103 protein-coding genes, 1 tRNA gene and 2 riboswitches (2 of these 106 only partly in view) are annotated in these 114,205 nt (G+C 62.3%); of the genes, 46 read left to right on the top strand and 58 right to left on the bottom strand.

Going from position 1 to position 114,205, the window contains the following annotated elements; genetic code table 11:
• The 5 genes from OOZ53_RS10105 to OOZ53_RS10085 all read right to left on the bottom strand — a co-directional run.
• Positions 1–835 carry the 5' portion of a vWA domain-containing protein gene (locus OOZ53_RS10105; RefSeq protein WP_271089386.1) on the bottom strand. The gene continues 350 nt to the left of window position 1, outside the view, so the window shows 835 of its 1,185 coding nt (coding positions 1–835); it begins with the start codon at positions 833–835; the stop codon falls past the left edge of the window.
• 20 nt (positions 836–855) lie between these two features.
• Positions 856–1,782, bottom strand: coding sequence for a homoserine O-acetyltransferase MetA (gene metA, locus OOZ53_RS10100; RefSeq protein ID WP_271089385.1), 927 nt, complete (start codon positions 1,780–1,782; stop codon positions 856–858).
• A gap of 52 nt (positions 1,783–1,834) precedes the next feature.
• A complete protein-coding gene (locus OOZ53_RS10095) occupies positions 1,835–2,677 on the bottom strand; it encodes an AAA family ATPase (protein WP_271089384.1) in 843 nt (280 codons plus the stop codon).
• Positions 2,678–2,767: 90 nt separating this feature from the next.
• Positions 2,768–4,591, bottom strand: a complete 1,824-nt coding sequence (locus OOZ53_RS10090) for an ABC-F family ATP-binding cassette domain-containing protein (protein ID WP_271089383.1) — start codon at positions 4,589–4,591, stop codon at positions 2,768–2,770.
• A 3-nt stretch (positions 4,592–4,594) separates the two neighbouring features.
• On the bottom strand, positions 4,595–5,248 hold the full coding sequence (locus OOZ53_RS10085; protein WP_271089381.1) for a thiamine diphosphokinase: 654 nt from the start codon (positions 5,246–5,248) through the stop codon (positions 4,595–4,597).
• Between the two features lie 64 nt (positions 5,249–5,312).
• Positions 5,313–5,421, top strand: a riboswitch (TPP riboswitch).
• 36 nt (positions 5,422–5,457) lie between these two features.
• Between OOZ53_RS10085 and thiB the strand changes: the two genes are divergently transcribed.
• The 4 genes from thiB (at position 5,458) to OOZ53_RS10065 (ending at position 10,451) form a co-directional block, all read left to right on the top strand.
• Positions 5,458–6,474: a thiamine ABC transporter substrate binding subunit gene (gene thiB / locus OOZ53_RS10080; RefSeq protein ID WP_271089380.1), complete on the top strand. Its 1,017-nt coding sequence runs from the start codon at positions 5,458–5,460 to the stop codon at positions 6,472–6,474.
• Between the two features lie 5 nt (positions 6,475–6,479).
• A complete protein-coding gene (thiP, locus tag OOZ53_RS10075) occupies positions 6,480–8,114 on the top strand; it encodes a thiamine/thiamine pyrophosphate ABC transporter permease (protein WP_271089379.1) in 1,635 nt (544 codons plus the stop codon).
• The gene (gene thiQ / locus OOZ53_RS10070) at positions 8,111–8,830 is read left to right on the top strand and encodes a thiamine ABC transporter ATP-binding protein (RefSeq protein ID WP_271089377.1); all 720 of its coding nucleotides are present in this window, start codon (positions 8,111–8,113) and stop codon (positions 8,828–8,830) included. Before thiP ends, thiQ begins: the two co-directional genes overlap by 4 nt.
• Positions 8,831–8,993: 163 nt before the next feature.
• Positions 8,994–10,451, top strand: a complete 1,458-nt coding sequence (locus tag OOZ53_RS10065; RefSeq protein ID WP_271089376.1) for a M48 family metalloprotease — start codon at positions 8,994–8,996, stop codon at positions 10,449–10,451.
• A 9-nt stretch (positions 10,452–10,460) separates the two neighbouring features.
• Here the strand turns inward: OOZ53_RS10065 and OOZ53_RS10060 are convergent, their stop codons facing one another.
• Together OOZ53_RS10060 and OOZ53_RS10055 are read right to left on the bottom strand one after the other, a co-directional pair.
• A complete protein-coding gene (locus OOZ53_RS10060) occupies positions 10,461–11,258 on the bottom strand; it encodes a carbon-nitrogen hydrolase family protein (RefSeq protein WP_271089375.1) in 798 nt (265 codons plus the stop codon).
• A gap of 3 nt (positions 11,259–11,261) precedes the next feature.
• Positions 11,262–12,419 (bottom strand): M24 family metallopeptidase, encoded by a 1,158-nt coding sequence (locus OOZ53_RS10055; protein WP_271089373.1) that lies wholly within the window; start codon positions 12,417–12,419, stop codon positions 11,262–11,264.
• A 143-nt stretch (positions 12,420–12,562) separates the two neighbouring features.
• On the opposite strand from OOZ53_RS10055, the gene OOZ53_RS10050 reads away from it, so the two are divergent.
• Positions 12,563–13,306, top strand: a complete 744-nt coding sequence (locus tag OOZ53_RS10050) for a maleate cis-trans isomerase family protein (RefSeq protein ID WP_271089372.1) — start codon at positions 12,563–12,565, stop codon at positions 13,304–13,306.
• A gap of 21 nt (positions 13,307–13,327) precedes the next feature.
• Positions 13,328–13,993 (top strand): GntR family transcriptional regulator, encoded by a 666-nt coding sequence (locus tag OOZ53_RS10045; protein WP_271089371.1) that lies wholly within the window; start codon positions 13,328–13,330, stop codon positions 13,991–13,993.
• A 61-nt stretch (positions 13,994–14,054) separates the two neighbouring features.
• Here OOZ53_RS10045 and OOZ53_RS10040 read toward each other — a convergent pair whose 3' ends face one another.
• The 7 genes from OOZ53_RS10040 to OOZ53_RS10010 form a co-directional block, all read right to left on the bottom strand.
• A complete protein-coding gene (locus tag OOZ53_RS10040) occupies positions 14,055–14,915 on the bottom strand; it encodes an RNA polymerase factor sigma-32 (RefSeq protein WP_271089369.1) in 861 nt (286 codons plus the stop codon).
• Positions 14,916–15,233: 318 nt separating this feature from the next.
• Positions 15,234–15,818 (bottom strand): CarD family transcriptional regulator, encoded by a 585-nt coding sequence (locus OOZ53_RS10035; protein ID WP_271089366.1) that lies wholly within the window; start codon positions 15,816–15,818, stop codon positions 15,234–15,236.
• 413 nt (positions 15,819–16,231) lie between these two features.
• Positions 16,232–16,570: a ferredoxin FdxA gene (fdxA, locus tag OOZ53_RS10030; RefSeq protein WP_271089365.1), complete on the bottom strand. Its 339-nt coding sequence runs from the start codon at positions 16,568–16,570 to the stop codon at positions 16,232–16,234.
• A 228-nt stretch (positions 16,571–16,798) separates the two neighbouring features.
• Positions 16,799–17,188 carry an RNA-binding S4 domain-containing protein gene (locus tag OOZ53_RS10025; protein ID WP_271089363.1) on the bottom strand — a complete coding sequence of 130 codons (390 nt, stop codon included), beginning with the start codon at positions 17,186–17,188 and terminating at the stop codon, positions 16,799–16,801.
• 20 nt (positions 17,189–17,208) lie between these two features.
• A complete protein-coding gene (locus OOZ53_RS10020; RefSeq protein WP_271089361.1) occupies positions 17,209–20,274 on the bottom strand; it encodes a helicase-related protein in 3,066 nt (1,021 codons plus the stop codon).
• A gap of 652 nt (positions 20,275–20,926) precedes the next feature.
• Complete coding sequence (gene phbB, locus OOZ53_RS10015; protein WP_271089360.1) at positions 20,927–21,652, bottom strand: beta-ketoacyl-ACP reductase; 726 nt, start codon at positions 21,650–21,652, stop codon at positions 20,927–20,929.
• 60 nt (positions 21,653–21,712) lie between these two features.
• Positions 21,713–22,894, bottom strand: coding sequence for an acetyl-CoA C-acetyltransferase (locus OOZ53_RS10010; protein WP_271089359.1), 1,182 nt, complete (start codon positions 22,892–22,894; stop codon positions 21,713–21,715).
• A gap of 345 nt (positions 22,895–23,239) precedes the next feature.
• Here OOZ53_RS10010 and phaR point away from each other — a divergent pair, with 345 nt between their 5' ends.
• Positions 23,240–23,830, top strand: coding sequence for a polyhydroxyalkanoate synthesis repressor PhaR (phaR, locus tag OOZ53_RS10005; RefSeq protein ID WP_271089358.1), 591 nt, complete (start codon positions 23,240–23,242; stop codon positions 23,828–23,830).
• Positions 23,831–24,043: 213 nt separating this feature from the next.
• Here phaR and OOZ53_RS10000 read toward each other — a convergent pair whose 3' ends face one another.
• Positions 24,044–24,805: a class I SAM-dependent methyltransferase gene (locus tag OOZ53_RS10000; RefSeq protein ID WP_271089357.1), complete on the bottom strand. Its 762-nt coding sequence runs from the start codon at positions 24,803–24,805 to the stop codon at positions 24,044–24,046.
• A 132-nt stretch (positions 24,806–24,937) separates the two neighbouring features.
• Between OOZ53_RS10000 and gloB the strand changes: the two genes are divergently transcribed.
• Entirely contained in the window at positions 24,938–25,708 is a 771-nt protein-coding gene (gene gloB / locus OOZ53_RS09995) for a hydroxyacylglutathione hydrolase (RefSeq protein ID WP_271089356.1), read from the top strand.
• 43 nt (positions 25,709–25,751) lie between these two features.
• On the opposite strand, the gene OOZ53_RS09990 is transcribed toward gloB, so the two are convergent.
• From OOZ53_RS09990 to yddG, 3 genes are all read right to left on the bottom strand, one after another.
• Positions 25,752–28,199, bottom strand: a complete 2,448-nt coding sequence (locus OOZ53_RS09990; protein WP_271089354.1) for a bifunctional diguanylate cyclase/phosphodiesterase — start codon at positions 28,197–28,199, stop codon at positions 25,752–25,754.
• 417 nt (positions 28,200–28,616) lie between these two features.
• Positions 28,617–29,282 (bottom strand): lysoplasmalogenase, encoded by a 666-nt coding sequence (locus tag OOZ53_RS09985; protein ID WP_271089353.1) that lies wholly within the window; start codon positions 29,280–29,282, stop codon positions 28,617–28,619.
• Positions 29,283–30,164: an aromatic amino acid exporter YddG gene (gene yddG, locus OOZ53_RS09980; RefSeq protein ID WP_271089352.1), complete on the bottom strand. Its 882-nt coding sequence runs from the start codon at positions 30,162–30,164 to the stop codon at positions 29,283–29,285.
• A gap of 220 nt (positions 30,165–30,384) precedes the next feature.
• Between yddG and rpmB the strand changes: the two genes are divergently transcribed.
• Both rpmB and OOZ53_RS09970 read left to right on the top strand, forming a co-directional pair.
• Entirely contained in the window at positions 30,385–30,678 is a 294-nt protein-coding gene (gene rpmB / locus OOZ53_RS09975) for a 50S ribosomal protein L28 (protein ID WP_271089351.1), read from the top strand.
• Positions 30,679–30,788: 110 nt separating this feature from the next.
• Positions 30,789–31,454, top strand: a complete 666-nt coding sequence (locus tag OOZ53_RS09970) for a queuosine precursor transporter (protein WP_271089350.1) — start codon at positions 30,789–30,791, stop codon at positions 31,452–31,454.
• Here OOZ53_RS09970 and OOZ53_RS09965 read toward each other — a convergent pair.
• From OOZ53_RS09965 to OOZ53_RS09950, 4 genes are all read right to left on the bottom strand, one after another.
• Positions 31,451–32,449 (bottom strand): esterase-like activity of phytase family protein, encoded by a 999-nt coding sequence (locus tag OOZ53_RS09965; protein WP_271089349.1) that lies wholly within the window; start codon positions 32,447–32,449, stop codon positions 31,451–31,453. The genes OOZ53_RS09970 and OOZ53_RS09965 overlap by 4 nt on opposite strands.
• Before the next feature lie 28 nt (positions 32,450–32,477).
• Entirely contained in the window at positions 32,478–34,370 is a 1,893-nt protein-coding gene (cobT, locus tag OOZ53_RS09960; RefSeq protein ID WP_271089347.1) for a cobaltochelatase subunit CobT, read from the bottom strand.
• A gap of 6 nt (positions 34,371–34,376) precedes the next feature.
• Positions 34,377–35,366, bottom strand: a complete 990-nt coding sequence (cobS, locus tag OOZ53_RS09955) for a cobaltochelatase subunit CobS (RefSeq protein ID WP_271089346.1) — start codon at positions 35,364–35,366, stop codon at positions 34,377–34,379.
• A gap of 226 nt (positions 35,367–35,592) precedes the next feature.
• A complete protein-coding gene (locus OOZ53_RS09950; protein WP_425499127.1) occupies positions 35,593–36,234 on the bottom strand; it encodes a J domain-containing protein in 642 nt (213 codons plus the stop codon).
• A gap of 179 nt (positions 36,235–36,413) precedes the next feature.
• On the opposite strand from OOZ53_RS09950, the gene OOZ53_RS09945 reads away from it, so the two are divergent.
• A complete protein-coding gene (locus OOZ53_RS09945) occupies positions 36,414–36,677 on the top strand; it encodes a BolA family protein (RefSeq protein ID WP_271089345.1) in 264 nt (87 codons plus the stop codon).
• 6 nt (positions 36,678–36,683) lie between these two features.
• Here the strand turns inward: OOZ53_RS09945 and OOZ53_RS09940 are convergent, their stop codons facing one another.
• From OOZ53_RS09940 to OOZ53_RS09930, 3 genes are read right to left on the bottom strand one after another with little or no spacing between them, the layout of a single operon-like run.
• A complete protein-coding gene (locus OOZ53_RS09940) occupies positions 36,684–37,964 on the bottom strand; it encodes an HlyC/CorC family transporter (protein WP_271089344.1) in 1,281 nt (426 codons plus the stop codon).
• On the bottom strand, positions 37,961–39,094 hold the full coding sequence (gene aroB / locus OOZ53_RS09935) for a 3-dehydroquinate synthase (RefSeq protein WP_271089342.1): 1,134 nt from the start codon (positions 39,092–39,094) through the stop codon (positions 37,961–37,963). Before aroB ends, OOZ53_RS09940 begins: the two co-directional genes overlap by 4 nt.
• Before the next feature lie 21 nt (positions 39,095–39,115).
• Positions 39,116–39,700, bottom strand: coding sequence for a shikimate kinase (locus OOZ53_RS09930; RefSeq protein WP_271089340.1), 585 nt, complete (start codon positions 39,698–39,700; stop codon positions 39,116–39,118).
• Between the two features lie 161 nt (positions 39,701–39,861).
• Here OOZ53_RS09930 and OOZ53_RS09925 point away from each other — a divergent pair, with 161 nt between their 5' ends.
• From OOZ53_RS09925 to OOZ53_RS09905, 5 genes are all read left to right on the top strand, one after another.
• The gene (locus tag OOZ53_RS09925) at positions 39,862–40,008 is read left to right on the top strand and encodes a histidine kinase (RefSeq protein WP_271089338.1); all 147 of its coding nucleotides are present in this window, start codon (positions 39,862–39,864) and stop codon (positions 40,006–40,008) included.
• 33 nt (positions 40,009–40,041) lie between these two features.
• Complete coding sequence (locus OOZ53_RS09920; RefSeq protein ID WP_271089336.1) at positions 40,042–40,995, top strand: site-specific tyrosine recombinase XerD; 954 nt, start codon at positions 40,042–40,044, stop codon at positions 40,993–40,995.
• 94 nt (positions 40,996–41,089) lie between these two features.
• Positions 41,090–42,043, top strand: coding sequence for an acetyl-CoA carboxylase carboxyltransferase subunit alpha (locus OOZ53_RS09915; RefSeq protein ID WP_271089335.1), 954 nt, complete (start codon positions 41,090–41,092; stop codon positions 42,041–42,043).
• A 198-nt stretch (positions 42,044–42,241) separates the two neighbouring features.
• A complete protein-coding gene (locus OOZ53_RS09910) occupies positions 42,242–43,345 on the top strand; it encodes a L,D-transpeptidase family protein (protein ID WP_271089334.1) in 1,104 nt (367 codons plus the stop codon).
• A gap of 5 nt (positions 43,346–43,350) precedes the next feature.
• Positions 43,351–43,590 carry a sulfurtransferase TusA family protein gene (locus OOZ53_RS09905; protein WP_271089333.1) on the top strand — a complete coding sequence of 80 codons (240 nt, stop codon included), beginning with the start codon at positions 43,351–43,353 and terminating at the stop codon, positions 43,588–43,590.
• Positions 43,591–43,602: 12 nt separating this feature from the next.
• On the opposite strand, the gene OOZ53_RS09900 is transcribed toward OOZ53_RS09905, so the two are convergent.
• A complete protein-coding gene (locus tag OOZ53_RS09900) occupies positions 43,603–44,697 on the bottom strand; it encodes a CobW family GTP-binding protein (RefSeq protein WP_271089331.1) in 1,095 nt (364 codons plus the stop codon).
• Between the two features lie 6 nt (positions 44,698–44,703).
• Entirely contained in the window at positions 44,704–45,858 is a 1,155-nt protein-coding gene (locus OOZ53_RS09895; RefSeq protein ID WP_271089329.1) for a D-alanyl-D-alanine carboxypeptidase family protein, read from the bottom strand.
• 109 nt (positions 45,859–45,967) lie between these two features.
• Between OOZ53_RS09895 and OOZ53_RS09890 the strand changes: the two genes are divergently transcribed.
• The gene (locus OOZ53_RS09890) at positions 45,968–47,137 is read left to right on the top strand and encodes a M20 aminoacylase family protein (RefSeq protein ID WP_271089327.1); all 1,170 of its coding nucleotides are present in this window, start codon (positions 45,968–45,970) and stop codon (positions 47,135–47,137) included.
• Between the two features lie 33 nt (positions 47,138–47,170).
• Here OOZ53_RS09890 and OOZ53_RS09885 read toward each other — a convergent pair whose 3' ends face one another.
• The 4 genes from OOZ53_RS09885 to OOZ53_RS09870 all read right to left on the bottom strand — a co-directional run bounded on the left by OOZ53_RS09885 (position 47,171) and on the right by OOZ53_RS09870 (position 49,523).
• A complete protein-coding gene (locus OOZ53_RS09885) occupies positions 47,171–47,578 on the bottom strand; it encodes a hypothetical protein (RefSeq protein WP_271089326.1) in 408 nt (135 codons plus the stop codon).
• Positions 47,579–47,779: 201 nt separating this feature from the next.
• Positions 47,780–47,965, bottom strand: a complete 186-nt coding sequence (rpmF, locus tag OOZ53_RS09880) for a 50S ribosomal protein L32 (RefSeq protein ID WP_271089325.1) — start codon at positions 47,963–47,965, stop codon at positions 47,780–47,782.
• Between the two features lie 162 nt (positions 47,966–48,127).
• Positions 48,128–48,775 carry a glutathione S-transferase family protein gene (locus OOZ53_RS09875; RefSeq protein ID WP_271089324.1) on the bottom strand — a complete coding sequence of 216 codons (648 nt, stop codon included), beginning with the start codon at positions 48,773–48,775 and terminating at the stop codon, positions 48,128–48,130.
• A 91-nt stretch (positions 48,776–48,866) separates the two neighbouring features.
• On the bottom strand, positions 48,867–49,523 hold the full coding sequence (locus OOZ53_RS09870) for a biosynthetic peptidoglycan transglycosylase (RefSeq protein WP_271089541.1): 657 nt from the start codon (positions 49,521–49,523) through the stop codon (positions 48,867–48,869).
• Between the two features lie 186 nt (positions 49,524–49,709).
• Between OOZ53_RS09870 and OOZ53_RS09865 the strand changes: the two genes are divergently transcribed.
• Complete coding sequence (locus OOZ53_RS09865) at positions 49,710–50,624, top strand: polyprenyl synthetase family protein (RefSeq protein ID WP_271089322.1); 915 nt, start codon at positions 49,710–49,712, stop codon at positions 50,622–50,624.
• Between the two features lie 225 nt (positions 50,625–50,849).
• Positions 50,850–53,246 carry a response regulator gene (locus OOZ53_RS09860; protein ID WP_271089320.1) on the top strand — a complete coding sequence of 799 codons (2,397 nt, stop codon included), beginning with the start codon at positions 50,850–50,852 and terminating at the stop codon, positions 53,244–53,246.
• A 10-nt stretch (positions 53,247–53,256) separates the two neighbouring features.
• Here the strand turns inward: OOZ53_RS09860 and ispG are convergent, their stop codons facing one another.
• Complete coding sequence (gene ispG, locus OOZ53_RS09855) at positions 53,257–54,516, bottom strand: flavodoxin-dependent (E)-4-hydroxy-3-methylbut-2-enyl-diphosphate synthase (RefSeq protein WP_271089319.1); 1,260 nt, start codon at positions 54,514–54,516, stop codon at positions 53,257–53,259.
• Between the two features lie 147 nt (positions 54,517–54,663).
• Positions 54,664–55,638 carry an NmrA family NAD(P)-binding protein gene (locus OOZ53_RS09850; protein WP_271089318.1) on the bottom strand — a complete coding sequence of 325 codons (975 nt, stop codon included), beginning with the start codon at positions 55,636–55,638 and terminating at the stop codon, positions 54,664–54,666.
• 104 nt (positions 55,639–55,742) lie between these two features.
• Here OOZ53_RS09850 and OOZ53_RS09845 point away from each other — a divergent pair, with 104 nt between their 5' ends.
• The 5 genes from OOZ53_RS09845 (at position 55,743) to OOZ53_RS09825 (ending at position 60,887) form a co-directional block, all read left to right on the top strand.
• Positions 55,743–56,627: a LysR family transcriptional regulator gene (locus OOZ53_RS09845; RefSeq protein ID WP_271089317.1), complete on the top strand. Its 885-nt coding sequence runs from the start codon at positions 55,743–55,745 to the stop codon at positions 56,625–56,627.
• Between the two features lie 96 nt (positions 56,628–56,723).
• Positions 56,724–57,161: a DUF3302 domain-containing protein gene (locus tag OOZ53_RS09840; protein WP_271089316.1), complete on the top strand. Its 438-nt coding sequence runs from the start codon at positions 56,724–56,726 to the stop codon at positions 57,159–57,161.
• A gap of 12 nt (positions 57,162–57,173) precedes the next feature.
• The gene (locus tag OOZ53_RS09835; protein ID WP_271089315.1) at positions 57,174–58,319 is read left to right on the top strand and encodes an HlyD family secretion protein; all 1,146 of its coding nucleotides are present in this window, start codon (positions 57,174–57,176) and stop codon (positions 58,317–58,319) included.
• 14 nt (positions 58,320–58,333) lie between these two features.
• Positions 58,334–59,914, top strand: coding sequence for an efflux transporter outer membrane subunit (locus OOZ53_RS09830; protein WP_271089314.1), 1,581 nt, complete (start codon positions 58,334–58,336; stop codon positions 59,912–59,914).
• A gap of 46 nt (positions 59,915–59,960) precedes the next feature.
• A complete protein-coding gene (locus tag OOZ53_RS09825; protein ID WP_271089313.1) occupies positions 59,961–60,887 on the top strand; it encodes a diacylglycerol/lipid kinase family protein in 927 nt (308 codons plus the stop codon).
• Positions 60,888–60,893: 6 nt separating this feature from the next.
• Here the strand turns inward: OOZ53_RS09825 and OOZ53_RS09820 are convergent, their stop codons facing one another.
• From OOZ53_RS09820 to OOZ53_RS09810, 3 genes are all read right to left on the bottom strand, one after another.
• The gene (locus OOZ53_RS09820; RefSeq protein WP_271089312.1) at positions 60,894–62,048 is read right to left on the bottom strand and encodes an MFS transporter; all 1,155 of its coding nucleotides are present in this window, start codon (positions 62,046–62,048) and stop codon (positions 60,894–60,896) included.
• Positions 62,049–62,116: 68 nt separating this feature from the next.
• Complete coding sequence (gene pyc / locus OOZ53_RS09815; RefSeq protein WP_271089540.1) at positions 62,117–65,575, bottom strand: pyruvate carboxylase; 3,459 nt, start codon at positions 65,573–65,575, stop codon at positions 62,117–62,119.
• A gap of 148 nt (positions 65,576–65,723) precedes the next feature.
• On the bottom strand, positions 65,724–66,464 hold the full coding sequence (locus OOZ53_RS09810; RefSeq protein ID WP_271089310.1) for a LuxR family transcriptional regulator: 741 nt from the start codon (positions 66,462–66,464) through the stop codon (positions 65,724–65,726).
• Positions 66,465–66,766: 302 nt separating this feature from the next.
• On the opposite strand from OOZ53_RS09810, the gene OOZ53_RS09805 reads away from it, so the two are divergent.
• Complete coding sequence (locus OOZ53_RS09805) at positions 66,767–67,963, top strand: lytic murein transglycosylase (protein WP_271089308.1); 1,197 nt, start codon at positions 66,767–66,769, stop codon at positions 67,961–67,963.
• On the opposite strand, the gene pbpC is transcribed toward OOZ53_RS09805, so the two are convergent.
• Entirely contained in the window at positions 67,964–70,060 is a 2,097-nt protein-coding gene (pbpC, locus tag OOZ53_RS09800; protein ID WP_271089307.1) for a penicillin-binding protein 1C, read from the bottom strand.
• Entirely contained in the window at positions 70,057–75,519 is a 5,463-nt protein-coding gene (locus OOZ53_RS09795; protein WP_271089306.1) for an alpha-2-macroglobulin family protein, read from the bottom strand. The genes pbpC and OOZ53_RS09795 overlap by 4 nt, the downstream gene beginning before the upstream one ends.
• Before the next feature lie 131 nt (positions 75,520–75,650).
• Positions 75,651–75,743, top strand: a riboswitch (TPP riboswitch).
• Here OOZ53_RS09795 and thiD point away from each other — a divergent pair.
• The gene (thiD, locus tag OOZ53_RS09790; protein ID WP_271089305.1) at positions 75,739–76,539 is read left to right on the top strand and encodes a bifunctional hydroxymethylpyrimidine kinase/phosphomethylpyrimidine kinase; all 801 of its coding nucleotides are present in this window, start codon (positions 75,739–75,741) and stop codon (positions 76,537–76,539) included. It overlaps the preceding riboswitch by 5 nt.
• Here the strand turns inward: thiD and OOZ53_RS09785 are convergent.
• Together OOZ53_RS09785 and OOZ53_RS09780 are read right to left on the bottom strand one after the other, a co-directional pair.
• A complete protein-coding gene (locus tag OOZ53_RS09785; RefSeq protein ID WP_271089303.1) occupies positions 76,536–78,158 on the bottom strand; it encodes an APC family permease in 1,623 nt (540 codons plus the stop codon). The genes thiD and OOZ53_RS09785 overlap by 4 nt on opposite strands.
• Positions 78,159–78,212: 54 nt before the next feature.
• Positions 78,213–79,199 carry an AraC family transcriptional regulator gene (locus tag OOZ53_RS09780; protein WP_271089302.1) on the bottom strand — a complete coding sequence of 329 codons (987 nt, stop codon included), beginning with the start codon at positions 79,197–79,199 and terminating at the stop codon, positions 78,213–78,215.
• Positions 79,200–79,336: 137 nt separating this feature from the next.
• Here OOZ53_RS09780 and OOZ53_RS09775 point away from each other — a divergent pair, with 137 nt between their 5' ends.
• From OOZ53_RS09775 to OOZ53_RS09760, 4 genes are all read left to right on the top strand, one after another.
• Positions 79,337–80,179 (top strand): NmrA family NAD(P)-binding protein, encoded by an 843-nt coding sequence (locus OOZ53_RS09775; RefSeq protein ID WP_271089300.1) that lies wholly within the window; start codon positions 79,337–79,339, stop codon positions 80,177–80,179.
• Between the two features lie 54 nt (positions 80,180–80,233).
• Positions 80,234–80,641, top strand: coding sequence for a DUF4345 domain-containing protein (locus OOZ53_RS09770; protein WP_271089299.1), 408 nt, complete (start codon positions 80,234–80,236; stop codon positions 80,639–80,641).
• 78 nt (positions 80,642–80,719) lie between these two features.
• Entirely contained in the window at positions 80,720–81,802 is a 1,083-nt protein-coding gene (locus OOZ53_RS09765; RefSeq protein ID WP_271089298.1) for a glycosyltransferase family 4 protein, read from the top strand.
• 95 nt (positions 81,803–81,897) lie between these two features.
• A complete protein-coding gene (locus OOZ53_RS09760; protein ID WP_271089297.1) occupies positions 81,898–82,749 on the top strand; it encodes an AraC family transcriptional regulator in 852 nt (283 codons plus the stop codon).
• An 85-nt stretch (positions 82,750–82,834) separates the two neighbouring features.
• Here the strand turns inward: OOZ53_RS09760 and OOZ53_RS09755 are convergent, their stop codons facing one another.
• Both OOZ53_RS09755 and OOZ53_RS09750 read right to left on the bottom strand, forming a co-directional pair.
• Complete coding sequence (locus OOZ53_RS09755) at positions 82,835–83,704, bottom strand: formylglycine-generating enzyme family protein (protein ID WP_271089295.1); 870 nt, start codon at positions 83,702–83,704, stop codon at positions 82,835–82,837.
• Between the two features lie 196 nt (positions 83,705–83,900).
• Positions 83,901–83,990 (bottom strand) — tRNA-Ser (locus tag OOZ53_RS09750).
• Positions 83,991–84,385: 395 nt separating this feature from the next.
• Here OOZ53_RS09750 and OOZ53_RS09745 point away from each other — a divergent pair.
• The 14 genes from OOZ53_RS09745 to OOZ53_RS09680 all read left to right on the top strand — a co-directional run bounded on the left by OOZ53_RS09745 (position 84,386) and on the right by OOZ53_RS09680 (position 97,211).
• The gene (locus tag OOZ53_RS09745; protein WP_271089294.1) at positions 84,386–85,117 is read left to right on the top strand and encodes a 50S ribosomal protein L21; all 732 of its coding nucleotides are present in this window, start codon (positions 84,386–84,388) and stop codon (positions 85,115–85,117) included.
• A 27-nt stretch (positions 85,118–85,144) separates the two neighbouring features.
• Positions 85,145–85,414, top strand: a complete 270-nt coding sequence (gene rpmA / locus OOZ53_RS09740; RefSeq protein WP_136658241.1) for a 50S ribosomal protein L27 — start codon at positions 85,145–85,147, stop codon at positions 85,412–85,414.
• Positions 85,415–85,526: 112 nt separating this feature from the next.
• Positions 85,527–86,126 (top strand): GNAT family N-acetyltransferase, encoded by a 600-nt coding sequence (locus tag OOZ53_RS09735; protein WP_271089293.1) that lies wholly within the window; start codon positions 85,527–85,529, stop codon positions 86,124–86,126.
• Between the two features lie 150 nt (positions 86,127–86,276).
• Complete coding sequence (obgE, locus tag OOZ53_RS09730) at positions 86,277–87,311, top strand: GTPase ObgE (RefSeq protein WP_271089292.1); 1,035 nt, start codon at positions 86,277–86,279, stop codon at positions 87,309–87,311.
• 4 nt (positions 87,312–87,315) lie between these two features.
• Complete coding sequence (proB, locus tag OOZ53_RS09725; RefSeq protein ID WP_271089291.1) at positions 87,316–88,473, top strand: glutamate 5-kinase; 1,158 nt, start codon at positions 87,316–87,318, stop codon at positions 88,471–88,473.
• Positions 88,474–88,492: 19 nt separating this feature from the next.
• The gene (locus tag OOZ53_RS09720) at positions 88,493–89,776 is read left to right on the top strand and encodes a glutamate-5-semialdehyde dehydrogenase (protein WP_271089289.1); all 1,284 of its coding nucleotides are present in this window, start codon (positions 88,493–88,495) and stop codon (positions 89,774–89,776) included.
• Positions 89,777–89,828: 52 nt separating this feature from the next.
• A complete protein-coding gene (locus tag OOZ53_RS09715; protein WP_425499131.1) occupies positions 89,829–90,431 on the top strand; it encodes a nicotinate-nucleotide adenylyltransferase in 603 nt (200 codons plus the stop codon).
• A gap of 119 nt (positions 90,432–90,550) precedes the next feature.
• Positions 90,551–91,027: a ribosome silencing factor gene (gene rsfS / locus OOZ53_RS09710; RefSeq protein ID WP_271089288.1), complete on the top strand. Its 477-nt coding sequence runs from the start codon at positions 90,551–90,553 to the stop codon at positions 91,025–91,027.
• 190 nt (positions 91,028–91,217) lie between these two features.
• Entirely contained in the window at positions 91,218–91,700 is a 483-nt protein-coding gene (rlmH, locus tag OOZ53_RS09705; protein WP_271089538.1) for a 23S rRNA (pseudouridine(1915)-N(3))-methyltransferase RlmH, read from the top strand.
• Positions 91,701–91,934: 234 nt separating this feature from the next.
• Complete coding sequence (locus tag OOZ53_RS09700; protein WP_425499130.1) at positions 91,935–93,371, top strand: murein hydrolase activator EnvC family protein; 1,437 nt, start codon at positions 91,935–91,937, stop codon at positions 93,369–93,371.
• On the top strand, positions 93,361–94,722 hold the full coding sequence (locus OOZ53_RS09695) for a S41 family peptidase (protein ID WP_271089286.1): 1,362 nt from the start codon (positions 93,361–93,363) through the stop codon (positions 94,720–94,722). The genes OOZ53_RS09700 and OOZ53_RS09695 overlap by 11 nt, the downstream gene beginning before the upstream one ends.
• A 63-nt stretch (positions 94,723–94,785) precedes the next feature.
• Positions 94,786–95,991, top strand: coding sequence for a divergent polysaccharide deacetylase family protein (locus OOZ53_RS09690; protein ID WP_271089285.1), 1,206 nt, complete (start codon positions 94,786–94,788; stop codon positions 95,989–95,991).
• Positions 95,992–95,994: 3 nt separating this feature from the next.
• Complete coding sequence (locus OOZ53_RS09685; RefSeq protein WP_271089284.1) at positions 95,995–96,513, top strand: RNA pyrophosphohydrolase; 519 nt, start codon at positions 95,995–95,997, stop codon at positions 96,511–96,513.
• 5 nt (positions 96,514–96,518) lie between these two features.
• The gene (locus OOZ53_RS09680) at positions 96,519–97,211 is read left to right on the top strand and encodes an aspartate/glutamate racemase family protein (protein ID WP_271089283.1); all 693 of its coding nucleotides are present in this window, start codon (positions 96,519–96,521) and stop codon (positions 97,209–97,211) included.
• 49 nt (positions 97,212–97,260) lie between these two features.
• Here the strand turns inward: OOZ53_RS09680 and OOZ53_RS09675 are convergent, their stop codons facing one another.
• The 7 genes from OOZ53_RS09675 to OOZ53_RS09645 all read right to left on the bottom strand — a co-directional run bounded on the left by OOZ53_RS09675 (position 97,261) and on the right by OOZ53_RS09645 (position 105,191).
• Complete coding sequence (locus OOZ53_RS09675; protein WP_271089282.1) at positions 97,261–97,659, bottom strand: F0F1 ATP synthase subunit epsilon; 399 nt, start codon at positions 97,657–97,659, stop codon at positions 97,261–97,263.
• A 67-nt stretch (positions 97,660–97,726) separates the two neighbouring features.
• Entirely contained in the window at positions 97,727–99,202 is a 1,476-nt protein-coding gene (atpD, locus tag OOZ53_RS09670; protein WP_271089281.1) for a F0F1 ATP synthase subunit beta, read from the bottom strand.
• Positions 99,203–99,227: 25 nt separating this feature from the next.
• Positions 99,228–100,109, bottom strand: coding sequence for a F0F1 ATP synthase subunit gamma (locus OOZ53_RS09665; RefSeq protein WP_271089279.1), 882 nt, complete (start codon positions 100,107–100,109; stop codon positions 99,228–99,230).
• Positions 100,110–100,142: 33 nt separating this feature from the next.
• On the bottom strand, positions 100,143–101,672 hold the full coding sequence (gene atpA / locus OOZ53_RS09660) for a F0F1 ATP synthase subunit alpha (protein WP_271089278.1): 1,530 nt from the start codon (positions 101,670–101,672) through the stop codon (positions 100,143–100,145).
• A complete protein-coding gene (locus tag OOZ53_RS09655) occupies positions 101,672–102,232 on the bottom strand; it encodes a F0F1 ATP synthase subunit delta (protein ID WP_271089276.1) in 561 nt (186 codons plus the stop codon). Before OOZ53_RS09655 ends, atpA begins: the two co-directional genes overlap by 1 nt.
• Before the next feature lie 348 nt (positions 102,233–102,580).
• A complete protein-coding gene (locus OOZ53_RS09650) occupies positions 102,581–102,970 on the bottom strand; it encodes an AGROH133_08824 family phage infection protein (RefSeq protein WP_271089275.1) in 390 nt (129 codons plus the stop codon).
• Between the two features lie 22 nt (positions 102,971–102,992).
• Entirely contained in the window at positions 102,993–105,191 is a 2,199-nt protein-coding gene (locus tag OOZ53_RS09645) for a primosomal protein N' (protein ID WP_271089274.1), read from the bottom strand.
• A gap of 82 nt (positions 105,192–105,273) precedes the next feature.
• Here OOZ53_RS09645 and fsa point away from each other — a divergent pair, with 82 nt between their 5' ends.
• Positions 105,274–105,927: a fructose-6-phosphate aldolase gene (gene fsa, locus OOZ53_RS09640; protein ID WP_271089273.1), complete on the top strand. Its 654-nt coding sequence runs from the start codon at positions 105,274–105,276 to the stop codon at positions 105,925–105,927.
• 116 nt (positions 105,928–106,043) lie between these two features.
• Here the strand turns inward: fsa and OOZ53_RS09635 are convergent, their stop codons facing one another.
• Genes OOZ53_RS09635 through OOZ53_RS09620 form a run of 4 tightly spaced genes read right to left on the bottom strand, consistent with a single transcriptional unit; the run spans position 106,044 to position 109,583 of the window.
• Positions 106,044–106,934, bottom strand: coding sequence for an ABC transporter permease (locus OOZ53_RS09635; protein WP_271089272.1), 891 nt, complete (start codon positions 106,932–106,934; stop codon positions 106,044–106,046).
• A gap of 5 nt (positions 106,935–106,939) precedes the next feature.
• Positions 106,940–107,740 (bottom strand): ABC transporter ATP-binding protein, encoded by an 801-nt coding sequence (locus tag OOZ53_RS09630; protein ID WP_271089271.1) that lies wholly within the window; start codon positions 107,738–107,740, stop codon positions 106,940–106,942.
• 15 nt (positions 107,741–107,755) lie between these two features.
• Positions 107,756–108,736 carry an ABC transporter substrate-binding protein gene (locus OOZ53_RS09625; protein ID WP_271089270.1) on the bottom strand — a complete coding sequence of 327 codons (981 nt, stop codon included), beginning with the start codon at positions 108,734–108,736 and terminating at the stop codon, positions 107,756–107,758.
• 55 nt (positions 108,737–108,791) lie between these two features.
• Entirely contained in the window at positions 108,792–109,583 is a 792-nt protein-coding gene (locus OOZ53_RS09620) for an aspartate dehydrogenase domain-containing protein (protein WP_271089269.1), read from the bottom strand.
• Between the two features lie 174 nt (positions 109,584–109,757).
• Here OOZ53_RS09620 and OOZ53_RS09615 point away from each other — a divergent pair, with 174 nt between their 5' ends.
• Positions 109,758–110,237, top strand: a complete 480-nt coding sequence (locus OOZ53_RS09615) for a MarR family winged helix-turn-helix transcriptional regulator (RefSeq protein ID WP_271089268.1) — start codon at positions 109,758–109,760, stop codon at positions 110,235–110,237.
• 41 nt (positions 110,238–110,278) lie between these two features.
• Here the strand turns inward: OOZ53_RS09615 and OOZ53_RS09610 are convergent, their stop codons facing one another.
• From OOZ53_RS09610 to OOZ53_RS09590, 5 genes are all read right to left on the bottom strand, one after another.
• On the bottom strand, positions 110,279–111,352 hold the full coding sequence (locus OOZ53_RS09610) for a dipeptidase (protein ID WP_271089267.1): 1,074 nt from the start codon (positions 111,350–111,352) through the stop codon (positions 110,279–110,281).
• Positions 111,349–112,110, bottom strand: coding sequence for a gamma-glutamylcyclotransferase (locus OOZ53_RS09605; RefSeq protein ID WP_271089265.1), 762 nt, complete (start codon positions 112,108–112,110; stop codon positions 111,349–111,351). The genes OOZ53_RS09610 and OOZ53_RS09605 overlap by 4 nt, the downstream gene beginning before the upstream one ends.
• Positions 112,107–112,358, bottom strand: coding sequence for a hypothetical protein (locus OOZ53_RS09600; protein WP_271089263.1), 252 nt, complete (start codon positions 112,356–112,358; stop codon positions 112,107–112,109). The genes OOZ53_RS09605 and OOZ53_RS09600 overlap by 4 nt, the downstream gene beginning before the upstream one ends.
• A 122-nt stretch (positions 112,359–112,480) precedes the next feature.
• Complete coding sequence (locus OOZ53_RS09595) at positions 112,481–114,031, bottom strand: winged helix-turn-helix domain-containing tetratricopeptide repeat protein (RefSeq protein ID WP_271089261.1); 1,551 nt, start codon at positions 114,029–114,031, stop codon at positions 112,481–112,483.
• A gap of 134 nt (positions 114,032–114,165) precedes the next feature.
• On the bottom strand, positions 114,166–114,205 hold the 3' end of the coding sequence (locus tag OOZ53_RS09590) for a BCCT family transporter (protein WP_271089260.1). Its footprint extends 1,799 nt past the window's final position; only the last 40 of its 1,839 coding nucleotides appear in the window; the start codon falls outside the window, past its right edge — the gene reads right to left on this strand; it ends in the stop codon at positions 114,166–114,168.

Below are 114,205 nucleotides of genomic sequence, written 5' to 3'. Positions count from 1 at the left end.
CCTCATAGAGGCAGTTGTGGAAGTAGTAATATTCCATGTGCTTGAACTCGGTGCGGACCGCCGAGAACAGCTCCTCGACGACCTTGATATGGCCGTCCATCGAGCCGCCCACATCGAAGAACATCAAAAGCTTGATGGCGTTGTGCCTTTCGGGCCGCGTCTGCACGTCGAGATAGCCATGCTCGGCGGTCGAGCGGATGGTGCCGTTAAGGTCGAGTTCCTCGTCCGCCCCGGCGCGGATCCAGCGCCGCAGCCGCTTCAGCGCCACCTTGATGTTGCGGGTGCCGAGTTCAACCGAATCGTCGAAATTGCGGAACTCGCGCTTGTCCCAGACCTTGACCGCGCTCCGGTTGCGGCTGCCGTCCTGGCCAATGCGTATGCCTTCCGGGTTGTAACCGTAAGCGCCGAAGGGCGAGGTCCCGGCGGTGCCGATCCACTTGCTGCCGCCCTGGTGCCGGCCCTTCTGCTCCTCCAGGCGCTTCTTCAGCGTTTCCATCAGCTTGTCGAAACCGCCGAGGCTTTCGATCAGCGCCTTTTCCTCTTCGCTCAGATGCTTCTCGGCAAGTTTGCGCAGCCACTCTTCCGGCAGTTCGACCGCTTCCGGCCCGGCCTCGCCCGAGACCGCCTCGACGCCGCGGAAGACCTGCGAGAAGATCTGGTCGAACCGGTCGATGAAACGTTCGTCCTTGATCATGGCCGAGCGCGCCAGATAGTAAAATCCCTCGACGTCATAGGGCACAAGACGCGCATCCATGCCTTCCAGAAGCGTCAGATATTCGCGCAGCGAAACAGGGATCTTTGCCGCTTTCAGCTCCAGAAAGAAGGGTATGAACATGCGCGTCTCCCTTTCCGGCTCTAGCCCCTGTCCGACCCGATCAGCGACATATCGTAGTGAGTCGACTGATAAAGCGCATTGATCCAGTTGCCGAACAGCAGATGCGCATGGCTGCGCCACCGGTTCTGCGGCTCGTTGCGCGGATCGTCCTCAGGGAAGTAATTGTGCGGGATGTGGATCGGCTTTCCCTGCGAGACATCGCGCTGATACTCCTCGGCGAGCGAAAAGGAATCATATTCGATGTGATTGAAGATGTAGAGGCGGTTGCAGAACGCCTCGTGCACCAGGCACACACCCGTCTCGTCCGACTTCATCAGCACCTCAAGCCCCGAGGCCGGATCGATGTCGCTGTCGCGCACTTCCGTCCAGCGGGACACCGGAATCTGGAAATCATCCGAGAAGCCGTTGAGATAGGGCGACGCCGGATTGAGATTGTGGTGTCGGTAGACCCCGAAAGCCTTCTCGTTCAGCGAATATTTCGGCACGCCGTGGAAATGGTGGATGGCCGCCATCGCGCCCCAGCAGACATTCAGGCTGGAATGCACATTGTGCACCGTCCAGTCGAGGATACTGGTCATCTCGTCCCAATAGGCGACCTCCTCGAACTCAAGCAGTTCGATCGGCGCCCCGGTGATGATGAAACCGTCGAACTTGCGGTGCTTGATCTCGTCCCAGGTGTGATAGAACGCCAGCAGGTGTTCCTCCGGCGTGTTCTTGGCCTTGTGGCCGCCAATGCGCACGAGCGTCAGTTCCACCTGCAGCGGCGTCGCGCCGAGCAGCCGCGCCATCTGCACCTCGGTGCGGATCTTGTTGGGCATCAGATTGAGCAGCCCGATCTGCAGCGGCCGGATGTCCTGGCGGATCGCGGCGGTCTCCGTCATGACCGTCACGCCCTCTGCTTCAAGCGTTTTTCGCGCGGGCAACTGGTCTGGAATCTTGATGGGCATGGAACTGTCGATCTGATTGCATGGACTTCATGGAAAACGGAGTACGTTTTTATCAGGCGCCGTCGCGCCGTGCCATGAATGCCAGACGTTCGAACAGGTGCACATCCTGCTCGTTCTTCAGCAAAGCACCATGCAATCGGGGCAGTGCGTTCTTGGCGCTGCCGCGCAGGTCGGCGGGCGCGACATCGTCCGAGACAAGCAGCCGGATCCAGTCCAGCGCCTCGGATGTGGACGGCTTCTTCTTCAGCCCTGGCACGTCGCGGATCTCGTAGAACTGCGTCAACGCCGCGCTCACCAGCTCCTGCTTGATGCCCGGATAGTGCACGTCGACGATCTTCTGCAGCGTCGTCGCATCCGGAAACTTGATGTAGTGGAAGAAACAGCGGCGCAGGAAAGCGTCCGGAAGTTCCTTCTCATTGTTCGATGTGATGATGACGACGGGCCGCTGCACGGCCTTCACCGTCTCGCCGGTCTCGTAGACAAAGAACTCCATCTTGTCGAGTTCCTGCAGCAGATCGTTCGGGAACTCGATATCGGCCTTGTCGATCTCGTCGATCAGAAGGACCACCTTCTCCTGCGCGGCGAAGGCGTCCCAGAGCTTTCCGCGCTTGATGTAGTTGCGCACATCGTTGACCCGGTCGTCGCCGAGCTGGCTGTCACGCAGGCGCGAGACGGCGTCATATTCATAAAGGCCCTGCTGCGCCTTGGTCGTCGACTTGATGTGCCATTCGATCAGGTCCAGACCGAGCGCCGAGGCCACCTGCTTGGCAAGCTCGGTCTTGCCCGTACCCGGCTCGCCCTTGACCAGCAGCGGCCGCTCCAGGGTGATCGCCGCATTGACCGCGACCTTTAGGTCTTTTTCCGCAATATAGGCGCTTGTGCCTTCAAACTGCATATTTTTGTCTCTCGCATGATTTCGCCGGGACATTAGGCGGGTTTTGTTCAAATGGGAACAGTTCTTGCGAAGCGTTACGCCGGAACTGGCTCAGGACGCATCTTTTTCAAGTTCCTCGCGCAGCATTTCCAGCTCCAGCCACTCCTCTTCCATGGCCGTAATGCGCGCGCGCAGGCCCGACAGCTCATCCGCCAGGCGCTGGAAACCGTCCGGATCGCGGGAAAACAGATCCGCATCGGCCATGCGGGCTTCCAATGCTTCCGCTCTTGTCTCGGCCTCCTGCAATTTCTGCGGCAGCGTCTCGAGCGCGAATTTCTGCTTGTAGGAAAGCTTGTTCCTTGGCGGCGGCGCTTTCGCATTCTTTGCGGCCGCCGCCTTTTCGCGTTTCGGTTTTTCGGCAGAAACCGTACCGGTCTGCTTATTCTGCGCGAGCATGTCGCTGTAGCCGCCGGCATAGACAATCCAGCGCCCGTCCGGTGCATCGGTGTTGGCCGGCGCGATGGTCGAGGTCACCGTGCGATCGAGGAAATCGCGGTCGTGGCTGACCAGGATCACGGTACCGGCGAAGCCGGAGACGATCTCCTGCAACAGATCCAGCGTTTCCATGTCGAGATCGTTGGTCGGCTCGTCGAGCACGATCAGGTTGGCGGGCTTCGCCAGGTTGCGGGCAAGGATCAGCCGCGCGCGCTCGCCGCCCGAAAGCTCGCGGATCGGGGTGCGCGCCTGTTCCGGCTGAAACAGGAAATCCTTCATGTAGCCGGTGACATGCCGCTGCTGACCGTCGACGATCAGCGAACTGCCGCGACCGTCCGTCAGGAAATGCTCCAGCGTCTCGTCCGGGTCGAGCGCCGAGCGCCGCTGGTCGAGCGTGGTGATTTCGAGATTGGCTCCCAGCCGCACCGTTCCGGCATCCGGTGCGAGTTCACCGGTCAGCAATTTAAGCAGCGTCGTCTTGCCGGCACCATTGGGACCGACCAGACCAATGCGGTCGCCGCGATGAATGCGCATCGAGAAATCCGCGACGATCTTGCGCCCGCCGAAGGATTTTTCGATGGTTTGCGCTTCGATGACCAGCTTGCCCGAATCGCGCGCCGTTGCGGCCGTGGCCTCGATCGTGCCCTCCGGCCCCCGATGGCCGCGAAAACGCGCCCGCATGTCCTTGAGTTCGGACAATCGTCGCATATTGCGCTTGCGCCGCGCCGTGACGCCGTATCGCAGCCAGTGCTCTTCGCGCACGATTGCGCGACCGAGCTTGTGCTGCTCGCGCTCCTCCTCTTCGAGGACCTTGTCGCGCCACGCCTCGAAACCCGCAAAGCCCTGGTCGAGGCGCCGGGCCATGCCCCGGTCAAGCCAGACGGTTGCGCGCGAGACATTTTCCAGGAAGCGCCGGTCATGGGAGATGACGACCAGAGCGCCACGGCCCCGCGCCAGCTCTTTCTCAAGCCATTCGATCGCCGGCAGGTCGAGATGGTTTGTCGGCTCGTCAAGCAGCAGCACGTCCGGCTGCGGCGCAAGCACGCGCACCAGCGCCGCACGGCGTGCCTCGCCGCCCGAGAGATTGTCCGGGTTCTCGTCGCCCGAAAGACCGAGATGCTCCAGAAGGTAGCTCACCCGGTGCGGATCGTCGCCCGGGCCGAGACCCGCCTCGGCATAGGCGCGGACGGTTGCGTGGCCCTCGAAATCGGGCACCTGCTCCAGATAGCGAACCGTCGTGGCCGGATGCGTGAACACGGTTCCTGCTTGCGGCTCGACAATGCCGGCGGCGATTTTCATCAGCGTCGATTTGCCCGATCCGTTGCGGCCGACCAGGCAGATACGGTCGCCGGCCTCGATCTGAAGCGCGGCGCCATCCAGCAACGGCGTGCCGCCGAATGTCAGATGGATATCGTCAAGCTTGAGGATCGGCGGCGCCATGGCTCATTCACCCGAAAGATCGAACGGGCGCGCCAGCAACAGCGCGGTTCCTGAGCCGAGCGTCACCGTCACCGGCCCCTCCGCGACATTGGATATCGTCCGGGAGGAACCGAATTCAAGATCGTAGTCTTCGAGACGATAGCGCGCGCCCTCGATATCAAGCGCCGAGACGTTGCCGAAATTGAGGATGGAAAACAGCGACGCGGGCGGCAGATCGAAAGTGCGCGATCCCGCGCCGAGCGGCCATCCTTCTTCCGATCCCGATGTCAGCAATACGTCGATGCCGCGGGCCTTGAGCGCACAGGCCAGAACCATGTGAAAGAAGGCATGGTCGCTGCGCTCGCCGCCGAGCGCGCCCGCAAGGATGATCCGCCGCGCCCCGAGCGCCAGCGCCTCTTCGACGGCCAACTCGCCATCGGTCAGGTTCTTTTCGGCCGGAAACGGCTTGCGCGGTGTATGCGGCCACCGGTCCTGCAAGTCCGGGGGCGAGGAATCGAAATCGCCGACCCACATTTCCGGATCGAGCTTCAAATCGCGCGCATGGAGCATTCCGCCGTCGGCGGCGATCACCCGCGCGCCGGCGATCTGATCACGCAGCCGCGCCGTGATCTCCAGATTCCCGCCGAGCAGGATCAGAAATGTCGTCTCTGTGTGCATTGCCGGAAGCACATAGCAGCTTTTTCCGCACTTGCCAGCGCCGAACAGCCGGACTAAGACGGTTGTCGCTCTAACGGGGTGCCGGCCGCGCGTGCGGACGGCTGAGAGGCTCATGCCAACCCGAAGAACCTGATCCGGCTCGTACCGGCGGAGGGATTAGACGCCGCAAAGCGCCTTTTTCCCGAAGAGTTCAAACGAAGGAGGCGCACATGCCCGCCAGAACGACTCTGCTTGCCGCTGCTCTTGCGGCATTGACCGGCATATCCGCAGCGACCGTTGCACTTGCCGATGACCGTGAACTGACGGTCTATACCTATGACAGCTTCGTGGCCGAATGGGGCCCCGGCCCCGTGGTCAAGGAGGCTTTCGAAGCCAAATGCGACTGCACACTCAACTGGGTCGGCATCGCCGACGGCGTTGCCCTGCTGAACCGGCTGAAACTTGAGGGTGACGCGACCAAGGCAGACATTGTGCTCGGCCTCGACACCAATCTCGTCACCGAGGCGAAAAACACCGGACTGTTCGAGCCAAGCGGCATCGACCAGTCGAATGTCGCCGTCCCCGGCAACTGGAGCGACGACGTCTTCGTTCCTTACGATTACGGCTATTTCGCCGTTGTCTACGACACGGATGCGCTGGACAATCCGCCGGCAAGCCTCAGGGAGTTGGTCGAAGGCGATGCGAACCAGAAGATCGCCATCCAGGATCCGCGCACCTCGACGCCGGGCCTCGGCCTGCTCCTGTGGGTCAAGGCCGTCTACGGCGACGAGGCGCCGCAGGCCTGGGAGAGCCTGAAACGACGGGTTCTGACGGTCACGCCCGGCTGGTCCGAGGCCTACGGCCTTTTCACCTCCGGTGAGGTGCCGATGGTTCTTTCCTACACCACCTCCCCGGCCTACCACATGGTCGCCGAGGACACCGACCGCTATCAGGCCGCTTCCTTCGAGGAAGGTCATTACCTGCAGATCGAGGTGGCGGGACTGGTGAAGTCCTCGCAGAACAAGGAGCTCGCCCGGCAGTTCCTGGAATTCATGACCGGACCGGATTTCCAGAACGCGATCCCGACGACCAACTGGATGTTCCCGGCGGGCAAGACATCGGAGCCGCTTCCGGCCGCTTTCGGCGAACTCGTGCAGCCGGACAAGACACTTTTGTTCAGCCCCGACGAGGTTTCTGAAAACCGCAAGGCCTGGGTCGATGAGTGGCTGGCGGTCATGAGCAATTGACCTGAATGCTGGGCAGGCGGCAGACGCGTTTCAGCATCGGTGCGGGCTGTGTCGTCCTTGGCGGCATGGCGCTTCTGATCGGCGCTGCCGTCCTGGCCCTGTTGCTGGCGGCGGCAACGCTTCCGGCCGACGGCGGACCGGTGTTTTCCGCCTATATCTGGAAAGTCGCCCAATTCACCCTGCTGCAGGCTGTCTTGTCGACCTTTCTTTCGGTGGCCTTCGCAATTCCGCTGGCGCGCGCAATTGCCCGCCGCCAATCCTTCCTAGGCCGCCGCTGGCTCCTGCGCCTGCTGGCCGTACCCATCGGCCTGCCGCCGATCGTTGCCGCCCTCGGATTGATCGAGATCTGGGGGCGTCAGGGCATCGTCAACTCGGCGCTGCTAGCAGCCGGGCTGGAGCAGCCCGTCTCCATTTACGGGCTGGCCGGGATCCTGCTGGCGCATGTCTTCTTCAACATGCCGCTGTCCGCCCGCCTGCTGCTCGCCCAGCTCGAGCGCGTGCCGTCCGAGCAGTGGCGCAACGCGGAGCAGCTCGGCCTCAGCCCCTGGACCGTCTTCCGGCTGATCGAGTGGCCCTTCATGCGCAGCCACCTGGCCCCGGTCTGCGGCCTTGTCTTCATGCTGTGCATCACCAGCTTCACCCTGGTCCTGCTGCTTGGCGGCGGCCCGGGCGCGACAACGATCGAAGTGGCGATCTACCAGGCACTGCGCTTCGACTTCGATCCGCAGCGCGCCGTCATACTGGCGCTCCTGCAATTGTCTTCGACAGCGGCGCTCTTGCTGGCGCTTTCGCTGCTTGGCGGAGCGCCGGAGGAAGGCGCCACCGTCGGTCATGCGATCCGGCGCCACCCCGGGCGGGGCTCCGGTGCGTTTTTCGCCGATTTCGGCCTGATTGTCCTTGCGGCGCTGTTCCTGGTCTCGCCGCTTGTTTCAATCGCGATTGCCGGTCTGCTTGCCGATTTCGGCCGCCTGCTCGGCGAAACGATCGTGTGGCGGGCCATCACGACCAGCCTGTTGATCGCCATTGCCGCGGCGTTTCTGTCGGTCATTATGGCGATGACACTGGTCCGCGCACGCTATGCCGCCCTGCCACTGGAGCAACGGCATGGCTGGGCGCGGGGCTTTCGTGCGGCCGCCGCCTCCGGCTCGAGCCTGGTGCTTCTCGTGCCGCCCATCGTGCTGGGTGCCGGCTGGTTCGTTCTGTTGCGCGGGCACGTGAATGTCTTCGCCATCGCACCGCTGATTGTCATCGCCGTCAATGCGCTCATGGCGCTTCCCTTCGTTGTGCGTGTTCTGGAGCCCGCCCATACGACACATATGGCCCGCACGGCCCGTCTGACCGCATCGCTGGGCATATCCGGTTTGAACCGGTTCATCCTCATCGACTGGCCGGGCCTTCGCCGGGCCTTTCTGCTGGCGATCGCCTTCGCCATGGCGCTGTCGCTCGGCGATCTCGGCGCCATCGCCCTGTTCGGCAGCCAGGACGTCATCACGCTGCCCTATCTGCTTTTGCAGCGCATGGGCAGCTACAGGACGGACGACGCCGCCGGGATCGCGTTGCTGCTCGGGCTGGTGTGCCTGCTTCTCATGGTGCTTGCCGATGGCGGACGCCAGCGCGCGGCAGCCGGAGCCCAGCTATGATCGGTGAAACGCTGAAACTCGACGCGGTCACTTTGAGGCGCGAGACCTTTGACATGCGATTCGACACGCAAGTCGAGGCCGGAACCATTGCCGCAATCATCGGCCCCTCCGGCGCCGGCAAATCGACACTGCTTAACCTGATTGCCGGCTTTGAAACGCCCGATGGCGGCCGGCTGAGCATCGGCAATGCCGATGTTACGGATGCCGAGCCGTCCGAACGGCCGGTCACGATGGTTTTCCAGGAAAACAATCTGTTTTCGCATCTTGATGTGGCCACCAATGTCAGCCTTGGCATCCGGCCCCGGCTGACCACGGATCCGTCCGACCGGGCGCTGGTGACCGAGGCGCTCAGCCGGGTCGGACTTGCCGGGTTCGAAGCCCGCATGCCCGGCAGCCTTTCGGGTGGCGAGCGCCAGCGCGTCGCCATCGCCCGCGCCGTCGTGCGCCGCAGGCCGGTCCTGCTGCTCGACGAGCCCTTCGCCGCTCTGGGGCCTCGATTACGCCGCGATATGCTGTTATTGGTGCGCCAATTGCAGGTCGAGACAGGAATGACCGTATTGATCGTCACGCACCAGCCCGAAGAGGCTGCCGCGATTGCAGACACGATCATATTCCTGGACAAGGGCAGAACCGTCGCCACCGGCCCGGCGGATGGTTTTTTTGAGCGCGACGACGTAAAAGGTCTTGCCGATTATCTTGGTCAGGGAGAACAATAGGGCGAAAATCGCCGAATCGCCCTGTTCTGCGGGCCAGGCGGCATTGATGACATCAACCCGTTTCACGTGCGGCGAACCGACAAGGCGCAGATTCATCTCACAGGCGCATAAAATCGACGGGTCCCTCGGCTTGACGCCAAGGCGCAATTCGCCGCGAAAAACGGTGGCGCGGATTGTGTGCACGGGATTGCTGTGCCTTGGGCTTGCCGCTTGCCAGACGCTTCTCAACGAAACCTATTCGCCGACGGTCGGACCGTCCGACAATCCGCAGACGGTTCAGCGGTTGCAGAAGAACGATCCCCGCGCCCGCCTCGGAGCCCAGGAACACCCGCGCATCGTCGCCAGCTACGGAGGCGAGTTCAGCGATCCGAAAGTCGAGCGGATGCTGGCCAGGATCGTCGGCGCGCTGACGCTGGTTTCGGAGAACCCGAAACAGACCTACCGCATCACCATCCTGAATTCACCGGCCGTCAACGCATTCGCCCTGCCGGGCGGTTATCTCTATGTGACGCGCGGCCTGCTGGCCCTTGCCAATGATTCCTCCGAGGTCGCTGCCGTCATCGCCCATGAAATGGCGCATGTCACCGCCAATCACGGCCTGCAGCGCAAACGCGCCGAGGAAGCGGAGATCCTGGCAAGCCGGGTGGCCGCGGAAGTGCTGTCCAACAAGATCGACGGCCAGCAGGTGATCGCCCGCAGCAAGTTGCGCCTCGCGGCCTTCTCGCGCCAGCAGGAACTGGAAGCCGACGTGATCGGCGTGCGGATGCTGGGCGAGGCCGGTTTCGACGCATACGCCGCCGCCCGTTTCCTGCGCTCGATGGAAGCTTACAGCAAGTTTCGCGCCGGAGACGCCAATGCCGATCAGAGCCTCGACTTTCTTTCCAGCCATCCGGATGCGCCGAAACGGCTTGAGTTGGCCGAACGGCATGCGCGTGCTTTCGGCCCGCCCGGAACGGGTGTCCGCGACCGCGACATGTATCTCAAGGGCGTCGATGGCCTGCTCTATGGCGACAGTCCGAACGAAGGCTATGTGCGCGGCCTGACCTTTCTTCACCCCAATCTCGGGATACGTTTCAGCGTCCCCAAGGGGTTCCAGATCGACAATACGGCGCAGGCGGTTCTGGCGACGGGTCCGGGCGACATCGCGATCCGTTTTGACGGCGTTACCGACAAACGCCGCACACCGCTGACCAACTACATCGCCAGCGGCTGGGTCAGCGGCCTCCTGCCATCGACGATCCGACCGCTGAAGATTAACGGTCTGGATGCGGCCACGGCACGCGCCTCCGCCGGCAAATGGGATTTCGACGTAACCGTCATCCGGGTAAAGAACCGGATTTACCGGCTGCTGACCGCCGCGCCCAAGGGCAGCCCGAATCTGGAGCCGACCGCTCAGATCGTCCGCAATTCCTTCCGCAAGATGTCCTTGTCGGAAGTTGCCTCCCTGAAACCCCTGAGGGTTCGGCTCTACACCGTGAAGGCCGGCGATACGGTCGCATCGGTCGCGGGGCGGATGCGCGGCACAAACCGGCGCCTCGAACTTTTCAAGTTATTGAACGCGCTTTCGCCCGGAGCGAGCCTGTCTGTCGGGCAGGAGGTCAAGATCATCTCGGACCGCTGATGCGCCGCATTACAGCGCGGATGTAACACCCCAGGGAAATTTCATACGATCCGCGTGATAGGGCAGCCTTTCTCGCGCCTGCCCGACCCGGCTGCGCTGCAATTGCGCCGATATCAGTGCCTCTGCGTCGCCAGCGCGCGCCATGTCGGTGCCGTCGGGCGCCACGATGCAGCTGCTTCCGAGATATTTCAGGCCGTTCTCCGTGCCGCAATGATTCGCGTAGCACACGAAAGCGCCGTTCTCGAATGCCCGCGCCGGAATGACCCGCTCCGCGACCACGCCCCACTGAGCGGCAAGCGCTGTCGGAACAAGCACGAGATCAGCCGCTGCGACGCGGCGGAAGGCTTCCGGGAACTCGGCGTCATAGCAGATCAGGAAGGCGACATTGAACGCACCGAGCCTGAACAGGGAGCAGTCCGAACCGCGGTCGAAATGATCGCTCTCGAAGCCGGGCGGAAGCAGCAGCTTGCGGTGGGTGCCGACCACGGATCCGTCTTTCGCGATACAGGCGGCAGAATTGTAGACCCGTCCCTGTGCTTCTTCCGCATAGCCGAAAGCAATCGCCACGCCGCCTTCGCGCGCCAGCCGGCCGATCTTCCGAAAAGCGGGACCGTCGGGTCTCTCGGCCCGTTCGCCGACCGCATCGCCGATATTGTAGCCGCACAGGAAGAGTTCAGGCAGGACGAGAAGGTCGACTGAGCGATCCTTGATACCTTCCACGGTGTCGGAGAGCCAGGTCAGGCGCTCATCGGGTCCGTGGAGGGCGCCCGGGCTCTGGGCGACCGCGACATTGAGCATTTCCTGCATGACCTATCCGTGGCTGAGAAGGATTGTCCGGGGATAGTCGGTGATGTAGTCGGCACCGTTTTCGGTAACGACCACCGAATCCCCGATCCGCCCCGCCGTCACGCCGTCGACGGAGATGCCGCCATCGACGGCGAAGGTCATGCCCGGTTTCAGGACCGTCCGGTCCCCGGCCTTCAGTTCCGGTGCCTCGAGATAGGCCACACCGATGGAACGCCCGGTGCGATAGCCGGTTTCATAGCCGCGATCGCGGTAGACCGCATTGGCCGCCGCCGCCACGTCTTCGGCCGCCACGCCGGGCCGGATCGCGGCGATCGCCGCCTGCTGCGCCGCGATCGCGGCTTCCTGGACACGCGCCGCCTCGTCCGTGACGCCGCCAATATGGAACATGCGGTCGAAGCCCAGCTTGTACTGCTTGAACTGCGCCATGTTGCAGAAACAGAAATAGACCGGGTCGAACTTCTCATAAGCCCTGACGCTTGCACGCCGGTGGACCATGGATGTGTCCGATCCGCTTTGCAGGATCTGCAGATTGTGGATCATCGGCGAGACGAAGCGGTCCCAGCCCCGGTCCGTCAGGAAGATTGCCGCGGCACGCGAGCCGGCTTCGATGACGGCGATGGCCGACTCATATTCATGTGCCCCTTCCGCAAGCGAGCCATGCGCGGCCTCCATCATGGCGCCGGCGATCGCCCCTGCCTGCCGCATGATCCCGATCTCGAAGTCGGACTTGATCATCCGCATTTCGCCAAGCACGGGCGAGATATCGCACAGTTCGGAACCGGCATAGGCCTCGTCGAGATAATTGCGCACGATGGCCGGCATGTGATTGCGCTCGATCCAGAGCTGCTTCGGATTGTCCCCGACAGCCTCGCCAAGGGCGCGGCCCCAGCTGCGCTGGCCGGCATCCTCCCACACCCTGATGTCTTCGACCCAGGTCATTGCGCCCACCATTTCGGATTCCATCAGGGGCGTTATGACCACCGGCGGTTCGTTTGCATCGACCACCAGCATCGTCGGCCGGCCGAACTCGATACCCAGATAGCCCCAGAAACCGGCCAGATAGGCAATCGAGCTCTCATCGGTGAAGATCGCCTTGGCAATGCCGCGTTCCCGCATCCGGTGCTGCAGCGTTTTCGTCCGTTCCCGGGCCTCTTCCAGCATCCTCAAAACTCCGGTTTCAGCATATGTGTCGCTTTCTGCTTGAGGCTCGACATCTAGCTGTGTACAGCTATACTGTCAAACGGAATTATTATTTGACTTTTCCGCACTACATAGAATTAATGTACACAGCAATAGCGCCTCATATGACAGACATATTCGACAACGGACAGCACCACCGGGCCAAGCTGGGCTTCGTCCTGCTGGCGACGGAACAGACCATCGAGGAAAACATGTTCCGCCTGTGCCCCGAGGGCGTCGGGCTGCACTTCACGCGCGCTCCAATTCCCGACAGCATCACGGTCGCAAGCCTTTCGGCCCAGGCGGACGCGCTTGCCGCAGCCGCCTCCACGCTGCTTCCCGACGGCAGCCTAGACGTGATCGCCTATGCCTGCACGTCGGGCAGTCTCGTCATCGGCGAGGACCGTGTCTTCGAGCTGCTGCACAAGGGCGCGCCGGGTGCAGAACCGACATCGCTGATCACCTCCGTTATCAAGGCACTGCATCATATCGGCGCACGCAAACTGGCCATCGCGACACCCTATCTCGACGAAATCAATCGCCGGGAGTATGACTATCTTTCGCGGCGCGATTTCGAAATCACCAACATCGTCGGCCTTGGGCTTGAAAAAGACAGCGACATGATCCGCGTGCGCCCGGATTACATCATGGAGTTCGCCGCCGATGCCGACACATCCGATGCCGACGCGCTGTTCATCAGTTGCGGCGCTCTGCGCAGTCTCGATATCGTCGGCGCACTGGAACAGCGTCTCTCCAAGCCGGTCATCTGTTCGAACCAGGCGCTGATGTGGGACATGCTGGGCCTCGCCGGTCTGAACGACACGGTGACGGGATATGGCAGCCTGCTGGCCGATGGCCGGCAGCCGTGAACTGAAAAAGGAAAAACCTGCATGGATATGCCGGACAAGAAGGATGGACGCCCCGCCGCCGCCGATCTGCAGGACATCATCCTCGAACGCATCTGTTTCCTTCAGTACCAGCCGGGCGACCAGTTGCGCGAGGCAGATCTCGCCGCCGAATTCGGTACAAGCCGCACGCCGGTTCGCGATGCGCTGAGCCGTATCAGCCATCTGGGGCTGATCGAATCGCGCAACGGTGTCGGCACCGTCGTGATCACGCTTTCCGACAGGCAGATTGCGCAGGTTTACGAGATGCGCCTGCAGCTTGCTCCGCTGATCGGCACCGTCAGCCCGACCGAGGTTCAGGACACGCATATCGAACGGGCCGATGCCCTGCTCGACGAAGCCAGGCAACTGGCCGAACGGTTCGACGAGAAGCGCTATGTGGTGATCAACCACAGGCTCAATCAGCTGATCACCGATCTGATCGGCAATGCGGTGCTACAGTCCTTCTGGCGCCAGACCTACTATCAGGCCGCAAGCACCTGGTATCAGGTCGCCGAGAAAGTCGGTCCGGAGGTGGCGCGTTCCCTTGTCGATGAGCTTGATGATTTGTGCACGGCGCTTCGGCATGGGGACCTTGCTGCCGTCGGCCATATACAGCGCGTTCACATAGGATATGGATACGCCAGGATAAAGACGCACCTTTTCCAGTAAAAAACCCCCACCTTCAGCAAGGCAGGGGCGGTTGTTTCATCGCGCGGATATGCCGATCCGTTCAGAGCGTGGTGATGGCCGGCGCGTCCTTCTCAAGCGCGATTTTCAGTTTTTCCAGCGCACGGTTTTCAATCTGCCGCACCCGCTCCTTGGAAATCCCGAGACTGATGCCCAACGCTTCCAGCGTCGCGCCGTTCTCGCTCAGCCGCCGCTCCTGGATGATTTTCATCTCGCGCGGATTGAGCTTGCCGAGCGCCGACTTGATCCATTCGGAGCGGCGCTCCTGATCGATCATGATGCCGACCTGCTCATCCGGCAGCGGATCGTCGCTCTTCAAGAATTCGATCCGGTCGGAACCGGGCGATTCCGAATCGGAGACGGGCGCGTTGAGCGATGTGTCCGCACCGGACAGGCGCGCATCCATGACGGCGACATCCTTGACGTTCACGCCGACAGCCAGCGCGATCTCCTGGTGGATTGCGCTTTCGCCCATATTCTCATTGCTGCGCCAAAGCTTCGCCCGCAGCCGCCGCAGATTGAAGAAGAGCGCCTTCTGCGCCGAACTCGTACCGCCGCGAACGATCGACCAGTTGCGCAGGATATAGTCCTGGATCGAGGCGCGGATCCACCACGTGGCATATGTCGAAAAACGCACATCGCGCTCAGGCTCGAACCGCGCGGCCGCTTCCAGCAGGCCGACATGGCCTTCCTGGATAAGGTCGTTCATGGGCAGGCCGAAATTTCGGAATTTCGCGGCCATGGAGATGACGAGCCGCATATGGGCCGTTGCGATCTTGTGCAGGGCCTCCTGATCTCTCTTTTCCTTCCAAAGGACCGCAAGCTCGTGCTCCTCTTCGCGGTCGAGATAAGGCGCCGCCATGGCCGCCTTGATCATGTCATTTCCAGCACGAACTCCGCTCATATCGCACTCCTGATTGAAAGAATTCGAAAAACGCAAAACCTGTGTTTCCCGATGGGCCGGAGATATGCGGACCCGTTACGCCCCACTATTAATACGGGCAAACGCACTATCTTTACGTAACAATCGTGTGTGCGGATCACCGCAATTACAAGGAAACGCTGTGTTCACGATTTGGAACCAATCGTTCCCAAATAAAGAAAACATGACTGAAAAAGGCAAAAAACCCGGTCATAAACCGGGTCTTTGCATCATTCTGACGGATATTCCCTCACGGGAACACCGAGTTCACTTTCCGGTGAACCCGGGCAAACCGGCTGCTCAGGCAGCCGCTTCCTGCGTCTCGCCGTCATTGGCGCTGTCGTCATCGGCTGCCTTGCCGCGCTTCGGACCCTTGTTCAGATTGGTCTCGATCAGCCGGACAGCTTCCGTTTCGGAAAGCTTGTTGACTGCCGCGATCTCGCGCGCCATCCGGTCGAGCGCAGCTTCATAGAGCTGGCGCTCCGAATAGGACTGCTCCGGCTGGTTGTCGGCGCGGTAAAGGTCGCGAACCACCTCGGCGATCGAGATCAGGTCGCCGGAGTTGATCTTGGCATCGTATTCCTGTGCCCGACGGGACCACATGGTGCGCTTGATGCGCGCGCGTCCCTGGACAACCTTGAGCGAACGGTCGACGAAATCCGTCTCGGCGAGCTTGCGCATGCCGATCGAGGACGCTTTCGCAACCGGAACCTTGAGCCGCATCTTGTCTTTGTCGAAATCGATAACAAAAAGCTCGAGCTTGTGCCCAGCCACTTCCTGTTCTTCAATAGCCACAATCTGGCCGACTCCATGAGCCGGATAGACTATGTACTCGTTGGTCTTGAAACCCTGACGCTGAGAAGACTTTTTCTGCTGGGTTGTCATACGTTTTTTATACTCCCTATTACAGTCCCGGAGAACGCCGGGTTGGGTACTGATGGACTGAGATCAGGGCCGGGCCGGTATCCGCGGTCCACCCATCCGATCGACTGGCGCCGCTGCGCACCTGGAAATCAACATCCGTCCACAACTGACAGCCGAACAATCGCGCTGCTGTCATTAGAACGTCGGTTCGCGGGGATGTTTTTCTTCCGTGATCGTGGCAATCCCGACAGGCTCATCGAACCTGCTTATGGTCAGTCCTATATAAGTACCACAAAAAACAGCGCGAATCAATAATTTGCCGCACTTGCACAATGGTGCGGCAAGCACCAATCACAATATTGGTTAATTCATGAACATTTTCAAGGCAGCCCCGATTGGAGCGTGGAAACAGCCCGGCGGAGGACCTGATCCGCTCAGTCGCCCTCACCGGGCTCGGGCGAGAAGAACTTCTCGAACTTGCCTTCCATGCCGTCATATTCCGCCGCGTCGGCAGGCGCATCCTTCTTGATGGTGATATTGGGCCATATCTCCGCATATTTCGTATTGATCTCAAGCCATTTCTCGAGGCCCGGCTCGGTGTCCGGCTTGATGGCTTCGACCGGACACTCTGGCTCGCAGACGCCGCAATCGATGCATTCATCGGGATGGATGACGAGCATGTTCTCGCCTTCATAGAAACAGTCCACCGGACAGACTTCGACGCAGTCCGTGTGTTTGCATTTGATGCAATTGTCGTTGACGATATATGTCATGGACGGCTCCGGTGCGGTGTTCGGCTCTGTTGATCAGACGTTCAGGTAGCGGCTTTGTTTTCCCTTGGCAAGACTGCCGCGACCTCAACGCATATAGTGCCGCGCTGAGGCCTTTCTTCCAGAAAAGACGTTCTAATTTCCCGTGCCCGGTGAACAAATCACTATTGCCTGGGGGGCCGCTCGCAAACGCGCTTGCTTCTGTTACAAATTGTCGCACCAGCGGCCGGATTAGTGATCGTCGCCGCCTGACTTCCACTTGTCCATCTGCCGGCGTTCCCGCTTGGTCGGCCTGCCGCTGCCGGCTTCGCGAAAGGGGGCCAGGGCCGATAGCCCCTTTTCACGGGCCGGAGGCGGCGGGCTCATATCCTCATAGAGCAGCCGTGCCTCGTCATAGGGTCCGCGCCGTGTGCCGGGCTGCAGCACCTTCAGCACCAGAACCTTTCGATCCAGCGTCACCGTCAGCACATCTTCGGGCGACACCATTGTGCTCGGCTGGTCGACCTTGTCCCCGTTCTTTCGAACGCGGCCGGACTGGGCGAGCTTCGCGGCCAGGGACCGCGATTTGACGATCCGCGCGAAAAACAGCCATTTGTCGATGCGTTGCCGGCCCTCGACCATCGATGCCTAGAATTGCGCTGTCACTTGTTGAGCTGCTCCTTGAGCGCAGCGAGTTTGGCGAAGGGTGAATCCGGATCGACGGGCTTGTCCTTGCGCGGGGGACGCGCCGAGAAACCGCCGGCCTTGCCCGACTTGTTCGGTTTACCCTTGAAACCGCCCTTGCCTTTGTAGCCGCCACGCTCGCCATCGCGCTGATGGCCGCGGTTCTTGCCGCGCCCCGCGCCTTGCTTGTGCGGCTGCTGATGGCGACCGCGACCACGATTGCCATCGGAACGGCCAGCCGGGCGCCACAAAAGCACGGGCTTCGGCGGCTCCGGCTCACCCTGCTCCTCGGAACCAGCCTCGGGAGCAGCCTGTTCTCCGCCGCTCTGCGCGGCGTCACTGGCTCCGTCCGCTGCCGGTGCTTCCGCTTCGGCCGGTTTTTCGGCCGCCTTCTGTTCGGAAGCTTCCTGCGCTTCGGCCTGCGGCTGCTCGTTATCGGAGACCGCGTCGTCAGCGGTTTTTTCCGGCTGCGCATCCGCGGCGGCCTGCGCCGTCTCATCCGGCTTTGCCGCCTCGTCCGCCTTTTCGCCGCTTTCGGCCGCCTTGGCGTCCAGTTCCGCGAAATGGACCGCGACGTCCTCGGCGCTGGCCTCATCGGCCCGGTAGCCGAGACCCTTGAGGATCTCCTCGATATCGTCCGGCGTTGCGCCGAGAATGGACAGCATTGCCGGTGTCGTCACGAAGCGGCGTCCGTCATAGGCTCCGTCGGGGCGCGGACCGGTTTCCGGCTTCCATTGCAGCAGCGGCCGGATGATGTCGGCAAGCCGCTCGAGGATGTCGATGCGCACCGCGCGCTTTCCCAGGAACCGGAAGCCCGCCAGCCGATAGAACTCCCGCTCGAAGGTGGGGTCCGTGACGATCGATGTGCGGCCGGCCGCGAGCGCGCCTGTGATCTCGCCATAGCCCGGCTTGTCGAAGCCGTCATTGCGCAGCGACCACAGCAGCGTGATCAGTTCGGCAGGCGCCGGCTTCAGCAGCGCCGGCATGAACACATGATAAGCGCCGAAGCGCACCCCGTAACGGCGCAGCGATCCGCGCGCATCCTGATCCAGCGCCTTGACGTCGGCGGCGACATCGCGGCGGAACAGAATACCGAAACCCTCCACCAGCCGGAAGGCCAGCCCCTTTGACAGCCCTTCCAGGTCTTCCGCGGTGGCAAGATCCTCCAGCGGCTTGAGGATCGAACTGATGTGAAATCCGACGAAGCGTTCGATACGGGCATTTATGACGTCACGCGCCTGTTGCGAGAGCTGTTCGTCGGCAAGCAGCAAGGTGCGCGGCTTCAAGGCCTCGTCGCTTTCCGTCAGGCGGGCGACCGGATCGCCGAGCCAGCGCACGAAACCGTCGGACCCGAGCGCGAAATCGCCATTGCCGGATGCATGCAGGCGCGCGGCACGCGCCTCGAATTCAAGCGCGAGGGATTTCTGCGCTGCGGCCAACACCGCCTTCGCGTCGGGCCCCTCGGCATTTGCGTCCGGCGTGAAACGGAATCCGTTCAGTTGTCCCACGTGATGCCCCTCGACAAAGACATCGCCGTCAACACCAATTTCAGCTTCAAGCATCGCGTTCTCTCTCAACCGCTTCATGAGCACTGATGTCCTGCGGTCAACGAAGCGTTTCGTCAACCTTTCATGCAACGCATCCGACAACCGATCCTCGATTTCTCGCGTCTTTTCTTGCCAGTGTGACGGATTCGCCAGCCATCCCGGCCTGTGCGACGCATAGGTCCAGGTCCTGATTTGCGATATGCGCGCCGAAAGCGTGTCGATTTCGCCGTCGGTCCGGTCGGCCCGCCGCACCTGTTCGGCCACATAGTCTTCACGCACGCTGCCGTGCCGGATGATATCGCCATAGATGGTCGCGATCAGATCCGCATGCTGGGCCGGCGTGATCTTGCGATAGTCGGGCAATGCGCACACATCCCACAACCGCTCCACCGACTGCCGGTCCGTCGCAAGCCCCCCAACATCGGCATCGCGCGCCAGATGGTCGAGCGCCTGGCGGTCGACTGCCGGCAGCGCCCGGCTGAGGCCGGCAAGCCTCGGCGCTTCGTCAAGGCTCGCGCACAGTGCCGGCACGGAACTGAAATCAAGCTGCTTGCTGCGCCATTGCAGGACCTTCAACGGCTCGAACTCGTGCGCCTCGACCCGCTCCACCAGCTCTTCGCCGAACGGATCGACCCGGCCGGTCACGCCGAAGGTCCCGTCATGCATATGCCGGCCGGCGCGTCCGGCGATCTGGCCGATTTCGGCCGGGTTGAGACTGCGGAACTGGTAGCCGTCGAATTTGCGGTCCTGCGCGAAAGCGACATGGTCGACATCGAGATTGAGGCCCATGCCGATGGCGTCGGTCGCCACCAGATATTCCACATCGCCCTGCTGGTAGAGCGCCACCTGCGCATTGCGCGTGCGCGGGCTCAGCGCTCCGAGCACGACAGCCGCACCGCCGCGCTGGCGGCGGATCAGTTCGGCAACGGCATAGACCTCGTCGGCGGAGAACGCCACGATGGCCGAGCGCCGCGGCAGCCGCGTGATTTTCTTCGAGCCCGCATAGGCGAGATGCGAAAGCCGCGGGCGTGAAACGACGGTCAGACCCGGCAGCAGTTTTTCCAGTATGCCCCTGATGGTAGCCGCGCCCAGAAGCAGTGTCTCCTCGCGGCCGCGCAGATGCAGGATCCGGTCGGTAAAGACATGGCCGCGCTCCAGATCGCCGGCCAGTTGCACCTCGTCGATCGCGACGAATTCGGCATCCGTCTCCTTGGGCATCGCCTCGACCGTGCACACCGCGTAGCGCGCATCCTTGGGGCCGATCTTTTCTTCGCCCGTGACCAGAGCGACATTCGCCGAGCCGACCTTCACGCAGATGCGCTCATAGACCTCGCGCGCAAGCAGCCGCAGCGGCAGGCCGATGACCCCGCTCCTGTGCGCCACCATGCGTTCGATCGCATAGTGGGTCTTGCCGGTATTGGTGGGGCCCAGCACGGCTGTGACGCCACGGCCGCTGAGGACCAGGGGCTGGTTTTGAGAAATGGAATTCTGGCGCATCAAAAGGGAAACATCTCGGGACTGATTGGTGCTCTCATAACACGTCAGATGGTGCTGAACACCGCAATTTTCATGGCCGCCGTTAAGATTTGGAACAGGGACGGAACGAATCGGCGACGAATCGCTGACTCAAGGTGATTCAGGTTTTGTTCACGGCAAAATGTTCCCCATTGTCTCCCGCAAGACACAATATGCTGAATCGCGCCGGGCCTGCCCATGTGTCTCGACGCTGGAAATCGGCGCAAATCGTTAACGCGCCGTCGGCATGTCGCCCTGGCGCATGACGGCCATGGTTAAGCAATTGTTACCGAACACGAATTTTTAACAGACCGTTAATCGGCCCATCGTCAAAAATCGCCGGATCCGTTAAGGAACCGACCAAAAGCGGAACGAATCGGCGACGAATCGCTGACCGGCCCGTGTTTTTGATTTGTTCTCACAATATCTGGTGCGGCATCAAGCCGGAGATACCAATTAGCCGGAGAACGAACCGCCACGTTTCGCGAAAAAGCCGTCAAAACGTTAACGAACGGGAAAATCATGGCGATCGAGTTCCAACCGGGCACAGGCGCGCGCGCCGATTTCCCGAATCGGAAAACAAAAAAGCGGCGCCCGTCGGACGCCGCCCTGAATGGATGGATTGTTCGGACAATCAGATGAAATACTGCCCGCCATTGGCGGAGATGGTCGAGCCGGTGATGAAGCCGGCATCATCCGATGCCAGGAAGACGACGCAACGGGCGATCTCTTCGGGCTCGCCCAGGCGGCCGACCGGAATAAGCGGCAGGATGCGCTCGTTGAGCACCTTTTCGGGCACGGCACGCACCATTTCCGTCCCGATATAGCCGGGGCAGATGGCATTGACCGTAATGCCCTTTGCCGCGCCTTCCTGCGCCAGCGATTTGGTGAAGCCGAGATCGCCGGCCTTGGCGGATGAATAGTTGACCTGGCCCATCTGGCCCTTCTGGCCGTTGATCGACGAGATATTGATCACGCGGCCGAAGCCCCGATCGCGCATGCCCGGCCAGACCGGATGGGTCATGTTGAAGAGACCGGTCAGGTTCGTGTTGATCACGTCGGTCCAGTTTTCCGGCGTCATCTTGTGGAACATCGTGTCCCGGGTAATGCCGGCATTATTGACCAGCACCTCGACCGGCCCCAGATCGGCCTCCACCTTGGCAATGCCGTCGACACAGGACTGGTAGTCCGACACATCCCATTTATAGACCGGAATGCCGGTTTCGTCCTTGAAGGCATTGGCCTTCTCGTCATTGCCGGCATAATTGGCCGCGACATTGTATCCGGCCTCTTTCAGACCGACCGAGATCGCCGCGCCAATGCCGCGCGTTCCGCCGGTTACGATTGCAACTCTACTCATGACATCTCCCCCGATGCTTAGGAAAAAAGGCGACCCGATGGCCGCCTTCCATTGATGGTATCAAGGCCGCTCGATGCACATGGCAACGCCCATGCCGCCGCCGATGCAAAGGGTGGCAAGACCTTTCTTGACGCCCCGGCGCTGCATCTCGAAGAGCAGCGTGTTGAGAACGCGCGCGCCCGAGGCGCCGATCGGGTGGCCGATGGCGATGGCGCCGCCATTGACATTGACGATCTCGGAACTCCAGCCGAGATCCTTGTTGACCGCGCAGGCCTGCGCCGCGAACGCCTCATTGGCCTCGACAAGTTCGAGGTCGGAAACCGACCAGCCGGCCTTTTCAAGCGCTTTTTTGGAGGCCGGAATGGGGCCGGTGCCCATGATCTGCGGATCGACGCCGGCGGTCGCCCAGGAAACGATCTTCGCCATCGGCGTAATGCCGCGCTTGTTCGCTTCCTCTTCGCTCATCAAAACCACGGCCGCCGCGCCGTCATTGATGCCGGAAGCATTGGCTGCCGTAACCGTGCCTTCCTTGGAGAAGGCCGGGCGGAGCTTGGCCATCTGCTCGAGCGAAGCACCGTGACGGATATATTCGTCATCCTCGACGACAATGTCGCCCTTGCGCGTCTTTACCGTGAACGGAACGATCTCGTCCTTGAACCGGCCAGCCTTTTGGGCCGCTTCCGCCTTGTTCTGCGAGGCCACCGCAAACGCATCCTGCTCTTCCCGCGTAAGCTGCCAGCGCTGGGCGACGTTCTCGGCCGTGTTGCCCATGTGGTAACCGTAGAAAGCATCCGTCAGGCCGTCCTTGATCATCGTGTCGATCATTTTCAGATCGCCCATCTTCTGTCCGGCGCGCAGGTTCGCGCAATGCGGCGCCATGGACATGGACTCCTGTCCGCCGGCAACGACAATCGACGCATCGCCGGTAGCGATCTGCTGCATGCCCACGGCAACGGCGCGCAGGCCCGAGCCGCAAAGCTGGTTGAGGCCCCAGGCCGTTGCTTCCTGCGGCACCCCGGCGGCCATGGCCGCCTGGCGGGCCGGGTTCTGCCCTTCGCCGGCCTGCAGGATCTGGCCCATGATCACTTCATCCACGTCGGCGGGATCGACGCCGGCGCGCTCAAGGGCGCCCGAGATCGCCGTCGCGCCGAGTTCGTGTGCCGGGACATTTGCAAAGGCCCCGTTGAAGGAACCGACGGCCGTGCGGGCCGCGCTGGCTATAACGATTGGTGAATTTGTCATTGCTCTTCCCTGAAGGTTGAATGTGATCCGGGATCGTGTCGCCAATGAAATTGAAGCAGGTTGCTGCGGAAGTCAAACGCACCTGCAGCATAACCGCAATTCCTTGTCCTGCGCCTATCGCGCCGCTTTGAAGCGCCGAGCTCGCCGCATTGCACAAAGCGTTAGAAATAATGCTATACTTTTTCCCGCACTCATGATCATCTTGTTTCGCATCGGGGATACTACACGGTTTTTTTGATGTCGGCTTCGGGGCAAAAAGTATAATGTCTCCCATCGGAAACGTCCGACCAGGCAAGGTCCGACCGGGACGACAACCCAGCATATGCCGGCAGGGAGGTAGCATGCATGGCCAAGTCTGATGGGCAAATCGTCATCAAGAAATACGCCAATCGTCGGCTCTACAATACGGGTACCAGCACCTATGTGACGCTCGACGATCTGGCGGTCATGGTGAAGAACGGAGACGACTTCGTCGTCCTCGATGCCAAGTCAGGCGATGACATCACGCATTCCGTCCTGACGCAGATCATCTTCGAGCAGGAATCGAAGACGGGCAACACACTGCTGCCGGTGTCGTTTCTGCGGCAACTGATTTCCTATTACGGCGACCAGATGCAGATGCTGCTTCCGAGCTACCTGGAACATTCGATGACGGCCTTCACCGCTCAGCAGGACCAGATGCGCGAGCAGATTACCAAGGCGTTCGGGGAAACGCCGATGGCCCGAAACATGCAGATGCCGATGCAGATGATGGAAGAACAGGTGCGCCGCAACACGGAGATGTTCCAGCAGGCGATGCAGATGTTCTCGCCCTTCGCGGCAACCGATTCCAAGCCGGCCGAGGATGAAAAGCCGAAGACCGAAAGCAAGGATCTGAAAGAGCTCAAGGACCAGTTGCGGGCGCTTCAGGACAAGCTCGACTCGATGGACGGCTAATACTGTGTGCCTCAGCGCCTAGAGCAATTCTGAGTTAGCTTGGATCATTTGACCGCGGCGATATTGGTCTCTGGCTAGGCGGGTTGTGCGCCGTGGTGCGTCCCACCACAAGTGCGAGCCAACGACGCCAGAGACCAATATCGCCCGGCCCATTCGTCTTTGATCTTCAAAACGAACGTCCTTTCGAGGGTGGGGAAAATCAAATGCTTCAAGCTAACTCAGAATTGCTCTAAGCCCCACGCGGCTGGTTCGCGACGCGCCCTGCGGCGCGAGCACCGGTACGAAAACCCGGCGCGATGCCCGTTCGGCGACCGGCAAACCCTGGTAAAGACGCTTCTGGGCCTCAACGATCACCAGCCCGCTGAAGAAAGGCCAGTAGCGCCGGCCGAGCCGTTCGGTGGTGCGTGCCATGCTCTGGATGGCCTTGTGCCGGGACGGCGGAAAGAACAGCGCCTCCGCAAAGGCGCCCGGCGTAAAACTCGCATCGCGAAGCAGACCGGTGATCTGGTTGCGCGAATAGGGCGTTCCGGAACCGAATGGCGTGTGTTCGAGCCGCGCCCACACACCCCGCCGGTTCGGCACGGCAATCACCAGCCGCCCGCCCGGTGCCAGCACCCGCCATGCCTCCTTCAGCGTCTCGCGCGGATTTTCGGCATATTCCAGTGAGTGGATCATCAGGATCCGGTCGAGCGAAGCGTCCGGCAGCGGCAGTTCCTCATCAAAGACGAGCGCCGTCGCGGACGCTTCCAGCGTCGGCCAGTTGATGGCGCCCTGGCCGGCCGGCATGAAGGCGAATGTGCGTTCCGCGTCGGCCCGGAACCGGTCGAGATAGGGAACCGCATATCCGAGACCCATAAGCCGCTCGCCGGGCAGATCGCTCCACAGGGACGACACCGCCATGGCGATGGCTTCCTGCGCCAGCTTTCCAAGCCGGGTATGGTAAAACTGCCGCAAATCGACGATATCGGTATGCATTCGGCAAACCTAGTGCGTGATGCGCTTGATTTGAAGCGTTGCGGACCTCAAATCCGGTTTGGTTCCAATTGACGTTAACGGACCGCGAGCCTTTGTTGTAGAAAACCCGACACACAAAACCGGGAGAAAAAAGTGGCAGAGATCAAGATCGAGCAGTTTCCGTGCCGCGAGGACAATTTCGGCGTCCTCGTCCACGACCCGAAAACCGGCGTGACAGCCTCCATCGACGCGCCCGAGGAAGCGCCGATCATCGACGTGCTGGAGAGCAAGGGCTGGGGATTGAACCACATCTTTGTCACCCACCATCATTTTGACCATGTCGAGGCCATTCCGGCCTTGAAGCAACGCTACGGCGCCAATGTCTTCGGCCCGGCCTCCGAGGCCGCCAGGATACCCGGCATCGACGAGGCCCTGTCCGACGGTGACCATTTTCATTTCGGCAACCTGCGCGTCGAAATCATCGAAACGCCGGGCCACACGCTCGGCCATATCTGTTACTACATGCCGGAAGCCGGCGTGCTCTTCGCCGCCGACACGCTGTTCGCGCTTGGTTGCGGCCGCCTTTTCGAGGGCACTCCCGAACAGATGCACATGTCGCTGCAGCGCCTTGCCGCCCTTCCTGACGACACGATCGTCTATTGCGGGCACGAATATACCGCATCCAATGCGGCCTTTGCGGTCACGGTCGATCCGCAGAACGCGGCGCTTGAACGCCGGGCCGAGGAAATCGCCCGGCTACGCGATGCCGGCATGGCGACATTGCCCACCACCCTCGGCCTGGAAAAGGCGACCAATCCATTCCTGCGCCCGGACGATGCGGCAATCCGCGCGCATCTCGGCATGGTTGACGCCTCGGACGCCGAGGTCTTCACCGAGATCCGCCATCGCAAGGACAGATTCTGATCGAGCTGGACATGCCCGGCCGGGACGGACCGGCGAAGGTCAGTCAGGACACATGGGCCAATTTCTGGTCCCGCAACATGCGGATCAGATCGTCCGGCGGCATGGCGGGCGCAAAGGCATAGCCTTGTAGAATATTGCAACCCAGGTCGCGCAGGATCATTGCATGCTCCATCGTCTCCACGCCTTCGGCAACCACTTCGATGTTGAAGGAGCGGCCGATATCGACGATTGAAGCGACCAGGTTCTGCTGCGCTTTCGAACTGACGATCGGATCAACGAACTGCCTGTCGATCTTCAACCGGCGCGGTTTCAACTGCAGCAGACTGACGATCGACGCGTGACCGGTTCCGAAATCATCGACCTCGATGTCGATGCCCAGTTTCTTTATCTGATCGATGTTCGATTTCACAACATCATTGCAATCGTCGAGAAAGATGGATTCCACCAGTTCGAACGATACGGTCCCCGGTTCGAATTCGATGCCTTTGATTTCCTCGATCAGTCCCTCGTCGTGCAACCGCTTTGATGACACGTTGACAGAGACCTTCGGCAGCGTCATGCCGGCAGCCTTCCACATTTTGAACAGCCGGGTCGATTGCAGCAGTACAGACCTGTCGATCTGTGAAATGACATGCAATTCCTCGGCGATTTTCATGAAGTAGCCCGGCGCGAGAAGACCTTCGGTCGGGTGATGCCAGCGCACCAGCGCCTCAACCCCGACCAGCTCAAGAGACTGCGCGTCGAACTGCGGCTGGAAATAGGCAACGAACTCGTTGCGCTCGATGCCGTACAGGATTTCATCTGCAATGCGTTTGTTGCGGATGGTTTCTATCTGCAGCAAAGGCGTGAAGACTTCATAGCGGTTGCGGCCGAGATTCTTAGCCCGGTACAATGCGATGTCGGCATTGATCAGGAGCTGGTGTGGAGAGAAGAGGTTTTCCTCGTTGCGTGCGATCCCGACGCTGACACCGACCCGGCATTGGTGCCCGTCATGGGAAATGGGACGTTTCATCTCCTCGATGATCCGCTCGGCCAGTTCTATCGGGTATTCCTTGCTATGTGCCGCGCGGCAGAAGATGACAAATTCGTCTCCACCGATCCGGGCAACGAAATCGGTCTCCGCACTATTCGATTTCAGAACTTTCGAAGCATGCACCAGGACGGCGTCGCCGGCGCTGTGTCCGTGCGTGTCATTGATCTGTTTGAAGCGGTCAAGATCGATATGCAACATGGCCGAATTGGCGGAGTACGAGTTGCCGGCTCCGCTCAGTTCGTTGTCCAGGTATCGCCGGTTCGGAAGGTCGGTGAGCGGATCATGCAGGGAATTGTATTCGATATGAGCCTTGGCCGCTTCCAGTTCAGCATTGCGCGCATCTGACAGTTGCTTGGCCCGGCGAAGATCCTCATTGAGCGCAACATCTGCGGTCACGTCCCAGTTCACGCCGACAATCCGGGATGAGCCGTCCGATTCCTCATAGACCGCGCCAATGGCGCGGATATTGCGGATGCCGCCGCCGGGATGCTTGACGCGAAAATTCGAGTAATACCGTCCCTTGACGTCAATTGCCTTGCTGAACTCCTGCTCTGCCTTGGCCACATCATCGGGATGCAGGGCGTCGCGCCAATGCTCATATGTGCGTTCCCCGTCATCATCCGGATAGCCGTAAAGCTCGTTCATCCTGGCATCCCAGACGAGCTTGTTGGTGACAAGATCCAGTTCCCAGACACCGACCTTGGAGGCATCGAGCGCCAGTTCCAGGCGCCGCGACAGGCGCATCAGTTCGGCCTTGCTTCTGCGGGCTTCCGTGGCGTGGCGCTGTCTTTCCTCGATCAGCCTGCCGGTCACCAGGATTGGAACCATGATAAGGATGCCGGAAATCACAATCGCCAGACGCATCCACCAGACTTCTGCCGCTGGCGCGGCCCACCCGTCCTTTGGCGTGGCCATCAGCACCCATGACCCCCACGGCAGGGAAATCTCGACGCTGACCGGGTCAGAATCTCTGACGTGATCGGGACCGTAAAACTGTTCGCCGTCCAGGCCGAGTCCATCCGTTCCGAATACGGCTATGTCAATCGGCAGATTCGTGTCCAGAAGTCCGCTGTCACGGTAGAGCTTCTCGACATCCACGACAGCGGAAACGATGCCCCAGAATGTGCTTGCACCGTTCTCACCATCGATAAAAACGGGCAGCCGCCCGATGAACCCCTGACCGCCCTGCACCAGGTTAACCGGTCCGGCAAGGATCAGCTCATTGAGATCCCGTGCTTTCAGTGCGGCGTCGCGCTGCGCCTGATTGCGTCGATAATCGAGACCGATCGCCTTTTCATTCCCCTCCAGCGGATACATGAGCGAAATGACAAGGTCCGGGGCGCCGGCGATATTGCGCAACTGAGAGCGTTTTTTCAGAAGTGATCCGACGAGTTCAGCAAACCGGTTCTGCGACATGTCGGGTTCGGTTGCAATGGTCGCGACCAGACCGCGAACCATTTGAATATTGCTGTTGATGTTTCCTTCAAGCTTGGTGCGAATTAAGTTCGCCTCGCTCAACACTTCGGAACGCAAGTGGCGCTCAATAACCCGCTGATTGAGCATATCCGCGAAGTATCCGCAAATCACGATGACCACCAAAGCAATCGCCGTAGAAACACGGGTCGGCTTCAAAATAGAAGCGATGGCACGTCGCCGGGTTGCCGGAGAGAAACGCATAATAATACTCAGCAATCAGTACCTGGTCACGACAATCACAACACCAATAAACGAATTTACTTAAGATAATGCGACCAGCCGAAAAGCAACTCTCAGTTGATAGTCCGATTTGCCCGCTGAAATGTGGTTGTTGTGCCGTGCAATCGACCGATCTGAAAAGCGAAAGGGGCAGGAACCGCGGCGAAAACGCGATGCCGGTCAGATCAGCTGCAACGTGGAAAGGGTGATCAGAACCTGGGCAAAATAGTAGCTGACCCACACGAAACGCGCACGAAGGAACGGCGCGTCCTCGGGGCCCAGGAGAAACTTCTGTGCGGCAAGCACCGTATCCGATGCCATGAAGAGCAGCGCACCGGCAACAACACCCCATCCGGGAATCAAAAGCGCGGAAAGACCCATGGCGACGATAACGGCAATGTAGGCAGCAACGGCTGGCCCCATAGGCCCTGCCGCCGGAATGATGCGCACCGAAGCAACCATTGCGGCAAGGACGATCGCCGCACCGATCCCGAACCGCAAGGGCTGTGCGACCACGACCTCCGACGAACCAAGGCCGAGGAAAAGCACGGCATATAGAATGTGCCCGACGAGAAAGGCCGCTAACCCGATCAGAAAGGCCCGTTCATCGTCTTGCGCAAGGAATGCGTCGCCCGCTGCACACAAAAGCAGCGCCGCTGTCAGCAGGATCGGCCCGCCGACAATGACCGACAGGGCCGCAAGCAGAGCCACGGACAAGGTCTTGGCGCCGGTCCGCCGCGCCGATGGCGGTCTTTCGACCATGAACAGATAAAGAAACGCGGCAGCGGCTGAAAACAGGAGACTGCCGAGTTGCGGCGAGTCGATACCGTATTCGAAGATCGGCATCTACTGTTCCGTCCGTTTTTGCGGCGCGCGCACGAACAGGAGATCCTTGGCGGCGAGCGCCGCTCCGCCGGTGATCAGCAGGCAGGCGGCGGCAATGCGCCAGTCCAGGCGTCCTGCGCCGGCTGCAATCAGGATCAGCGTCGAAAGCAGCGGCGCCGCATAACTGGCCGCGCCGAGGACCTGGATATTGCCCCGCTTGACACCGTAGTCCCAGGCATAGAAAGCCGCGCCGACAGGCAGCAGGCCGAGCCCGGCGACCGCCAGCCGCTGCCCGGCTCCGGCCGGCCACACGGTTTGCTCCAGGAACAGATGACAGACCAGGGAAAGCACGGCCGTCATGGCGCAGAAGCCCGTCACCACATCGGTCGGAACCGCGCCGAAACGACGCGACAGCAGGGAGTAGCCCGACCATGTAAAGGCGCACAGAAGCGCGGCGCCATAGCCAAAAGCGAACCGGTCGTCGAAGGAAAGCCCGTTGCGCGACACGATCAGGATCGTTCCCACAAGACCGGCAAATGCGCCGGCGATGTGCTGCCACCCGAGACGTTCTCCCGGCAGCATCGCCGACCCGACAACGATGAGCAGCGGCCACAGATAGGCGATCAGGCCCGCCTCCACGGCCGGTGCGTTGCGCAGCGCCGTGAAATAGAGAAAGTGATAGCCGAACAGGCCACCGACGCCGAGCAGCCAGACCGGCAGCGGCTGGCGCAGGGCGCGAAGGCCCGAGGGGCGGAACGCCAGCGCAACCAGGCCGATGACCGTGCCGATGGAAAAGCACATGGCGGCAAGCTGGAAGGGCGGCACATTGCCCGACGACGCCGTCAGCAGCGCCAGCAGCGACCACATGATGATGGCGCTAAATCCGATCAGCGTTGCCTGCATGAATTCCGTCTTTCGCGATCTGATGGGCGGGATCGGCCCGGGCGCCGGATTATCTAGCTTATTCGCCGCGGACACGCTAGCGAAGAGTCCATTCCGACTTGACGCACGCCCCGGCTGAGACTATAGAACCGCGACTTTCCAATGACAGGTCAGGACGCTGCGGCCGGGCACGGCACCGCGGACGTATTCCCAAGGCCCAATAAACACGAAGGTGAAACCCATGTCCCGCAGTTGCGAATTGACCGGCAAGGCCGTCCAGTCGGGCAACAATGTGAGCCACGCGAACAACAAGACGCGCCGCAAGTTCCTGCCGAACCTGCACGCCGTCACGCTGATCTCCGATGCGCTCGGCCAGCGCTACCGCCTGCGCGTCTCCGCGGCGGCTCTGCGTACGGTAGAGCATCGCGGCGGTCTCGACGCGTTCCTGCTCAAGGCCAGCGAGAAAGAACTCTCGATGCGCGCCCGCCTGCTGAAGCGCCAGGTTGCCAAGAAGATTGCCGAAACGGCGGCCTGAACGGCTGACGTGAAAATTATGTAGTGGCGGGCCGGCAATTCGGCCCGTATTCTTGTGGCCGGCCGGTTTCCGGTTCGGGCCTCGCTGGTGGCATCACCCAGGATAAAAAAATGCTCGTTCAATCCGCACGCACCGCCTTTGGCGCGATTTCCCGCATCTATCCCTATATGCTTGCCATGACCCTGGTGGTCATCGCGTCGAACTATCTCGTCCAGTTCCCGGTCATGTACACGCTGGGACCGTTCATCCTCGAAGACCTTCTGACCTGGGGCGCATTCACCTATCCGATCGCCTTTCTGGTGACCGACCTTTCCAACCGGCATTTCGGCCCGGCAAAGGCGCGTCTCGTGGTAACGGCCGGTTTTGTCCTCGCTGTCGGCATCTCGGTCTATGTCGCGACCCCGCGCATCGCCATCGCCTCCGGCACGGCATTCCTCGTCGCGCAGCTGCTGGATGTCTCGATCTTCGACCGCCTGCGCCACTCCCACTGGTGGCATGCGCCGCTGCTTTCGTCGGTGCTCGGCTCGATCCTCGACACGGTCCTGTTCTTCTCGCTTGCCTTCGCGGCCAGCTTCGCCGTGCTCGGAGCCAATGATGCCTTCGCCATCGAAGCGGCGCCGCTCGTCGGCTTCTTTTCCGTGGAAGTGCCGCGCTGGATGTCCTGGGCGCTCGGCGACCTCAGCGTCAAGCTGCTGGTCTCGCTGATGATGCTGGCGCCCTACCGGGTGCTTCTGTCGCTGTTCCGGCTGCATCGTCCGGCCGGGCAGAACGGCTAGTTCGCATTCTCTTCCTCGACCAGCGCGAACTCGAGAATGAGATTGCGCTGCAGGATCGAGTGATTGTCGTCCGACGCCAATAGGATTCGGGTTCCGCCATCGGAGGCCTCGAACACGTCCAGGCTTTCCATATTGTCGATCTGCTCACCGAAATCGGCTTCGATCAGCACCGGCCCGTCCACGGTCTTGCCGGGCGCGACATCTTCCGCTGCGATGCGGCGGATGCGCATGCCGACGCCCTCGGCGATGGAAAAACGCCGCTCCAGCAGCAGCAGGTCGCCATTGGGCAGGAAATCGCCGTCGGTCACGTCGAAAGGCGGATAACGGCGAACGAAAAACACACCCTTTTCCGGGCCGGTGACAATCGCCGCGAAGATATCGCCTTTCTTGTCGAGGCTCTTCTCGCTTACCGCGACCAGCGCGCCGTCCAGCGGCGATCCGGCGGGTGCCCTGGCCAGTGCTTCCAGACCGCGATTGTTGCGGAATTCATGGGTCGGGATCGGTTGCGGAACATCGGCAACCGGGCTGGCCAGCGGCACAGCGTCCAGGCGGTAGCGCTCGATCCGGTGCCGGCGCTCGAAACTGACAAAGACATCCTCGCCGTCAACCGCAAGCCCTTCGGCATCGGCACGCCAGCGCGCCTCGATCACGCGCCCGGCCTTGTCGCGCATAGCGGCCGCGCGCAGATCGGCAATCCCCGACAGACGCCCCTCACTGTCGCGCTCGAGGCGGCCGGCGATCCAGTGGCCCGTGTCGAGAACGCCGATGAACCGGGAGCGATCACCCAGAAGCCGAAGCGCCGACAGACCGCCGAAGATATCTTCCGACGAAGAAATCTCGATGCCGCCGAGATATTCAAGATCGCCGAAGACCGTCTGGTTGGAGCGCACCTTGAATTTCGGTATTTGCGTGGCTTCGACGGAGATCTGATGCAGCTTTTCATCCTTCGCCCCGGCGGAGACCGGAACGGCCGCGAGAACAGCGGCGAGAGCCATTGCAGCCCGGATATCCATAATGCCTTACCTACCCGGCCCTGCGCATCATGGCGCCGCCGGATTCCTCCTCGAACAGCGACGCAAGCTGTTCCGTCATCGCGCCCGCAAGCTCCTCGGCATCGACGATCGTCACCGCGCGGCGATAGTAGCGCGTCACGTCATGGCCGATGCCGATCGCCAGCAATTCGATCGGCGATTTCGTCTCGATCTCTTCAATCACGGCCCGCAGGTGCCGTTCGAGATAGTTGCCGGGATTGACCGAAAGCGTCGAATCATCGACCGGCGCACCGTCCGAGATCATCATCAGGATACGGCGCTGCTCGGGCCGTCCGAGCAACCGGTTATGCGCCCAGATCAGCGCCTCGCCGTCGATATTTTCCTTCAGCAACCCCTCGCGCATCATCAGGCCGAGATTGCGCCGCGCCCGCCGCCATGGCGCATCGGCGGATTTATAGATGATATGGCGCAGATCATTGAGCCGGCCGGGATTGGCCGGTTTGCCCTCGCCGAGCCATTTCTCGCGCGCCTGCCCGCCTTTCCATGCCTTGGTGGTAAAGCCGAGGATCTCCACCTTGACGCCGCAGCGCTCCAGGGTGCGGGCAAGGATGTCGGCGCAGGTTGCGGCAACCGTGATCGGGCGGCCGCGCATCGAACCCGAATTGTCGATCAGCAGCGTGACGACCGTATCGCGGAAATTGGTGTCGCGCTCCATCTTGAAGGACAGCGGCTGCATCGGATCGATGACGAGCCGCACCAGCCGCGCCGAATCGAGATAGCCTTCTTCGAGATCGAACTCCCAGGCCCGGTTCTGCTGCGCCATCAGCCGCCGCTGCAGGCGGTTGGCGAGCCGCCCGACAACGCCCTGCAGATGCGAGAGCTGCTTGTCGAGGAAGGCGCGCAGGCGATCCAGTTCCGCCTCCTCGCACAATTCCTCGGCGGCAACCGTCTCGTCGAACTGCTCGGTGAAGACACCATAGTCGACCTTCTGGCCGAGATCGTCGAAGGGCAGGTTCGGCCGGCGCGTCTCGCCCGGCGTTTCGGCGTCCTCATTGTCATCGTCGAGCATGTCCTCGTCGGTGACCTCGGCGCCGTCCATCTCGCCGTCTTCCATCTGCTCGTCGGCGGATTCGTTTTCCTCGGCGGGAGCGGCGTCCGATCCGGCTTCTTCTTCCGAAGACTGATCGTTCTCCTCCTCGGAGCGCGGTTGGTCATCGTCGTCGGAATTGTCCTGCTGATCCTGCTGCTCGGGGTCCTCGCCGAATTCCTCGGCGACCTCCATATGGGCCAGCATGTCGCGCACCAGCCGGGCGAATTTCTGCTGGTCCTCCAGCACTTCGCCCAGATGCGTCATGTCATCGCCGGCCTTGTCTTCGATGAACTCGCGCCAAAGGTCGAGAACCGGACCGGCGGTTTCCGGGGGTGCCTGGCCCGTCAGTTTCTCGCGCACCATCAGCGACAGCGCATCGTGCAGCGGCGCCTGCGAGCGGTCGGTGACATTGCGGTAACCGGCCTTGGCGCAGCGGTCGGTCAGGACGGCTGTCAGGTTTTCGGCGACACCGGCCATGCGGTTGGAGCCGATCGCCTCGACCCGCGCCTGTTCGATCGCATCGAAAATCGCCCGCGCATCCTCGCCCTGCGGTGCCATGGCGTTATGAATCGCGCTGTCATGGCAGGCCTTGCGAAGCGCCATGGAATCGCCGAAGCCGCGGGTGATATCGATATCGCCGCGCGTCGGCCGCTTGGGAAGATCGGGTATGCGGGCGCGTTCTCCGGCTACGCCCGGACGGTCATTGGCGAAAACGACCTCAAGCTCGTGGTCATTGGCGATCGAGCGGACACAGCCGGTCAGAGCGCGCTTGAACGGCTCGGAATCGACCGGCGGACGGGAGGGCGCCCTCGAATTGTCACCGCGTCCCGCCATCGGAACCTACGAATCCAGGACGATGTTCGCGGCGCTGTCCTTGAGCTCCTCGCCAAAGGCGCGCTGATATTGTTCGGCCACCAGGGCACGTTCCAGCTCATCGCACTTGTTCAGGAAGGTCAGCTGGAATGCGAAGGCAAGATCGCCGAATATCTCGGCATTCTCGGCCCAGGTGATGACCGTTCGCGGGCTCATGACGGTCGACAGATCGCCATTGATGAAGGCGGCGCGCGTCATGTCGGCCACCCGGACCATCTTGGACACCCTGTCGCGGCCTTCTTCCGTATCGAAGCTCTTGACCTTGGCAAGCACGATATTGACCTCGTTGTCGTGCGGCAGGTAGTTGAGCGTCGTCACGATCGACCAGCGGTCCATCTGCGCCTGGTTGATCTGCTGTGTGCCGTGATAGAGACCGGTCGTGTCGCCGAGGCCGACTGTATTGGCCGTGGCAAACAGGCGGAACGCCGGATGCGGGCGGATAACGCGGCTCTGGTCGAGCAGCGTCAGGCGGCCGGATGATTCCAGCACCCGCTGAATGACGAACATGACATCGGGCCGGCCGGCATCGTATTCGTCGAACACCAGTGCGACATTGTGCTGATAGGCCCAGGGCAGGATGCCGTCGCGGAACTCCGTGACCTGCTGGCCCTCTTTGAGCACGATCGCATCCTTGCCGACGAGATCGATACGGCTGACATGACTGTCGAGATTGACGCGCACGCAGGGCCAGTTGAGCCGCGCCGCGACCTGCTCGATATGGGTCGACTTGCCGGTGCCGTGATAGCCGGAAACCATGACGCGGCGGTTATGGGCAAAACCCGCCAGGATCGCCCGCGTCGTGTCGGGGTCGAAGAGGTAGTCCGGATCGAGATCCGGCACATAGGCGTCGGCCTGCGAATAGGCCGGCACCGTCAGATCGGTGTCGATATCAAAAGCTTCCCGCACCGATACAGTCGTATCCGGCAGATCGGAAATATCGAGGTCAATCTTGTTCATCATGTCTCCAACGCGGCCTTTCCGTTCAGCCGTCTTGCGCATCCGAGCGCCGTTTTTGTCCGTGAGCTGTTTATCCGCAGGCATGATCCGGAGCAAGGAATGCTTGGGTTTGATCCGTTGACCGCGGCGAATTCGGCTGCTGACACGGCGAGCCGCTGCGAGGTGTAAACCCATCGATGTCCGAGGTCAACGCGGTCGGATGTTCAAACTTGAGCATTTTTCCGACCTAGCAGAAACCGGACTGCTTCAGCAATTGGTAGGCCTGTATCACCTCGCGAAACCGGTCTTCTGATCCCCGGTCGCCGCCATTAGCGTCGGGATGGTGTTGCTTTACCAGCTCCTTGTAGCGGGTCTTGATGTCGTTGGATGTCGCATTTGCGGCAAGGCCCATTGTGTCGAAGGCCTTCGCCTCCAGCGTCTTGAGCTTGCGCCTGCGCGGCTGCGGCCGCCCCGCCTGACGCTCCTCGAAAAGCCGGAACGGATCGCGCATATTGGCGTAGGATGCCGCGCTGCCGGAGCGCGCCTGCGACTGCTGCGGATTGGGCCGCGCCGTCGACGACTTGTTGACCCCCACGGTCCAGGTCGGCCGATGGCCGGTCAGCGCTTCCTTCTGGTAGCGGGCGATCTCGCTGTCGGACAATCCGGAGAAATAATTGTAGCCCTTGTTGTATTCGCGCACATGCTCGGCGCAGAACAGGAAATATTCTCCCTCCGCATCGCGTCCGACAGGCGCGCGGAACTCGCCCTTTTTCTCGCAGCCGTCCCACTGGCAGATGGGCGTTTCCTCCTTCGCCTTGGCGCCGGCCTTTCCCTTGCCCTTGCGTTTGGACGAACGAATGCTGTCAAAATATTTCGAATCCAGTTTCATGTGCTCAATTATGATGTGTGCCGGCAACGCGAACAAGAATTGACTTGTCGCAAATTGCCCTATTATCGGGATCGGACCGAGTCGCACGGGATCGCGATTCATCCGCCTCGGTCCGGGGCGCGGTAGCATAGCAGGAAAGAGCTGTCATGACAGGGCAAAACGGTTCAATTGAGTTACGCATGACAAAAAAACTCCGTGAGGCGTTTTCGCCGCAGCGGCTGGAGGTCATCAACGAAAGTCACCTGCATGCAGGCCATCAGGAGAGTTTCGACGGCACCGGCGAAACCCATTTCAGGGTCCGCATTGTTTCGTCCGCATTCACCGGCATGCCGCGCATTGCGCGCCACCGAGCGGTCAACGAATTGCTCGGCGACGAGCTGCGCGACGGCGTCCACGCGCTGGCGATCGAACCGGCCGCGCCCGACGAGAAAGTCCGCTGGTAGCGCCGATCAGCCGCCGCTCGCGGCCGAAAGCGGCCGGATGCGCAGCTTGGTGATTCGGTTCTTGACGCGCTTGAGCACGATGAACCGCATGCCATGATAGGTGAATGCCTGACGTTCCTCGGGAATGATTTGCGATTCGTGAATCACCAGGCCGGCGACCGTTGTTGCCTCCTCGTCCGGCAGATCCCAGTCGAGCGCCCGGTTGAGATCGCGGATCGGTACGCTGCCGTCGACCACAACGGAACCGTCAGCCTCCTGGTGCACGCCCCTGATATCGAGATCGTGTTCGTCGGCGATGTCACCGACGATTTCCTCAAGGATATCTTCCAGCGTCACCAGCCCTTCGACCTCGCCATATTCGTCGACCACGACGGCGAAATGCGCCTTGCGCCGCAGGAAGGCGTTGAGCTGGTCCTTCAGATTGGTGGTATCGGGGACGAACCAGGGCTTCTGCGCCGTCTTGACGATATCGACGGTCTGCCTGTCGCCGCCGCTACCGGCGAGTGCCCGCAGGACATCCTTGGCGTGAATGACGCCGATGATGTTGTCGGTTTCTCCGCGCCACACGGGCATGCGGGTATAGGGGCTTTCCAGGATCTGCTTCACGGCGGTCTCGGGATCCTCGTCGGCATTGATCATCCGCATGGCGGTGCGGTGGACCATGATGTCCGAGACCTCCAGTTCGCCGAGATCCAGCACGCCGCCAAGCCGGTCACGATCCGCCTTGATGACCGAACCTTCCCGGTGCAGCAGCGCCACCGCGCCGCGCAATTCCTCCTGCGCGGACAGCATCGAGGTTTCCGTCGAAAGGGTCACGCCGAGCAGGCCGAGAAGCCGGCGCACGATGGCGTTGACCGCGATGGACAGCGGTCCCACGAAGGCCACGAAGACACGCACGACCGGCGCCACGGTCAGGGCAAAACGGTCGGTCGACGAAATCGCCCAGCTCTTGGGCAGCACTTCGGCGAAGATCACCAGCATGACGGTCATGGCAAGGGTCGCATAGGCGACGCCCGCCTCACCGAACAGGTTGAGGAAAAGGCTGGTGGCAAGGGCCGAGGCCAGAATGTTGACCAGGTTGTTGCCGATCAGCAAAGCGCCAATCAGCCGGTCGCGCCGCTCGATCAGGCGCGCCACGATGCCGGCCCGTTTCTGCCCGTTCGCCTCGAGCTGGTGCATGCGCGCGCGCGATGCCGCGGTCAGCGCCGTCTCGGATCCCGAAAAGAACCCGGACAGCGCGATCAGAAACAAAATGACGAGTATTGTCAGCCAGTATTCGGCGATCATTGTGGGTGTTTTTCCTTCAAGAAACCCAGAACCTCGGACGACGGTACGTCATCGGCGATGAACGACTGTCCGATCCCCCGCGTCAGGACGAATGTCAGCTTGCCCCGTTTGACCTTTTTGTCCTGCGCAATGTGATGCATCAATATATCGGGTGCGGGCAGGTCACCGTCAATATCGCCCAGCGCGGTCGGCAGGCCCACCGCTTTGAGATGCGCAGCAACACGACGCGCATCGTCCGGGCTTGCCAGATTCATCCGCGCCGAAAACTCATGCGCCAGCACCAGGCCGATTGCCACGGCTTCGCCGTGCACCAGCCGGCGCCCGTCATAACCGACCGCTGCTTCCAGCGCATGGCCGAATGTGTGGCCGAGATTGAGCAGTGCCCGTTTGCCGTTTTCGCGCTCATCGGCCGCGACGACATCGGCCTTGGCCCGGCAGCTTGTCGCAATGGCCTCGATACGCGCCGGCCCGCCGGTGAAGACCTGCGGCCAGTTGTCTTCGAGCCAGGCGAAGAAATCGGGACGGTCGATCAGGCCGTATTTGGCAACCTCCGCATAACCGGCCCGGAACTCGCGTTCCGACAGCGTATCGAGCGCAGCCGTGTCGGCCAGCACCAGCGCCGGCTGGTGGAAGGCGCCGATCAGGTTCTTGCCGTGGCCGGTATTGATGCCCGTCTTGCCGCCGACCGAGGAATCGACCTGCGCCAGCAGCGAGGTGGGGATCTGCACGAACCGCATGCCCCGCCGCACGACGCTGGCGACGAAACCGGCGAGATCACCGATCACCCCGCCGCCAAGCGCGATCACCGCATCGCCGCGTTCCAGCCTCGCCTCCAGAACACCGTGCGCGGCTTCGATCAGATGTTCGAAGCTCTTGGTCTTCTCGCCTGCAGGCAGCACGATATCGGTGCTTTCGATGCCTTCCCGCGCAAGCCCCTCGCGCAGGATGGGCAGATACAGCTCCGCCACGGTCTCATCGCTGATGATCGCCGCATTGATCCCGTTAAGCCGCGCGGCGATCTGCGCGCCCGCGTCCGCAATCAGGCCGGGTCCGATCAGGATGTCGTAGGAACGCTCGCCAAGCTCGACCCTTACACAGGTCCGGTCCGGCGCCGCGACGGCTTTCGTCATGCATTCAATCCCTTGCGTTTCCTATCGGCCGTCTGCCTCGTGACCGACAATGGCGTCCAGCACTTCGCCGACGATGGTCTCCTTGGTCACGTCGCGCGACTGAACCACCAGATCGGCCTGTGCATAGACCGGATAGCGACTGTCGAGAAGCCCGGCCAGCGTCGCCTTCGGATCCTCTGTTTTGAGCAGCGGGCGATGTCCGCGCCGCCGGACCCTTTCCCAAAGCACGTCGAGATCCGCCTTCAGCCAGACCGACAGGCCGCGCCGCTTGATATTGGCGCGCACTTTCTCCTGCATGAACGCGCCGCCGCCGGTGGAGAGCACCATCGGCCCGTCGCGCAGGAGCCGCCGGATAACCCGCGCCTCAAGCGCCCGGAATTCCTCCTCGCCGTAACTTGCAAACAGGTCGGCGATCGACATGCGCGAAACCTGCTCGATCTCGTGATCGGAATCGACGAACGGGATCTGCATGGCCTGGGCGGTCAGCTTGCCGATCACCGATTTGCCGGCACCCATGAGCCCGACAAAGACGATCGTGCGTTTGCCGAGGCAGGCGCGCGCTTTATCCTCCTTGTTCCCGCCCGGTTCCGTCGGCTGGCTGTTCATGCGGCCGCTTCCATCTTCATCGGACCGGTATCAACAAATGTTTCCGCCCCGTCAAGCAGCGCCCCGTTAAGCCTCTTATCAACATGGTCCGATTCCAGCCTTGCAACGGTCCTGTGCCTCGCCCATAAAAGGGCAGACGAATCGAACCATTGGAATGAGGCATGCCGTCCCTGATCCGGTTTCTTGTGTTCTGCGCGGTGATAGCCGGCCTGGTATATGGCGCCATGTTCGCCCTGACCATTTATGTCGATCCCAAGCCACGGGAGATCACGATCCGCGTACCGACGGAAAAGGTCAATCCGAACTGATTCCGGCGCGGGCTTTTCAAACGGCGGAACGTCATGGCTGATCTGAGCCTCGCGCATCTGGAGGCCTTTCTTGAGATGATGAGCGCCGAACGGGGCGCCGCCGCCAACACGCTGATGTCCTACCGCAACGACCTTGAGGACGCCCATGCGTTTCTGAGCGGCGGCGGCGCGAGCCTCGCATCGGCAGACAGCAACGCATTGCGCTTCTATCTCCAGGACATCGCCGACCGGGGCTTTGCCGCCAGTTCCCAGGCGCGCCGCCTTTCGGCCCTGCGCCAGTTCTACCGGTTCCTCTTTGTCGAGGGCATGCGCGAAGACGATCCGACCGGCGTGCTCGATTCGCCGAAAAAACCGATGTCCTTGCCGAAATCCCTGAGTGTCGAACATGTCGGCATGCTGATCGGCCGCGCCAGAAGCGAGGCCGCGGAGGCTGGCCTTGAAAACGATGAACAGCTTGGCCGCGCACGCCTGCTGGCGCTAATCGAGCTGCTTTATGCCACCGGCATACGCGTTTCCGAACTCGTCAGCCTGCCGGCCTCCGTGGCGAGCCAGGACGACAAGCGCTTCCTGATCGTGCGCGGCAAGGGCAACAAGGAGCGCCTTGTGCCGCTCTCAACAACGGCCCGCGACGCGCTGGCGCGCTATGCGGCGCTTCTCGGCCGGCAGGAGACAACGGCGAATTCGCCCTTCCTGTTTCCGGCGCGCGGCGCCAGCGGACATCTGTCCCGGCAGGTCTTTGCCCGCGAACTCAAGGGCCTTGCCGCCCGCTGCGGAATATCGGCGAAATTGCTGTCGCCGCATGTGCTGCGCCACGCATTCGCCAGCCATCTGCTGCAGAACGGCGCGGATCTGCGCGTGGTCCAGGAACTGCTCGGCCACTCCGATATCTCCACCACACAGATCTACACGCATATCCTCGAAGAACGTCTGCATCGTCTGGTCAGCGACAAGCACCCACTTGCAATTGCCGACAAAAACCGCACATAGAGCGCCGATCTGGCGTTTTTGCTTGCTTTGCGATGCAATGGCTCTTAGCCAGAGAACCGACGCGCCCAACAAACAGCCCGAGATAACAATATAGATGCTCAACTATCTCGACTTTGAAAAACCGCTTTCCGATATCGAAGGCAAAATCCACGAGCTGAAAAAACTGGCCGGTGAGGATGAGATCATCGACACCACGGCCGAGATCGAAAAGCTTGAGGCCCGGGCAAGGGATACCCTCGCCGATCTTTATTCGAAGCTGACGCCATGGCAGAAGACGCAAGTGGCGCGCCATCCCGCCAGGCCGCATTTCCGCGACTATGCGGAAGGGCTTTTCGAGGAATTCACGCCGCTGGCCGGCGACCGAAAATTCTCCAATGACGAGGCGATCCAGGCCGGCCTCGGCCGCTTTCGCGGCGAGGCCGTCGCGATCATCGGCCAGGAAAAGGGCAACGACACCAAATCGCGTATCCGACACAATTTCGGCAGCGCCCGGCCGGAAGGCTACCGCAAGGCGGTGCGCATTCTCGAAATGGCCGACCGCTTCAATCTGCCGGTGATAACACTGATCGATACCTCGGGCGCCTATCCGGGAGTCGGCGCCGAGGAGCGCGGCCAGGCCGAGGCCATCGCCCGCTCGACCGAGATGTGCCTGAATGTGCGGGTGCCGATCGTCTCGGTGATCATCGGCGAAGGCGGCTCGGGCGGCGCCATCGCCATTGCGACCGGAAACCGCATCTACATGCTGGAACATGCGATCTACAGCGTTATCTCGCCCGAAGGCGCGGCATCGATCCTGTGGCGCGACGCAACGCGGGCAAAAGACGCGGCGGCGAACATGAAAATCACCGCCCAGGATCTGAAGCAGCTCGGCGTTATCGACGATATTGTCGAGGAACCGGTGGGTGGCGCCCATCGCGACCCGGCCGCCGTCATCGCGGCCACCGGCGACGCGATCGCCGGGGGGCTTTCCGAACTCGGCATGCTCGACGGCGACATGTTGCGGCGCAACCGCAGGCAGAAGTTTCTGGACATGGGCCGCGACCTCTGACGGCAGGCGTGTTTACAAATTTGTGAAGTCCGGCACATTCGTCATTGTGGTAAAGATTCCGGAAACATATCGGTCATATTTTGGGCGACTTAGGGTGTTTGTGTTTGCCGCTGATTGCGGCATGTGACCGGCATGCGGTCCGTTGACAGGTTTGAACGGACGGGAACGTATGCGCCACACGGATGGGAAAGGGGCACTGTGCGTCTGATCGGCTGGAAATCGGTAATCGCGGTATCGGCTTTGTCCCTGGCGCTCGCTGGCTGCCAGGACGTGCTTGAATCCGTCGACAACAAGGCCGAATACGAGCTTCCCCGGAAACTGGTCAACAAGATGAAAGCCCAGGATCAGCGTGTGCGCGCGCCGATCATGATGCGCATCTTCAAGGAAGAGGGCGTGCTCGAGGTCTGGAAATCGAAAGCCTCCGGCCGCTACGCGCTGGTCAAGGAATACGAGATCTGCAAGTGGTCGGGCGAACTCGGTCCGAAATTCAAGGAGGGCGACCGGCAGGCGCCCGAGGGCTACTATCATGTAAAGCCCTACCAGATGAATCCCAATTCCAGCTATTACCTGTCTTTCAACATGGGCTTTCCCAACGCCTATGACCGTGCCCACGGGCGCACCGGTTCGCACCTGATGGTCCATGGCGCCTGCTCTTCGGCGGGCTGCTATTCCATGACCGACGAACTGATGATCGAGATCTACGCCTTTGCGCGTGAGGCCCATCGCGGCGGTCAGAAAGCCTTTCAGGTACAGGCCTACCCGTTCCGCATGACGGCCGAGAACATGGCGCGGCATCGTGACCACGAGCACTATGAATACTGGAAGATGATCAAGGTCGGCTACGATCATTTCGAACTGACCAAGCAGCCGCCCAAGGTCGATGTGTGCGAAGGCAGATATGTCTTCAACCAGGTGCTGGAGGAAGAAGGCGACGAATTCCACGCGCAACGGGCCTGTCCGCCGTCACAGGCGCCGCAATCCCTGCAACTGGCCTACGCCGCGCATTCCAAGCAATATGAAAAGGACTATGTCGAGGCCGTCAATCAGCTGGAAAAACAGAAGATGACGCCTGCCATCGCAACGCTCCTGGGATCCGGCACGCAGAAGAAACAGAGCGATATCGAAAATACCGCGACACTTCCGCAGCCGGCAACCAACACAACATCGGCGAACGTGCTTCCGCCGCCGCCCGCATCGCAGGCAGACAGCGTCGCCTCCGTTCCGATCCCCGCCCCCGCCGATACCGCCAGCGCCGGAGCGAAAAAACCCCGCGCCAAGAAATCCTGGTGGCGGGTCTGGTAGCTGCAATGAGCGACTCCGACATCGCCGCGCGCTACGACCTGCGCGGCCTCAAATGCCCGCTGCCCGTCCTCAAGACCCGAAAAAGAATGGTATCGCTCGAGCCCGGCGCGCTTGTATGGGTTGAGACCACCGATCCGCTGGCGGTCGTCGATATCCCGCATTTCTGCAGCGAAGACGGCCACAGGCTGGTGGAAACCCGCACGGTCGACGGCGGCCACCATTTCCTGATCGAGAAGAGGCGCTAGAAAAACTCTGAGTCAGAGTTTGTGCCCCGGAATGGACAGCGGATTGTCTTCCAGCGCCTGCCGGTCCGGCGTGTCGACCTGCGGGCGTCCGCTGAAGGCGGCGAACAATCGGTTGACATAGCTTTCGTCGAGATCACGGGTAATCACTACAAGCCGTGTGGTGCGATCCGCGTCGGGCCACCCGGGAAGCCGCGCGGGCGGATGGAATATCGACTGCACCCCATGGATGACAACAGGCCTTTCGGGATCGTCGGCAAGCGCGACAATCCCTTTCATACGCAACAGCTGCTCCCCCTGGCTGGAGCGCAGCAGATCGATGAACATCTCCAGCGCACCGGGATCGATCGGCTTGTCGTGCTTGAGCGTGAAGGCCTTGATCCGCGCGTCGTGGCGGTTCACATCATGTGCGTGATCATGGCGCGGGTGATAGGCCTCGTCCCGCAGCCAGCGGGCGACATCGGCCGTCTTCGTCGCCGGATCGTAGAGCCCGCAGTCGAACAGTTTCGCCACGATTTCGTCCTCGTCATGCGAGGAAATCTGAGGCGCGCCGGGATTGAGCCGCATCAGCCGCGCCGTAAACAGCGCGAATTCCTTGGACGCCGGATCGATCAGGTCGGTTTTGGTTAAAACGATCCTGTCGGCAACGGCCACCTGTTTGATCGCCTCTTCGTGTTGGTCGAGCGTGTGTTCGCCGTTGACCGCATCGACGGCGGTGATCACACCGTCCAGCCGGTAGTTCTGCATCAGTACGGGATGCGCCATCACCGCATGCAGGACGGGCGCCGGATCGGCGAGACCGGTGGTTTCGATCACCACCCGGGCCAGCGTCTTTATGCGCCCCGTCTGCAGCCGGTCGACGAGGTCGGCGAGCGTGTCAACGAGTTCGCCGCGCACCGTGCAGCACAGGCATCCGTCGGAAAGTTCGATGACGCCGTCGCTCGATTGCTCGACGAGAAGATGGTCGATGCCCACGTCCCCGAATTCGTTGATGATCACGGCTGTATCGCGCAGGTTCGGATCTTTCAGGATACGGTTCAAGAGCGTCGTCTTGCCGGATCCAAGAAAGCCGGTCAGCACAGATACGGGAATGGGTTGAAGCGGGCGCATTTCGGGTCAGAGGCTGGGCCGCGCCCTCGGCACCGGGACATCGGCGGCCGGCTCTTCGCGCACCACCGCGACCGGGCCATCAATATCGCCGACACCATTCGGCCGCGGTTTGGGCACCGGGATCCTGCCCGAAGCCAGCGCTGCGGGCACGCTGCCCGTCAGGCGCACACGCGCAGCACGCGCCTGCCTTCCGAGCGGCGCGATATAGGCCGACTTCAATGTCAGCCGGCCACTGGCATCGCGCCCGTCATTGCGGTTCTTGCGTGCTTCCTGCGAGCAGACCTGGGGCCGCAGGTCGACGATCTGCAGCCGGTTCTGACCGTACGGCCGCAGTTTATACAGCGACGGTTTCGCAAGGCCGGGCGTGGTCAGTCCCTTTTGCAGGAGCCGGGCGGATTCGACGGCCCTTTCCTCCTGGTCCATCGCGCCGAGAACCACTGAAACAACGGTCCGCCCCCTGCGTGTCGCCGAGGAGACCTGGTTGAACCCGGACGAGCAGATAAAGCCGGTCTTCATGCCGTTCGCGCCGCTGAAGCGTCCGATCAGGATATTGTAGTTCGTATAGGTCTTCTTGCCGGTGGTGATCGCTTCGAGCGAGAAATAATGACTGTACTGCGGGAACTCCCTTTTCAGGGCAACGCCCAGAACGGCCATGTCGCGCGCTGTCGTGCGTTGCCCCTTGCCCGGCAAACCATTGGCATTGATGAAGCGCGTGTCCGTCATTCCGAGGCGGGCCGCCTCATTGTTCATCATGGCAACGAAGAAATCGTGGCTGCCGGCGATGGTCTCGGCGATGGCAATCGAAACGTCATTGGCCGACTTCACCATGATGATCTTGACCGCATGGTCGAGCGTCAGCTGCGATCCCGCCTTGAAGTGCATCTTGCTCGGCGGCGCCTTGGTGGCGTTGCTGCTGATCGTGACCGGTGAGTTCATGGTGATCGCGCCGGCCTGTACCTGCCGGAACACGACATAGGCCGTCATGAGCTTGGTGAGCGAAGCCGGATACCAGCGCTGGAAAGCGTCCTTGTGCTCAAGCACTTTTCCGGATTCCACATCGACCACCATCGTCGGGCCGGCGGCCCGGGATGCGGCCGTCGATACGGCGAAAGCAAGGAGAATTACAAAGATCGTCGCAGGCACACTCGTCATAAGGCGCATGGCTGAATTCAAACCCCAGAGGAGAAAAGGACACGAATTGTATGTACCCGAAAGCTGCCTTATATGCCATACATCTGATCAGTACATTAGCAAGAACGAGGTATAGTTGATGCCGATATTGAACCGCGCCGCCGAGTTGCAGGCAGAAGTCACTGAATGGCGCCGACATCTTCACGCCCGGCCGGAGCTTCTCTATGACGTTCACGAAACGGCGGCCTTTGTCGAGGAGAAGCTGAAAGCCTTCGGATGCGACGAAGTGGTGGCCGGCATCGGGCGCACCGGCGTGGTGGCGTTGATCAAGGGCAGGAACGGCGGCACGGGCAGGGTGGTCGGATTGCGCGCCGACATGGACGCGCTGCCGATCAAGGAGACCACGGGAAAACCCTGGTCCTCGACGGTCGACGGCAAGATGCATGCCTGCGGTCATGACGGCCACACCGCCATGCTTCTGGGCGCCGCCAAATATCTCTCCGAGACACGCAATTTCGACGGAAGCGTGGCAGTCATTTTCCAGCCGGCCGAAGAAGGCGGCGGTGGCGGCGACGCGATGGTCAAGGACGGCATGATGGAGCGCTTCGAGATCGACGAAGTGTTCGGCATGCACAACATGCCCGGCCTGCCGGCGGGCGAATTCGCCACCTGCACCGGCGCGATCATGGCGGCGACGGACGAGTTCACCATCACCGTACGCGGACGCGGCGGCCACGCGGCCATGCCCTACCAGACAATCGATCCGATCACCATCGCTGCCCAGATCGTCTCCGGCCTGCAGCTGATTGCCTCGCGCAACGCCAACCCGCTGGACTCGATCGTCGTTTCGGTGACCAAGTTCAATGCCGGCAGCGCTTATAACGTTATCCCGGAAGAGGCCGAACTCGCCGGCACCGTGCGCACGCTCAACGCCGACCTGCGGGCGATGGCCGAGCAGAGGATCGAGCAGATTGTCCGCAATATCGCCGATGCGCATAACGCCGAAGCGACCGTGAAGTACAAGCGTGGCTATCCCGTCACCTACAACCATCCGGAACAGACGGATTTCTCCGTCGAGATTGCCGGTGAAATCTCGGGATCCGAAAAGGTCAATGCGACGGCGACGCCGACCATGGGCGGCGAGGACTTTTCCTTCATGCTGGAAGCCCGGCCCGGGTCCTTCATCTTTATCGGCAACGGCGACACGGCCGCGCTGCACCATCCCGATTTCGACTTCAATGACGAGATCATCCCCTACGGGATTTCCTATTGGGTCAAACTCGCGGAAACGGCGCTCACGAAGAACTGACGCACCAGGCGGGGCCGGGAGCGTCTGTCGGGTTCAAAGTCCGATCGAGACGTCGCGCCCCGCCGATTTGATCGACACGGAAAATCCGGCGATCAGGTCGATGAAGGCGATCACCGTCAGGATGAAGAAGACATCGGTCGCAGCCTCCCTGACCAGCAGGAATTCGACCAGAAACGCCACGAAGACGATTGCCGACAAAAGGTGATCGACCACCGACCATCCGCCGCTCCGCGTCGCTTTCAGAATCTCGACGAACAGCAGAACCAGCGCGATGACGATAAGGAGGTCCGAATACTCCATCATCCAGCGCGCGCCCGAGATCATGTTCAGGCTGAGCACCTGCGTGGACAGCCACGCCGTGCCCGCCGCCTCGAACGGCCCGAAAATCATAGCGTTGTAGATGATCAGCGGAAAGATCATCAAAGGAATAGCCGCAATCATGAATTCGCACCGCCCCCGGTTCGAAAGATCTGAACAGATCTGTGCTGGATCAGCTCTATCACAGATCATAAACCTGCGTGCAGCTGTCGAGAGCGATTAGGTAAAACATGGTTACCGGCGAAATCATGGCAGAAGATATCGGGCGGCAAAAAGAAAGGCCGGCTTTGAAGCCGGCCTCCGCATTCGGTCATGTCGACAAGTTCAGTCGTTGTCTTTGTTGGTCAGCACCTGGCGTCCGCGGTACATGCCGGTCTTGAGATCGATATGGTGCGGACGGCGCAGTTCGCCTGAGTTCTTGTCTTCGACATAGGTGGGTGCCTTGAGCGCATCGGTTGCGCGGCGCATGCCGCGTTTCGAGCGGGTCACTTTACTTTTAGGTACGGCCATTTTCTTCTCCACTCGCGGGCAATACGTGCTCTTCGGCCGGATCGGGCCGAAACGGACACGTGTCAATCTCGGAAATTGCGCGGGCTTATACATGGCTATGCGGCGTTTGGCCAGCACCCGCGCGCATTTTTTTGCCGAATCCGGCGCAGGGCCGGTCGCGCATCAAACTTCGTCTTCCTCGACGATCCAGCTTTCGGCCCGGCCGGCCGCCTCCCATTCTTTCCAGGCCGGCAGCGATTTGATGTGGTCCATGTAGGAAAGCGCCGCCGGGTCGGTGGTCAATCGGTAAATGTCGAACCGGTTGACCACCGGAGCAAACATCGCATCTGCAGCCGTGAAATGGCCGAAAAGAAACGGTCCCCCGTGGCGCTCGAGACACTCCCGCCAGATCGTCTCGATCCGTCGGACATCCCGTCTGGCGGCCTCCGAAACGTCCAGTGACGCCGGTTCGCGCCGCATGTTCATCGGGCACTCCGACCGCAGCGCGGAAAACCCGCTGAGCATCTCGCAACTGATGGCGCGCGCATGGGCGCGGTTGTCGTGCTCATGCGGCCACACATGCTTGGTGTAGAACAGATCATTCAGATACTCCATGATGGCCAGCGATTCCCAGATCCGCAGATGGCCATGCTCGAGCACCGGGACCTTGTTGGTCGGCGAGAACTCCGAGAATGCCGGGTTCCCCGCCGCCATGTCGAAGGGAACCAGTTGTTCCCTGAACTCGATCTCCAGCGCCCGCAGCGCGAACCATGGCCGGAACGACCAGGACGAATAGTTCTTGTTGCCGATATAAAGGACAAGTTCGCTCATGGCTGTTTCTCCTGCGCGGTGGGTAAAAAGACTGCCGGGCTAGGGAATACTAAACCGCAGGCACCGCCGAATACCAACGAATAGGATCAATTCAATCATAAAGGCATTTGATATATGCGCCCGATTGCAGCGCCCGCCTTTCGGCAAGGCCGGCCAGGCGCACCATGCCCCGTGATGGCTTGCGCGGATGGCGCAGATAGGGATTTGGAAGCGTCACTGCCAGATAGGCGGATTGCCGGCGCGTCAGCCGGGCAGCCGGCACATTGTAATAGTGCTGCGCCGCCGCTTCGATCCCGTAGACACCGGGCGCCCATTCCGCAACGTTGAGATAGATCTCCATCAGGCGGCGTTTCGACCAGATCGTGTCGGCCGCCATGGCCAGCGGCACCTCAAGCACCTTGCGCACATAGGAGCGGCTCGACCAAAGGAAGAGATTCTTGACCGTCTGCATCGGAATAGTGCTGGCGCCGCGCGGCCGCTCGCCCTCCAGCGCCTCGTCGATCACCAGATTGATGGCGCCCCAGTCGACACCGTCATGAAAGCAGTATTTCCCGTCTTCGGACATGAGCACGGACTGCACCAGCGCCGGCGCGATATCGTCGAAATCCACCCATTCGCGCTGATAGCCGCGCATCAGCACGGCATCGCGCAACATCACGGTCGAAACCGGATGAACGAATGACGGCTTGTAGCACAGCATCAAGATCAGCGGCACCAGCACGATCACCAGCACGATCCTGACAGCCAGACGGCGCCAGGACGAGGCGCGGGCACCCTTCTTGAGTTTGCGTTTTTTCTGCGCCAAGGAACCCCCGCTGCATATTGGCCCAAATCTCAATAAAGCAGCCGCGCCGCGATTTGAACCACCGCGCGGCGATTCCGATCCGGCAAACAAACCATTGCTGCAACGGCTGTGCCGTGCGATGACGGCAGCATGACAGGCGACGCACCGGATTTTTCACAGCGGCTGGCTGAACGGGCTGCCCAGGTCGAAACGGTCCTTGAGGGCATTCTCGATCCGCATCCGCAGAAGGGTGAGATCGCACGGCCGGCCCATCTTCTGGCCGCCATGCGCCACGGGGTGCTGAATGGCGGCAAGCGGCTGCGGCCCTTTCTGGTCCTGGAAACGGCGGAACTGACCGGCGCCGATTCCGAGGCCGCCCTGCGTGTGGCGGCGGCCCTGGAATGCGTTCACTGCTATTCGCTGATCCACGACGATCTTCCGGCGATGGACAATGACGATCTTCGCCGCGGCCTGCCGACGGTGCATGTCGCATTTGACGATGCCACCGCGATCCTCGCCGGCGACACGCTCCTGACCATAGCTTTCGAGATCATCACGGCGCCGCAAACGCCGGCCGATGACAGCCGCAAGACCGCGCTTGTGCTTTCGCTTGCCCGGGCGGCCGGCATCGGTGGTATGGCGGGCGGTCAGGCGCTGGACCTTGCCGCCGAAACCACGACGCCGGACGAGGCCGGCATCATCACCCTTCAGGCCATGAAGACCGGCGCACTGCTGCGCTTTGCCTGCGAGGCGGGGGCAATCCTCGGCGAAACGTCCGAAGAGGACCGCGAATGTCTGATCAGGTTCGGCGAGGCGATCGGGCTGGCATTCCAGCTCGCCGATGACCTGCTCGACGTAACCTCGGACAGCGATCACATGGGAAAAGCCACCGGCAAGGATGCCGAGCGCGGCAAGGCGACCCTTGTGGGACTGCACGGGCAGCCATGGGCGCGCCGGCAACTCTCCGGCCTTGTCGAGGAGGCGAACGCACTGCTCGATCGCTTTGGCGACAGGGCGCTGATATTGCGGATAGCAGCGCGATTCATTGCCGAGCGCGACCGCTGAACGGCCCGCGGCTCCGCCATTTATCCGTTAATTCATAGGCTTAATGGCACGTTAACGGTTCCCTGAAAAAATACCCGCGCAATCATGAAGATATGCCTGCATCCGATTTGCGCGTTTCCCGGGTTTTCCCGCCGCCGCGCATAGCTTGCCGATGCAGTGAATGCGCAAGCGTGGCCAATTGCCGGTCACATCGGCTGCATAATTTATCGATTGACGGGTACATGTATGGGCGAGTTGGCCGAAAATCCGAAGGGACGGAAAGGGATATCGATATTCCTGCGGGTCAGCTATGTCACGACCATCCTGCTCATCGGCGGCATCTGTATCGTCTTTTACGGCGAACAGCAGGCACAAAACCGGGCGATCAGCCACTACGGGCTGATGGTCAAATGCATCGGCGAGCTCGATGATGCGCTGGCGCAACTGGCCGGCAGGGCGGCGCAGGTCGAAACCCTGCAGGACGATGCCGGTGTCGAGTCGGTCAAGAAGGGTCTGATCTTCCGGCAGAATGCCGTGAAGACGGAATTCGAGCGTTTCCGGGAGCTGTGGCTGTCGCCTGAAACGCCGGAATCGCTGCGCCAAAGCGTCTATGCGGCCGACCGTTACATGCGCGCGGACGATCCATTCAAACAATATCGGCAGATCACCGATACGACGGACGTCGAAAACGCCGAAACGGTCGACGACCTGCGCTGGGCCGGCAAGGTTCTCTTTTCGATCTATGACAGTTTCCTCAATCAGACGGGCGCGAAGGTCACACAGACAATCCTGGATTCGCTGAAGGAAACGACCATCACCCAGGGCCGGCGTGTCCAGACCTTCCTGCTCACCACCATCGCCGTGCTGCTGGCGCTCGGTCTATTCGTCTTCCTTCCCATCGATCTGCTTCTGTGGCGTGCCCTGCGCAAGCTGGATCTGGCCATCGCCCAGGCGCGCCAGGAAAGCCGCAAGGCAAAGGCGGCGGAAAAGACCAAGTCCGAGTTTCTGGCCAATATGAGCCACGAGATCCGCACGCCCATGAACGGCGTGCTCGGCATGGCCGAACTGCTTGCGCGCACGGATTTGTCCAACAAGCAGCGCACATTCACCGATATCATCGTCAAGTCCGGTCAGGCACTGCTGACCATCATCAACGATATCCTGGACTTCTCCAAGATCGACGCCCGCCAGATGCAGCTCAACCCGGCCCCCTTCAGCCTGCGCGAGGCAATCGAGGACATCGCCACCCTTTTGTCCGGCAGCGTGGCGGAAAAGGACCTGGAAATGGTTGTGCGTTACGACCCGCAACTGCCCGACGCCTTTGTCGGCGATGTCGGTCGCATCCGGCAGATCCTGACGAACATCATCGGAAACGCGGTCAAGTTCACGGACCGCGGCCAGATCATGGTCAACATCCAGGGCGCCGCGTCCCAGGACACCGCCGACATCCGGATTTCGGTCAAGGACACCGGACCCGGGATTCCCGCCGACAAGCTTGGCATCATCTTCGACAAGTTCAGCCAGGTGGACGGATCCTCGACGCGCAAGTTCGAGGGCACCGGCCTCGGTCTCGCCATCGCCGCCGGGCTGGTGGAACTGATGGGCGGGCGCATCGGCGTGGAAAGCGCCGTCGGCAAGGGGTCGAACTTCTGGCTCGAACTCAAGCTGCCGATCAGCCGCGCCACAGAACACGCAAGACCCGAGACCCCTGTCGACATCAACGGCGCACGCATCATCCTCGTCGACGGCAACAGGATGAGCCAGGATGTCGCCCGCGAACAGCTACGCAGCTGGTCATTCGACTGCGCCGCGGTGGAATCCATTCCTCTCGCGACCGGTCTTGCCCGCAAATCCGCCGAACTCGGCCTGCCGCCCGGCCTGATCATCCTGGATACACCGGTTCCCGAGGAGGCCGCCGGACAGCTGCGGACGGCGTTGGCCGCAACGCCGCCGATTGCGGAAATTCCCATCCTCCTCATGACCGCCGTCGACCATGTCGGAACCGCCGAATTGTGCGAGCGGCTCGGCATCACCGGTTATGTAACCAAACCCGTGCGCGCCTCGTATCTGCTCGAGACGATCACCGCGATTTTGACGAACAAGGCGACCGGCCATAAGCAACCGGCAGCCGGTCTCGAACCGGCACCCGAGGAAAACGGAACCGCACGGGCAGCGGACCGGCCCGTCGTCTCCGGCAATGCCCATCCTGAACCGGCGCCGCAGCGAACCGGCCAGCCATCGATCGACATCCTTGTCGCCGAGGACAACGAGGTCAACCAGATGGTGTTCGACCACATGCTGGGTGAAACGGGTTATGCATTCCGCATCGCCAATGACGGGCAGGAGGCTGTCGAGTTGTGGCGCGAACTCAAACCCCGCCTGATCCTGATGGATGTTTCAATGCCGCGCATGAACGGCTATCAGGCGACCACCCATATCCGAAAGCAGGAGGCGGTCGAGGGCGAGCATACGCCGATTATCGGTGTCACCGCCCATGCGCTCAAGGACGACCGGGCCCGTTGCCTGGAGGCGGGCATGGACGACTACATGCCGAAACCCATCTCACCGGAAAAACTGGCTCAGAAGATCGAGGCCTGGCTCGCCGAGACTGATGAGGCGGGCACCTACCGCGACACTGCTTAGGCAAGCGGGCTCATGCGGCGTCCGGATCCTCGACCTGCCCGGTTCCAAAGCGCGTCCTGATATAGTCATCGACCATGGTCTCGAATTCGCCGGCAATATTGTCGCCGCGCAGGGTCCGGACCTTCTTGCCGTCGACAAAGACAGGTGCGGCCGGACTTTCGCCCGTCCCCGGCAGCGAAATGCCGATATCGGCGTGCTTCGATTCGCCCGGACCGTTGACGATACAGCCCATGACCGCGACATTCAGCGTCTCGACGCCCGGATATTTGTCGCGCCAAACGGGCATGTTGCGCCGCAGGTCGTCCTCGATTTTCTGGGCCAGTTCCTGGAACACCGTTGATGTGGTTCGCCCGCACCCCGGACAGGCGGCGACAACCGGGACGAATTGCCTGAAACCCATGACCTGCAGCAGTTCCTGCGCCACCTGAACCTCGCGCGTGCGGTCGCCGCCCGGCTCCGGCGTCAGCGATATGCGGATCGTATCGCCAATGCCCTGCTGCATGACGATGGCGAGCGCCGCGGATGATGCGACGATGCCCTTGCTGCCCATGCCGGCTTCCGTCAGCCCCAGATGCAGGGCGTGGTCGGACCGGCGCGCCAGTTCCGTGTAGACGGCAATCAGATCCTGCACCTGGCTGACCTTCGCCGACAGGATGATGCGGTCGCGGGAAAGCCCGATCTCCTCGGCGAGTTCCGCCGACAGCAGCGCCGACTGCACGATGGCCTCGCGCGTCACTTCCTGGGCGCTCATCGGCCCGCCCTTCTCGTGGTTCTCATCCATCAGGCGGGTCAGCAGCGCCTGGTCGAGCGAGCCCCAGTTGACACCGATACGCACCGGCTTGTCGTAGCGGATCGCCGTCTCGACGATCTGCGCGAACTGCTTGTCCTTCTTGTCCTTGAAGCCGACATTGCCGGGATTGATGCGGTATTTGGCCAGCGCTTCGGCGCAGGCCGGATGATCGGCCAGAAGCTTGTGGCCGATATAGTGGAAATCGCCGACGAGCGGCACGTCAAGGCCCAGCCTTTCCAGCCTTTCGCGGATCTTCGGCACCGCCGCCGCGCTCGCGTCACGGTCGACGGTGATGCGCACGATTTCCGAGCCGGCATTGTGGAGAGCGGCCACCTGCGCGACAGTTGCGTCGATATCGGCGGTGTCCGTGTTGGTCATGGACTGAACCACGATGGGATTGGGGCCGCCGACCTTCACGCCGCCGACATCAACGGCAACGGATTCGCGCCGGTCAAAAACTTCGGAATAGTAACTGCCCATCGCAACCTCTGGCCGCAGTGCTCGGTGGAGCCGGAAATGTCTACTGGATGTGAGGTGGTACAACCAGCCCGCAATGTCAACATGATGACGGTTCGCTCGCAGGGTCCGGAGGTGCCAACCGCGCTTGCGGGCTTCGTCCAATGGCTGTCAGGCCGCCGCGACCGCGGCGCTTTTCGGCGATGCGTTCCTGTTTATCCCGAGGTCCGAAAGTGCCGCGGACACCGCCGAATCCGCATCGGTATGCGGAACCGTTCCGAGCAGCGTGCGCAGCTTGTCGCCATCCAGGCTGTGCGGGACGTGCCAGAGATAGGACATTTCGCACACATGACGCATCATCGGCGAGAAGAGACCGGCAGCACGCAAGAGCGGCCAGGGTATACCGGCGCGTTTGAGGGGAAGCCCGACAGCCTGCTCGCAACAATCCATCAATTGTTGACCGGTCAGCGTATGGTCCGGGAAATTGAACATTTCGAACGGCCCCAATTCGCCGGCGCGATCCGCTAACGCAACAAAGGTGGCCGCAAGATCCGGCGTGTACGCCCAGCTGTGCGCAAGGTCCATCGGTCCGGGATAGGTGAAGATGCCCTTGTCGATCTTCGCGGCGATGGACAGATCGAACCACGAGCCCTTCACCGGCCCGCCGAAAAAATCGCCTGCACGCAAGATGATGGTACGCACATTGCCGCGTTGCGCCTCGCGCTCGAAAAGCTGTTCGAGCGCGATCCGGATCCGGCCCTTGCTCGTCGTCGCGCCCTGAGGGTCCTGCGGCCGCATGCCCGGATGAACCTCGTGCCCGTAATTGTAGACATTTCCGGGAAACAGATGCAGCGCGCCGTGTTGCCGCGCCGCCGCAATGACATTCTCGCCCATCGGCAGGACATATCTGCGCCACTGTGTGTAGGTCGGATTAAGGCCGTTGAAAATGATATCCGCGCCCTCGGTCGCGGCGGTCAGGGCCCGGCGGTCCATGGCATCGGCAGTGCGCTGTTCGATCCCGGCTGGCAGACCTGCTGCCGCGCCCGAGCGCGTAACGGCGAGAACCCGGTAGCCTTTGTCGTGAAATGCCATGGCCACCTGGCTGGCCAGGCGCCCGTTGGCGCCGAGAACTGCGATCGTCTGCATTGTCCTGCTCCTGTTGGGAAATGACGTGGTGAATGGACAATATGCATACAAAATCGTATTTTAAATTGATCTTGCCGTATGCTTTCTATTCAAAAATGTATCAAATGGACTGGAACCTGATCCGCAGCTTTCTTGCCATCGCCGAAACCGGAACGCTGGCGAAGGCGGCGCAAAATCTCGGCGTAAGCCAACCGACGCTCGGCCGCCACATCGATGCGCTGGAAGCAAGCCTCGGCCTGACACTGTTCACCCGCGGACGGCACGGCATGACACCGACCGAGGCAGGGCTCTCCATCATCGAGGACGCGAAAGCCATGGCATTCGAGGCCGATCGCCTGGCGCTGAAAGCCGCCAGCCGCGCGCAATCGCTCGGCGGCACCGTTCGCATCACCGCCAGTGAAGTGGTCTCGACCTATATCCTGCCGCCCATCATCGCCGCTCTTGGCGTTGCCGAGCCGGACATCCAGATCGAACTCGTGCCCAGCAACACGGTGGAAAATCTGCTGAGCCGCGACGCGGACATTGCCGTGCGCATGGTCCGGCCGGTCCAGAACGACGTGATTGCCCGCAAGACCAACGAGCTCGGCATGGGAACCTACGCGCATGCGGACTATCTGGCCCGCCACGGGACCCCGCAGACGATCGAGGAATTCTTCCGCCATCGACTCATCGGCATGGACCGCTCCAATCTTATCGTCGACGGCATGGCAGATCTCGGCATTCACGCCCAGAGAGACAGTTTCGCCGTGCGTACCGATCACCAGATCGCCTATTTCGAACTCGTCAGGGCCGGTGCAGGCATCGGCTTCATTGCCCATTATCTGGCGGCCGGTCATTCGGAACTGCGGCGCATACTGCCGGATATCACGATCCCCGCCCTGCCCATCTGGCTGGCCTCACACCGTGAACTGCGCACCAGCCAGCGCATTCGGCGTGTCATGGACTTTCTCCATGAACGCATCAACGCCCTGCCGCTCGGTGACACGTAACGCCGGGCTCAATGGTGTTGCAATATTCCTTTTGTCAGGCGACACTGCCGCCGATTTGGAAATCGTGGAACAGGCGACTGGAAGGGAGGCGGTTTAATGCATCTGATTGACTTCCCGGTCACCGGTTACGACTATCTGACCTTCCTGTTCCTGATCGTTCTCATTGTCGTTTTCTTCTACGTCATCATCCAGCTTGGCAGCCTTCCGGGAAAGATCGCCGAACGGCGCAACCACCCGCATGCCGAGGCGGTCAAGATTGTGGGCTGGATCGGTCTCTTTACGGTTTTTCCGTGGATACACGCGATCATCTGGGCGCTGCATGAGGCGACGCTGGTCGATGTGCGCTCCATGCCCGACAGCAACACCGATCTCGAAGGCCAGCGCGCCACCGTCTACGGCGTCCCGCTTCCGGGCGGTCCGACCAAACAGGTTGACGTCGCCGAAATACACGCCGCGCCACCGGCTGATGGTGATGCGAATCCGCCCGAAACGGCCGGTACGTCCGAAAAGGACGATACCGAAAAACCGGCATAGCGGGGTGGGTGGATGTTAATTGCCGTCGGCATCGTCGTAACCTACATCGTCTTCGTCTGGCTCGTCTTTTTCCGTTTCCGGCTTCTCAAATTCAATATCGTATGGGGCATTGTCGGTTTCTGGGTCGGCGTGCACATGCTGCTGATCTTCCTGATCGCGCTGCGCTTCTTCCAGCCCTTTTCCATCGACGGCCACGTCATACGCCCGACCGTCCAGCTCGTGCCGCGCCTGCCGCAGCCCACGATCCTGAAGGAGGTGCTGGTCACCTCCAACCAGCAGGTCAAGGCCGGCGATGTGATGTACCAGTTCGACAGGACGATCTACGAGGCCAATCTGGCCGCCAACCAGGCGAAGCTCGTCGAGGCGCAGCAGAACGCCAAGATGCTCGATGTCGATGTGCAGCAGGCCAATGACGCGATGGCCGAGGCGGTCGCCAACCGCACCTATGCGCAGGAGGAGGTCAAGCGCTACACGGATCTTGTTCCGAAGGGCGGCGCGCGCCAGGAAACGCTCGACAAGTGGATCCAGCAGCTTGCGGCCGCCGACGCGCAGGTCGCCGAGGCCCAGGCCAACATCACCAAGGCCGAGCTTGCCCGCGACGCCAAGATCGACGGCATCAACGCGCAAGTTTACGGCGCGCAGGCCGAGGTCGCCAAATCGCAATATTATCTCGACCAGACAACCATACGCGCGCCCGAAGACGGCATCATCGTCACCCAGCAGGCGCGCCCGGGCCTCGTTGTCGGCAATCGCCGCATTGCCGCTCTGGCGGTCCTGGTCGCCGATGCCGATCCCTATATGCTGGCGACCTTTTATCAGGAGCACCTCAAATTCGTCGAACCCGGCCAGGAGGTCGAGGTCGCGCTCGACATCTTCCCCGGGCAGATTTTCAAAGGCAGCGTCGAGGCGGTCTGGTGGGGCACCGGCCAGGGTCAGATCAAGCCCAGCGGCAACGTGCCGACATTCCGTTTTCCCAAGGTCCAGGGGCGCATAGCCGTGCAGATCAAGGTCGACGATCCGGCGCTCAAGCGATTTCCCGCCGGCGTCCATGGCGCCGTGGCCATCTATACCGGCCTCGGCAAGGGGTTCGAACCCTTGCGGCGCATCAACATCCGGCTCTATTCCTGGGCCAACCTCCTGTTCCCGTTGAACCTGTGATCGAGGCGGAAGCGATGAGCGCACTGATCCGATATGCCAAGCGCCTGAGCCCGCTCCCGGCCATTGTCGCGACCGGCCTTGTCCTGGCCGGCTGCATGGTGGGGCCGGATTTCGAACGTCCTGAAGCGCCCTATCTCGGAAGCTGGAGCAAGGGCGCCGGCCTTCCGGTCGATGCCAAGACCGGCTTCACCACGCGCAGCGCCGCCGTCAACAACTGGTGGACGCTGTTCAAGGATCCGACATTGACGGCGCTGATCGACGAGGCCTACCGGCAGAATGTGCTGCTCGAAGCCGCCGGCGCCCGTGTCTACCAGGCGCGCGCCCAGCTCGGCGTTGCCGAAGGCGAACTGTTTCCCCAGCAGCAGCAGGCCAAGGCCGGCGTCGAGAAGGTACAGCTCAGCCGGAACGAGCCGCTGGTGCGCGATATTCAGCAATTCATCCCGCTGGATCCGAATTTCACCCGCTACAGCACCGGCTTTGATGCCGGCTGGGAAATCGACCTCTGGGGCAAGATCCGCCGCGACATACAGTCCGCCAGGGCCAATCTGCTCTACCAGATCGCCAGCTATGACGACGCGCTTGTAACGCTCACCGGCGACATCGCCGCCACCTATGTGACAATCCGCGAGCTGCAGGGCCTGATCGCCATCACCCGCCGGAACCTGGCGCTGCAGAAGAAGAGCCTCGACATCGCCAAGGTCAAGCTCGAAGGCGGCACCACGACGCGCCTCGACGTCGACGAGGCGACGGCCGCATACAACAGCACGCTCGCCACCCTGCCCGGCTACCAGGCCGACCTGGCGCAGGCCATGAACGCCATGAGCGTGCTGCTGAGCGAGCCGCCCGGCAATGTGGCGCCGCGCCTGAAGAAGCATGCCCGCCTGCCGCGCGTGCCGGCGACCGTCGCCATAGGCGTGCCGGCGGATATGCTGCGCCGCCGCCCCGATGTCCGCGCCGCCGAATATCTGGCAGCAGCACAGTCGGCGCAGATCGGCGTCGCCAAGGCGGACCTTTATCCCGCATTCACCATCTCCGGCGCCATCGGCCTGAAGGCCAGCGATTTCAAGGGCATTTTCAACACACGAAGCTTCGAGGGGTTCATCAACCCGTCATTTTCGTGGAACGTGCTCAATTACGGCCGCATCCAGAACAATGTGCGCGTGCAGGACGCCGAGTTCCAGGAAACGCTGGAGCAATACAAGAACACGGTCCTCAACGCTTACGCCGAGGTGGAGACTGCGCTCGTCGCCTTCGTCCGGTCCAAGCAGCAGGTCGTGTATCTGTCGCGCGCCGTCGCGGCCTCCAAGCGGGCCGAGGCGGAAGTTCTTACCCAGTACCAGGACGGGACGGCCAGCTATGACCGGGTGATTGACGCGCAACGGTCCCTTCTCGACTCCGAAGCCCGCCTGCTGGTCGCCCGCGCAAACGTGCTGACCAACCTGATTTCCGTCTACAAGGGCCTTGCCGGCGGCTGGGTGCCGCCCAACGTCAAGGGTTTCGTCAACGCCCGGACCCGCGAACAGATGGAAGACCGCACGAACTGGGGCCAACTGCTGGAAAAACCCATCGAACCGAAGCCGATCGAAACGCAATAGTCTTGCTTGTGAACCGCCCCAGAAGGCGCATCGCGGCCACGATCCCATGAGTGTTTTCGTCGTCGTCAATCCGCGCGCCGGCAGCGGTCGCACGGGCCGGCGCTGGCCGGACATCGCCGCCGCCCTGTCTGGCGGGATCGGTCCCTTCGATCATGCGTTCACCACAGGCCGGGGCCATGCCACGAGACTCGCGCGCCAGGCCGTCGAGGCAGGTGCGGAACTGATCATCGCCGTCGGCGGAGACGGAACGATCAGCGAGGCGGTGAACGGGTTTGTCACCGACGACGGCGCCGTCCGGCGCGATTGCACCTTTGCCGTCATCAGCGCCGGCACCGGCGCGGATTTCGTCCGCAGCCTCGGCCCGTCCCCGGATCCGCTTCGCGGCATTGCCTCCGGAAAGCGGCGGCGTATTGACCTCGGCCGCGTGACCTATGTGGACGATAATGGCAATCCGGCATCGCGCCTGTTCATCAACATCGCCGGCATGGGCCTCTCCGGCGAGGTCGACCGTGCGGTCAATGCCGAACGCATGACCGGCCTGCTGCCCGGAAAGGCCGCCTACTATATCGCAACGCTCGGGGCGCTGCTGCGCCACCGCAGCCGCACCGTCCGCCTGACCATCGATGATCGCGAGCAACTGACCGTCGATCTTTCCATGGCAGCGATTGCCAACGGGCAATATTTCGGCGGCGGCATGCATGTCGCGCCCAAGGCACGGCTCGACAGTGGTGAATTTCAGATCGTCATCCTGCGCGGCGGCGCGAAGCTGGCACTGGCAAGGGACCTGCGCCAGGTCTACCGCGGCGCCCATTTGGACCACCCGATGATCCTTGCGCGAACGGGCCGCCACATTGTCGCGGAAACCGTCGACCAGACCGGTGTGAAGGTTCCGCTCGATATTGACGGCGAATCGCCCGGCTGCCTGAAGGCGACATTCGAAATTCTCCCCGGCGCGCTGCTGCTGCGCCAGTAGCGGCAGTCAGCCGCCAGCAAAAGGCGTCTCGGCTGCCTCATTCAGATCGGCATGGCGCGCCACCGGGGAAAGTCCGAGCACGACGATGAAAAGCGCGGCGAGGCCCATGAAGGCAACCGAAAAACTCTGATATTCGGCGATGAAGCCGATCAGCGCCGGTGCCATCAGAATGCCCGAATAGCCCATGGAGGTCGCAATGCTGATCCCGACACCAGGCTGCAGGCCCGGCAGATTGCCGGCGGCCGACAGCGCCACGGGCACCAGGTTGGCGATGCCGATGCCCGACAGCGCAAAACCCGCAATCGCCATGGTCGGCCCGCTTGCCGTTGCGGCGAGCAGCAGCCCGACCGCGGCAACAATCGCCGAATAGCGCATGGTGGTCACCGCGCCGAATTTGCGCCGGACCGCATCGCCCGCGAAACGCATGACAGCCATGGTTGCCGCCACGGCACCGAAGGCAAGCCCGGAATAGGTGACGTCGGCGCCGAGGTCCTGGCGCAGGTAAAGCGCGCCCCAGTCGAGGATCGCGCCTTCCGGAACCATGGAAAACAGCGCCACAAGCCCGACGACATAGGGCATCGGCGCGAGCGTCAGCCGGAAGCGCGGCTTGGCATCGGCCGCCAGCGGCAGATCCGGTGCAAGCCGCGTCACGAAGGACAGCGCGATCACAAGGGCAATCGCACTGACGAGGGCCACCTGCATGCCGCTTCCGAAACGGTCGATCAGCACGCCGCCCGCCGCCGCGCCGATGAGCCCGCCAAGGCTCCAGAAGCCGTGACAGGACGACATGATCGCCTTTCTCAGCCGCTTTTCGACGACGACCGCATTGGCGTTCATGGCGATATCCATCGATCCGATAATGCCGCCGAAGACGAAGAGCACGCCGACCAGCACCGGCACGCCCGGCGCCAGCGCCACGGGCAGAAGGGCCAGCGAGCACAGAATGCATGTGACGCGCAGAACCGGCAGCGCGCCGATGCGGGCGATCAGCGCGCCCGAGACCGGCATGATCAGGATCGAGCCGAGCCCCAGCGTCAGGATGAGCAGCCCGAGCGCCGATTCCGACAGGCCGTGCTGCTGCGCAAGCTCGGGCACCAGCGGCGCCCAGCTGCCGACGACAAAGCCGTTCATCAGGAACATCGCGGATACCGCTGCGCGCATGCCCGTGGCTCCCAGAGCAGTCAATGACAGGATTGCTCAATGTCCGCCGACCGGCGGATATGGTTGATTTATGCGTAGACGACCAAAAGATCTTTTGCGTCGATCTGATCGCCGGCTTTTACCAGCACCTCGGCAATGACGCCATCCCTTTCCGCATGGATCGCCGTTTCCATCTTCATGGCTTCGATGGAAAGCAGCACATCGCCTGCCTGAACCTCCTGCCCGGCGGCGACCGCGACGGTCGAGACAACGCCCGGCATCGGCGCGCCCACTTCGGCCTCGTTTCCGGCATCGGCCTTCCTGCGCTGCGCGGCGGCAGACGCGCCATGCGCGCGGTCCGGAACCTTGATGCGCCGCGGCTGGCCGTTAAGCTCGAAGAAGACGGTGACCATGCCCTTTTCATTGGGCTCGCCCACCGCCAGGTTGCGGATCACCAGCGTCACGCCCTTCTCCAGATCGACGAAGAGTTCGCTGCCGACCGGCAGGCCATAGAAATAGGCCGGAGTCGGAAGGGCCGAAACGGGACCATAGGTGTTGCGCGCCAGCGCATAATCCGTGAAGACCTTCGGATACATGAGATAGGATGCCAACTCATAGTCGTCGACCGACCGGTCTATTGCCTTCTCGATCTCTGTTTTCTCGGCATCGAGGTCGGCATCCTCCAGAAGCGAACCCGGACGCACGGCATAGGCTTTCTCGCCCTTGAGCACCTTTTCCTGCAGCCCTTCCGGCCAGCCGCCCGGCGACTGACCAAGATCGCCGCGCATCATCGAGACGACGGAATCCGGGAAGGAAACGTCCCGCTCGGGATTCTCGACATCGGCCACCGACAGGTCCTGCGAGACCATCATCAGCGCCATGTCGCCCACCACTTTCGACGACGGCGTCACCTTGACGATATCGCCGAACATCTGGTTGGCGTCCGCATAAGCCTGCGCCACCTCGTGCCAGCGGGTCTCGAGACCCAGCGAGCGCGCCTGTTCCTTCAGATTGGTGAACTGGCCACCCGGCATTTCGTGCAGGTAGACCTCCGAGGCAGGACCCTTCAGGTCGCTCTCGAAAGCGACATATTGCGCGCGCACGGCCTCCCAGTAGAACGAGATGCGGCGGATCCATTCGGGATCGAGGCCCGGATCGCGCTCGCCGCCACGCAGCGCCTCGACGATCGAGCCGAGGCAGGGCTGCGACGTATTGCCGGACAAAGCGTCCATCGCCGCGTCCACCGCGTCGACACCCGCATCCACCGCCGCCAGAACGGTGGCGGCTGAAATTCCCGAAGTGTCATGCGTGTGGAAATGGATCGGAAGATCCGTCGCCTCGCGCATCGCCTTGAACAATTCGGTCGCCGCCGCCGGTTTCAACAGCCCGGCCATGTCCTTGAGCGCGATGATATGGGCGCCGGCATCGGTCAGCTCGCGGGTCAGATCCGTGTAGTATTTGAGGTCGTATTTCGGCCGCGCCGAATTCAGGATGTCGCCCGTATAGCAGATCGTCGCCTCGCAGAGCCTGTCCTCCTCGCACACCGCATCCATGGCGACGCGCATGTTTTCCACCCAGTTAAGGCAGTCGAAGACGCGGAAGAGGTCGATGCCGCCGCTGGCCGCCTGACGGACGAAATGACGGACGACATTGTCCGGATAGTTCTTGTAGCCGACGCCATTGGCGCCGCGCAGCAGCATCTGCAACAGGATATTGGGCGCGCCCTCGCGGATCTGCGCCAGCCGCTCCCACGGATCCTCCGTCAGGAAGCGCATGGCGACGTCGAATGTCGCGCCGCCCCAGCATTCCAGCGACAGGAGCTGCGGCAGCGCCCGCGCATAGGTGCCGGAAATGCGTGCGATGTCATGCGTGCGCATGCGTGTCGCCAGCAGCGACTGGTGCCCGTCGCGCATGGTCGTGTCGGTCATCAGCACGCGTTCTTCAGCGCGCATCCATTCGGCGAATTTCGCCGGCCCCAGCGCATCCAGCTTCTGCTTGCTGCCGTCGGGGATATCGCCGCCGGCGAACGGCACGATCGGTGCGCTGATCTCTTCGTCGGGCATGATCCGGCCGCGCGTTTCCGGGTGGCCGTTGACGGTCACATCGGCAAGATAGGTCAGAAGCCGCGTGGCGCGGTCCTGGCGCCGCACCTGCTCGAACAGCTCCGGCGTGTCGTCGATGAATTTGGTGGTGTAGCTGTTGTCGCGGAAATGCGGGTGGCCGATGATCGCTTCGAGAAAGGTCAGATTGGTGGCGACGCCGCGAATGCGGAACTCACGCAGCGCCCGGTCCATCCGGTTGATGGCTTCTTCCGGCGTCGGCGCCCAGGCCGTGACCTTCTCAAGCAGCGGATCGTAGTAGCGGGTGATCACGGCGCCTGAATAGGCCGTGCCGCCATCAAGCCGGATACCGAAACCGGTTGCGCCGCGATAGGCGGTGATGCGCCCGTAATCGGGAATGAAGTTCTGCTCCGGGTCTTCCGTGGTGATACGGCACTGCAAGGCGTGTCCGTTGAGGCGGATATCCGCCTGTGCCGGCACGCCCGACTGCTCCGTGCCGATCGCATGGCCTTCCAGAATGTGGATCTGCGCCTTGACGATATCGATGCCGGTGACTTCTTCCGTCACAGTATGTTCGACCTGGATGCGCGGATTGACCTCGATGAAATAAAAGGCGCCCGTATCGGCATCCATCAGGAACTCGACGGTACCGGCGCCGATATAGTCCGTCGCCGCGCCGATCTTGATGGCGTAGGAAGCCAGCTCGGCCCGCCGCGCATCGTCGAGATAGGGCGCCGGCGCCCGCTCGACGACCTTCTGGTTGCGCCGCTGGATGGAACAGTCGCGCTCGAAAAGATGCACCACATTGCCGTGCGTGTCGCCAAGCATCTGCACCTCGACGTGACGGGCGCGCTCGACCAGCTTTTCCAGATAGACCTCGTCCTTGCCGAAGGCGGCCCTTGCCTCGCGCTTGGCTTCCGTTACCTCGCGCTCCAGATCGTCCTCGGAGCGAATGACGCGCATGCCGCGCCCGCCGCCGCCCCAGGAGGCCTTGAGCATGACCGGATAACCGATCTCGCGCGCCATCCTGGCGGTCTCGTTCATGTCGTCCGGCAGCGGCTCGGTCGCCGGCACCACCGGAACGCCAACCTCGACGGCAAGATTGCGCGCCGCCACCTTGTTGCCGAGACGGCGCATCGTTTCCGGTTTCGGGCCGATGAAGACGATGCCGTTTTCCGCGCAGGCTTCCGCGAATTCGGGGCTTTCCGACAGGAGGCCGTAACCCGGGTGGATGGCATCGGCGCCTGACAGCTTGGCGACGCGGATCATCTCGTCGATGGACAGATAGCTCTCGATGGGACCCAGATCCTGCGCAAGATGCGGTCCGCGGCCGACCTGGTAGGATTCGTCCGCCTTGAACCGGTGCAGGGCCAGCTTGTCTTCCTCGGCCCAGACGGCAACCGTTTTCAGGCCGAGCTCATTGGCGGCGCGAAAGACACGGATGGCAATTTCAGATCGGTTGGCGACAAGGATTTTGGAAATCGGCAAGGCGAGGGTCTCCGTCATTGTGCGGCGCAGTATGAATTCGCCGCAGTCGCACCCTCTTAGAGCATGTGTCGCCCAATTTGAAGCGTTTGATATCGCCGGCTCCCTGCCGGAGCCGGTCGAAATGTGCATCGCACCATCACATGCGGTTTCAGGAGATCAGGCCCAGGCGAAACGCGATCGCCACCGCATGGTGGCGGTTCTTCGCCTTCAATTTCGTCTGCACTGCGTTCATGTACCAGTCGACCGTGTGATTGGACAGCTTCAGCACAGCGGCGATCTCGTTGGAGGTCATGCCGTCGGCGAGATAGCTCAGCGCCTCCATTTCGCGGCGGGTGAGTTGCACATCGACCGATGAGGAGAGCTCCTCGTTTATCAGCGGGTCGGTCAGTTCGAGCAGCCGCCAGAAAACCGTTTTCGCCAATGCGTCGAACAGGACCATCTCGGTCTGGCTCAGCTCAACCGGCTTGCCGCCGACGGACAGGTTGCCCATCAGTCCCCGGCGGCCGTGAATCGGAAAGATATAGCCGCCCTCCAGGCCGAATCTCACGGCATCGACCATCATGCGCTGCATGCGGCGGCGATGCGGATCCGACTGGAATGCCGGAATGGCCTCGGCCCAGCTGAAGCCCTTGCGGGCATGTCCGAGATAACGGATCGTCGGATCGATCAGGACATATTTCTTTTCCATGTAATGGGCCGGCCAGCCCGCGGGCCAGCGCCCCGCCAGCACCAGGCTGAGCGGGTCCTCGGAGGCTTTGGGCTGGCGGATGACGCCATAATAATCGAAGCCGTGGACATCCAGTACCGATTCCAGGCTTTCGATGATCGACGACTGCGTTTCATGGGTGTTCACAGCTTCGAGGAATTCGATGATTGCGTCCGTATTCACAAAGACACCTATCTTGCCAGATATTCGTTCATCGGCCGCGCTTCGGCTTCCTTTCCCGAAGTGCGGTCGACAGGAATCGCGACCGAACGATCTTCGGTCGCGAGCGTGCAATGACAACCCGGCGCGCGCGCCGGGTACCACTTTCCCATCCAAGTGCAAATTCCACCCAAGGGGATATTAACCGCTGTTGTGAATTGAGAAAAGTGATTGATGAACTGTCGTAGCGTCCCGGCAGGAAACAGCGTGAACCGTTTCCCCAAACACCGGCTTGCCTGACACATTGTTCTTGCTATGCTCCGCCCATGTCGAGCACGAAGAGTCCCATTCGGATCGGTCTGGCGCTTGCGGCAATGCTGTTGTTGCCTCTGGCGGCCTCCGGTGCCAGCGCCCAGATATCCTTCAAGAACTATGTCGATTCGCTTTACCCGGAAGCAGCGGCGGCAGGCGTTTCCTGGGAAACGTTCGAGGCGGCGACGAAGGGTCTGAAACCCAACAAGGGCATCCTGAAATTCACCAAGAGCCAGCCGGAATTCAAGCGATCCATCGGCCAGTATGTCGGCAAACGGGTCACATCCGGGCAGATCAAGTCCGGCCAGGCGATGGCCGGGAAATACAATCGCACCCTTTCGTCAATCGAGAAGAAATACGGCGTCGACCGTCATGTCCTGCTGGCCATCTGGGGGATGGAAACGAACTATGGCGGCTTCATCGGCAAGAGCGACACGCTGGGATCGCTCGCAACGCTTGCCCATGCCGGCTATCGCGGCGATTTCTTCCAGAAGGAATTCATCAATGCATTGCTGGTGATGCAGCAGGAGAAGCTGAGCCGCAAGCAGATGCGCGGCTCCTGGGCGGGTGCTGTGGGCCATACGCAGTTCATGCCGTCGAGTTTCCTTGAATATGCCGTCGATCACACGGGTGACGGCAAGCGCGACCTGTGGGGAAGCCCTCCGGACGCGCTCGCTTCGGCTGCCAATTACCTCAAGGGCAAAGGCTGGCAAAGCGGCGTCCCGTGGGGATTCCAGGTCAATCTGCCGAAGAATGTCGACCTGATGAAGGCAACGGACACCTATCGCAACTGGGTCAAGCGCGGCGTCGTGCGCATGGATGGCGGCGCCCTTCCCGACCGCGGATCGGCGACACTGCTCTTTCCCAGCGGCATCGAGGGCCTGGCTTTCCTCGCCACCGAAAACTTCATGGTGCTGAAATCCTACAATTTTTCCGATGCCTATGCCCTGTCCGTCGGTCATCTCGCCGACCGCATCGCCAACCGTCACGCGCCACTGGCCGGCAACTGGAATGTCGAGCGGCCGCTCAACAAGGCCGAACGCATCGCCATGCAGGAAAAGATGAAGGCGCTGGGCTATGCGGTGCCGCGCACCGACGGGCGCATCGGCCTCGAGATGCGGGCCGTCATCCGCGACTATCAGAACCGCAACGGCATGACGCCGGACGGCCATGCGGATGTCGCGGTGCATGATTCGGTCATGAAGAAATAGTCATTCAACGACAATCTCGACACCGACGCTGCGCCCTGCCGCATCGATGACGGACAGCCGCGCGCTGCCCGGCCCGTCCGGCACCCATTGCCAGTCGCGCCGGCGCACGGAGGCCGCCGCCGGCCGGCCATTCGCCAGCCAACGGAACGGCGGCCGTCCGCCCTGCAGCTTGATCACCAGGGGGCGGTAGCTGCCGTCCGAGGACCGGCTGAGCGCCACATGCGCACCGCTCGGAGGATAGGCGATCTGCGGTGCGGTCTCGCCGCTCGGCGCTGCCTGCAACCGTTCTTCGAAACTGCGGAATCGCCGCATCGGCTCCGGAAGCGCGTTGCGGGCAAGGCGCACCGCCCCCGCAGGCGGCGGCCGGAACGGAACGATATCGTTTCCCGACCGGGCGAAGGCGTCAAACAGAACCGGCGCTGCGGCGCTGAGGCCGGTCAGGCCCGGAACGGCGCTGTTGTCTGGCCGGCCGATCCAGACACCGATGACATGGCGGCCATCGAAGCCGACGGACCACGCATCGCGGTAGCCATAGCTCGTGCCCGTCTTGTAGGCGATGCCGATCTGCTGCGAGCCGGCCGGCGCGGGAAGATCGCTCAATATGTCGCGCACGTGCCAGCGCGCCACGCTGCTCAGCACGGCATTCGACGTCTCCGGCCGTGCGACCGGATCGATGCCGTTGGACAGCGCCAATGGCCGGCCGTCACCGGCTGCCAGCGTCGCGTATAGCTGCACCAGATCGACAAGGCTTGTCCCGATGCCGCCAAGCCCGATGGAAAGGCCAGGTCGGTCGGCCGCCGCCGGCAGCGCATAGCGCATACCGCTCTTACGCAGGAGCGCCGAAAGGCGAGACGGGCCGACGGCAACGAGCAGCCGCACGGCCGGAACATTCAGCGATAGCTGCAGGGCGCGGCGGACGCTGACATCGCCCTGGAACTGCATGTCGAAATTGCGCGGCCGGTAGCCGGAGAAATTGGCCGGCCGGTCGGTGATCAGTGTTTCGGGCACGACCAGGCCCTCATCGAAGGCAAGGCCGTAAATGAACGGCTTGAGCGTCGAGCCCGGCGATCGCGCCGCGCGGCTCATGTCGATCCATCCGGCGCGTCCGCCGTCGAAATAGCCGGCCGAGCCGACCTGCGCCAGAATGCTGCCGTCATGGCTGTCGGCCATCACGATGGCGACGGAAAGCCGCCGGCCCAGACGCGCCGCAGCGTCCGCTGCCACGGCCTCCAGATTGCGCTGGGCGCTGGCGGACAGGAGCGTGCGGTGCGTGAGACTGCCCGGTTCGGCGGCCCGCGCCCGCTCCGCGAGATGGGCCGCCAGCGCCGGCAGCGGCCTGCGCCGGACGGAAAACTCCAGCCCGGCAACCCGCGCCACCTCGCCATGATCGATCAGGCCCTTCAGCGCCGCGCGTTCAAGAACACGCAAGCTTGCGCTGCGCGCCGCCTCCGCATGACGGTCGGGCCGCCGGCTTTCCGGCGACTGCGGAAGCGCGACCAGCATCGCCGCCTGCTGCAGGCTCAGCGCGTCGGGTTCCCTGCCGAAATAGGCAAGGCTCGCCGCGCGCACCCCCTCCAGATTGCCGCCATAGGGCGCCAGCGTAAGATACCAGGAAAGGATCTCCTGTTTGCTCATCCGCCGCTCGATCTGGAGCGCCCGCGCCATCTGCCGGAGTTTCGCGCCGAGCGACCGCGACGGGCGCGGCTCAAGCAGCCGCGCCAGTTGCATGGTGATGGTCGAGCCGCCGGAGACGATACGTCCGTTGGCGATCATCTGGGCGAAGGCCCGGCCCATGGCCAGCGGGTCGACCCCGTGATGCGACCAGAAGCGCTTGTCCTCATAGGCAACCAGCAGGGCCGTGAATTCCGGATCAAGCGCATCGAGATCCGGCCGCAGCCGCCAGCGCCCTTCCCTGTTGGCGAACACCCGCAGGAGCTCGCCGTCCCGGTCGGTGACCTCGACCGAAAGCGCCCGGGAATCGGGAAGTGGCGGCGGATAGGCGCGGTCGAGCGCGGCGGCAAGCACCCCAAGTGCGACGACAAGGCCTGCCGCGCTCGCCGCAGCTAAGGTCAGCCGTCGTTTGCCAGCCTGCCTCATTGGTCCGCGTCGCGCACCGTCATCCAGCGGGCAGCGGTGCGCGCCGAGAATTCAGGGCGGTACATGTCCTCGACCTGTGCCGCCGGAAGCGCGTAGGAGCCCGGAACGACGGCACGCACCACATAGGCGACCCGAATGGGTCCGTCGGCGCCGCCATTCGCATCGAATGCGGCAACGAACCGGTCGTCGCGAAACTCCGTATGCGCCGGCGCGGTCTCGCCGAGCCAGGAAAAACCGGAAAGCGCCGCGCTCTCAACGATCCTTGGGTTGTCGATCTCGAGCCCGGCCGGCAAAAGATCGGTCAGCACGATCCGCGCCGGCAGCCGGTTCGTCTGCTGGACGGTGAGGACGACGACGAAACGCTGGTTCTGCGCCACCGAATCGATGGACACCTCGCGCCCGTCAAGATCATGATGGCTGCGGCTGATGGTAAAGCCGTTTCCGCCCGCGGGCGGTGCCTGCAGCGGCGCGGCAACCGTCGTGACAACCGCCCGCACCGGCTCGGACCCGTCATTGCGCAGGCGGATCGGCTGGTCGACGATCGCATCGCCGCTGACGGTGCGTCCGAAACGTCCGCTCACCGGCTGCCCGTCGACGCTGAGCCTTGCTGTCTCTTGGGTCTCCTGTACCGAACGCGCGGCGAGCAGCATCCAGGCCTGTTCCTGTGTGGTGCGCGCCGGTCTCTGTGACTGGCGGGCAGAAACGAGCTGCACCATGTCGCCGAGCAGCGGCGTGACGGGACGGCTTTCACCGGCTAGCGCCAGCATGGCCGCATCGTCACGCAGCGCCGAGCCGTAATCGGTGCGGCGCAGATTGGCGGCCCCGGCCGCGTTGGCGAGCCGGTAGGCGGAACCGAAGGCCCGCTGGGCCCGCTCGCTGTCGCCGTAAAGTGCCAGGCTTGCCGCGATCTGCGCCCGCGCCAGCGGCGTAGCAAACGCGTCGAGCTGGGCATCCGCATAGTAGCGCAGATCACCCGCCGAAGCCCGCTTGTTGCGCGCCAGCACGTAAAGCGCATAGGCGATACCGTCGCCATTGTCGGCGACGTTGTTCGTGTAGGACAGAACGCTCTGAAGATTGTCGAGCGCCAGGCGCATCGATTGGGCGGGAACCGCATAGTCCTTTTCGCGCGCCCGTGTCAGGAAGTCCGTCACATAGGCGTCGAGCCACAGATCGCCCCCGCCCGGCCCCCAAAGGCCGAAACTTCCGCCTGCCGACTGGTAGGACAGCACCCGGGCGATCGCCTTTTGGACCCGCTCGCGAAGATCCGGGTCGTCCAGAAGCGCCGCGGGTGCATCGAGCTCGCTCAGATAAAGCAGCGGCAGGGCACGGCTTGTCGTCTGCTCGGCGCAGCCATAGGGGTAGCGGTCGAGTGCCAGAAGCAGGCCCGGCACGTCGAAATCCGACCGCGAGACATCGATGCTGACGCTGGCGCCGTCGAGATAATAGGCCGCCAGCAATTCCTGATCGATGACCGCCGATCCGCCATTGGCCGCCAGCGGCAGTTCCAGACGGGTTGTGACGGGCAGTGTGGCCGGGCGCACATTCAGCAGCTGCGTGTTTTCGACGCTGAAATCCGCCGGACCGTCCAGCCGCAGCGTGACCTGCGCAAGGTCCGGCCGGCCGGCCGTGACCCCGACGACGAAAGCAGCGTTGCCACCCTGATCGAGCCGGATCGTGCCGGGCAGGCCGGAAATTTCCGCCCGCAACGCATCGCCCGTGTCCAGCGAGACCCGATAGGTGCCGGCCGGACCATCCGTATTGGCGATATCGTAGCGGATCTGGGAATAGTCCTCGGGCGCCAGGAATTTCGGAAGGCTTGCGGTGATCACGACCGGATCGCGGACGATGACATCCTTATCAGCCTGCCCGACGCCTTGCGGCGTCCAGGCGACGGCCATCAGCCGCAATGTGCCGTTAAACTGCGGAACATCGAATGAAATCACGGTCTTTCCATCGGCGTCCAAACGCACAATGCCGGAATAAAGCGCCACCAGCCGCTCGCGCGGCGGGCTGCCCTTGACAGCCATGCCGGGCCCGTCACCGCCGCTGCGAATTCGGCCGGTCGCACCCTGCGCGCCGTCGATGAGCCGGCTGTAAAGGTCGCGGATCTCGACGCCCATGCGGCGCTGACCGAAATACCAGTTTTGCGGGTCCGGCGCCGCGAACGCCGTCAGGTTCAAAATGCCCACATCCACGGCCGCAACCGTGACATAGGCTTCCTCGCCCGCGCCGGCACCCGAAACGGTAACGGGAATATCCAAAGTCGTGTTCGGCTTGATCTTTTCGGGCACCTCAAGCGCCACGTCCAGAGCCCGCTCGCCCGGATCGATCGGCAGCCATTTGATGCCGACGGCACGCGACGGCATCCGGTTTTCGGCAGCGCTGCCCGGCCGGATCAGGGTCGCGGTCACATAGGCTCCGGCGCCCCAGGCCGCATCGACGAGAATGTCGATCTCGGTGCCGCCCGCCGGCACCGTGGCGGTAAAGACATCATGCAAACGGTCATTCGACACCGTGATCAGCGCATCGCCGGAAAAGCGCGGCGAAATAAGCAGCTTTGCCATATCGCCGGCGCTGTAGCGGTCGCGGTCAAGGGCAATCTCCAGCCCGTCCGGCGTTTCCGTCGAGGCGGCGCTGACATACCAGCCCGCGTCGAATTCGACACTGGTTGCCGCTCCGCCCGGATCGCCCGATTCGACCGTCAGCCGGTAACGCCCCCAATCGACGGCAACGGCAATCTGGGCAGCCGTGCCTTCGCTGGCATCGATCGTGCCGTCATCGACCTGGCTGGTGTATTCGACCGGCTCATAGCGCCAGCGGTTGCCCTCGCGATACCATTGGTAATCACGCTCGATGCGCAGCAGCGACCATCTCAGACCGGATTCGGAGAGCCGGTCGCCATCCGGGCCGACGGCGATCACCTGGAACCGCGCCGTGCTGTTCTCGCCCACCTGATCGCCACTGAACTCAGGCTTGATGCCGATCATGGAGCCTTGCGGACGCACCGTGATGGTGCCGGTCTTCTCGACCGCCCTTCCGCCGCCTTCGCGAACCCGCACGGTAAGATCGGCAACCAGCGGATGGGTGGTTGCCGGCAATGACGGAAGGTCGATGTCGACGGAGCCGTGCCCCCGCGCATCCAGGTTGGAGGCAGTGCCCACATCATAGTGCGTATCGATGGCGGTCTCGTCGGCAAGGCCGAAGACGTAGCCCGGCGCATCGGATCGTTCACGCACGGATTTGAGCTTCAGATCGGCCTCCACAGCGAGACCCGCCGCCGGCGCGCCATACAGGAACCGCCCGTCGATCCCGACCGTCTCCGGCCTTCCCGCAACCAGCGGCGCCTTCGGAATCTCCAGATCGAATGCGATGCGGTCGGGCCTGAAATCCTCGACCAGGAAGCGCTTTTCGCTGAGCGGCGGCCCCTTGGCGTCGGCGAAGGCGCGCACGGTCCATACGCCATGCATGGCGTTGGCCGGCAGGTCGAGATCGAGACCGTAGCCGCCAGCCGGACCGCCGTTGCGAACCACGCGCCGCTCTTCCTTGCCGTCCGGCCGGATCACCGCGAATGTCAGCGGCAGGTCGGCCACGGCAAATGCCGCGTCATCGCGCAGCAGCGCCGCCAGATGCACGGTTTCGCCGGCCCGGTAGATGCCGCGGTCGAGCCAGGCGAACATGTCGAGCGGACCGGGTGCGGCGCGGCCCGTCACGCCGCGGTCGGACAGATCGAAACCGGCGCGCGAAAGGTCCAGAAAGACGAAATCGCCATTGCCGCCATCGGCGGTGACGACGGCCGGGGCGCGGCCATCCTTCCCCCGCGTCAGACCGGCGGCGAAATGCGCCCGCCCTTCGGCATCGCTTCTGGCCTCGCCGAGCACTTCGTTGTTGCGGGCAAGCAGCGTCAGCTTCACGCCTTCCACCGGCTTGGCGGTGTCCAGCGAGCGGGCGAAGACATGCAGGCCGTCGCTGCCGGAGAAAGAGGAAAGGCCGATATGGGAGATCACCAGCCATTGCGTCGCGCGGCTTTCCCAATTGTCGAGCCGGGCATCGGCAACGCTTGCCATCATCACATAGACGCCCGGCTTGCGTTCCGGCAGCGCTTCATCCACGGGAAAGCTCGTCACCGTCTCGCGGTTCAGTTCACCGGCGGTTTGCAGGCTTCCCTGCCAGACCCGTTCGCCCAGCGCGTCGCGGATGTTGTTCGCATCGTAAGCATCAAGTTGCTTGAGAAACTGCGACCGCGACAGGACCGGCGCCAGCGACCGGTCGCCGATCCGGTAGAGTTCAACATCCACGGCATCGGCATTGACGCTGACCACCGGAATGCCGTGGCGCCCGGCACCCGGAAGGACGAAACGGTCGCCATCGAACCGCACCGACGGCGCGCGGTCGCGGACATAGACATTGATCGTCACCGGCGCTTCGAGCGTTTCGCCGACCTCCGCCGGCAGACCGGCCCGCAGCGTCAGCCGGTACGATTTGCCGTGATCGAGCCCGTCGGCACATATCTCCTGTCCCTTTGCCGAGATCGACTGTGCCGGCTGCCCGTCAATGCGCACATAGGATGCGTAGTCGGTCCCGGTCGGAACCAGCGGATCGGAAAAGCGCACGCAAAGCCGCGCCGTGGCGCTGTCGGCATCCACCGTGTGCTCGACGACACGAAAACCCTTGCGCGCCCTCAAATCCTGAAAATCAGCCCGCACGCGCGGAGAATCGATCAGCGAAAGGCTGGCCTTGTAGGCTTCCAGCGCCGGGCGGTACTGCTGGCGCAGCTCGAGCCCCTTGGCGAGCAGGTCGAGCGCCTGAGCGCGTACTGGCGCATCGCGTGACAATTCATAGGCGTTGAGCGCGGCTGCTGTTGCTGCCCGCTGCGTCCTGTAGTCATTGCGCGACCCGGTATAAAGGGCATTCAGAGCCGCCTGCGAAAGGCTGAGCCAGAGGCCCGGATCATCCGGATCGATCGCCAACGCCTTGCCGAAATAGTCGATTGCCGCCGGCGCCTCGCCAACCGCCAGCGCATTGCGCGCCGCCGCCGTCGTCGCGGCAAGGCCGAGGCCGGCATCGTGCCAGCCGGGCGCCTCGGCTTTCAGCGCGGACGCCTCCGATGAGAGCCCGCGCGACAGAAATGCGAGTTCCGGCGCGGCGCCGATATCGGGCGCGTTCGTATCGGAAACCACCTTGCCCGAAACGGCACCGTCAAAGCGGTCCATCCGGTTGAAGTCCGATTTCAGGAAACAGCGCGCGGCACCGGTGTTGTAGGTAAAGGCGCGGCAGGCATTGTCGGCAAGACAGTAGGATTTGCACTGCTCAAGCGTCACATCCTTTTCCGCCCGCAGGTCGAAACCGTAGAAATCGGCATTGTCGAAGATCTCGAGGCGCTTCGTCTGGGCGAAAGCCGTGGACACGGAGATGGCGGCGATGGCCACAAGGGCCGCCGCATGTCGCAAATGCCTGAACATCGTTTCCTCCCATCAAGGATTCATCATGTCTGCGCCCACCGCACCTAACGCAACAGGAAAGTGCGAAGATTTCAAGACGTTTGAACGGCAATACCCGCCTTCCTTGACTTTGCCGCTTCGTTCGTATCGATTGCCCTCAACCGGGGTGCCCCAAGGGGGCTGAGACCATACCCGTTGAACCTGATCTGGATAATGCCGGCGAAGGGAGTTGCGCGCATCATGGCGATACCCAACATATTGACGATTGCAGGGTCCGATCCGTCGGGCGGGGCCGGCATACAGGCGGACCTGAAAACCATAGCGGCGAACGGCGCCTATGGCATGTCCGTCATCACCGCCCTTACGGCCCAGAACACGAGAGGCGTCGATGCCGTCCACGTGGTCCCGACCGGTTTCGTCAAAGACCAGATGCTGTCCATCGCCGAGGATATCCGCGTTGACGCGATCAAGATTGGCATGCTGGCCAATGCCGAGACGGTGCTGGCGGTTGCCGAAGGCCTCGGCCGGTTTGCCGACATTCCGGTTGTTCTTGATCCGGTATGCGTTTCGACATCCGGCGCCCGGCTGCTCGAGCCGGACGCAATTGATGCCTTGAAAGACCGGCTCATTCCTCTGGCAAGCGTGCTGACGCCCAACCTTCCGGAAGCCGGCGAATTGCTGGGGGCGCCGGTGCCGTCTTCCATTCAGGACATGGAAAACGCTGCCGACGCGCTGCTGCGCATGGGATCCGGCTCCGTGCTCCTGAAGGGCGGGCACCTTTCCGGCGCCTCGAGCTGCGACCTTCTGGTCGCGAGCAATACCCGTTCGTGGCTCAGGGCCGAGCGGATCGACACGCAAAACACCCATGGCACCGGCTGCACACTGTCTGCCGCGATCGCGGCGCAAATCCCCCGCCAAGGCTCGCTGCTGCAAGCCGTCGGCGCCGCCAAGGACTATGTTCACGGTGCGATTGTCCATAGCGGGCTGCTATCCGTCGGACATGGCCACGGCCCGGTCAACCATGGATGGAACAGAAATTAGCCGGCTACTTTCTTTGCATCGGTATCGGCTATGAAACGGCGCACCACGTCGATCGGCAACGGATTGCCGACGGCCACCTGGAAAATCGTCACCGACAGCACGATGATCAGGGCCGAATCGAGATAGACGGGGATAACGCCGAGCCCGCCGCCGAAATTGCCGAGCCATGAGATGATCGCCAGCACGATGTAGTAGACGATCAGCCAGCCGGTATGTCTGACGTAAAGCGGCGCGGGCTCGCGGCGCAGACGGTTGCGAAGGGCGAAATAGGCGAAGCCGGCAAGGGCGATCAGCAGGATCTTCCAGTTTGTCTGCCAGCCGGACCAGTAGACGATGAAGCCGACAAATATGAACGCTATGGTCGAAAAGACGTGCGCGAACGGTATGCGGAACGGCCTCTGATAATCCGCCGCCTGCCGGCGCAGCACGACCAGCGCGACCGGACCGATGGCCAGGGACAGCACCGCCGCCGACGATATGAAACCGGCAAGCTGCGGCCAGCCGGGCAGCGGCGCCAGGATGATGATGCCGATGACTGAATTGACGGCCATGGCATTGGCCGGCACGTGATTGCGGTTGAGGTGGGCGAAGAACTTCGGGAAAAGGCCTGTCTGCGCCATGGAATAGTTTATCCGGCCGGAGGAGCCGACATAGGCGAGCGCCGTGCCGCCCGGCGAAATGATGGCGTCGGCAAAGACCAGCAGCGCCATCCATTGCAGTCCGAGGATCAGCGCAAGGCCGGCAAACGGGCCGGCGGCGAAGTTTTCCACCACGCCGGCCCAGCCGTCCTTGAGATGTTCGGCCGGGATGGCGCCGATCAGCGCCACCTGCAGCAGCACATAGATGACAAGGCAGATGACGACGGAACCGACCAGCGCCAGCGGCACATTGCGCGCCGGGTTGCGGGCTTCGCCGGCAAGATCGATCACCGAACGGAACCCGACAAAGGAAAATATGATGCCGCCGCTCGAGACCGCGCCCAGGATGCCGTTGATGCCGTAGGGCGCAAAACCGCCATAGGCGGTGAAATTCTCCGCCTGGAAACCGGCGATGATCAGCATGACCCCCACCAGCACCGGCACGGCGAGCTTCCAGATCGTTATGGCGATGTTGGAGCGGATCATCCATTTGACGCCGGCAATGTTGATTGCGGTGAAGACCGCGATCAACAGCGCCGCCACCAGAATACCCCGGCCGGTCAGAATCCGGTCGGTGCCGATGGTCTCGGTCAGCCACGGCAGGTAGTTGCCGGCATAGCCCAGCACCGCCGTGACCTCGATCGAGACCATCGCCACATAGGCGATCCAGCAGAGCCAGCCGCTCAGAAAGCCGCCGAGCGGTCCGAGCGCCACGAAGGGTATGCGCGCCAGCGCACCGGCGGCCGGTATGAGGGCCCCGAGTTCGGCATAGATAAGCGCCAGGGTCAGCGCCAGCAGACATCCGATCAGCCAGGAAATCACGGCCGCCGGCCCGGCGATCTGCACGGCATAGAGCGAGGCGAACAGCCAGCCCGATCCGATAATGCCGGTCAGCCCGGTAAGCAGCATGCCCCAGGCGCCGATATGGCGATGAAGGCCTTCATGAGCGATCTGTGTCGCATCCGCCATCCCGTCGCTCATGAAAATCCCTCCCGCACCGAGTCGGGAGGACTATGAACGAGCCGATAGCGCTCTTCAATCTGTGGTTGGTATTTGTCCGGGGACAAGCGGCGGCGCGCGCCGGACCTTACCGGGGGGCATGCCGAACATGCGCTTGAAGGCCCTGCTGAACGCGGCCTCCGACTGGTAGCCCATTTGCCTGGCGAGTGCGGCGAGCGGAACCGCGCCCTCTAGGATCTGGGTCCGCGCCAGTTGCATGCGCCACTGGGTGACGTAACGCATGACCGGTTCCCCGACGAGCTCGGTAAAGCGCGCCGAGAAGGCCGAGCGCGACATGCCGACTTCCCGTGCCAAGCCCTCGACGCTCCAGTCACGGTCCGGCGTGCGGTGGATCATCGCCAGCGCCCGCCCGATCTGCCCGTCCCGCAGCGCGGCAAGCCAGCCCTGATCCGCCGCCGGCGCCGTGGCGAGCCAGGAGCGGATCGCCTGGATGACGAGGATGTCGGAAAGATGGGTGATCACGGTCTCGCCGCCGGGCCGAAGTTCCTTGGCCTCGCGCGCGATAAACCGCAGCGTGCTTTGCAGCCAGCTTTCCGCATCGCTGTCCCAGGCATCCACCTGCACGATCCTTGGCAGCAGCGCGACCAGGCGCTCCGCCGCGACATGGTCGAACCGCACCACGACGCAGATCGAATGGGTGTATTCGCCGCCGCCGCCATGGCGCATGATCTCGTAGCGGTCGCTGACCCGCTCAACCGGAATGTCGAACAATGGTTCGGCCGGGCAATCGGCGCTGCTGCGGATGACATGCCCGGCGCCATGCGGGACAAGCGTCAGGCTGCCCGTCTCCAGAAGCACCGGCTCTTCACCCTCCACCTCCAGCCATCCCCGTCCGGCGGTGACGATGTGGAACATCATGCAGCCTTCGATCGGCGGCAGGTCGATACCCCAGGGCGCCGTCAGCTCCGAACGGCAATAGAGCGTTCCATTGAGCTTGAGCATATGCAGCGTCTCGCCGAGCGGGTCGGCATAGGACGGAAGTTGCGGTTTCGTGTCGGTCATTCCCGGAAACTGTCATACCCGCACAACATCGTCCAGCTTTTTTGGACGATCTGCAAATAATCTCAGACGAGATGACATTGATAATCCCGCAGCCAGCGCCGATTTCGGATCATGTGAACAATTCAAGGAGCAGATCCATGCACAATGCACCCTTTCTCATCATCGGCGCCACCGGCAAGACCGGACGGCGCATCGCGCAAAAACTGCAAGCCGGGGGATACATGGTCAGGCACGGCTCACGCCATGCCGAGCGTCCCTTCGACTGGGAAGATCCGTCGGGATGGGCAGCGGCCCTCGAAGGCGTATCGGCCGCCTATGTTTCCTATTTCCCCGACCTTGCCGTGCCTCAGGCACCCGCAGCGATCACACGACTGGTCGAAACCGCCAGGGCCGCCGGCCTGAAGAAGCTGGTGCTTCTGTCCGGCCGCGGCGAGGCAAATGCCGAGCGCTGCGAGGAAATCGTTCGCGAAAGCGGCATCGATTTCACACTGGTGCGCGCAAGCTGGTTCTTCCAGAATTTCGATGAGGGCCAGTTGCTGGGGTCGGTCCTCGGCGGAACCATCGCCATGCCCGCCGGCGAGGTGCGCGAACCCTTCATCGACATCGAGGACATCGCCGATGTGGCGGTCGCCGCGCTGACCGAGGACGGCCATGCTGGCGAGCTCTATGAAGTCACCGGACCCCAGCTGCTGAGCCTCGCGGATGTCGCGGAAGCAATCACGCAGGCTTGCGGCAGAACCGTTGAATACCTCCCGGTGACATTCGAGCAGTTTCACGCTGCGCTGAGTGAACAGGCCGGCCCTGAAATGGCGGACATGCTGACCGCCCTTTGCCGGGAGGTGTTCGACGGGCGCAATGAATCGCTCGCCGACGGCGTGCAGCGCGCGCTCGGCCGGGCTCCGCGCGATTTCTCCGCGTTCTGCCGGCAAGCAGCCGCCTCGGGCGTCTGGAACCTGCCGGCGGAAGCGCAGTCGGCCTAGAGCAGATCCAAATGGCGGCCCGGTTCCGGGCCGCGTTCCGAAGGAGAAACCATCATGCACAGGACACGGATTGTGAAAGCGATACTGATCGGCGCCGGGCTCGTGGCAATGGCCATCGGCGGCGCCCTCCTGCTGGTACCGCACGCACTCTACGCCAGCTACGGGGTCACGCTCGGGGGCGATGCCAGCCAGCTCAGCGAAATCAGGGCGCAGGGCGGTGCGCTTCTTGCCAGCGGCCTGCTGATCGCCAGCGGCGCCTTTATCTCCCGGCTTGCATTCACCTCGGCGCTTCTGGCCAGCATTCTTTATCTGTCCTACGGCACATCGCGCCTCATCGCGATGGGGCTGGACGGCATGCCGGCTTCCGGGTTAGTTCAGGCGACAGCGCTTGAAATCGTGATCGGATTCCTGTGCCTGTTTGCGGTGCTGCAACTGACGGCCGCCAGGCCCGTGACCGGCTGACGGAGAAGACAGCGACGTTATGATCGGCGGCAGATCAATTCGTCGCGCAAGGAAAAAGGCCCCGGAAACGGTAACGGAATGAAAATCACGCATATCGTTTCCCATGTCGGCAAGAACGGCGTTTCCAGCAGTTGCCGGACCCTGATCGCGGCGCAGATGCGTCGCGGTCACGAGATTTTGCTGGTCGGCCGCTCAAGGTCGTGGCTCGCGGCGCAGGAGTTCCCGGCGCCCTTCGCAAGCATCGACACCAGGCTTGAGACCCGTCCGTCCGAAATCCGCCGGGTCGGCTACGCAATCCGCGACTGGGGATCGGACGTCATCCATTGCCACGGAAGCCGGGCCAACAAATACGGCATGGTCTACCGCATCGCCGCCGACGCCGCGGTAGTGACCACCGCCCACAGCCGCCACGTCCAGATACCGTTCGCCTTCTTCAAGGCGGTGATCGCGCCCAGCCGCCAGACCGCCGATTTCCACAACAGATTCAATCTGGTGCGCCGGTCCAAGCTGCATGTCATTCCGCACTTCATGACACTTGAGGCAGCGGACGAAACCGGTGAAGCCACAGCGTCCGCGATCCGGGCGGAACTCGGCATTCCCGAAGACGCCTTCGTGATAGGCATGATCGGCAGTGTCTGCCGGCGCAAGAACCAGGTCGACGGCCTGCGTATCCTGCGTGCGCTCGCCGAACGTCATCCCGATGTCCGGCTTGTGGTGATCGGAACGCTGCAGCACGCGGCCGAGATGCCCGACTGGCAAAGGCTCCTCAATGACCCGCAGATCGCGGACCGGACAATCATATGCGGCCATCGCAACGATGCGGAGCGCCTCTTGCCCGGTTTCGACGTTCTGCTCAGCACATCCAAGCAGGAAGAAGGGCCGATCGTGGTCCTTGAGGCAATGGCGGCGTCGGTGCCCGTCGTGGCCTACAAGACCGGCCAGGCCATTGAACTCATCCGCAACGGCATCGACGGCTATGCGCTCGACATGCTGGATCGCGATGCGGCGCAAGCCGCCATCGAGGGTCTGATCGACGACAGCGAACGCGCCCGGCGCATCGGCGCAAGCGGTCGAAAACGGCTCGAAACACAGTGCGACGAGGACACGATATCGGCGCAGATCGAAAGCGTCTACGCAACGGTGGCCGGCGCTGCCGCATAACATCCCGGCCAAAGCCATTTCAGCAAGATTTGCCAACCGCGCCTGTGACATGCTGCAAGGGTCAAACACGATCAATGCAGGGAGACGTCGCGGCAATGGGTCAAAGGAACCGCTATGAGGACCGCGTGCTGCGGGTGATCGCCTATATCCACGATCACGCCGACACCGACCTCAGCCTCGACACCCTGGCCGATGTGGCGTGCATGTCGCGCTTTCACTGGCATCGCGTATTCCGCGCGATGACCGGCGAAACCGTCGCCGGGGCGGTCCGCCGCATACGCCTCCACAAGGCATCGCTGCAGCTCATCGCGACGGACGATCCCGTTTCGAGCATTGCCGACCGGTTTGGCTATCCCAACCTGGCAAGTTTCACCCGCGCCTTCACCGCTGAAAAAGGCCTGTCGCCTTCGGCCTTTCGCGAAAAGCGCAAGTCGGCGCGGCTGGAGCTCCTGAAATCGAGAGGCTCCGACAACATGTATCCGGTCAAGATCGAGAAATGCCCCGAACTGACGATTGCGGCGGTGGCGCACAAGGGCCCCTATCAAGGGCTGAGCGCCGCTTTCGAGAAGGTGGTCCGGATCTTCTTCAGCCGCGGCCTGCTCGACCAGTGGGCCGGCATGGTTGCTCTCTACCATGACGATTCCGACATGGTGCCGGAAACAGAACTGCGCGCCCATGCCGGCGTCATCCTGGCGCGCCCGGACGGTTTTCCGCGCGACATCGACGGGCTGGACATCATGCCGGTCGCCGCCAGCCGGTATGCGATCGTCGAGCACAAGGGCCCGTACATGACGCTGCACGATGCCTATCAATGGTTCTTCGGAACCTGGCTGCCGGCCTCCGATATCGAACTCAGGGACGCGCCGCTTGTGGAGTTCTACGTCAACAACCCGCGCGATGTCTCGCCAGAGGACCTGCGCACGGATATCCGCATTCCGGTTGTCTGATTTCAATTCTGGGGGACGGCCGAAACCAACCTTGGAATGAATGAATGGCGGACCTATAATCGGCGCTGGATAGATTTTCGCACGATTACTCCGTATCGCGCGCCACACGGAAACCAATGTCAATATTTGAGAAATCCCGAAATCTGCTTGCTCTCATGGACGGTCGTACTGCCGCCAAGCCTATTCTGTAGGATCCGCCCCGTATCGCAGCCTTTTGGCAATCAGGCTGCTTAGCCCCTGTAACGACACTGCTGGATGAGAATCTGCTCTTGTCCCAACAGTCCCGAGTCCATTCCCATACGTTGCCACTGGTGTCGTGGAGCCCGAAGCTATTTGGCTTTAGCGAGCCAACCGGCGCGGCGTAAATGAAGCCATCGTCACATTCCGCGTATCGATTCGCGAACGATTTGTTACTCAGTCGAGACTTGTAGGAGATATCTTCGAAGTTGGCATGTGCACAGGCTTCCTCGACTGATCCGTCACCCCATGAGTGTTCGGTTACGCGTCCGCCACGTGCCGCGTATTCCCACTCAACCTCGGACATTAACCTGTAACTTTGGCCGGTCCTTTCCGACAACCAACGTACGTAGTCGTTGGCTTGGAACCAGGTCATATGGGTTGCTGGATGATGATTGCCGGCGTCATTGCCACTGTCAGGTAGTTGCGGGCATATGCCGGCAGCCACGCACTTGCCCCACTCTTCTACTGTTACTTCGAAACGACCGACCGCAAAAGCAGGAACCGCATGGCGATCAGGTGTGACTTTGTTTTCTTCGTGGACCGCGGAAATTTGATCCGAGTTCATGACCACACTGCCTGCTGGCAGTAAAATTAGCTCCGGACAATCGGGGCAGTCCCGAAAAGTAGATTGGCCACGCCACTGTTCTGCGGCAAAGCAATCAAAGACAATTGTTGTTGCGAATATGGCCACAAGACGCAATGCGATAGCGTTCATTTGGATGGCAAAACCTCGTAGAATTTGCAAATCGTCGCTTGTGAACCCAGTGTAGATTCTCTGCGTCTCCGGTCAATTTTGGTTGCAGATGGCAAATTACACCGGCCCCCAAAAACCCATTCGCCCCGGACAACCTGTAAACCATGTGTCCGGAATTAGGTGTAAACCATGTGACAAGAATGGACCCTGAGGAAAATGGCGGAGAGGAAGGGATTCGAACCCCCGATACGGTTGCCCGTATGCCGCATTTCGAGTGCGGTGCTTTCAACCACTCAGCCACCTCTCCGCGTCGTGGTGCGCAACAATATGCGGGCGCTGTCATAACCATTCAAGGGCGCCGAGACAAGAACGTTTTCGGCACGCCTGCGCGATATCGGCAACACCGGCCGGGAAACCGTCGGGAAGGCGCATGTTCAGCCATTGAAAAAGGCCGGCGCCTCCTTGACTTGCGTGCCGCTTTCCCGTATCTCCCGATCATCCATGGCGTGAGGCAACTTGCGCCATCTGTTTTTGTGGGGCCGGGCCCTGTCAAAAACGGCTTCGGGAAAATCCGCCGCTTGGCGCTGAAGGCTTCGTTTTGGACCATCAGCACGATCCGGCGACCATTCGTAACCGACTGAATAAAAAGACGGCTGTGCGGGCAACCGCGACAAGCCGGACCGAGCATGGAAAGGCAAGAAAGTGTTCGCAGTCATTAAAACGGGCGGAAAGCAGTACACCGTTGCTGCCGATGACGTCCTCAAGGTCGAAAGACTGGCCGGCGATGCCGGCGACATTGTTGAGTTCAATGAAGTTCTGATGGTCGGCGAAGGCGCCGATGCAGCCATCGGCAAGCCCTTCGTGGATGGCGCGCTCGTCACCGCCGAAGTTGTCGAACAGGGCCGCGCCCGCAAGGTCATCGCGTTCAAGAAACGCCGCCGCCAGAACTCCAAACGGACCCGCGGTCATCGTCAGCACGAGACGACGATCCGGATTTCCGAAATTCTGACGGGCGGCGCCAAGCCAAAGAAGAAGGCAGCCGCACCGAAGAAGGCCGAAGCCAAGAAGAGCGACGAGGCTCCGAAGGCGAAGGCAGCGGAAAAGGCCAAGCCGGCCGAGCAGCCGAAAGCTGCGGAGAAGGCGAAGGCCGCTGAGAAACCAAAGGCCGAGCCCAAGGCGAAAGCCGCCACGGAAGAGCCGGCTGCAATTTTCTCGGCCCCGAAGGGTGATGCCGACGATCTGAAGAAGATCTCCGGCGTCGGCCCGGTCCTTGAGAAGAAACTGCATGCGTTCGGCGTTACGCAATATGCGCAGATCGCGGCTTTCACCAAGGACGATATCGCCAAGCTCGACGAGGCCCTGAACTTCAAGGGCCGCATCGAGCGCGACGACTGGATCGGTCAGGCCAAGGCCCTGGCGGACGAAGCGAAGTAAACGGGATCGAGGTAAAGGAGTAGACCAATGGCACACAAAAAAGCTGGCGGTTCATCGCGCAACGGTCGCGATTCTGAGTCCAAGCGCCTCGGCGTGAAGAAGTTCGGCGGCGAAGCCGTCATTCCGGGCAACATTATCGTGCGCCAGCGCGGCACGAAGTGGCATCCGGGCCAGGGCGTGGGCCTCGGCAAGGATCACACGATTTTCGCGACCGTGGAAGGCAATGTGTCCTTCCGCACAAAAGCAAACGGTCGCTGCTATGTGTCCGTAATGCCGCGTGCGCAAGCAGCAGAATAGCCGGTGGGGACAGCCGGCGTCTCATCGACCCGGCTGACATTGATCAGGCCAAGAGTTGCAAGGGGAGATGGGACACCATCTCCCCTTTTCATTTGCAACTGGAGGACTGAAAATGGAAACGGAAAGTCAGGACGAAGACAGCCATCACGAACGCGGGGGGTGCCCCGTTCTCGTTACCGAACGGCTGGTCTTGCGGGCCCCGCATATCGAGGACACGGACGCACTTGCCTATCTCGCCAACAATGCCCGGGTCGCTACGATGGTATCGCGCATGCCGCATCCCTACACCCGCAAGGACGCGACGGATTTCATCCGCCGCTCCGCAATCGGCGCGATCGGCAAATGCATCTATGCCGTAACGAATGCCGAGGACGGCCGGTTTCTGGGCTGTTGCGGGATCGAGCCGCAGGACGATCCCGTCACGCTGGAGCTCGGCTACTGGATCGGCGAGCCCCATTGGGGCAATGGCTACGCGACGGAGGCCGCCCATGCGGTGATCGACATGGCGTTCCGCACCCGCGACGTCGAATGCATCGATGTGCGCTGCCGGGTCACCAATCTTGCCTCGCGCCGGGTGATCCACAAATGCGGCTTCCAGTTCCAGGGAACCGGCATGGTCAACTCGCTGGCGCTGGGAAGCGCCGTGCCCGTCGAGTGGTACCGCCTCGACCGCAAGACGTGGATTTCCCTGCGCAGTTGGGCGGCGGCATGAGAACCGGCCCGCGGCAAGAGCCGCGGGTCATTGTTTTTGGAAGGAACACCGCCATGGCGCCCTTGAACCCCGAAAAAAGTCGATTGCCTTTGACCTGCGCCCAAGCGCGCATTATCGGTATGCCGGGCCAGAAGAAGCGATAGCAGACAGATGAAATTTCTCGATCAGGCAAGGGTTTATATCCGCTCGGGCGACGGCGGCGCGGGATGCGTGTCGTTTCACCGCGAGAAATATATCGAGTTCGGCGGACCCGACGGCGGCGACGGCGGGCGCGGCGGTGACGTGTGGGCCGAAGCCGTCCAGGGCCTCAACACGCTGATCGACTATCGCTACCAGCAGCACTACAAGGCCAAGACCGGCATTCACGGCATGGGCCGCAATCGCACCGGCGCGGCTGGCGCCGACAAGATCCTCAAAGTACCGGTCGGAACCCAGATCTTCGAAGAAGACAATGAAACGCTGATCTGCGACCTGACCGAGGAAGGCCAGCGTTACCGGCTCGCCGCCGGCGGCAATGGCGGTTTCGGCAACGCCCATTTCAAATCCTCCACCAACCAGGCGCCGCGCCGCGCCAACCCCGGGCTGTCCGGCGTCGAAAAGACCGTCTGGCTGCGGCTGAAACTGATCGCCGATGCCGGTCTTGTCGGCCTGCCCAATGCCGGCAAATCCACCCTTCTTTCAGCCGTCACGCGGGCCCGGCCCAAGATCGCCGACTACCCCTTCACCACACTGCATCCCAATCTCGGCGTTGCCAGCACCGACGGCCGCGAATTCGTCATCGCCGATATTCCGGGACTTATCGAGGGCGCCCATGAAGGCGCCGGCATCGGCGACCGTTTCCTCGGCCATGTCGAGCGCACGCGGGTGCTCCTGCATCTCGTCTCCGCCCAGGAGGAGGATGTCGGCGAAGCCTACCGCACCGTGCGCGGCGAGCTGGAGGCCTATGGCCACGGCCTTTGCGACAAGCCGGAAATCGTCGCCCTTTCGCAGGCCGATCTTCTGGACGACGAATTGCGCGCCGCGCTCGGCGCCGAGCTGGAAGCCGCCTGCGGCGGCAAGCCCCTCATCCTGTCGGCCGTCTCCGGATACGGCATGAAGGAGGCGCTGCGCACGCTCGCCCGTATCATCGATGAGGACAAGCAGACTGAAATTGCAGGTCAAGACACGGTGAGCGGGCAGGATTGACGTCATGGCCGCGAACCCCCTCAAGAATTACCGCCGCATCGCCGTAAAGGTCGGCTCGGCCCTTCTCGTCGACCGCAAGGACGGGCTGCGCCGGGACTGGGTCGAAACCCTGTGCCTCGACATCGCGGCCCTGCGCAGGAACGGCGCGGATGTGATGATCGTCTCCTCCGGTTCGATCGCGCTGGGACGCACCGTCATGCGCGGCACCGGCCTTGGCCATGAGCGCGGCCTCAAGCTTGAGGAAAGCCAGGCTCTGGCCTCCATCGGCCAGATCGCGCTTGCCCATGCGTGGTCGCAGGCCCTGTCCGGGCAGCGGCTTGTCGCCGGTCAGATCCTGTTGACGCTGGACGACACCAAGGACCGGCGGCGCTATCTCAATGCCCGCGCAACGATCCAGCAATTGCTCGAGGCCGGCGCCGTGCCGGTCATCAACGAGAATGACAGCGTTGCCACCAACGAGATCCGTTATGGCGACAATGACCGGCTGGCGGCCCGTGTCGCCTCGATGGCGGGCGCCGATCTGCTGGTGCTGCTGTCGGATGTCGACGGCCTCTATACCGCGCCGCCCGATGGTAATCCGGACGCCGAATTCCTGCCGCATATTCCGGAAATCACGCCTGAAATCGAAGCGATGGCCGGTGATGCCGGCTCTGAGCTGTCGCGTGGCGGCATGAAGACCAAGATCGAGGCGGGCCGCATCGCCACCAAGGCCGGCTGCGCGATGATCATCGCGTCGGGCAAGCGGGACCACCCGTTGCGCGCCATCGAGGAGGGCGCCCGCCACAGCCTGTTCGAACCCGATGCCTCGCCGGTGACGGCCCGCAAGAGATGGATTGCCGGCCAGCTCGATCCCGCAGGACGGTTCTTTGTCGACACCGGCGCGCTCGAAGCGCTCAAATCCGGCAAGAGCCTGCTTCCGGCCGGCGTGCGCAGGGTCACCGGCGCATTTGCGCGCGGCGACACGGTCGCCATCTGCGATCTGGCCGGTTTCGAGTTCGCTCGTGGTCTCGCCGCCTATGGCGCCGAGGAAGCCGGGCTGATCGCTGGCCGCAGATCCTCCGAGATCGCCGAAATACTGGGCTATTCAGGCCGCGCGGCAATGGTCCACCGCGACGACATGGTGTTGACAGGGGCACAAATAGCCCTGAATGAAGACGAGTAACGGCAACAGGAACGGTACGATGCTTGACGAAGTTGCGCAAAAGGCTGACGTGGTTGAACTGATGGCGGCAATGGGCGAGAACGCCAGGGCTGCCAGCGCGCCACTGGCCGTTGCCACCACCGGGCAGAAGAATGCCGCGCTGCTTGCCATGGCCGACGCCATCCTTGCCGAGACCGAAGCCATTCTGGAGGCGAATGCGGTCGACATGAAAAACGCCGCCGAGACCGACATGGCAGCGTCGTTTCTTGATCGTCTGAAACTCGACGCGGAGCGCATTGCCGCGATGGCCGAGGGTGTTCGCGCCATCGCCGGGCTGAAGGATCCGGTGGGAGACGTCATCGCAAGCTGGAGCCGGCCCAACGGCCTGGAATTCGAGCGTGTGCGCACGCCGCTCGGCGTCATCGGCGTCATCTATGAAAGCCGGCCGAATGTCACGGCCGATGCCGGAGCACTGTGTCTGAAGGCAGGAAACGCGGTGATCCTGCGCGGCGGTTCGGATTCGCACAACTCCTCGTCCGCCATTCATCGCTGCCTTGTCAGCGGGCTTGAGGCCGCTGGCCTTCCCGCGCACGCCATCCAGCGTGTTCCGGTCACCGACCGGCAAGCGGTCGGCGAGATGCTCAAGGGCCTTTCAGGCGCCATCGACGTGATTGTCCCGAGGGGCGGAAAGAACCTCGTCGCGCGCGTTCAGAGCGAGGCGCGCGTTCCGGTCTTTGCCCATCTGGAGGGGCTATGCCACGTCTATGTGGACAAATCCGCCGACCTGGAAATGGCCAAGGCCATCACCGTCAACGCCAAGATGCGCCGCACCGGCATTTGCGGCGCCGCCGAAACGCTGCTTGTGGACAAGGCGGCGGCACAGACCCATCTCGTTCCCGTGCTTGAGGCGCTGAGCGCCGCCGGATGCGAGATTCGCGGCTCGACGGCGGTGTGCCAGGCCTATCCGCAGGCGGTTCCCGCCGACGAATCAGACTGGTCGACCGAATATCTCGCGCCGATCATTTCGGTGGCGATTGTCGACGGAATCGGTGGTGCGATCGGCCATATCGGCAATTATTCGTCAAATCACACGGAGGCGCTCATCGCCGAGGATGCGTCCGTTGTCGAGCGCTTCATGAACGAGATCGACTCGGCCATATTGCTGCACAACGCCTCGACCCAGTTCGCCGACGGCGGCGAGTTCGGCATGGGCGCCGAGATCGGTATCGCAACGGGCAAGATGCATGCCCGCGGGCCGGTCGGCGTCGAGCAGCTCACCTCCTTCAAGTACCGGGTGCGCGGCAGCGGCCAGACACGGCCGTGAGCCGTCAGATGCGGTGACGCAATTGCAACAGATCCCGGCCTCGTATCTGCGCATGCCCCATGTCGAGCCCGGCATGGCCGTCGGCCTGTTCGGCGGGTCCTTCAATCCGCCGCATGAGGGCCATGCCCTTGTGGCAGATACGGCCCTGCGCAGGCTTCGGCTCGATCAGTTGTGGTGGATCATCACACCCGGCAACCCGTTGAAAGACAATAGTAATCTGGCGGATCTGGCGACCCGAATTGAATGGAGCCGCAAGATTGTCACCGATCCGCGCGTCAAATTCACCGCCTTCGAGGCAGCGCAAGATCTGCGTTACACGGCCGAGACACTGCAGTTCGTGACCGAACGCAACCGCGGCGTCGATTTCGTCTGGGTGATGGGCGCCGACAATCTGGCCGGCTTCCACCGCTGGCAGGACTGGCAATATATCGCCAATACGATGCCCATCGCTGTCATCGACAGGCCGGGATCGACACTGTCCTACCTGTCCTCGGTCATGGCCAAGACTTTCGATCACGCGCGGGTCGACGAGGCTCAGTGCGGAGCGCTGGCGCGGCTGCGCCCGCCCGCCTGGACCTTCATCCACGGCCCGCGTTCGCCGCTGTCATCGACGGCAATCCGCAACAGCCGGCAAATGCCGGCCGAAAAATCGTGAAGAAGCTTGTCTTGAAACCTTAAGGTTTCCATGCCTATCTTTGGGTGTATTTGCCGCCACACGCGCCGTTTGAGTCGGTTTTACCGGTGGAACGGCGGTTAAGCGGGGAAACAACGGCAATGGGGCCGGCAGGTCTCCGCGCATGGGCAGGTACACAGCTTGTTCTGTCACGGAAAGGAAAGACACTGAGAACAGCACACAGCAAGGGAAATGCTGAAAACATTTCCTCATCCGCACTGGAAAGCGGCAATGCTGCATTTCGTGCGTTGAAACTGGTCCTCGCCAGCCTCGAGGAATCCAAGGCCGAAGACGTTGTCTCCATCGACATTACCGGAAAGTCGGCTCTGGGCGACCACATGGTGGTCTCGTCCGGCCGCTCGAACCGTCATGTCACGGCGATCTGCGACCATCTCCTGCGCGACCTGAAAGATGCCGGTTTCGGAACGGCGAAAGTCGAAGGTCTGAGCAATGGTGACTGGGTCCTGATCGACGCGGGCGACATCATCATTCACGTGTTCCGCCCCGAAGTCAGGGAATTCTACAATCTCGAGAAGATGTGGATGACGCCTGAGATCGACGAGGACACGATACACTAGCGTCCACAAGCCTGGGCTTGCCTGGCGCGAAAGCCGCTTGCAAGCAGCACCGGGTGCAACATGACGTTGGTAACATAGTGATTGAGTGTGGTCTGGCCCCGCACGCGACGACGTTGCGCGGTTCCATCCGGCCACACAATGCACCGGTCGCCCTCGACCCGTACCGGGCACGGCGACCATGCGAGGCGAAATGCGGGTATCGATCTATGCCGTGGGCCGGTTGAAGGCCGGCCCCGAAAGAGAGCTTTCAGCGCGCTATTTCGATCGTTTCTCCAAAACCGGCGCCGCCCGGGGCCTGACACTGGGCCGGATTGTCGAGCTTCCCGAGAGCCGCGCATCCGCCGCCAAAGCCCGAAAAAGCGAGGAATGCGAAGCCCTCACCCGGCAAATACCCGACGACTCGCTGATTCTTGCCCTTGATGAACGGGGGAAGGCGGTCGATTCCAACGCCTTTGCCCGCCTGCTGCAGGACTGGTCCGATACGGGCCGCCGCGACCTTGCCATAACGATCGGCGGCGCGGACGGTCTCGACGGCAGGCTGATCGACCGGGCGGACACGGTCCTTGCCTTCGGCAAGCTCACCTGGCCGCACCAGATCGTGAGGATCCTGCTTGCCGAACAGCTTTACCGGGCATCGACCATCCTCAGCGGCCACCCCTATCATCGCAATTAGCGCCGGCGGGAGCGAGCGGACCATTGCCTTATCGCGGCCACTCTTGTCTGACAGACAGGCCGGTACGGCGATTCGTCACCGCGCGTGCCGATTTGTTTTCGCAATGCGCGGTCCCGGCAACGGAATATTGGGATATTTGGGACAACAATACCCGCCTTTACGAGGATATTGCATTGGCTGACATGGAGCGGCGATAATGGCTGCATGGGGCAAAGACGGGAACCGATGATTCGCATCCGGCAAGAAAGTCCATACGCCGGCAACGCGGTCGGACGACGGCGCAGCCGTCATGTGCCTGGTCTGGCTGCCGGCGGCATAATACTGGCGGCAATCCTTACCGGTCCGGTCACGCCGGCCAACGCGCAGAGCGTTCAGACGTCCCAGTCGCTCAAATCTGGCCGGGCGGGCGAGGCCACGGTCCAACAACTGGATGAGCAGCGGCGCAAGGGCCTGGGCGAGCTTGAGAAGGTCACGGCCGATATCGAGCTTTCGCGCGAGCGGCGCGCGGCACTCGAATCCGGCATCGACTCGCTGAAGAAGGATCAGGCGACGATCCGCACGGAGCTTATACAGAGCGCCAAGACCCAGAAGAAACTCAGCGAGGAGGTCGGCGAAAGCGAACTGCGCCTTGCCAGCCTTGGCGGCCGGCACGATGAACTGCGCCAATCGCTCAACGCACGCCGCGGCGTGCTCGCGGAGGTGCTTGCCGCGCTGCAGCGCATGGGACGAAACCCGCCGCCGGCGCTGCTGGTCAGCCCCGAAGATGCCCTGTCCTCGGTTCGCAGCGCCATCTTGCTTGGCGCGGTGGTCCCTGAAATTCGCGGCCAGACCGAAAAGCTCGTTGCGGACCTCAAGGAACTGACGGATGTGCGCGCCTCCATCGCCAATGAGCGCGAACGCCTGATCGCGACGCTGCAGGAACAGGCGGAGCAGGAAGAAAGGCTGACCCTGCTTCTTGCCGAAAAACGCAAGCTCGCCGAACAGAGCCGCGAAAAGCTCGAACAGGAAGCCGCGGCATCGCAGCGGCTCGCGGCCCGCGCGCGCAGCCTGGAAGATCTGATTGCCTCGCTCGGTGACGAGATCGAATCGGTGCAAAGAGCCGTGCAAGAGGCGGAACTTGCAGAAAAGCAGCGTGCCGAGCAATCCCGGACGCAAAGGGAAAAGGCGCGCGAAACGGCCCGCAAGGCGCCGCCCGACGCCGATCGCATCGCCCCGGCATTCGCCTTCTCGCAACTGAAGAAGAAACTCGAACTGCCGGTCGCCGGAAACAGGAAATTCGGTTTCGGCGAGGATGACGGCACGGGACGCCCGTTGAAGGGCATGATGGTTTCAACGGTCCCTGACGCGATTGTGACAGCACCCGCCGACGGTTGGGTGGTATACTCCGGACCGTTCCGTTCCTATGGCGAATTGATCATCCTGAATGCCGGGGACGGTTACCATCTGGTGCTTGCGGGCATGGGCAGCACCAACGCTGATATCGGTCAATTTGTCGTGGCCGGCGAGCCGATCGGGCGCATGAACACGGCAAAAGTGGTATCGGCATCGGTTTTGGCACTGGCTACGGCAGAGCCAACGCTTTACATTGAATTCAGAAAGAACGGAAAACCCGTTGATCCGGCTCCGTGGTGGGCCAGCAAACCTTCCGGAAGGGTAAGCAATGATTCGTAAGGTAATTATTCTGGCCGCTGGCGTCTTTATTGGCGCGGTCTCCGTAAGCGCGCTGCAATCGGCCGGCACATCCGCCATCGCCGCCAATTCCGAGACCTACAAGCAGCTTTCCATATTCGGTGACGTATTCGAGCGGGTTCGGGCGCAATATGTAACGCCGCCGGAAGAAAGCGAGCTGATTGAAAGCGCCATCAACGGCATGCTGACATCGCTCGATCCGCATTCGAGCTTCCTCAACGCCAAGGATGCCGACGACATGCGTACGCAGACGCGTGGCGAATTCGGTGGCCTGGGCATCGAGGTGACGCTCGATCAGGACAGCGAACTGGTCAAGGTGATCACGCCGATCGACGACACGCCCGCCTCGCGCGCCGGTGTCCTTGCCGGCGACCTGATCTCCGAAATCGACGGTGAGCCCGTGCGCGGCCTGACGCTCTCGCAGGCCGTCGAGAAGATGCGCGGTCCGGTCGGATCGGGTATCGATCTGACGATCCTGCGCGAAGGCGCCGACGCGCCGATCAATATCGAGATCACCCGCGCCATCATCAAGATCAAGGCGGTCAAGCACCGTGTCGAGGGCAATATCGGCTATATCCGGCTGATTTCCTTCACCGAGAAGACCTACAACGATCTTGCCAACGCTATCGATGATATCGAAGAGAAGATCCCCTCCGACAAGCTGCAGGGTTATGTTCTCGACCTCCGGCTCAATCCCGGCGGGCTTCTCGATCAGGCGATCAATGTTTCCGACGCCTTCCTGGACCGGGGCGAGATCGTTTCGACCCGTGGCCGCAATGCCGAGGAAACCCGGCGCTACAATTCGCGGCCCGGCGATCTGACCGGCGGCAAGCCGATCGTCGTTCTGGTCAATGGCGGCTCGGCCAGTGCTTCGGAAATCGTCGCCGGCGCGCTGCAGGACCACAAGCGGGCGACGATCGTCGGCACCACCTCCTTCGGCAAGGGGTCGGTCCAGACCATCATCCCGCTTGGTGAAAATGGCGCACTGCGGCTGACGACGGCGCTCTATTACACGCCGTCCGGCAAGTCGATCCAGGGCACCGGCATCAAACCGGACATCATCGTCCAGCAGCCGCTGCCCGAGGAACTCCAGGGCCGTGTCCGCGAAACCGGTGAATCGGAGCTGCGCGGACATATCCAGGGACAGGACGAAACGGAAGAGGGCTCGGGCTCGATCGCCTATGTCCCGCCGGAGCCTGAGGACGACGAGCAGCTCGGCTACGCGCTTGAACTGATCCGCGGCGAGAAGTCCGACCCGGCCTATCCGCCGAATGCCGACAAGACGGCAAAGGCGGCCAAGGATGTTGACAAGACCGACAGCAAGACCGAATAAGCGTTACGGCGCCGCGCGGCGAATCGCGCGGCGCCGGGACACAATAAGGTTGAGCCGGCGGCAGTGGAGACAGGTTCCCAACTAGACAAACCGCTCGGTCAGGATCGCCGGAAAAAGCAACCGGGATCGCGGCCGCGTGGTTCCTTGCGTTCCTGGCTTGCAGTGGCTGCCGCCGCACTTGTCGTCATTGGTGCCGGATTCATCGCCCTGCAGCAGAACCCGCTGCGGCAGCCGACAAAAACGGCCCAGTCCGATCCGACAGAACAACAGCAGACCACCGAGACGCTTCCGGTCGTCATTGAGGGCGGCAAGACCGAGGATGGCCGCATAGCAGGCGATTCCGGCGCCGATGTGCAACGCACGCTGACCGATGACGGGCAGGTCGTGACCACAATCTCTCCGATCGATCGGACCGGTGACGGTCCGCTCATTATCTCCGGCGCTGAAACCATTGGACAGGATCCCCGCGTCGCGCATCTTCCAGTTCCCGAACTCCTTGAAAAGACGGATTTCGGGCGGCTGCCGGTCAAGAGCGCCAGCGGCCATCGCCCGTTCGATGCCTATGCGCGTCCCTGGTCCGGCGCGCGCGGGACCCGGCTGGCCATTGTCGTCGGCGGCCTGGGCCTAAGCCAGACGGGCACGCAATACGCCATCGCAACGCTTCCGGAAGAAATAACACTGGCCTTCGCGGCCACCGGCAACAGCCTGCAGCGCTGGCTTCAGGAAGCGCGGCGCGGCGGACATGAAGTGCTTCTGCAGGTTCCTTTCGAGCCGTTCAATTATCCGCAAAACAACCCCGGACCGCACACACTCCTCATTGAGGACGGGCCGCAGCAGAACCTGGCCGACCTGCACTGGGCCATGGGGCGCATCACCAACTATACCGGCATCATGAACTTCATGGGCGCGCGCTTCCTCTCCGACCAGAAGGCGACGGAAACGGTCATGCGCGACCTTGCCAGACGCGGGGTGCTGTTTCTGGACGACGGAACGTCGGCGCGAACCGTCACCGAGCCGATAGCCGGCGCCGTCGGCGTGCCCCATGCGCAGGCGGACATCGTGGTCGACGGCAAGGTCGGCCGCGCCGATATCCTGAAGAAACTTGACGATGCGGAGCGTATCGCACGGCGCAACGGCTCGGCCATCGCCGTCGCCTCCGCGTTCGAGGCCAGCGTGGATGCCATCGCGGCCTGGGCCAATGAAGCAAAGGCGCGCGGCATCGAGATCGTATCGGTGTCGGCGCTTGCCAATGATCCGGAAGATCTCTGAGGGATGACGAAGAGCAAACCGAAAGCCGAGGATCTGCCCTACCGGCCCTGTGTCGGCATCGTCGTGGTCAACCGGGAGGGCCTGGTGTGGACCGGCCGGCGCCTCTATGAGGACAAGGGCGAGTTCGCCGCCTCGGACCATGTCTGGCAGATGCCGCAGGGCGGTATCGACAAGGGCGAGGGGCCGCTGGACGCGGCAAAAAGGGAACTCTACGAGGAGACCGGCATCAGCAGCATCTCGCTGCTGGCCGAAGCGCCGGACTGGATCGATTACGATCTGCCGGAGGAACTGATCGGCGTCGCGCTGAAGGGCAGATATCGCGGCCAGACACAGCGCTGGTTCGCCTTCCGCTTCGAGGGCGATGAGAGCGAGATCGCCATCAACCCGCCGCCCGACGGTCACAAGGCCGAGTTCGATGACTGGAAGTGGAGAAAGATCGGGGACGTGCCGGACCTGATCATTCCCTTCAAACGCGCGGTTTACGAAAAAGTCGTAGCCGCCTTTTCCCATGTGACGGCTTGAGCGTCATGCGATTGATCGGACTGATCGGCGGCATGAGTTGGGAATCGACCGCGCTCTATTATCGGCTGATGAACGAGGCGGTGAAGCAGCGCCTGGGCGGTCTGCACTCGGCCCGCATCCTGCTGCATTCGGTCAATTTTCACGAAATCGAGCAGCGCCAGCATTCGGGCGACTGGCGGGGCACCGCCGAAATACTGACGGCGGCGGCAATCGGACTGAAATCGGCCGGCGCCGATTTCCTCGTCATCGCCACCAATACGATGCACAAGGTCGCCGATGAGGTCGAAACCGCTTCGGGACTTCCCGTGCTGCACATCGCGGATGCCACCGGCGAAGCACTGCTCGCCGACAAGAGAAGGCGCGTTGGCCTTCTCGGCACACGCTTCACCATGGAAGAGGATTTCTACACGAACCGCCTGCGGTCGCGGTTTGGCCTCGACATCGAAATTCCCGAAAAGGCGGCGCGCGATGCGATCCACCGGGTGATCTATGAGGAACTGTGCCTTGGCGAGGTAACGGCCGATGCGCGGCGCCTCTTCCGCGCCGTCATCGAGGATTTGCGCGGCGGCGGTTGCGATTCCGTCATTCTGGGCTGCACGGAAATCACCATGGCTGTCGACGAAACCAACAGCACGCTGCCATGCTACGACACGACCGCCCTGCACGCTGTCGTCGCGGTGGACCGGGCACTTCAATAAAAAACGGGCCACTCGGCCCGCTTTCGATCACTTCAATTCGGCTTTTCGATCAGACCGCGTTCTGCAACGTCGTCAGGTGGTCGAGGCGCTCGGCAAACCGCGTCTTGTCCGCATCGCTCGTCGCATCCTGAAGATCTTCCTTGGTATCCTGGATACGCTGCGCCAGCGCTTCGTGGTCGATATCGTCCACATGGACCGCCGATTCGGCCAGAAGCGTGCAGCCATCGGGCAGGATGTCGGCAAAGCCGCCAAAAACGACGTAGCGGTTCGAGCCGCCATCGGCTTCGCGAACCTCGACGATGCCCGGCTTGATCGTGGTCATGACCGGCGCATGCTGGGCCATGACGGTCATCTCGCCATCGGTGGCAGGCAGGATGACCTCGTTCACCGCCGCTGAAAGCAGCAACCGCTCCGGAGACACAAGCTCGAAATTGAAACTATCGGCCATAGCTGATCACCCTGTTGTGGTGGTTGACACGGGCGGCAGAATGTCCCGCCGCCCCGTCCGATGGATATCAGGCGGCTTCGGCTGCCAGTTTCTGGGCCTTCTCGATCGCCTGATCGATACCGCCAACCATGTAGAAGGCGGCTTCCGGCAGATGGTCGTACTCACCCTCGACGAGGCCCTTGAAGCTCTTGATCGTGTCGTCGAGATCGACGAGCTGACCCGGCGAACCGGTGAAGACCTCGGCCACGAAGAAGGGCTGCGACAGGAAGCGCTCGATCTTGCGGGCGCGGGCAACCGTCATCTTGTCCTCTTCGGAAAGCTCGTCCATGCCGAGGATGGCGATGATGTCCTGAAGCGACTTGTAGCGCTGCAGGATCGACTGCACCTGGCGGGCAACGTCATAGTGTTCCTGGCCGACGATCATCGGATCGAGCATGCGCGACGTGGAGTCGAGCGGATCCACGGCCGGATAGATACCTTTTTCCGAAATCGCGCGGTTGAGAACGGTCGTTGCGTCAAGGTGCGCGAAGGAGGTCGCGGGCGCCGGGTCGGTCAAGTCGTCAGCCGGAACGTAGACGGCCTGCACCGAGGTGATCGACCCCTTGTTGGTGGTGGTGATGCGCTCCTGCATGGTGCCCATATCGGTGGCGAGCGTCGGCTGATAGCCCACGGCCGAAGGAATACGGCCGAGAAGCGCCGACACCTCGGAACCCGCCTGGGTGAAGCGGAAGATGTTGTCGATGAAGAACAGCACGTCCTGGCCATCGTCGCGGAACTGCTCGGCGATCGTCAGGCCGGTCAGCGCAACGCGGGCACGGGCGCCGGGCGGCTCGTTCATCTGGCCGAAGACCAGCGCGCATTTCGAACCTTCGGTGGAGCCATTGTTCTCCTGCGGGTCCTTGTTCACGCCCGATTCGATCATTTCCCAGTAAAGGTCGTTGCCTTCGCGGGTACGCTCGCCGACACCGGCAAAGACGGAGTAACCGCCATGCGCCTTGGCGACGTTGTTGATCAATTCCTGGATGAGAACGGTCTTGCCGACGCCGGCGCCGCCGAACAGGCCGATCTTTCCGCCACGTGCGTAGGGCGCGAGAAGGTCCACGACCTTGATGCCCGTCACGAGGATCTCGGCTTCCGTCGACTGGTCGACATATTCAGGCGCATCCTGGTGGATGGAACGATTTGTGGTCGTCTTGACGGGTCCGGCTTCGTCGATCGGATCGCCGATGACGTTCATGATGCGGCCCAACGTCTCGTCGCCCACGGGAACGGAGATCGGACCGCCCATATCGGTGACTTCCTGGCCGCGCACGAGACCTTCGGTGGAGTCCATGGCGATCGTGCGCACGGTGTTTTCACCAAGGTGCTGCGCCACTTCCAGAACCAGGCGGTTGCCGAGGTTGTCCGTCTCCAGGGCGTTGAGAATGGGCGGCAGATGGTCTTCGAAGGCGACGTCGACGACGGCGCCGATGATCTGCGTGACCGTGCCTTTTACGCCGGCCGCCTTGGCTGCGGTCTTTGTTTTGGTAGCTGCCTTAGCCATGTTTTCTAACCCTTCTCCAGAGTCTCTAGAGCGCTTCCGCGCCCGAAATAATTTCAATCAGTTCTTTGGTGATCTGCGCCTGCCGCTGACGGTTGTAGTTGAGCGTCAGCTTGTCGATCATGTCGCCGGCATTGCGCGTCGCATTGTCCATCGCCGTCATGCGCGCGCCCTGTTCGGAGGCGGCGTTTTCCAGCAATGCGCGAAAGATCTGCACGGCGATGTTGCGCGGGATCAGATCGTCGAGAATGGCAGATGCATCCGGTTCGTATTCGTATACGGCGTCCGTTCCGGCCTCTTCCGTTTCGGCCTCGCCCGTGGTCGCCGGAATGATCTGCTGTGCTGTCGGTATCTGCGTGATGACCGACTGGAACTCCGAATAGAACAGCGTGCAAACATCGAACGCGCCATCGTCGAACAGGCCGATGACCTGACGGGCGATCTCGTCGGCATTGGCAAATCCGATGCGCTTGACTTCACGCAGGTCGACGCGGTCGATGATCAGTTCGCTGTATTGCCGCTTGAGGATGTCATAGCCCTTCTTGCCGACGCAAAGGATCTTCACATCCTTGCCCTGGCCCTGAAGGTTGCCGACATGCTCGCGCGCCAGGCGCGATATCTGCGCGTTGAAGCCGCCGCAAAGACCGCGTTCCGCCGTACACACGACCAGCAGATGGGTCTGATCCGAGCCCGTGCCTGTCATCAGGCGCGGCGTGTCGTCGCCCTCGCTGACCGCGTTGGAGATGTTGCCGAGCACGGCGCTCATGCGCTGCGAATAGGGGCGTGCCGCCTCGACCGCTTCCTGGGCGCGCCGCAGCTTCGCCGCGGCGACCATCTGCATCGCCTTGGTGATCTTCTGCGTCGCCTTGACCGAGGCGATCCGGTTTCTCAGATCCTTAAGGGAAGGCATCCGTTATCCGTCCGTTGCTAGTTTTGCGGCCGCTCAGGCGAAGGATTTGGCGAAGGCATCGATGGCAGCGGTGAGCTTGTCCTTGATGTCGTCGCTGATCGCCTTCTCGACACGGATCGCTTCCAGCACATCCTTGCCGTCGCCGCGCATATGCGCCAGCAGACCCTGCTCGAACTTGCCGACATCGTTCACGTCGAGATCGTCGAGATAGCCGTTAACGCCGGCAAAGATGACGGCAACCTGTTCTTCCGTTTTCAACGGCGAGAACTGCGGCTGCTTGAGCAGCTCGGTCAGGCGCGAACCACGGTTGAGCAGGCGCTGGGTCGCGGCGTCGAGGTCTGAGCCGAACTGCGCGAAGGCCGCCATTTCGCGGTACTGCGCAAGCTCGCCCTTGATCGAGCCGGCGACCTGCTTCATCGCCTTGATCTGCGCCGAGGAGCCGACGCGCGAAACCGACAGGCCGACATTCACCGCCGGACGGATACCCTGATAGAACAGGTCCGTTTCCAGGAAGATCTGGCCGTCGGTGATGGAGATGACGTTGGTCGGGATAAAGGCCGAAACGTCGTTGCCCTGCGTCTCGATGACCGGCAGCGCGGTCAGCGAGCCGGCGCCATTGTCTTCGTTGAGCTTGGCGGCGCGCTCCAGGAGACGCGAGTGCAGGTAGAAAACGTCGCCCGGATAGGCTTCACGGCCCGGCGGGCGGCGCAGCAGCAGCGACATCTGGCGATAGGCGACGGCCTGTTTGGACAGGTCGTCATAGCCGATCAGGGCGTGCATGCCGTTATCGCGGAAATATTCGCCGATGGCACAACCGGCGAAGGGCGCCAGGAACTGCATCGGCGCCGGGTCGGAGGCGGTTGCCGCGACGATGATCGAATATTCGAGCGCACCGCGCTCTTCCAGCACTTTCACGAACTGCGCGACGGTCGAGCGCTTCTGGCCGACGGCGACGTAAACGCAGTAAAGCTTGTCTTCCTCGGCGCCGGATTCATGGATCGGTTTCTGGTTGAGGAAGGTGTCGAGCAGGATGGCGGTCTTGCCGGTCTGGCGGTCGCCGATGACGAGCTCGCGCTGGCCGCGGCCGATCGGGATCAGCGCGTCGATGGCCTTGAGGCCGGTGGACATCGGCTCATGCACCGATTTGCGCGGGATGATGCCGGGCGCCTTGACATCGACGCGGCGGCGTTCCTTGGCGTTGATCGGGCCCTTGCCGTCGATCGGATTTCCGAGCGCGTCGACAACACGGCCGAGCAGCTCCTTGCCAACCGGAACGTCCACGATGGCGCCGGTCCGCTTGACGGTGTCGCCTTCCTTGATGTCGCGGTCGGAACCGAAGATAACGACACCGACATTGTCCGATTCAAGGTTCAGCGCCATTCCGCGAATGCCGCCGGGGAACTCCACCATCTCACCGGCCTGCACATTGTCCAGACCGTAGACGCGGGCGATACCGTCACCGACGGACAGCACCTGGCCGACCTCGGAGACTTCCGCCTCCTTGCCGAAATTTTTGATTTGTTCTTTTAGGATTGCGGAAATTTCCGCGGCTCGGATGTCCATCAGCCGACCTCTTTCAGTGCAAGCTTAAGGGTAGAAAGTTTTGAGCGAAGGGATGTGTCGATTTGACGCGAGCCGACCTTGACGATCAGCCCGCCCATGATCGACGGGTCGACGGTGACATGCATTGCCACGTCTTTGCCGGTGACGCTCTTCAGCGCCGCCTTCAATTCTGTTTCCTGCTCGGTGCTGAGCGCATGGGCGGTGGTGACCTCCGCCGATACCTCGCCACGATGCTTCGCGGCGATCACGCGATAGGCGCGGATGATGCCGGGAATGGCGAACAGCCGCCGGTTCTTGGCGACCACGCGCAGGAAATTACCGATAAGCCCGGTCAGGCCAGCCTTGTCGGCGATGGCACCGATGGCCTTGAACTGGTCTTCGGCGGAAAACACCGGGCTGACGATCAGACGCTTGAGATCGTCGCTTTCTTCAATCAGGGATTCGAGGCGGGTCAGGTCTTCGGCAACCGCTGCTTCGCATTTGGCTTCCAGCGCCAAATCGAAAAGGGATGACGCATACCGTTCTGCAACACCGGAAATGAGCGAAGATGTGTCTGCCACGGGCGCAAATTTCTCTGAACTGAACTCAGGGATTCGGAACCGGAGCCGAATGCCTCCGCAAATCCTTGAATTTGTTTCGATTTTTCTTCAACCACACCATCGCCTAACCATGCCGTGGCCGAAAATTCGTGGTTCGTCTAGCACACGTGTCTTGGACTCGCAACACGCTTTGACCCCTGCTTTTGGATGAGTCCGGCCATTCTTTCGCGCGAATCGAAAAAAATGCGCTTTCGGCGCGCAGCTTTGCCGCGCATTCGTCGTTTGCCACGGCAAGGAAATAACCGGTTCGCCGCCGTTTTCGGCGTTGCCCCCTGCTGCTTTGACCGGTTGCCTACAAGCGTGTACAGCTCACAGATATCCGAGCGCAAATCCGAGCGGCAGCGCGGCAAGCACCGCCTCGAATATCATCGACAGCCAGTTGAAACGCGTTCCGGCCCGGTCGAACAGGATCGAGACCAGCCGACCCAGCGCCGTGAAGGCCCAGGAAAGACCGAGCGCGAGATAGAGCAGCGGCTGCGCCAGCAGGATGCAGCTCAGGCCGCAGCCGAGATAGAACCCGGCCATTGTAGCCCGCCCCTCGGCGATGGCGTCCGGTTTTCCGTCCAGGGTCTTCAGGCGCAGAATGCGAAACGACAGCCGCGGCATGAAGAACAGGAGCACACCGAAGCCGATGGTGATCAGGGCCACCAGAAAGGCCAGCCATTCACCGGTTGTTCCCGGCCAGTAAAACGCGATCATTTCGACTTCCCCCGTGATGACATCACATGAAACTCTGCGGATCGATATCGATCTGCACGCGGACCGAGCCTCTTGGCCTCGGTCCATCCTCGATCATCTTGGCGACAAAGGACTGCAGGTCCGACTGCCGGCTGCCATGCACGAGCAGACGGTAGCGGTAGCGCCCGCGGATCAGCGCCATCGGCGCCTCCGCCGGCCCGAGCACCTGAATATCGCGTGCCGCGGGCGCGGCGCGGCGCAATCCCCGCGCATGTGCCTCCGCATCCGGCCGGTCGGCCGCGGAAACGATCAGCGCCGCCATGCGCCCGAAGGGCGGCAGCTTGGCCCGTTCGCGTTCGTCGATCTCGCGATCGTAGAACGTCTCGCGATCGCCCGAGACAATCGCCTGGATCACCGGATGATACGGCTGATAGGTCTGCAGCAAGCCACGGCTGCGGCGTCCGGACCGCCCGGCGCGGCCGGTCACCTGTGACAATAACTGAAAGGTGCGCTCTGCGGCGCGCGGATCGCCATTGGCAAGGCCGAGATCGGCGTCGACGATACCGACAAGCGTCATCATGGGGAAGTTATGCCCCTTGGCAACGAGCTGCGTGCCGATGACGATATCCACCTCCCCCTTCTCGATCGCCTCCAGTTCGAGCCGCAACCGCCGCACACCGCCCATCATGTCGGAAGAAAGCACGATGGTCCGCGCCTCGGGAAAATGCCGGTCGACCTCCTCGGCGATACGCTCGACACCCGGACCGCAGGCCACCAGATGATCGAGCGTGCCGCATTCCGGGCACGCCTCCGGCACAGGCTCCGTATGGCCGCAATGATGGCACTGCAACTGGTTCCTGAACCGGTGTTCGACCAGCCAGGCCGAACAGCTGGGACACTGGAAACGGTGACCGCACACCCGGCACAGCGTCAGCGGCGCATAGCCGCGCCGGTTGAGGAAAAGCAGCGCCTGTTCGCCCGCCTCCACCGTTTTGCCGACGGCGTCCAGCAATGGCGGCGAAAGGAAACCGCCCCGCGCCGGCGGATCGCGCCGCATGTCGATCAGCTTGAGGTCCGGCAGCGCCGCGCCGCCGAACCGTTCAGGCAAGTGAATGCGTCGGTATTTGCCGTGATCGGCATTGACGCAGCTTTCGATCGACGGCGTCGCGGAAGCAAGAATCGTCGGAAAGCGCCCGATATGGGCGCGCACCACCGCCATGTCCCGCGCATTGTAGAAGACCCGGTCCTCCTGCTTGTAGGCGCTGTCGTGCTCTTCGTCGACGACGATGAGGCCGAGATTGTCGAACGGCAGGAACAACGCCGAGCGCGCACCGGCAACGACGCGGATATCGCCCGTCGCGGCCTGCCGCCACACACGCTCGCGCATGCGCGGCGCGATGTCGGAATGCCATTCGGCCGGCTTGCAGCCGAAGCGGCGCTCGAAACGGTCGAGAAAGGCCGAGGTGAGCGCAATCTCGGGCAGAAGGATGAGCACCTGCCGCCCGGCGCGGATCGTCTCGGCAACCGCCTCGAAATAGACCTCCGTCTTGCCGGAACCCGTTACACCGTCGATGAGGAAGACCGGCGCCGAATTGTCCTGCGGCGCGGTCAACGCATCGGCGGCGGCCTGCTGGTCCGGGCTCAGATCCGGCAGCCGGAACTCCGGGTCCGGGTACGGCACCACGGGCTGCGGCGGGATCTGGATGGTCTCGAAGACATCCTGTTTCAGCAGCCCGTCGACGACGCTCACCGAAACGCCCGCCGCCCGCGCCAGCCCGGACCGCGTCCAGCTGAAACCGTCCGCGGCGAGCGAAATCACGCGGTCGCGGGCCGAGGTCATGCGCTCCGGCCGCCGGTCGGTCAGCCGCACGCCCTCGGCCGGCGCTTCCGGCTCGAACGCCGCCGGCGCCCTCAGCGCCATGCGCGCCACCATGCCGGGCGGCGACAGCGTATAAGTGGCGACCCAGTCGAGAAAGCGGCGCATCTCACGCGCGATGGGCGGGCAGTCGAAGGCCAGCGTTATGGAGCGCAACTTTTCCGGGTCGACGTCGTCGGTCTCGCTGTCCCAGACAATGCCCGCGACCTGCCTCGGCCCCAGCGGCACCTGCACGATCGAGCCCGGCTGAACCTGAACCTCTTCCGGCACCGCGTAGGAATAGGCCTGCATCGTCGGCAGCGGCAGCATGACCGGCACGATTGCGACCGTTCGGTCGGTCAGCGGCAGGAGCGGCGAATCTTTCATCTTGAGGGTGACCTTGACCCCATCTTGCACTAAAGAAAAGCCGCGACCGCCAATTAACCGCTCACGAGAGACGAGACACACAATGAAATTTTTTGTCGATACGGCAGATGTCAGCGAAATTCAGGAACTGAACGCGCTGGGCCTGCTCGATGGCGTGACCACCAACCCGTCGCTGGTCATGAAGTCCGGACGGGACATCATGGAAGTGACCAAGGAAATCTGCGCGATCGTCGACGGCCCGATTTCGGCCGAGGTTACGGCGACCGATTTCGACGGCATGATGACCGAAGCGGCGGTGCTTTCGAAGATCGCCGACAATATCTGCATCAAGGTGCCGCTGACCTTCGACGGCCTGAAGGCTTGCAAGGCGCTGACATCCTCCGGCCAGCAGGTCAACGTGACCCTGTGCTTCTCCGCCAACCAGGCGCTGCTCGCCGCCAAGGCAGGAGCGACCTTCATCTCGCCCTTTATCGGCCGCCTGGACGACATGGCGATCGACGGCATGGAACTGATCGCCGAGATCCGCAAGATCTACGACAATTACGATTTCGAGACCGAGATCCTCGCCGCCTCCATCCGCACGGTGAACCATGTCAAGGAAGCCGCGCTGATCGGCGCCGATGTCGCCACCGTGCCGCCGGCCACGCTGCGCGCGCTGGTCAAGCACCCGCTCACCGACAAGGGCCTCGAGGCTTTCCTCGCCGACTGGGCCAAGACCGGCCAGTCGATCGGCTGATCCCGCGCGGCTTTGTTGCCGCCATAGCGTTCAGTTCACGACCAAAGGCGGCCTTACCGGCCGCCTTTTTCGTACCGCGCATGAACAATTGTCCCGTATCACTCCTAGGGGGGCGATCACCGCATGCGCGCCACTCTCTTGGCAATCAAAGGTGCCGCGAGCGTGCAAAGCACGAATATGCCGGTCAGCAGCCTCAGATCCGACGGCTCCATCCCCAGTGCCAGGGCTACGGCCACCACCTGAAAATAGACCAGTGCGCCGACAACCGGCGCCGCGATCTGCCGCACCAGCGTCTTTGTGCCGACCAGCGCCTCGCCAAGGATCGTCGAGGCCAGCCCGATGATCAGCACGCCGGCTCCCATGGTCACGTCGGCATAGCTCTGGAACTGCGCCATGATGGCGCCGCCGAAGGCGCTGAGCGCCCCGGCAAGGCCCAGCCCGCCGACAATGTACCACTTCGTCGGCAAGCCTTGCGCGCGTGACATCATCTGATTGGCGCCCACCGACCGCAGCGCCACGCCGATCTCCGTATGCAGGAACCAGAAGAGCAGTCCGCAAACGCCAAGAATGATCGCCATCAGCAGCGCGAACTGCGACAGCGGCGCGCCGCCATCGGCATTCAGCAGTTCGGTGAAGATCGTTTCATAGTTGAAGATGGCCGTATTGGGCTTGCCCATGATCCGGATATTGATGCTGAACAGCATTGTCAGCACGATGATGCCGGCAAGCAGCGACGGAATCTTCAGAAGCAGATGAATGAGCGCCGTCGCGCCGCCGGCGAGAATACCGGCACCGATTGCGACGAGCAGACCCGCGACCGGGTTGAAGCCCGCTGCCAGCAGCGTCGCCAGAACGGCGCCGCCGAGCGGAAAAGTGCCTTCCGATGTCAGATCCGGCAAGGAAAGCACCCGGAACGGGATCATCACGCCAAGCGCGACAAAGGCGTAGACCGCGCCCTGGGCGAGACTGACCGGAAGCAGGTTGAGATAGGTCGATAAAATTTCCATGCGAACTAACTCAACACCATGCGGTCGCTGACAACATCGTGGAAACGGTCGACCAGGCTGCCCGCCGTCAGTTTCGACTTTTCCTCCGCCGATGCATCCAGGATGACCTTGCCTTCATGGATCATCAGCAACCGGTTTCCGAACTCGATGGCATGGCTCATATTGTGGGTGACCATCAGCGTCGTCGTGGCGTTCTCGTGAACCACTTCCGTCGTCGCCCGCATCACCAGTGCCGCAGCCCTCGGATCGAGCGCCGCCGTATGCTCGTCCAGCAGCAGCAATTGCGGCTGTTTGAGCGTTGCCATGACCAGTGTGAGCGATTGCCGCTGCCCGCCGGACAGCAGGTCGACCCGGTCCGACAGCCTGTTTTCAAGCCCCAGGCCGAGCATTTCCAGCTTCGCGCGGAAGGCCTCCCGTTCGCTTTTTCGGATCCCGAACCGCAGGCTCCGGCGCTGCCCGCGCCGCGCCGCGATCGACAGGTTCTCCTCGATCGTCAGCGCCGCCGCCGTGCCCATCATCGGGTCCTGAAACACACGCGACATGAGTCGGGCCCGCCTGTGGACGGGCCAGTTCTGTATCTCGGTGCCATTGGCGACAATGCGTCCGGAATCGACCGGTATTTCGCCGGCGAGCGCATTGAGCAGGGTGCTTTTGCCCGCTCCGTTGCTGCCGATCACCACGGCGAACTCGCCCGGCCGCAAATCGAAACTGACGCCTCTCAGGGCCTTCTTTTCCTGGACGGTCCCCGGGTGGAAGGTCCGTCGGATATCCTCCACCCGGATTGCCGGATATGTGCTTTCATCCACCAAGGCCTGGCCGATCTATTTCACGCAATCGCAGTCGCTGAGTGCATCCGGCAGCTTCATGTCCATGGCATCCAGGCGCTTGGCGCTGATCAATGCGCTGTGGTCCTCGGGCTTCGGGCGGAACACCGAAAGGTCAGACGGCTTGGCGCCTTCCAGGATTTGTGCGGCCCGCAGACCGGCCTGACGGCCGACATCGAACCAGGATACCGACATGGAGGCCAGAACAAGCCCGTCTGCGACGCCGGCCGGCGATGCATTGATAACCGGGATGTTCGCGCGATTGGCCGCCGCGGCCACCGCGGGCATGGCCGGCTGCAGCATGCTTGACGGAATAAGGTAGATGAAGTCCACGCCCTTCAAAGCGGCGATGCGGACCGGGATATCATTGGGGGTGTCCACGCTGACGGCGTTGAGCTTGATCCCCATTGCTTCGGCCGCCTCCTCCGCATAGCGCACATTGACCACGTCGTTGGCATCGCCCGGATTGTACAGAAGGCCAACGGTCTCGACATCGCCCAGAAGCGTCTGACCGAACTCCAGCACCGTCTGCATCGACTGCAGGTTGGACGCACCGACAAACCGGTCGCTGCCCTTGTCCCACGACGTCACAAGTCCCGCATCCACCGGATCGGTGACGGGCGCGAAGACGATGGGAATATCCTTGTTGCGGACAACCCGCCTGGAGGCCTGCGTGATCGGGGTCGTGACCGTCAGGAACAGGTCCGGATCGGTCGCCTCAAGCGCGGTGATCATCTGCGCGACCACGGCGGGATCGAAATTCGCGTCCTTGTATTCGAACGCGACATTGTCGCCTTCCTTGAAGCCGCCTTCCTCAAGCCCCTTCTTGAAGCCGGAAACAACTGCATTGAGCGCCACATGCGGCCCGAGATTCGCGATGGCGACTTTCTTCTCGGCGGCAGTGGCGGGAATGGCCGAAACCACCCCGGCCAGCACGATCGATATCGCGACGGTCGTCGATCTGATCAGATTGTTCATTCGGATATCCTCCCTTTGATTTCAGTTTTCTTTATCCAGGGCGTCAGCCCGGCGGTTACACATAGGTCAGCGGCTGCGCCCCCAGACCAACGGCGCGCTGCAGGGAATACCAGGCCGAATCCACCATCTCCGTCCCGGACACGCCAATCGCGGGCTGGCGCTTTTCGGTTCGCACATAGCCGCCGTCGACATCCCAGGCTTCCAGTTCGGCGACCGCGCAATCCAGCCCCGGATCGGCAATCAGCACACCCTGGCACGCATCCAGCCCGGTCGATAAAAGGGCGCAGGTCACCATGGTGTTGACGTTGCGCGGAAACTGTTTCGCGATTTCGCGCACCGGACCGTCGGCCAGCGTGACCGGATCGCCGCCTTTGCCCCGCCAGGGCTGCGTATCTTCGAAATCGATATTGCGCGGATTTTTGCGGAAGGTGATTTTGACATGCTTCCACGGCGTCTGCCGTTTGACCAGTTCGTTGCCGCCGATCAGCGCTCCGGACGGCAAAAACAATCTTGTTCCACTATCCGCCGCAATGGCCTTCAGGCGCTCACGCAAACCGTTATCCAACAGCGCCGTCGTCGATAACGGCATGTAATCGCTGTGGGAAAGAAAGGCCGTTCCGTGATCGGCCGTAACCACCGGGTGCGAAGCTTCGACGATCAGGTCCGGTTCGCGAGAGCGAAACGCAGCAAGATCATGCAGATGCAGGGACGGATCGAACGCGGAAAGCCGGTGGGCGGTGCGGTTGTGGACGAATGCCAGCTCCATCGCGCCCTCTGATGCGATGATACGCTCGGCCAGGGCGGAGCCGATAAAGCCGCATCCTATGATTCCGACCCGCTTCGCCATCGGCAGTTCTCCCGCGCCGCATTTCGCTCGGCTGCAAATTAGTCATTATACGTACTAATTTGACAGAGCGATGTCAATCGCCTATCCCGGCAGGCATTGACTGGCCATCGCGCTTAACGCGCTGCACGCTCGTGCTAAAAGAAGGAACCGAACCACATCGTGATGGATCGACAGGTGGCAGACAAGAACGACAAGCCAAACCCGGCCGAGCCGGTTGTTTCCGGCGGCACGGCTGAGTTTACCGATATGCGGTTCATGCTGTCGCATCTGTTGCGGCGCGCCCATTTTTTTGCCGAGGCCCGCTTCGCAAAATCGATGAGCCGCGACGGGCTGACCTCCCGTCAACTGGCCCTGATGGTCGCGGTCGACCAGAACCCCGGCGCATCGCAGAACGCGATCGGCGACATCATCGCACTGGATCGCAACTCGGTCAGTGAACTCGTCGTCAGAATGGTCAAGAAACGGCTTCTGAAGCGCGAGACCTCCCAGAAGGACAAGCGCTCCTTCGTTCTCAAGCTGACGGACAAGGGCCGCGAGATCGTTGCCGACGCGGCTTTGAAAAACCCCGGCTACCAAGCGGACCTGACTGCCAATCTGTCGGGCGCCGAGACCAGGCAGCTCATCGAATATCTGCGCCGCATGGTATCGCTCTAGCAGCGCGCATCAGGCGGATGGCCCAGCCTTCGATAGACGCCTTATCCGAGCGGCTGAAGGCTGCGCTCCAGACAGGAGAGCCAGTTCTCGTGCGCGAGTTTCGCCAGCAGAGCATCGCCATAGCCGGCCTGCGAAAGCGCACGCAACAGCCCCGGCACGCCGGTGACGTCGCCGATCAGGTCGGGCAGCACGCAACCGTCGAAATCCAACCCGAAGCCGACATGATCCTCGCCCAGTTCGGCTATCAGGTAATCGATATGGCGACGCATGACGTCAAAGGAGGTATCGGCGGACGCCGTGCCGTCACGGTTGAGATAAAAGGTCGCGAAATTGAAGCCGACCAGACCGCCCGTATCCCTGATGGCATGCAATTGGCGGTCGGTCAGGTTGCGCGGCGAGGCGCACAGCGCATGGGCGTTGGAATGGGTCGCCACCAGCGGAGCCCTGGAAATCGCCGCCACGTCGTCAAACCCCGCCGCGTTCATATGCGACAGGTCGATCAGGATTCCCAAAGCATTGCAAAGCCTGACCAAATCCTTGCCCGCACCGGTCAGCCCCGGCCCGATATCCGGCGTGGCCGGAAAAGCCATCGGCACGCCATGGCCGAATACGGTCGGGCGGCTCCACACCGGCCCCAGGGAGCGCAGCCCCATCTCGTGGAACAGGTGCAACGCATCGAGATCGGGCCCGATCGCTTCGGCCCCCTCCATATGCATCAGGCCGGCAATCCGGGCACTGTGCATGGCCGCCCGGATTTCCTCCGGCGTCCTGCACACACGGAAGTCGTCCGGCGCGGAGCGTTCCATCCAGTGCAGCAGACCGGCCATCTCCAGGGCATCGGGTTGCGCGGTCCGGCAATCCATCTCCGGCGGCATCGGCAGATCATAGGGAGGATTGGCCATCAGGGCCTTGAAGTCGGGCGGCGGACCGCTCGACACAGGCGGCACGAAAATCGCGAACAGGCCGCCGGCAAAGCCCGCTTCCTTCATGCGCGCCAGATCGAGATGGCCGGCGCGCCCGGTTCCGAGCCAGGTTTCCTCGCGCGGCGCGGGTGATTTCATCAATCGCAGGAGGAAGTCGTTATGGCCGTCGAAATAGCTGATGTTTCCGTTCATTGATCGGTCTCGCCAGGCACCTCGGATTGGCAGTTGCGAAGGAATTCATCGACATCCTTCAAAAGCCGCGCGCAATCCGGGTCGTGGATGTTCAGCACGTTCAGCTGGCTGACGATTTTCTGAAGATAGCTGTGGCTTGTCCCGAGAAAACCCGAGCCATGTGCGATGTAACGGATTTGCTGTGCTCGGCTGAGCTCCGGGCGGATCACGTCGGCCGCATGGTTTGCGACAAAGGCCAGGGCCTCGACATTATCGGTACCGATACGGGCGGTAATGAAACGCGGCTCATAACCCGGCCCGATCATTTCCCGCCGCCACAGGATTTCGGTTTCGGTATCGATGTCGTCCGCGGCGATACGGAATGCAAGACCCTCGCATCCCGTCCCCTCGTCGAGTGCCGCCATGAGACCGGGGGCATCCGGCGAGCCGCGACCGCCCTTGTCATCCATCAGGATAAACCGCCTGGCATATCCTGCGATACTGCAGCGACGAACTTCGGCAAACCGCAATGCCGGATCCCACATCAGCGAGCCATAGGCGAAGACCCACAAATCGCCGTCATCCCGTTCGGACAGCGTCCGTGCTCTGGTTTCCTCGCGCTCGTCATCGCTGTGCACCCATTCCAGGGCGGCTTCGAGTTCCGGATACCGCTCGACCAGCATCTCCACCGTGAGGCCGCGCATGAACGAGCGCATGGGATCGGCGATTTTGTCGCGAAGTTCGGGATGATGCGCAAAGGCTTCGTCCGGGACGGTCATGGACTGCCGTCTTTGTCGCTGTCGTCGCCGGACGGGCCGTACCGCGAGACATGATCCAGGGCCATTTCCGCGCTCACCCAGGTGCCCAGATAGGGACAAAGCACAAATGGCGCCGTGCCGGGGTCCCGGGGCGTTCGCAGGCATTCAACGAGGCTTTTGTCCGGGTTCGCATCCCGAATGCGCGCCAGCCTGCCGGGAAACGGCAGGGTGAGCGCGGAAAAAAGGCCGGTAATGTCAAAAGCCCGCATGGATATCTCCCGCATATGTCGGCGATGCGCTGGCACGCATTCGTGTTCCCCGACAAATGCGGAAACGGGCGGATCGGCGCTATATGCGGAACTAAAAAAATCTAAAGCCGGCCGGGAGACGGTCATAGCAAGGGACCGGCTGACTGCGGCGGCTCGAGGCCAGCCGCGATGCGAAAAAATGTGTGCGCCCGCTTGAGATATTCCGGATTGGTGGCCAGCCACCGGCCCGAAAGCCGTGCCTCCACGAGTGCCGGCGCAATCTTCTCCAGTTCACGGAAGGCATCGGTTGCCGGCTCCAGCCGGCCGGCGGCAACATTGGCAATCGTTGCCAGGACAAGCGGCACGGCGCTTCCGGCTGCCTCGGCGCGCGCGGCCGTCGCCGTATCAGCCGCTTCCGCGTAGTTCCGATTGGCAAATTGCGCAAAACCCAGGGCCGCCAGATGCGTTCCCCGCGCCGGATCGCGCGGACTGTGCCTGATTGCGGCCTGTGCAAGCGGCACGCCGCGACTGGCATCGCCGTGAAGCCCTTCATAAAGGCCCAGCCAGGCCAGCGTCGAGCTGCAGTTGGGGTTCATTTCGTGGGCTTGCCTGAGCTCCGGCAGGCCGGCATCGGATTCCTGGTTCATGAAATGCAGAAGCGCCCGCAGCCGCCGCGCATGGTGGTCGGCCGGATCTGCGGCGATCGCCCTGGTTGCCGCATCAATGCCCTCCGACAGCGTGCGCGGGACCGAATCGGTGGTGCCGTGATAGGCGTTGCCCCAGGCGACCCATGCCAGCACCCGCCAGGCCAGGCTGCAGCCCGGGTCACGGTCCAGAGCCTGCCGCGCCAGTTCCGCCCCGCGTTCCCGGGGCTCCTGATCGTATGCCATGTGCCCCCCGACGGCGACGGCCCAGGCCCGCCTGGCAAGGCCGTGCGCGGTCATGTCTTCCGGCGCGGTTGCGCGTTCCCGCTGTGCCTCGGCCCTGTCGATCTGTGGAACCAGGCAAGTCACGATGGCCCGGGCCACCTTTGCCTGCGTCTCGAAATGACCGGAGAGGTCCTCGTCGAAATTTTCGGCCCAGACCTGTTCCCCATTTGTCGCGTCGATAAGTTTTGCGGTCACGCGCACGCGGTCGAGCGACGCCCGAACGCTGCCTTCGACCACGTAGCGGACCCCGAGCTCGCGCGAGACGGCGCGCAAATCGCGCGGCACGTTTTCATAGGCCAGCGCAGAATTGCGCGCCACCACGAAAAGGTCCCGGAACCGCGACAGCTCGGTCGTAATATCCTCGACGAAACCGTCGGCGATCCAGTCCAGTCCGCTTTCGGTTCCGAGGTCTGAGAACGGCAGGACCACCACGGACGGCTTGTCGGGCAGGCTCAGCGACGCCGGCCGGCCTTCTTCAACGTCGAGTGCGAAACGCAGGCCTCTGCCGGGCACGGTCACAACCGCGTGCGGGCCCAGGATGCGCCTCAAATTGCCGACTTGCACATTCAGATTGTTCTCGCCGACAACCGTATCCGGCCAGACCGTTGCCATGATCTCATCGCGCGTGACCACATCTTCGCGCTTTGCGATCAGAAAATCGAGAAGATCGAAGGCACGCGCGCCAAGGGAGATTTCTTCACCGCCTTTTGCCAGGCGCCGCGCGCGACGCTGTAAGGTAAAGTCTGAAAAGCGGATTTCGTCCATTGGCGGAAGCAAAGCGGCGTTCTGTTCTGTTCGGAACAGCGTAACGCGGGGTCTTTTCGTCCGCAAGCTGACCGGCCGTATTGAAAAACGGCGCAATCATGCCGGGCGGAGATTGTTCCCCGCCCGGCGGTTTTCTATTCGGCGGCCGTTTCGGCAACGGGTGCGCCGGTCTTT

Origin of the sequence: Allohoeflea poritis, assembly GCF_027889715.1 — a bacterium.
Lineage (GTDB): Bacteria > Pseudomonadota > Alphaproteobacteria > Rhizobiales > Rhizobiaceae > Hoeflea_A > Hoeflea_A poritis.
The sequence above is the reverse complement of the archived record's forward strand: the minus strand, read 5'-3'. Positions and strand labels throughout refer to the sequence as shown.

Bases quoted from the DNA above. Each gene is read 5' to 3' on its own strand.
- OOZ53_RS09945 (WP_271089345.1), top strand. From the start codon at position 36,414: ATGACAAAAAAACTCCGTGAGGCGTTTTCGCCGCAGCGGCTGGAGGTC.
- OOZ53_RS09850 (WP_271089318.1), bottom strand. From the start codon at position 55,638: ATGCAGACGATCGCAGTTCTCGGCGCCAACGGGCGCCTGGCCAGCCAG.
- yddG (WP_271089352.1), bottom strand. From the start codon at position 30,164: ATGCAGGCAACGCTGATCGGATTTAGCGCCATCATCATGTGGTCGCTG.
- OOZ53_RS10060 (WP_271089375.1), bottom strand. From the start codon at position 11,258: ATGCAGGAAATGCTCAATGTCGCGGTCGCCCAGAGCCCGGGCGCCCTC.
- metA (WP_271089385.1), bottom strand. From the start codon at position 1,782: ATGCCCATCAAGATTCCAGACCAGTTGCCCGCGCGAAAAACGCTTGAA.
- OOZ53_RS09715 (WP_425499131.1), top strand. From the start codon at position 89,829: ATGCCCCATGTCGAGCCCGGCATGGCCGTCGGCCTGTTCGGCGGGTCC.
- phbB (WP_271089360.1), bottom strand. From the start codon at position 21,652: ATGAGTAGAGTTGCAATCGTAACCGGCGGAACGCGCGGCATTGGCGCG.
- OOZ53_RS09940 (WP_271089344.1), bottom strand. From the start codon at position 37,964: ATGATCGCCGAATACTGGCTGACAATACTCGTCATTTTGTTTCTGATC.
- thiQ (WP_271089377.1), top strand. From the start codon at position 8,111: ATGATCGGTGAAACGCTGAAACTCGACGCGGTCACTTTGAGGCGCGAG.
- OOZ53_RS09680 (WP_271089283.1), top strand. From the start codon at position 96,519: ATGCGATTGATCGGACTGATCGGCGGCATGAGTTGGGAATCGACCGCG.
- OOZ53_RS09820 (WP_271089312.1), bottom strand. From the start codon at position 62,048: ATGCGCGCAGCGGTATCCGCGATGTTCCTGATGAACGGCTTTGTCGTC.
- proB (WP_271089291.1), top strand. From the start codon at position 87,316: ATGGCCGCGAACCCCCTCAAGAATTACCGCCGCATCGCCGTAAAGGTC.
- OOZ53_RS09625 (WP_271089270.1), bottom strand. From the start codon at position 108,736: ATGAACAATCTGATCAGATCGACGACCGTCGCGATATCGATCGTGCTG.
- rpmA (WP_136658241.1), top strand. From the start codon at position 85,145: ATGGCACACAAAAAAGCTGGCGGTTCATCGCGCAACGGTCGCGATTCT.
- OOZ53_RS10020 (WP_271089361.1), bottom strand. From the start codon at position 20,274: ATGCGCCAGAATTCCATTTCTCAAAACCAGCCCCTGGTCCTCAGCGGC.
- OOZ53_RS09895 (WP_271089329.1), bottom strand. From the start codon at position 45,858: ATGCGCCTTATGACGAGTGTGCCTGCGACGATCTTTGTAATTCTCCTT.
- OOZ53_RS09645 (WP_271089274.1), bottom strand. From the start codon at position 105,191: ATGAAAGATTCGCCGCTCCTGCCGCTGACCGACCGAACGGTCGCAATC.
- atpA (WP_271089278.1), bottom strand. From the start codon at position 101,672: ATGGACATCCGAGCCGCGGAAATTTCCGCAATCCTAAAAGAACAAATC.
- OOZ53_RS09865 (WP_271089322.1), top strand. From the start codon at position 49,710: ATGACAGGCGACGCACCGGATTTTTCACAGCGGCTGGCTGAACGGGCT.
- OOZ53_RS09890 (WP_271089327.1), top strand. From the start codon at position 45,968: ATGCCGATATTGAACCGCGCCGCCGAGTTGCAGGCAGAAGTCACTGAA.
- OOZ53_RS09765 (WP_271089298.1), top strand. From the start codon at position 80,720: ATGAAAATCACGCATATCGTTTCCCATGTCGGCAAGAACGGCGTTTCC.
- OOZ53_RS09620 (WP_271089269.1), bottom strand. From the start codon at position 109,583: ATGGCGAAGCGGGTCGGAATCATAGGATGCGGCTTTATCGGCTCCGCC.
- OOZ53_RS09720 (WP_271089289.1), top strand. From the start codon at position 88,493: ATGCTTGACGAAGTTGCGCAAAAGGCTGACGTGGTTGAACTGATGGCG.
- OOZ53_RS09775 (WP_271089300.1), top strand. From the start codon at position 79,337: ATGCACAATGCACCCTTTCTCATCATCGGCGCCACCGGCAAGACCGGA.
- atpD (WP_271089281.1), bottom strand. From the start codon at position 99,202: ATGGCTAAGGCAGCTACCAAAACAAAGACCGCAGCCAAGGCGGCCGGC.
- OOZ53_RS09650 (WP_271089275.1), bottom strand. From the start codon at position 102,970: ATGATCGCGTTTTACTGGCCGGGAACAACCGGTGAATGGCTGGCCTTT.
- OOZ53_RS09760 (WP_271089297.1), top strand. From the start codon at position 81,898: ATGGGTCAAAGGAACCGCTATGAGGACCGCGTGCTGCGGGTGATCGCC.
- phaR (WP_271089358.1), top strand. From the start codon at position 23,240: ATGGCCAAGTCTGATGGGCAAATCGTCATCAAGAAATACGCCAATCGT.
- OOZ53_RS10045 (WP_271089371.1), top strand. From the start codon at position 13,328: ATGGATATGCCGGACAAGAAGGATGGACGCCCCGCCGCCGCCGATCTG.
- OOZ53_RS10095 (WP_271089384.1), bottom strand. From the start codon at position 2,677: ATGCAGTTTGAAGGCACAAGCGCCTATATTGCGGAAAAAGACCTAAAG.
- OOZ53_RS10025 (WP_271089363.1), bottom strand. From the start codon at position 17,188: ATGGTCGAGGGCCGGCAACGCATCGACAAATGGCTGTTTTTCGCGCGG.
- OOZ53_RS09795 (WP_271089306.1), bottom strand. From the start codon at position 75,519: ATGTTCAGGCATTTGCGACATGCGGCGGCCCTTGTGGCCATCGCCGCC.
- OOZ53_RS09970 (WP_271089350.1), top strand. From the start codon at position 30,789: ATGCTCGTTCAATCCGCACGCACCGCCTTTGGCGCGATTTCCCGCATC.
- OOZ53_RS09845 (WP_271089317.1), top strand. From the start codon at position 55,743: ATGGACTGGAACCTGATCCGCAGCTTTCTTGCCATCGCCGAAACCGGA.
- OOZ53_RS09610 (WP_271089267.1), bottom strand. From the start codon at position 111,352: ATGAACGGAAACATCAGCTATTTCGACGGCCATAACGACTTCCTCCTG.
- rpmB (WP_271089351.1), top strand. From the start codon at position 30,385: ATGTCCCGCAGTTGCGAATTGACCGGCAAGGCCGTCCAGTCGGGCAAC.
- OOZ53_RS10000 (WP_271089357.1), bottom strand. From the start codon at position 24,805: ATGCATACCGATATCGTCGATTTGCGGCAGTTTTACCATACCCGGCTT.
- OOZ53_RS09600 (WP_271089263.1), bottom strand. From the start codon at position 112,358: ATGCGGGCTTTTGACATTACCGGCCTTTTTTCCGCGCTCACCCTGCCG.
- OOZ53_RS09780 (WP_271089302.1), bottom strand. From the start codon at position 79,199: ATGACCGACACGAAACCGCAACTTCCGTCCTATGCCGACCCGCTCGGC.
- OOZ53_RS10010 (WP_271089359.1), bottom strand. From the start codon at position 22,894: ATGACAAATTCACCAATCGTTATAGCCAGCGCGGCCCGCACGGCCGTC.
- OOZ53_RS10040 (WP_271089369.1), bottom strand. From the start codon at position 14,915: ATGAGCGGAGTTCGTGCTGGAAATGACATGATCAAGGCGGCCATGGCG.
- OOZ53_RS09695 (WP_271089286.1), top strand. From the start codon at position 93,361: ATGATTCGTAAGGTAATTATTCTGGCCGCTGGCGTCTTTATTGGCGCG.
- cobS (WP_271089346.1), bottom strand. From the start codon at position 35,366: ATGAACAAGATTGACCTCGATATTTCCGATCTGCCGGATACGACTGTA.
- thiP (WP_271089379.1), top strand. From the start codon at position 6,480: ATGCTGGGCAGGCGGCAGACGCGTTTCAGCATCGGTGCGGGCTGTGTC.
- OOZ53_RS09925 (WP_271089338.1), top strand. From the start codon at position 39,862: ATGCCGTCCCTGATCCGGTTTCTTGTGTTCTGCGCGGTGATAGCCGGC.
- OOZ53_RS09950 (WP_425499127.1), bottom strand. From the start codon at position 36,234: ATGAAACTGGATTCGAAATATTTTGACAGCATTCGTTCGTCCAAACGC.
- OOZ53_RS09835 (WP_271089315.1), top strand. From the start codon at position 57,174: ATGTTAATTGCCGTCGGCATCGTCGTAACCTACATCGTCTTCGTCTGG.
- OOZ53_RS09605 (WP_271089265.1), bottom strand. From the start codon at position 112,110: ATGACCGTCCCGGACGAAGCCTTTGCGCATCATCCCGAACTTCGCGAC.
- rsfS (WP_271089288.1), top strand. From the start codon at position 90,551: ATGGGGCCGGCAGGTCTCCGCGCATGGGCAGGTACACAGCTTGTTCTG.
- OOZ53_RS09770 (WP_271089299.1), top strand. From the start codon at position 80,234: ATGCACAGGACACGGATTGTGAAAGCGATACTGATCGGCGCCGGGCTC.
- OOZ53_RS09675 (WP_271089282.1), bottom strand. From the start codon at position 97,659: ATGGCCGATAGTTTCAATTTCGAGCTTGTGTCTCCGGAGCGGTTGCTG.
- thiD (WP_271089305.1), top strand. From the start codon at position 75,739: ATGGCGATACCCAACATATTGACGATTGCAGGGTCCGATCCGTCGGGC.
- thiB (WP_271089380.1), top strand. From the start codon at position 5,458: ATGCCCGCCAGAACGACTCTGCTTGCCGCTGCTCTTGCGGCATTGACC.
- OOZ53_RS09875 (WP_271089324.1), bottom strand. From the start codon at position 48,775: ATGAGCGAACTTGTCCTTTATATCGGCAACAAGAACTATTCGTCCTGG.
- OOZ53_RS09885 (WP_271089326.1), bottom strand. From the start codon at position 47,578: ATGATTGCGGCTATTCCTTTGATGATCTTTCCGCTGATCATCTACAAC.
- OOZ53_RS09900 (WP_271089331.1), bottom strand. From the start codon at position 44,697: ATGCGCCCGCTTCAACCCATTCCCGTATCTGTGCTGACCGGCTTTCTT.
- OOZ53_RS09830 (WP_271089314.1), top strand. From the start codon at position 58,334: ATGAGCGCACTGATCCGATATGCCAAGCGCCTGAGCCCGCTCCCGGCC.
- OOZ53_RS10085 (WP_271089381.1), bottom strand. From the start codon at position 5,248: ATGCACACAGAGACGACATTTCTGATCCTGCTCGGCGGGAATCTGGAG.
- OOZ53_RS09635 (WP_271089272.1), bottom strand. From the start codon at position 106,934: ATGGAAATTTTATCGACCTATCTCAACCTGCTTCCGGTCAGTCTCGCC.
- cobT (WP_271089347.1), bottom strand. From the start codon at position 34,370: ATGGCGGGACGCGGTGACAATTCGAGGGCGCCCTCCCGTCCGCCGGTC.
- OOZ53_RS10035 (WP_271089366.1), bottom strand. From the start codon at position 15,818: ATGACAACCCAGCAGAAAAAGTCTTCTCAGCGTCAGGGTTTCAAGACC.
- OOZ53_RS09685 (WP_271089284.1), top strand. From the start codon at position 95,995: ATGACGAAGAGCAAACCGAAAGCCGAGGATCTGCCCTACCGGCCCTGT.
- OOZ53_RS09825 (WP_271089313.1), top strand. From the start codon at position 59,961: ATGAGTGTTTTCGTCGTCGTCAATCCGCGCGCCGGCAGCGGTCGCACG.
- OOZ53_RS09860 (WP_271089320.1), top strand. From the start codon at position 50,850: ATGGGCGAGTTGGCCGAAAATCCGAAGGGACGGAAAGGGATATCGATA.
- OOZ53_RS09965 (WP_271089349.1), bottom strand. From the start codon at position 32,449: ATGGCTCTCGCCGCTGTTCTCGCGGCCGTTCCGGTCTCCGCCGGGGCG.
- OOZ53_RS09735 (WP_271089293.1), top strand. From the start codon at position 85,527: ATGGAAACGGAAAGTCAGGACGAAGACAGCCATCACGAACGCGGGGGG.
- OOZ53_RS09595 (WP_271089261.1), bottom strand. From the start codon at position 114,031: ATGGACGAAATCCGCTTTTCAGACTTTACCTTACAGCGTCGCGCGCGG.
- OOZ53_RS09930 (WP_271089340.1), bottom strand. From the start codon at position 39,700: ATGAACAGCCAGCCGACGGAACCGGGCGGGAACAAGGAGGATAAAGCG.
- aroB (WP_271089342.1), bottom strand. From the start codon at position 39,094: ATGACGAAAGCCGTCGCGGCGCCGGACCGGACCTGTGTAAGGGTCGAG.
- OOZ53_RS09805 (WP_271089308.1), top strand. From the start codon at position 66,767: ATGTCGAGCACGAAGAGTCCCATTCGGATCGGTCTGGCGCTTGCGGCA.
- rlmH (WP_271089538.1), top strand. From the start codon at position 91,218: ATGCGGGTATCGATCTATGCCGTGGGCCGGTTGAAGGCCGGCCCCGAA.
- OOZ53_RS10055 (WP_271089373.1), bottom strand. From the start codon at position 12,419: ATGCTGGAAGAGGCCCGGGAACGGACGAAAACGCTGCAGCACCGGATG.
- ispG (WP_271089319.1), bottom strand. From the start codon at position 54,516: ATGGGCAGTTACTATTCCGAAGTTTTTGACCGGCGCGAATCCGTTGCC.
- OOZ53_RS09905 (WP_271089333.1), top strand. From the start codon at position 43,351: ATGAGCGACTCCGACATCGCCGCGCGCTACGACCTGCGCGGCCTCAAA.
- obgE (WP_271089292.1), top strand. From the start codon at position 86,277: ATGAAATTTCTCGATCAGGCAAGGGTTTATATCCGCTCGGGCGACGGC.
- rpmF (WP_271089325.1), bottom strand. From the start codon at position 47,965: ATGGCCGTACCTAAAAGTAAAGTGACCCGCTCGAAACGCGGCATGCGC.
- OOZ53_RS09920 (WP_271089336.1), top strand. From the start codon at position 40,042: ATGGCTGATCTGAGCCTCGCGCATCTGGAGGCCTTTCTTGAGATGATG.
- pbpC (WP_271089307.1), bottom strand. From the start codon at position 70,060: ATGAGGCAGGCTGGCAAACGACGGCTGACCTTAGCTGCGGCGAGCGCG.
- fdxA (WP_271089365.1), bottom strand. From the start codon at position 16,570: ATGACATATATCGTCAACGACAATTGCATCAAATGCAAACACACGGAC.
- OOZ53_RS09665 (WP_271089279.1), bottom strand. From the start codon at position 100,109: ATGCCTTCCCTTAAGGATCTGAGAAACCGGATCGCCTCGGTCAAGGCG.
- OOZ53_RS10050 (WP_271089372.1), top strand. From the start codon at position 12,563: ATGACAGACATATTCGACAACGGACAGCACCACCGGGCCAAGCTGGGC.
- OOZ53_RS10090 (WP_271089383.1), bottom strand. From the start codon at position 4,591: ATGGCGCCGCCGATCCTCAAGCTTGACGATATCCATCTGACATTCGGC.
- OOZ53_RS09785 (WP_271089303.1), bottom strand. From the start codon at position 78,158: ATGAGCGACGGGATGGCGGATGCGACACAGATCGCTCATGAAGGCCTT.
- OOZ53_RS09755 (WP_271089295.1), bottom strand. From the start codon at position 83,704: ATGAACGCTATCGCATTGCGTCTTGTGGCCATATTCGCAACAACAATT.
- OOZ53_RS09985 (WP_271089353.1), bottom strand. From the start codon at position 29,282: ATGCCGATCTTCGAATACGGTATCGACTCGCCGCAACTCGGCAGTCTC.
- OOZ53_RS09840 (WP_271089316.1), top strand. From the start codon at position 56,724: ATGCATCTGATTGACTTCCCGGTCACCGGTTACGACTATCTGACCTTC.
- fsa (WP_271089273.1), top strand. From the start codon at position 105,274: ATGAAATTTTTTGTCGATACGGCAGATGTCAGCGAAATTCAGGAACTG.
- OOZ53_RS09990 (WP_271089354.1), bottom strand. From the start codon at position 28,199: ATGGTTCGCGGTCTGGTCGCGACCATTGCAACCGAACCCGACATGTCG.
- OOZ53_RS09915 (WP_271089335.1), top strand. From the start codon at position 41,090: ATGCTCAACTATCTCGACTTTGAAAAACCGCTTTCCGATATCGAAGGC.